Origin of the sequence: Thalassospira profundimaris (assembly GCF_003326755.1) — a bacterium.
GTDB lineage: Bacteria > Pseudomonadota > Alphaproteobacteria > Rhodospirillales > Thalassospiraceae > Thalassospira > Thalassospira profundimaris_B.
Map to the genome: position 1 here is coordinate 574,410 of NZ_JPWH01000001.1, position 98,710 is coordinate 673,119.

Annotated in this window: 92 protein-coding genes and 2 CRISPR repeat arrays (1 of these 94 running past the window's edge); of the genes, 69 read left to right on the forward strand and 23 right to left on the reverse strand. The window is 55.6% G+C overall.

The window, feature by feature from the left end:
* Nucleotides 1-855 carry the 5' portion of a phage shock protein operon transcriptional activator gene (pspF, locus tag TH25_RS02570; RefSeq protein ID WP_114086825.1) on the reverse strand. 198 nt of this gene lie to the left of the window's left edge, so 855 of the gene's 1,053 nt are visible here — the first part of the coding sequence; it begins with the start codon at nucleotides 853-855; the stop codon falls past the left edge of the window.
* 135 nt (nucleotides 856-990) lie between these two features.
* On the opposite strand from pspF, the gene pspA reads away from it, so the two are divergent.
* The 17 genes from pspA to TH25_RS02655 all read left to right on the forward strand — a co-directional run bounded on the left by pspA (nucleotide 991) and on the right by TH25_RS02655 (nucleotide 16,908).
* Nucleotides 991-1,656: a phage shock protein PspA gene (gene pspA / locus TH25_RS02575; RefSeq protein ID WP_114086826.1), complete on the forward strand. Its 666-nt coding sequence runs from the start codon at nucleotides 991-993 to the stop codon at nucleotides 1,654-1,656.
* Nucleotides 1,657-1,743: 87 nt separating this feature from the next.
* Nucleotides 1,744-1,992: an envelope stress response membrane protein PspB gene (gene pspB, locus TH25_RS02580; RefSeq protein WP_114086827.1), complete on the forward strand. Its 249-nt coding sequence runs from the start codon at nucleotides 1,744-1,746 to the stop codon at nucleotides 1,990-1,992.
* A complete protein-coding gene (locus TH25_RS02585) occupies nucleotides 1,989-2,627 on the forward strand; it encodes a PspC domain-containing protein (protein ID WP_258549000.1) in 639 nt (212 codons plus the stop codon). Before pspB ends, TH25_RS02585 begins: the two co-directional genes overlap by 4 nt.
* Before the next feature lie 508 nt (nucleotides 2,628-3,135).
* Nucleotides 3,136-4,512: an ATP-binding protein gene (locus TH25_RS02590; protein WP_114086828.1), complete on the forward strand. Its 1,377-nt coding sequence runs from the start codon at nucleotides 3,136-3,138 to the stop codon at nucleotides 4,510-4,512.
* A 54-nt stretch (nucleotides 4,513-4,566) separates the two neighbouring features.
* Nucleotides 4,567-5,187, forward strand: coding sequence for an EndoU domain-containing protein (locus tag TH25_RS02595; RefSeq protein ID WP_181847356.1), 621 nt, complete (start codon nucleotides 4,567-4,569; stop codon nucleotides 5,185-5,187).
* 124 nt (nucleotides 5,188-5,311) lie between these two features.
* On the forward strand, nucleotides 5,312-5,671 hold the full coding sequence (locus TH25_RS02600; protein WP_147252975.1) for a hypothetical protein: 360 nt from the start codon (nucleotides 5,312-5,314) through the stop codon (nucleotides 5,669-5,671).
* Between the two features lie 225 nt (nucleotides 5,672-5,896).
* Nucleotides 5,897-6,952 (forward strand): serine hydrolase domain-containing protein, encoded by a 1,056-nt coding sequence (locus tag TH25_RS02605; protein ID WP_114086961.1) that lies wholly within the window; start codon nucleotides 5,897-5,899, stop codon nucleotides 6,950-6,952.
* A gap of 225 nt (nucleotides 6,953-7,177) precedes the next feature.
* On the forward strand, nucleotides 7,178-7,663 hold the full coding sequence (locus tag TH25_RS02610; RefSeq protein WP_114086831.1) for a MarR family winged helix-turn-helix transcriptional regulator: 486 nt from the start codon (nucleotides 7,178-7,180) through the stop codon (nucleotides 7,661-7,663).
* A complete protein-coding gene (locus tag TH25_RS02615) occupies nucleotides 7,663-9,891 on the forward strand; it encodes an FUSC family protein (RefSeq protein ID WP_114086832.1) in 2,229 nt (742 codons plus the stop codon). Before TH25_RS02610 ends, TH25_RS02615 begins: the two co-directional genes overlap by 1 nt.
* Nucleotides 9,888-10,094, forward strand: coding sequence for a DUF1656 domain-containing protein (locus TH25_RS02620; protein WP_114086833.1), 207 nt, complete (start codon nucleotides 9,888-9,890; stop codon nucleotides 10,092-10,094). The genes TH25_RS02615 and TH25_RS02620 overlap by 4 nt, the downstream gene beginning before the upstream one ends.
* Before the next feature lie 4 nt (nucleotides 10,095-10,098).
* A complete protein-coding gene (locus TH25_RS02625) occupies nucleotides 10,099-11,001 on the forward strand; it encodes an efflux RND transporter periplasmic adaptor subunit (RefSeq protein WP_114086834.1) in 903 nt (300 codons plus the stop codon).
* Nucleotides 11,002-11,272: 271 nt separating this feature from the next.
* The gene (locus TH25_RS02630) at nucleotides 11,273-12,154 is read left to right on the forward strand and encodes an HpcH/HpaI aldolase/citrate lyase family protein (RefSeq protein ID WP_114086835.1); all 882 of its coding nucleotides are present in this window, start codon (nucleotides 11,273-11,275) and stop codon (nucleotides 12,152-12,154) included.
* A gap of 49 nt (nucleotides 12,155-12,203) precedes the next feature.
* Nucleotides 12,204-13,262: a MaoC family dehydratase gene (locus TH25_RS02635; RefSeq protein WP_114086836.1), complete on the forward strand. Its 1,059-nt coding sequence runs from the start codon at nucleotides 12,204-12,206 to the stop codon at nucleotides 13,260-13,262.
* 244 nt (nucleotides 13,263-13,506) lie between these two features.
* Nucleotides 13,507-13,887, forward strand: coding sequence for a succinate dehydrogenase, cytochrome b556 subunit (gene sdhC / locus TH25_RS02640; protein WP_114086837.1), 381 nt, complete (start codon nucleotides 13,507-13,509; stop codon nucleotides 13,885-13,887).
* Nucleotides 13,888-13,916: 29 nt separating this feature from the next.
* Nucleotides 13,917-14,300, forward strand: a complete 384-nt coding sequence (gene sdhD / locus TH25_RS02645; protein ID WP_114086962.1) for a succinate dehydrogenase, hydrophobic membrane anchor protein — start codon at nucleotides 13,917-13,919, stop codon at nucleotides 14,298-14,300.
* A gap of 3 nt (nucleotides 14,301-14,303) precedes the next feature.
* Nucleotides 14,304-16,100, forward strand: coding sequence for a succinate dehydrogenase flavoprotein subunit (gene sdhA / locus TH25_RS02650; protein ID WP_114086838.1), 1,797 nt, complete (start codon nucleotides 14,304-14,306; stop codon nucleotides 16,098-16,100).
* A gap of 25 nt (nucleotides 16,101-16,125) precedes the next feature.
* Nucleotides 16,126-16,908 (forward strand): succinate dehydrogenase iron-sulfur subunit, encoded by a 783-nt coding sequence (locus tag TH25_RS02655; protein WP_114086839.1) that lies wholly within the window; start codon nucleotides 16,126-16,128, stop codon nucleotides 16,906-16,908.
* Nucleotides 16,909-17,020: 112 nt separating this feature from the next.
* Here the strand turns inward: TH25_RS02655 and TH25_RS02660 are convergent, their stop codons facing one another.
* On the reverse strand, nucleotides 17,021-17,572 hold the full coding sequence (locus TH25_RS02660) for an NADPH-dependent FMN reductase (RefSeq protein WP_114086840.1): 552 nt from the start codon (nucleotides 17,570-17,572) through the stop codon (nucleotides 17,021-17,023).
* Nucleotides 17,573-18,020: 448 nt separating this feature from the next.
* Between TH25_RS02660 and TH25_RS02665 the strand changes: the two genes are divergently transcribed.
* The 3 genes from TH25_RS02665 (at nucleotide 18,021) to TH25_RS02675 (ending at nucleotide 20,878) form a co-directional block, all read left to right on the forward strand.
* Nucleotides 18,021-19,733: a DUF4153 domain-containing protein gene (locus TH25_RS02665; protein ID WP_114086841.1), complete on the forward strand. Its 1,713-nt coding sequence runs from the start codon at nucleotides 18,021-18,023 to the stop codon at nucleotides 19,731-19,733.
* 156 nt (nucleotides 19,734-19,889) lie between these two features.
* Nucleotides 19,890-20,657, forward strand: a complete 768-nt coding sequence (locus TH25_RS02670) for a hypothetical protein (RefSeq protein WP_114086842.1) — start codon at nucleotides 19,890-19,892, stop codon at nucleotides 20,655-20,657.
* A gap of 32 nt (nucleotides 20,658-20,689) precedes the next feature.
* Nucleotides 20,690-20,878 (forward strand): hypothetical protein, encoded by a 189-nt coding sequence (locus tag TH25_RS02675; RefSeq protein ID WP_220151326.1) that lies wholly within the window; start codon nucleotides 20,690-20,692, stop codon nucleotides 20,876-20,878.
* Nucleotides 20,879-20,894: 16 nt separating this feature from the next.
* On the opposite strand, the gene TH25_RS02680 is transcribed toward TH25_RS02675, so the two are convergent.
* The 4 genes from TH25_RS02680 to puuE form a co-directional block, all read right to left on the reverse strand.
* A complete protein-coding gene (locus TH25_RS02680; protein WP_114086844.1) occupies nucleotides 20,895-21,425 on the reverse strand; it encodes an ureidoglycolate lyase in 531 nt (176 codons plus the stop codon).
* 31 nt (nucleotides 21,426-21,456) lie between these two features.
* Nucleotides 21,457-22,476, reverse strand: a complete 1,020-nt coding sequence (gene alc / locus TH25_RS02685) for an allantoicase (protein WP_114086845.1) — start codon at nucleotides 22,474-22,476, stop codon at nucleotides 21,457-21,459.
* Between the two features lie 34 nt (nucleotides 22,477-22,510).
* The gene (uraD, locus tag TH25_RS02690) at nucleotides 22,511-23,068 is read right to left on the reverse strand and encodes a 2-oxo-4-hydroxy-4-carboxy-5-ureidoimidazoline decarboxylase (RefSeq protein WP_114086846.1); all 558 of its coding nucleotides are present in this window, start codon (nucleotides 23,066-23,068) and stop codon (nucleotides 22,511-22,513) included.
* 89 nt (nucleotides 23,069-23,157) lie between these two features.
* Entirely contained in the window at nucleotides 23,158-24,072 is a 915-nt protein-coding gene (gene puuE / locus TH25_RS02695; protein ID WP_114086847.1) for an allantoinase PuuE, read from the reverse strand.
* Between the two features lie 414 nt (nucleotides 24,073-24,486).
* Here puuE and uraH point away from each other — a divergent pair, with 414 nt between their 5' ends.
* From uraH to TH25_RS02740, 9 genes are all read left to right on the forward strand, one after another.
* Nucleotides 24,487-24,840 (forward strand): hydroxyisourate hydrolase, encoded by a 354-nt coding sequence (gene uraH, locus TH25_RS02700; protein WP_114086848.1) that lies wholly within the window; start codon nucleotides 24,487-24,489, stop codon nucleotides 24,838-24,840.
* Between the two features lie 6 nt (nucleotides 24,841-24,846).
* On the forward strand, nucleotides 24,847-26,334 hold the full coding sequence (gene xdhA, locus TH25_RS02705) for a xanthine dehydrogenase small subunit (RefSeq protein WP_114086849.1): 1,488 nt from the start codon (nucleotides 24,847-24,849) through the stop codon (nucleotides 26,332-26,334).
* Complete coding sequence (gene xdhB / locus TH25_RS02710; RefSeq protein WP_114086850.1) at nucleotides 26,327-28,774, forward strand: xanthine dehydrogenase molybdopterin binding subunit; 2,448 nt, start codon at nucleotides 26,327-26,329, stop codon at nucleotides 28,772-28,774. The genes xdhA and xdhB overlap by 8 nt, the downstream gene beginning before the upstream one ends.
* A 5-nt stretch (nucleotides 28,775-28,779) precedes the next feature.
* Nucleotides 28,780-29,901 (forward strand): xanthine dehydrogenase accessory protein XdhC, encoded by a 1,122-nt coding sequence (gene xdhC, locus TH25_RS02715; RefSeq protein WP_114086851.1) that lies wholly within the window; start codon nucleotides 28,780-28,782, stop codon nucleotides 29,899-29,901.
* A gap of 161 nt (nucleotides 29,902-30,062) precedes the next feature.
* On the forward strand, nucleotides 30,063-30,515 hold the full coding sequence (locus TH25_RS02720; RefSeq protein ID WP_114086852.1) for a nucleoside deaminase: 453 nt from the start codon (nucleotides 30,063-30,065) through the stop codon (nucleotides 30,513-30,515).
* Between the two features lie 184 nt (nucleotides 30,516-30,699).
* Nucleotides 30,700-32,229: an ABC transporter ATP-binding protein gene (locus TH25_RS02725; protein ID WP_258549001.1), complete on the forward strand. Its 1,530-nt coding sequence runs from the start codon at nucleotides 30,700-30,702 to the stop codon at nucleotides 32,227-32,229.
* On the forward strand, nucleotides 32,216-33,295 hold the full coding sequence (locus tag TH25_RS02730; RefSeq protein ID WP_114086853.1) for an ABC transporter permease: 1,080 nt from the start codon (nucleotides 32,216-32,218) through the stop codon (nucleotides 33,293-33,295). Before TH25_RS02725 ends, TH25_RS02730 begins: the two co-directional genes overlap by 14 nt.
* A complete protein-coding gene (locus TH25_RS02735) occupies nucleotides 33,295-34,215 on the forward strand; it encodes an ABC transporter permease (protein ID WP_114086854.1) in 921 nt (306 codons plus the stop codon). The genes TH25_RS02730 and TH25_RS02735 overlap by 1 nt, the downstream gene beginning before the upstream one ends.
* A gap of 124 nt (nucleotides 34,216-34,339) precedes the next feature.
* Nucleotides 34,340-35,410: a BMP family ABC transporter substrate-binding protein gene (locus tag TH25_RS02740; protein ID WP_114086964.1), complete on the forward strand. Its 1,071-nt coding sequence runs from the start codon at nucleotides 34,340-34,342 to the stop codon at nucleotides 35,408-35,410.
* A 189-nt stretch (nucleotides 35,411-35,599) separates the two neighbouring features.
* Here the strand turns inward: TH25_RS02740 and TH25_RS02745 are convergent, their stop codons facing one another.
* Nucleotides 35,600-36,049: a hypothetical protein gene (locus TH25_RS02745; RefSeq protein WP_181847358.1), complete on the reverse strand. Its 450-nt coding sequence runs from the start codon at nucleotides 36,047-36,049 to the stop codon at nucleotides 35,600-35,602.
* Nucleotides 36,050-36,365: 316 nt separating this feature from the next.
* Between TH25_RS02745 and TH25_RS02750 the strand changes: the two genes are divergently transcribed.
* The 3 genes from TH25_RS02750 to TH25_RS02760 are packed head-to-tail and all read left to right on the forward strand — an operon-like array spanning nucleotide 36,366 to nucleotide 39,278.
* Nucleotides 36,366-36,899 carry a PAS domain-containing protein gene (locus TH25_RS02750; protein ID WP_114086855.1) on the forward strand — a complete coding sequence of 178 codons (534 nt, stop codon included), beginning with the start codon at nucleotides 36,366-36,368 and terminating at the stop codon, nucleotides 36,897-36,899.
* A 25-nt stretch (nucleotides 36,900-36,924) separates the two neighbouring features.
* On the forward strand, nucleotides 36,925-38,103 hold the full coding sequence (locus TH25_RS02755) for a methyl-accepting chemotaxis protein (RefSeq protein WP_114086856.1): 1,179 nt from the start codon (nucleotides 36,925-36,927) through the stop codon (nucleotides 38,101-38,103).
* Nucleotides 38,104-38,147: 44 nt separating this feature from the next.
* On the forward strand, nucleotides 38,148-39,278 hold the full coding sequence (locus TH25_RS02760; RefSeq protein WP_258549002.1) for a histone deacetylase family protein: 1,131 nt from the start codon (nucleotides 38,148-38,150) through the stop codon (nucleotides 39,276-39,278).
* Between the two features lie 22 nt (nucleotides 39,279-39,300).
* On the opposite strand, the gene TH25_RS02765 is transcribed toward TH25_RS02760, so the two are convergent.
* Nucleotides 39,301-40,200 (reverse strand): LysR family transcriptional regulator, encoded by a 900-nt coding sequence (locus TH25_RS02765; RefSeq protein ID WP_114086857.1) that lies wholly within the window; start codon nucleotides 40,198-40,200, stop codon nucleotides 39,301-39,303.
* Nucleotides 40,201-40,289: 89 nt separating this feature from the next.
* Between TH25_RS02765 and TH25_RS02770 the strand changes: the two genes are divergently transcribed.
* The gene (locus TH25_RS02770) at nucleotides 40,290-40,859 is read left to right on the forward strand and encodes a CidA/LrgA family protein (RefSeq protein WP_258549003.1); all 570 of its coding nucleotides are present in this window, start codon (nucleotides 40,290-40,292) and stop codon (nucleotides 40,857-40,859) included.
* Nucleotides 40,846-41,550 (forward strand): LrgB family protein, encoded by a 705-nt coding sequence (locus TH25_RS02775; RefSeq protein WP_114086858.1) that lies wholly within the window; start codon nucleotides 40,846-40,848, stop codon nucleotides 41,548-41,550. Before TH25_RS02770 ends, TH25_RS02775 begins: the two co-directional genes overlap by 14 nt.
* Before the next feature lie 23 nt (nucleotides 41,551-41,573).
* Here TH25_RS02775 and TH25_RS02780 read toward each other — a convergent pair whose 3' ends face one another.
* Complete coding sequence (locus tag TH25_RS02780; RefSeq protein ID WP_114086859.1) at nucleotides 41,574-42,485, reverse strand: LysR family transcriptional regulator; 912 nt, start codon at nucleotides 42,483-42,485, stop codon at nucleotides 41,574-41,576.
* A gap of 331 nt (nucleotides 42,486-42,816) precedes the next feature.
* On the opposite strand from TH25_RS02780, the gene TH25_RS02785 reads away from it, so the two are divergent.
* Nucleotides 42,817-44,007 (forward strand): urate hydroxylase PuuD, encoded by a 1,191-nt coding sequence (locus TH25_RS02785; protein WP_114086860.1) that lies wholly within the window; start codon nucleotides 42,817-42,819, stop codon nucleotides 44,005-44,007.
* A gap of 24 nt (nucleotides 44,008-44,031) precedes the next feature.
* Here the strand turns inward: TH25_RS02785 and TH25_RS02790 are convergent, their stop codons facing one another.
* Nucleotides 44,032-44,958 carry a LysR family transcriptional regulator gene (locus tag TH25_RS02790; RefSeq protein WP_114086861.1) on the reverse strand — a complete coding sequence of 309 codons (927 nt, stop codon included), beginning with the start codon at nucleotides 44,956-44,958 and terminating at the stop codon, nucleotides 44,032-44,034.
* Nucleotides 44,959-45,073: 115 nt separating this feature from the next.
* Here TH25_RS02790 and TH25_RS02795 point away from each other — a divergent pair, with 115 nt between their 5' ends.
* Nucleotides 45,074-45,982, forward strand: a complete 909-nt coding sequence (locus tag TH25_RS02795; protein WP_147252976.1) for an MBL fold metallo-hydrolase — start codon at nucleotides 45,074-45,076, stop codon at nucleotides 45,980-45,982.
* A 96-nt stretch (nucleotides 45,983-46,078) separates the two neighbouring features.
* On the opposite strand, the gene TH25_RS02800 is transcribed toward TH25_RS02795, so the two are convergent.
* Nucleotides 46,079-47,059 (reverse strand): MBL fold metallo-hydrolase, encoded by a 981-nt coding sequence (locus TH25_RS02800; RefSeq protein WP_114086863.1) that lies wholly within the window; start codon nucleotides 47,057-47,059, stop codon nucleotides 46,079-46,081.
* A gap of 100 nt (nucleotides 47,060-47,159) precedes the next feature.
* Here TH25_RS02800 and TH25_RS02805 point away from each other — a divergent pair, with 100 nt between their 5' ends.
* The 22 genes from TH25_RS02805 to TH25_RS02910 all read left to right on the forward strand — a co-directional run bounded on the left by TH25_RS02805 (nucleotide 47,160) and on the right by TH25_RS02910 (nucleotide 66,507).
* Complete coding sequence (locus TH25_RS02805; protein ID WP_181847360.1) at nucleotides 47,160-48,113, forward strand: LysR family transcriptional regulator; 954 nt, start codon at nucleotides 47,160-47,162, stop codon at nucleotides 48,111-48,113.
* 338 nt (nucleotides 48,114-48,451) lie between these two features.
* Complete coding sequence (gene urtA / locus TH25_RS02810) at nucleotides 48,452-49,729, forward strand: urea ABC transporter substrate-binding protein (RefSeq protein WP_114086865.1); 1,278 nt, start codon at nucleotides 48,452-48,454, stop codon at nucleotides 49,727-49,729.
* Between the two features lie 141 nt (nucleotides 49,730-49,870).
* Nucleotides 49,871-51,586, forward strand: a complete 1,716-nt coding sequence (gene urtB, locus TH25_RS02815) for an urea ABC transporter permease subunit UrtB (protein ID WP_114086866.1) — start codon at nucleotides 49,871-49,873, stop codon at nucleotides 51,584-51,586.
* 3 nt (nucleotides 51,587-51,589) lie between these two features.
* Nucleotides 51,590-52,786: an urea ABC transporter permease subunit UrtC gene (gene urtC / locus TH25_RS02820; protein ID WP_114086867.1), complete on the forward strand. Its 1,197-nt coding sequence runs from the start codon at nucleotides 51,590-51,592 to the stop codon at nucleotides 52,784-52,786.
* A gap of 35 nt (nucleotides 52,787-52,821) precedes the next feature.
* Nucleotides 52,822-53,577: an urea ABC transporter ATP-binding protein UrtD gene (gene urtD / locus TH25_RS02825; RefSeq protein ID WP_114086967.1), complete on the forward strand. Its 756-nt coding sequence runs from the start codon at nucleotides 52,822-52,824 to the stop codon at nucleotides 53,575-53,577.
* Between the two features lie 2 nt (nucleotides 53,578-53,579).
* Complete coding sequence (gene urtE / locus TH25_RS02830) at nucleotides 53,580-54,275, forward strand: urea ABC transporter ATP-binding subunit UrtE (protein ID WP_114086868.1); 696 nt, start codon at nucleotides 53,580-53,582, stop codon at nucleotides 54,273-54,275.
* Between the two features lie 216 nt (nucleotides 54,276-54,491).
* Nucleotides 54,492-55,397: an urease accessory protein UreD gene (locus tag TH25_RS02835; RefSeq protein WP_258549004.1), complete on the forward strand. Its 906-nt coding sequence runs from the start codon at nucleotides 54,492-54,494 to the stop codon at nucleotides 55,395-55,397.
* A 38-nt stretch (nucleotides 55,398-55,435) separates the two neighbouring features.
* Entirely contained in the window at nucleotides 55,436-55,738 is a 303-nt protein-coding gene (locus TH25_RS02840; protein WP_073955412.1) for an urease subunit gamma, read from the forward strand.
* A 16-nt stretch (nucleotides 55,739-55,754) separates the two neighbouring features.
* Nucleotides 55,755-56,066: an urease subunit beta gene (locus tag TH25_RS02845; RefSeq protein ID WP_073955413.1), complete on the forward strand. Its 312-nt coding sequence runs from the start codon at nucleotides 55,755-55,757 to the stop codon at nucleotides 56,064-56,066.
* 2 nt (nucleotides 56,067-56,068) lie between these two features.
* The gene (gene ureC / locus TH25_RS02850) at nucleotides 56,069-57,778 is read left to right on the forward strand and encodes an urease subunit alpha (protein WP_114086869.1); all 1,710 of its coding nucleotides are present in this window, start codon (nucleotides 56,069-56,071) and stop codon (nucleotides 57,776-57,778) included.
* 12 nt (nucleotides 57,779-57,790) lie between these two features.
* Entirely contained in the window at nucleotides 57,791-58,393 is a 603-nt protein-coding gene (locus TH25_RS02855) for an urease accessory protein UreE (protein WP_114086870.1), read from the forward strand.
* Nucleotides 58,383-59,105, forward strand: coding sequence for an urease accessory protein UreF (locus TH25_RS02860; protein WP_258549005.1), 723 nt, complete (start codon nucleotides 58,383-58,385; stop codon nucleotides 59,103-59,105). Before TH25_RS02855 ends, TH25_RS02860 begins: the two co-directional genes overlap by 11 nt.
* Nucleotides 59,102-59,719 carry an urease accessory protein UreG gene (ureG, locus tag TH25_RS02865; protein WP_114086871.1) on the forward strand — a complete coding sequence of 206 codons (618 nt, stop codon included), beginning with the start codon at nucleotides 59,102-59,104 and terminating at the stop codon, nucleotides 59,717-59,719. Before TH25_RS02860 ends, ureG begins: the two co-directional genes overlap by 4 nt.
* 331 nt (nucleotides 59,720-60,050) lie before the next feature.
* The gene (locus TH25_RS02870; protein WP_114086872.1) at nucleotides 60,051-61,358 is read left to right on the forward strand and encodes a hypothetical protein; all 1,308 of its coding nucleotides are present in this window, start codon (nucleotides 60,051-60,053) and stop codon (nucleotides 61,356-61,358) included.
* Nucleotides 61,359-61,597: 239 nt separating this feature from the next.
* Nucleotides 61,598-61,954 carry a hypothetical protein gene (locus TH25_RS24705; protein WP_147252977.1) on the forward strand — a complete coding sequence of 119 codons (357 nt, stop codon included), beginning with the start codon at nucleotides 61,598-61,600 and terminating at the stop codon, nucleotides 61,952-61,954.
* Nucleotides 61,955-62,173: 219 nt separating this feature from the next.
* Complete coding sequence (locus tag TH25_RS02880) at nucleotides 62,174-62,389, forward strand: hypothetical protein (RefSeq protein WP_220151328.1); 216 nt, start codon at nucleotides 62,174-62,176, stop codon at nucleotides 62,387-62,389.
* Between the two features lie 230 nt (nucleotides 62,390-62,619).
* Nucleotides 62,620-62,937, forward strand: a complete 318-nt coding sequence (locus tag TH25_RS02885; protein WP_181847362.1) for a DUF3630 family protein — start codon at nucleotides 62,620-62,622, stop codon at nucleotides 62,935-62,937.
* An 88-nt stretch (nucleotides 62,938-63,025) separates the two neighbouring features.
* Nucleotides 63,026-63,358 (forward strand): hypothetical protein, encoded by a 333-nt coding sequence (locus TH25_RS02890; RefSeq protein ID WP_114086875.1) that lies wholly within the window; start codon nucleotides 63,026-63,028, stop codon nucleotides 63,356-63,358.
* A gap of 177 nt (nucleotides 63,359-63,535) precedes the next feature.
* Nucleotides 63,536-64,081 carry a biotin transporter BioY gene (locus TH25_RS02895; RefSeq protein ID WP_114086876.1) on the forward strand — a complete coding sequence of 182 codons (546 nt, stop codon included), beginning with the start codon at nucleotides 63,536-63,538 and terminating at the stop codon, nucleotides 64,079-64,081.
* Nucleotides 64,082-64,609: 528 nt separating this feature from the next.
* The gene (locus TH25_RS02900; protein ID WP_114086877.1) at nucleotides 64,610-65,155 is read left to right on the forward strand and encodes a biotin transporter BioY; all 546 of its coding nucleotides are present in this window, start codon (nucleotides 64,610-64,612) and stop codon (nucleotides 65,153-65,155) included.
* Between the two features lie 72 nt (nucleotides 65,156-65,227).
* Nucleotides 65,228-65,902 (forward strand): energy-coupling factor ABC transporter ATP-binding protein, encoded by a 675-nt coding sequence (locus TH25_RS02905; protein ID WP_114086878.1) that lies wholly within the window; start codon nucleotides 65,228-65,230, stop codon nucleotides 65,900-65,902.
* Nucleotides 65,899-66,507 carry an energy-coupling factor transporter transmembrane component T family protein gene (locus TH25_RS02910; RefSeq protein WP_114086879.1) on the forward strand — a complete coding sequence of 203 codons (609 nt, stop codon included), beginning with the start codon at nucleotides 65,899-65,901 and terminating at the stop codon, nucleotides 66,505-66,507. Before TH25_RS02905 ends, TH25_RS02910 begins: the two co-directional genes overlap by 4 nt.
* Here TH25_RS02910 and TH25_RS02915 read toward each other — a convergent pair.
* From TH25_RS02915 to TH25_RS02930, 4 genes are all read right to left on the reverse strand, one after another.
* Nucleotides 66,492-67,205, reverse strand: coding sequence for a hypothetical protein (locus tag TH25_RS02915; protein WP_147252978.1), 714 nt, complete (start codon nucleotides 67,203-67,205; stop codon nucleotides 66,492-66,494). The genes TH25_RS02910 and TH25_RS02915 overlap by 16 nt on opposite strands.
* Nucleotides 67,195-67,749: a gamma-glutamylcyclotransferase family protein gene (locus TH25_RS02920; RefSeq protein ID WP_114086881.1), complete on the reverse strand. Its 555-nt coding sequence runs from the start codon at nucleotides 67,747-67,749 to the stop codon at nucleotides 67,195-67,197. Before TH25_RS02920 ends, TH25_RS02915 begins: the two co-directional genes overlap by 11 nt.
* Nucleotides 67,750-67,824: 75 nt before the next feature.
* Nucleotides 67,825-68,679, reverse strand: a complete 855-nt coding sequence (gene fghA / locus TH25_RS02925; protein ID WP_114086882.1) for an S-formylglutathione hydrolase — start codon at nucleotides 68,677-68,679, stop codon at nucleotides 67,825-67,827.
* Nucleotides 68,680-68,739: 60 nt separating this feature from the next.
* A complete protein-coding gene (locus TH25_RS02930) occupies nucleotides 68,740-69,864 on the reverse strand; it encodes an S-(hydroxymethyl)glutathione dehydrogenase/class III alcohol dehydrogenase (RefSeq protein WP_181847372.1) in 1,125 nt (374 codons plus the stop codon).
* A 139-nt stretch (nucleotides 69,865-70,003) separates the two neighbouring features.
* On the opposite strand from TH25_RS02930, the gene TH25_RS02935 reads away from it, so the two are divergent.
* The gene (locus TH25_RS02935; protein WP_114086884.1) at nucleotides 70,004-70,879 is read left to right on the forward strand and encodes a LysR substrate-binding domain-containing protein; all 876 of its coding nucleotides are present in this window, start codon (nucleotides 70,004-70,006) and stop codon (nucleotides 70,877-70,879) included.
* A gap of 12 nt (nucleotides 70,880-70,891) precedes the next feature.
* On the opposite strand, the gene TH25_RS02940 is transcribed toward TH25_RS02935, so the two are convergent.
* From TH25_RS02940 to TH25_RS02965, 6 genes are all read right to left on the reverse strand, one after another.
* Nucleotides 70,892-71,608, reverse strand: a complete 717-nt coding sequence (locus TH25_RS02940; RefSeq protein WP_220151329.1) for an RES family NAD+ phosphorylase — start codon at nucleotides 71,606-71,608, stop codon at nucleotides 70,892-70,894.
* Nucleotides 71,605-72,030 carry an MbcA/ParS/Xre antitoxin family protein gene (locus TH25_RS02945; RefSeq protein WP_220151330.1) on the reverse strand — a complete coding sequence of 142 codons (426 nt, stop codon included), beginning with the start codon at nucleotides 72,028-72,030 and terminating at the stop codon, nucleotides 71,605-71,607. Before TH25_RS02945 ends, TH25_RS02940 begins: the two co-directional genes overlap by 4 nt.
* Before the next feature lie 98 nt (nucleotides 72,031-72,128).
* The gene (locus TH25_RS02950; RefSeq protein WP_114086886.1) at nucleotides 72,129-73,433 is read right to left on the reverse strand and encodes a type II toxin-antitoxin system HipA family toxin; all 1,305 of its coding nucleotides are present in this window, start codon (nucleotides 73,431-73,433) and stop codon (nucleotides 72,129-72,131) included.
* 1 nt (nucleotide 73,434) lies between these two features.
* Nucleotides 73,435-73,713 carry a helix-turn-helix transcriptional regulator gene (locus TH25_RS02955; protein WP_147252979.1) on the reverse strand — a complete coding sequence of 93 codons (279 nt, stop codon included), beginning with the start codon at nucleotides 73,711-73,713 and terminating at the stop codon, nucleotides 73,435-73,437.
* A gap of 106 nt (nucleotides 73,714-73,819) precedes the next feature.
* Nucleotides 73,820-74,602: a 3-hydroxybutyrate dehydrogenase gene (locus TH25_RS02960; protein WP_114086888.1), complete on the reverse strand. Its 783-nt coding sequence runs from the start codon at nucleotides 74,600-74,602 to the stop codon at nucleotides 73,820-73,822.
* Between the two features lie 199 nt (nucleotides 74,603-74,801).
* Nucleotides 74,802-76,454 (reverse strand): sigma 54-interacting transcriptional regulator, encoded by a 1,653-nt coding sequence (locus TH25_RS02965; RefSeq protein ID WP_114086889.1) that lies wholly within the window; start codon nucleotides 76,452-76,454, stop codon nucleotides 74,802-74,804.
* Nucleotides 76,455-76,677: 223 nt separating this feature from the next.
* On the opposite strand from TH25_RS02965, the gene TH25_RS02970 reads away from it, so the two are divergent.
* The 7 genes from TH25_RS02970 (at nucleotide 76,678) to TH25_RS03005 (ending at nucleotide 89,885) form a co-directional block, all read left to right on the forward strand.
* Nucleotides 76,678-77,910: a methionine gamma-lyase gene (locus tag TH25_RS02970; protein WP_114086890.1), complete on the forward strand. Its 1,233-nt coding sequence runs from the start codon at nucleotides 76,678-76,680 to the stop codon at nucleotides 77,908-77,910.
* A 357-nt stretch (nucleotides 77,911-78,267) separates the two neighbouring features.
* Nucleotides 78,268-80,628 (forward strand): transketolase, encoded by a 2,361-nt coding sequence (locus TH25_RS02975; RefSeq protein ID WP_114086891.1) that lies wholly within the window; start codon nucleotides 78,268-78,270, stop codon nucleotides 80,626-80,628.
* A gap of 119 nt (nucleotides 80,629-80,747) precedes the next feature.
* A CRISPR array of direct repeats spans nucleotides 80,748-81,642; the repeat unit is 37 nt; unit sequence GTTGTAGCTACCCTCTAAAATCGAACCTGCTACAATC.
* Nucleotides 81,643-82,389: 747 nt separating this feature from the next.
* Nucleotides 82,390-85,929, forward strand: coding sequence for a type II CRISPR RNA-guided endonuclease Cas9 (gene cas9, locus TH25_RS02985; protein ID WP_114086893.1), 3,540 nt, complete (start codon nucleotides 82,390-82,392; stop codon nucleotides 85,927-85,929).
* Nucleotides 85,930-85,959: 30 nt separating this feature from the next.
* Nucleotides 85,960-86,877 (forward strand): type II CRISPR-associated endonuclease Cas1, encoded by a 918-nt coding sequence (gene cas1, locus TH25_RS02990; protein WP_114086894.1) that lies wholly within the window; start codon nucleotides 85,960-85,962, stop codon nucleotides 86,875-86,877.
* A gap of 26 nt (nucleotides 86,878-86,903) precedes the next feature.
* Complete coding sequence (gene cas2, locus TH25_RS02995; RefSeq protein WP_114086895.1) at nucleotides 86,904-87,233, forward strand: CRISPR-associated endonuclease Cas2; 330 nt, start codon at nucleotides 86,904-86,906, stop codon at nucleotides 87,231-87,233.
* A gap of 72 nt (nucleotides 87,234-87,305) precedes the next feature.
* Nucleotides 87,306-89,188: direct repeats of the CRISPR family, unit length 36 nt; unit sequence ATTGTAGCAGGTTCGATTTTAGAGGGTAGCTACAAC.
* Nucleotides 89,189-89,332: 144 nt separating this feature from the next.
* Nucleotides 89,333-89,578 carry a type II toxin-antitoxin system ParD family antitoxin gene (locus TH25_RS03000; protein ID WP_114086896.1) on the forward strand — a complete coding sequence of 82 codons (246 nt, stop codon included), beginning with the start codon at nucleotides 89,333-89,335 and terminating at the stop codon, nucleotides 89,576-89,578.
* The gene (locus tag TH25_RS03005) at nucleotides 89,565-89,885 is read left to right on the forward strand and encodes a type II toxin-antitoxin system RelE/ParE family toxin (protein WP_114086897.1); all 321 of its coding nucleotides are present in this window, start codon (nucleotides 89,565-89,567) and stop codon (nucleotides 89,883-89,885) included. Before TH25_RS03000 ends, TH25_RS03005 begins: the two co-directional genes overlap by 14 nt.
* A gap of 99 nt (nucleotides 89,886-89,984) precedes the next feature.
* Here the strand turns inward: TH25_RS03005 and TH25_RS03010 are convergent, their stop codons facing one another.
* Complete coding sequence (locus TH25_RS03010; protein ID WP_258549006.1) at nucleotides 89,985-90,734, reverse strand: MarC family protein; 750 nt, start codon at nucleotides 90,732-90,734, stop codon at nucleotides 89,985-89,987.
* Between the two features lie 186 nt (nucleotides 90,735-90,920).
* Complete coding sequence (locus tag TH25_RS03015) at nucleotides 90,921-91,793, reverse strand: M48 family metalloprotease (RefSeq protein WP_114086898.1); 873 nt, start codon at nucleotides 91,791-91,793, stop codon at nucleotides 90,921-90,923.
* A gap of 608 nt (nucleotides 91,794-92,401) precedes the next feature.
* Between TH25_RS03015 and TH25_RS03020 the strand changes: the two genes are divergently transcribed.
* From TH25_RS03020 to TH25_RS03030, 3 genes are all read left to right on the forward strand, one after another.
* Complete coding sequence (locus TH25_RS03020) at nucleotides 92,402-94,756, forward strand: type I secretion system permease/ATPase (protein WP_114086899.1); 2,355 nt, start codon at nucleotides 92,402-92,404, stop codon at nucleotides 94,754-94,756.
* The gene (locus tag TH25_RS03025) at nucleotides 94,753-96,057 is read left to right on the forward strand and encodes an HlyD family type I secretion periplasmic adaptor subunit (protein ID WP_114086900.1); all 1,305 of its coding nucleotides are present in this window, start codon (nucleotides 94,753-94,755) and stop codon (nucleotides 96,055-96,057) included. Before TH25_RS03020 ends, TH25_RS03025 begins: the two co-directional genes overlap by 4 nt.
* Before the next feature lie 247 nt (nucleotides 96,058-96,304).
* Nucleotides 96,305-98,710: beta strand repeat-containing protein (locus TH25_RS03030; RefSeq protein ID WP_147252980.1), on the forward strand; the 2,406-nt coding region annotated here is incomplete at its 3' end.

Here is a 98,710-nt window from a genome sequence, read left to right on the forward strand (position 1 = left end):
AGGCTGGTTCGGGCTGTCTGTTGTTGGATCTGCGCTTTTTTGCGTTTCGCTCCAGACCCCTGCAAACGGGTCCAGCACGATACGGGAAACCGGGGCGTCGGTGTCTTCGCTTAAGTAAAGGCTGCGTTCAACCGCGTTGCGCAATTCGCGCACATTGCCCGGCCAGTCGTAATTTTTCAATTGTTCTATGGCCTGACTGTCAAAACCGGAAAAGACCTGTCGCGATAAACGTTTGGTCATTTCCAGGGCGAATTGTTCGGCCAGGGGCAAAATATCGTCCGGGCGTTCGCGCAGGGGCGGCACGGCGATCACGTCAAAGGCCAGGCGGTCCAGCAGGTCGGCGCGGAATTTCCCCTGTGCGGCAAGCTGTTTGAGGTTTTCATTGGTGACACCAATGACGCGCACATCCACGTCAATCACCTCGCTGCCGCCCACCCGTTCGATCTCGCCATATTCCACCACACGCAGCAGTTTTTCCTGCACCATCTGGCTGGCGGTGGCGATTTCATCCAAAATGATGCTGCCGCCATGTGCGCGTTCAAACCGGCCGACATGGCGCTTTTGCGCGCCGGTAAAGGCCCCGGCTTCATGGCCGAAAAGCTCGGTATCAAGCAGGGTTTCGCTAAGGGCGGCACAATTGACCTTGACCAGTGGTCCACCCCAGCGGGTGGAAAGGTAATGCAGGCGCGCGGCAATCAGCTCCTTGCCCGATCCGCGTTCGCCAATCACCAGGCAGGGGCGATTTATGGGCGCCAGGCGCGACACATGCTCCAGCGCGGCCAAAAAGCGGGGGTCTTCGCCCAATATGGTTTGTGATATGTCCATTTCGCGAAAAACGTTATCGGAAAACGCCATAAAAGTCGCGATAAATATTAATTTTCGAGAGGTGATTTTTGTTAAGTGTTTGATTTTAAATAAAAAATAAAACTGGCACGCTATCTGCAAAGCAAGGGGCAGAAGAGTTTACATCCCCCAACAGGAGATCGAGCAATGGGCGTGTTCTCGCGTTTGTCCGATATCGTGAATGCCAATATCAATTCGCTTCTGGATCGTGCCGAAGATCCGGAAAAAATGGTCCGCCTGATGATTCAGGAAATGGAAGATACCCTGGTCGAGGTTCGGTCAAGTGCTGTTAAGGCGATTGCCGATAAAAAGGAAGTCGAACGCAAGCTGAAAAAGCTGCGTGATGGTCAGAATGAATGGGAAGAAAAGGCGGAATTCGCCGTTTCCAAGGGTCGTGATGACCTTGCCAAAGGGGCCTTGATGGCGCGTCGCCGTCTGGCCGACCAGGCTGTGGTGCTGGAGCGTGAACTTGAAGTGATCGAGGAAACGCTGGGCAAGTTTGATGAAGATTTGAACAAGCTCAATAGCAAACTGAATGAAGCCAAGGGCAAACAGCGTGCGGTGGAAATTCGGATGAAAACGGCGGAAAAGCGCGTTAAGATGCGTGAAAAGCTGCATAACAGCCAGATCGATGATGCCCTGCTGCGCTATGAAGCAATGGAACGCCGGATTGACGAGCTTGAAGCCAGTGCGGAATCCTATGATATGGGCCGGGCAAAAACCCTCGATGAAGAGTTTGGCGACCTTGAGGCCGAACTTGGCATTGAAGATGACCTGAAAGCATTGAAGGAACGGGTCAATAAAGACAACTAATTCAGTGTGCAGGCGTGCTGGTGTCTGCGGTTGGCGGTCATGGCCAAAGGTGGCGTGACCGAACCTTAACAAAGGTAAGGGGCGCTTATGTGGGCTATTGCCGTTCCACTGATTGTGTTTATTTCCATTGTCGGGCCGGTTTGGGTGGTTTTTCATTACATTACCGTTTGGAAACGGATGAAGGCCGAACGCCAAAATGTCCCGCCGGTGGAAAGCCAGGAACACAAACAGGCACTGGCCCATCTCAAACAGAGGGCCGAGCGTCTTGAAAACCGCATAGCGACACTGGAAAGTCTTCTGGATGCAGAGGTTGCCGAATGGAGGAACAGAATATGACTGCCGAGCAAGCTGCTGCCGGTGCGCGATTTTACAACAGGCATCATGGCCCCCGCGAGCGGGGATGCCGGTTCCGTCGCGGTGAAGGGCGCAACCCTTCCCACCGTGGCTGTGGGCACCATAACGGGCCGTATCGCGGCGGACCGCTTAGAAGCACCGTTAACGGTGTGGCCGAAAAATTTGGCATTCCGCGCAAGGGCGTGCTGATTGCCTGGATCGTGACGCTGATTTTCAGCTTCCCGGTTGGCGTGTTTCTGTTCCTGGTGGCGTGGTCCTATATCCATCGCCCGGAATGGTTTTCCTTCCTTGGCCGTCGGGGGCATCGTGGCGGGGCTGCGGGCACGCATCGTCGCACAACCCCGAACGAGGCAACCGCAGAACAGGCTGAAAGCCCCACCTTTGGTGTTGATTACGAAGAACCCTGGATGGAAGATCTGCGCGAACGGTTTGATGATCTGGAGCGCCGCACCGGAAATATGGAAGGATATGTGGCCTCGGGTGATTATAATCTGTCGTCGGAATTCAAGCGGATGCGCAAGGAAGACACGTCTGATGATGGCTCCGGGCCATCAGATGTGAAAAACCCGCAGAATGGTGCGGACGATAAATCGGACAAACCCCAGGATCGCGCCTGATCACAGCCCCCGTTTCACCCTTTCTCTTCTTCTTTGTCTTATTGGTTTCATGCTGGTCGGCCTGCTTCCCCCGCCCGCCCGGCCAGCATGATACGGACCGTGCTGCTTTGGTGCCCCGTTGTCGGGTCAGTCTCCCTCGTGTCTTCCCCAAGACTCCGCATTGCAGTTCGGTCCCGGATCGCCTGTCATCTGACGGGCGATCCGTTTTTATGGCCGAGACCCACTTGTCCTGATCGAAATCGATCGGGACAGCCCTCAATCGGCGGGCGGGCTTCTCCGAAACCCTTGCCTCTCGCGGCATAGGCCGCGCGGCGCCGTCGCGCCTAGCCAGTCCAGGGTGCGTTTCACGCATCGAGCACTGGTATGAACACATAAAAGACTCGCCCGGAATCAAGTATTTCTTAAAAAATCATCGAATAAGGTTTATGACTAACCCTAATTTGGATGTTGTTGCTGGCGTTATTTGATCCTGCACTTCATTGATCGGCAAACTGTTTGGGGGCGGTTTATGGCGGCTTTGGTTGAACATCCCGGCGAACCGGATTTTCTGCGTCGCCTGATGCTCGATAATCCCTGGTGGGAGGGGATCACCGATGAAATGGTGCATAACCTGCCGGTCCGGGCCTTTTTCAAACGGTTCTGGAATGCCATTGAGCGGGGCGATGGCAGCAAGGCCGTCCTGCTGACCGGGCCACGCGGGGTGGGCAAAACCGTGATGCTGCGTCAGGCGGTATCGCAACTGCTCGATGGTGATACACCGCGCCGCCATGTCTGTTATGTCTCGCTGGAACATCCGCTGTTCCTGGAGCTTGATATTTCCCGCCTGCCGCGCCTTTTGCGCGCATCGCGCGGTATTTCGGCCGATCATCCCTTATGGCTGTTTATCGACGAGGTTTCCTATCAGCGGGACTGGGAAAGCCAGATTGCCCGCTTGCTCAAGGCCGACCCGATGGTGCGGGTGGTGGCCGTCAGCGCGCTGGCCCCGGCCGCGGAAAACCGGGCGCATTTGACAACACTTTTCCTGCCGCCTTTCAGTTTTGCCGAATATCTCGAACAGCGCGGCGTCAAACCGGCGGATGTTTTACCGGAATCGCCCAATGCCACCCGTTTTACAACCGATGTGCCACCGGGCCTGGTCGAACTGAATACCCTGTTTGAAGATTACATCAATGAAGGCGGTTTTCATGACCGTGACGGCGAGGCCGGGGCCATTCATCGGTCGCTTCATTCCGACCTTCCCGGCCTGCATGGTATTTCCAGCCCGTCGGACCTGCACCGCCTGTTTGTGTTGCTGGCCTATAATACCGGGGCCGAATTTTCGATTGAAACGCTGGCGCGTGAACTGGATCTCGCCAAAAATACCCTGCGCCGCTATCTCGAATATCTGGAAAGTGCCTGGCTGGTGCGCCGCCTGGAACGGGTGGACCAGGATGCCAAACCGTTTCAGCGCGCGGTGGCCTTCAAGGTGCATCTGATTCATCCGGGCCTGCGCAGCGGGTTGATTGGCGGGCGCGCCGAAGGCGAGGATACCGTGACACGGCTGGTGGAAACCGCGATTCAAACGCAGTTTCTGGCATCCAGCACCGGGATGGAAAGCCTGTTTTATGCCCGTTGGGGGCATTATGAAGTGCCGTTTGTGTTTTTGGACCGGCGCAGTGGGACGCCGCTATTTGCCTATCATTGCCTGTGGCGCGATGATGCCATTCGCAAACCCAAGGAAGTGCGCGCGCTGGTCAATTTCAAAACCAGCCATGATTTGCCCCTGGGGGCATTTGTGCTGACCAAGGCGCAGTGGCATGGCGGCAAGCTGGGCGGGGAGCCGATGCGCTTTGAACCGGCCAGCGTGCTGGCATTGCGCATCGGACTTGAATTTTCACAGCTTTAGGCATCCGCCGTCCGATATATGCTTTTTAAGTCATTGATCAGGATTATTTTGGCCATGTCGGGACGTTTATTGCGGTTTTATCTGGGAAAAATTGTGCTGACGGGCGCGTTTTTCGTGCTTTTTGGGGCTGTTGTGCAAGCGGGCGGGCCTGCTTTACAAGCCTCCGGCCCTGTGGTCTGTCCCGGTCAGGGGCATGGCAGCGCGGCTGTGCCGATTAACCTTGAGCATATTTTTTGTGGTGAATTGAACCGTAAAAACCGCTTCACCGGTTTTCATGCCCGCCCGCAGGGGCAGAACCCCGTCACCATTGCCAGAGTCGAGATGGCGTCGGGCTCGGAAAATGCCAATGGCGTTTATGAGGCCACGGTGTATTGGAATATGGACCGCGATGCCGATGAAAGGCCGGTCAATCCCGCCAAATTTTCCACCATGTTCCCCGATGATTGCAGCCGGGACCAGATCATTGCCTCGATCCTGTATGCCAGCCGCCACGCCCTTTCGGCGTGTCCGGCCGGTGCGCCGGGCTGGACCCGGTGTGGGCTTAACCGGCCGGACGATCAAGCAGCCGCGTCCCAATATTGTGTCGGCAAGGACCTGACATCACGTTTCACCATTGCCTTTGCCCTTCATGAGGGTCGCGTTAATACGGCGTTTCCCCTTGCAATGGGCCGTTGATGTGTTTTGGCGTGTGCCCTTGATACGGTGATGCTGTTTATAATTGTTAAACTTCGGTCTTGTGCTTTTTTTAAGGGTACCCATTATTATGATGCCTTGAGACGTGTTGCCGTAATTGGAGGTCATGATGGGGGAATCACTGGGGGGTCCCTGCGTTACTGTGCCCGATTGGCCGGGGCGCAAAGCAAATGATGGGGGACATGCCCGCATCACGGCGTTTCTGGTGCTTGATATTCAGCAATCGCTGGAAAAGGCCGAAGCCGTGCGCAAGTGCATTTTGGCACAAACCCGGGGCGAGGGGGGCGACCCCGATCAGCGCGAAATTGTCATGAACGCCTATGATGTGACTTTCGGACCGGTTCAGTGTGTGATTGAACCGGCCTTTGACGATACCGGCGAGGTTGCGGTTTTTGTCAAAACAGCCGACCTTTTGGCCGCGATAGAGCGACGCATTGCCGACATTAAGGGTTTTGATCGCACATAAATCCCCAAATGGTTGCATTCCTTGAGGACAATAACGGATTATCGTTGTGTTTTTCTTTGATTGCAGGCAAATCCTGTCCATAGTGATGGTCTGATGGATCAGTCGGGGGCCGATACAGTGCGTAAACGGGCGTGCCAAAGGGGTGAAAGGCGAAAGCCGGGTATTGTCGCTGCCCTGTTTGGGGTTTTCGGGTTTTTGCTTTTTGCAGGGCAGGTGGCGCCCGTAATGGCGCAAACTCAGGCAGCACCATCTGATCCGTTGCAAACCTTTTTACAGGCCTATGTTCAGCAGGCCGGGCTGCCCGGTGCCGTTGTGGGCATTTCCTATGCCGATGGCAGCAGCCGTTTTGTCGCTGCGGGCCTGTCCAGTGCCAAGCCCAACCGCAAAATGCGCGAATCAGCGCGGTTTTATATCGGCTCGCTGACAAAAATGATGACCTCGGTGGTGATTTTGCAACTGGCCTCCGAACAGCGGCTGAAACTGTCGGACCATCCGGCGCGCTGGTTGCCGCCGGAATATGCCCAATCCATTGCCAATGCCAAAACCGCCACCATCACCGATTTGCTGCATAACAGTTCCGGCATTCCCGATTATCTGGATGGCGATTTCTTTTTTGAATTGGTCGGGCGCGAACCGCAACATGGCTGGCGCAATGCCGAATTGCTGCCCCTGATTGCCGATCGCGATGCGGTTTTTTCGCCCGGCAGCGATTACGCCAATTCCAACAGCAATTATATTTTGCTGGGTTATATCATCGAACAGATCGAACAGGCCCCGATCGAGGATGTGTTTGAAAAACGCATTTTTACCCCGCTGGATATGAATGCCACAAGTTTTGGCAGCTTCCCGCGTGATCGCGACATTGCGCGTGGTTATGACGACGGGGACGGCGATGGCAACCTTGAAGATGTGACCGATTATGATGTCGGCGATCATCTGGCCGATGGCGGGGTGGTGTCAAATGCCCGTGATATGCTGGCCTTTTTGCGCGGCCTGTTTGCCGATGGCACCCTTCTGGGGCCAAAGGCGATTGAACGCATGATAACCGATACCCGTTTTGCCGGTAATGGCTCCTATGGCTATGGCGTGATGGTGGGGCAAAGTGACTGGGGGCCGGTTTGGGGCCATGACGGGACCTATTTTGGCTATAGCGCGGAAATTTCGTGGTTTCCCGACCAGCAAACCGGCGTGGTTTTTCTGACCAATGGCCGTCCTCTTAACGAGGTTCCTCCCTTTACCCAGCAGCTTCTGCCCGCCTTGTTTGGCAATCCGTTCCAGTAAAATTTCCCTGGTTTCATGTTTGACCAAGGCCGATTGCGCCACACCCCATATGCGGGTGTGTGCGTGCTTTTTATGTGCGGTTTAACCTGTGTTCCTGGCCGGGGAAAGAGACGCATTCATTATAAGTATCTGATTTATATTATTTATCATGCCATGCAATTCGTTCATGTCTGATTGGAATTAAAATAGATAGGATTCAAACTAATTCAATGCTAACTTTATCGCATGAAAGATTTTGACCGCTTTTCCGAACATCTGACCATTGGCAGTGCCCTGATCAATGTCGCGCGCAAATGGCGCCGCGAGATTGATCATGCCCTGCTTAAACATGGTTTGTCGCAAACCACCGCCTTGCCGCTGATTGTGCTGCATCGCCGGGGCGGGACTGTCCGCCAGGGCGCCATTGCCGAAGAAATTGGGGTTGAGGGGCCGTCACTGGTCAGGGTGATGGATGCGCTGGAAGCTGATGCAATGGTGCAGCGTGTGGCAGACCCGACGGACCGGCGGGCCAAGATGGTATCCCTCACGCCGCAAGGGGCGGCCAAAGCCATCGAGATCGAACAGATCCTTTCGCAGGTACGTGACACGATTACGGCGGATATTGAGGATGATGATCTGGCAACCACGCTGACGGTGTTAAAGCAGCTTTTGGCAAAGCTGACCTGCCGCGAAGAAAAGGATTCCGAAACCACGCCACGAAAGGGGATGTAATGTTAAAAAATATTCTTGCGTCCCGTCCGGGGCTGGGTGACTGGCTGTTTTCTGCCAAAACACTTGCCGCAGCATTGCTGGCGCTGTTTATCGCACTGGCTTTTGATCTCGACCGCCCGGTCTGGTCGATGGCAACGGTTTACATCATTGCCAATCCGATGAGCGGTGTTTTGGCATCGAAGGCGGTATATCGGGTGATCGGCACCATCATTGGCGGTGTTTTTGCCATCGCCCTTATTCCCAATGTCGTGGATGCGCCGGTTTTGCTGTCTTTGATGATGGCGGGCTGGGTTGGCCTGTGCCTGTATTTATCCCTTCTGGACCGTACGCCGCGCAGTTATCTGTTCATGCTGGCGGGCTATACGGCGGCGATTGTCGGTTTTCCCTGTGTGACCGATCCGGGGACGATTTTTGATGTTGCCGTGGCCCGTGTGCAGGAAATTATTCTTGGCATTCTGTGTGCGACAATTGTCAGTCATGTTGTTTTTCCGCGCCATTTGGGGCCGGTGCTGGCTGCCCGGATTGACCGTGCGCTCAAAGATGTGCGCGACCTTGCCAGTTTGAGTTTTGCTGGCGCGCCGGATGACGAAAAACTTCATAATGACCGGACCCGTCTTATTGCCGATATTGGCGAACTTCATGGTCTTGCGGTGCATGTGGGATATGAACGTTCGGCACTGAATGGCATGACACGCCCCTTGCAGGCGCTGCAAAATGCGATGGCGGCTTTGCTGCCTGCGCTTTACAGCCTGCATGACCGCATCACGGCCCTTGCCGCAACGCATCAGGGTGTGCCGGAAAATGTCGTTGCGCTGTTGCGCAAGGTTGATGCCTGGATGCAGGACAGTGCCGCCGATCCACAAGACAGAACGCGGATTGATGCGTTGCATCGCGAGATTACGGCTGTGTCACGACGCTATGAGGTAAACCGCAACTGGCATGATTTGCTGGTCATTAATTTATGTGTGCGCCTGCACCGTCTGATTGGTTTTTACGATGACTGTCAGTTGCTGTGGGCCGGTATTCGCGAGGGCAATCCCCCCCGAATGGTGGTGGACCGCTGGCGCGACCGGGGGGAAGCCGCCTCGCTGCATGTTGATTATGGCATGGCCTTGCGCTCGGCCCTGACAGCCATGATTGCCGTGCTGGTCGTTTGTTTTATCTGGGTTGAAACGGGGTGGCCCTTTGGTTCCCAGGCGGCCATGATGGCCGCCGTTGCCACCAGTATCATGGCATTTCTTGACGATCCGGTACCGGCGCAAAAGGGGTTTATCACCTATACGCTGATTTCGGTGGTGGTGTCGCTGTTCTACGGTTATGCGGTTCTGCCCTCTATTGACGGGTTTCCGCTGCTTGCGGCGGTATTTGCGCCCTATCTGCTGTTGATCGGGTTGCTGATCCCCTCGCCCAAAACCTTTATTTTTGCGCTGCCAATGGCGGTCAATACCGTGATGCTGCTCAACATTTCCACCCGTTATACGGCCAATTTCGCCGGTTCGATTGACGGGGCTGTGGCAATGTTGACCGGGTTTATTGTCGCAGCCGTCATTACATCGATGATGCGCTCGATCTCTCCGGATCACAGCATTCGCCGGTTGTTGCAGGCAAACTGGCGTGATCTTGCCAGTCTTGCCCGTCAGGACTGGACAATGCCCCGCATGGCAGTTTTGCGGCGTTTGCTCGATCGGCAGGGGCTGATTTTCCCCCGGTTGGCCCTGGCGCCGATACATCGTGCGCGGTTGATGCGTGCGATGCCCGAAGTGTCAATTGCGGCCAATCTTCTTGAACTGCGCCGCTTGCGCCGGATGCTTGACGACGACATTCGGGCGCGGCTGGACCGGTTTTTGACGGTTATGGGCACACATTTCGATTTGCGTACGCGCGATTTTGACCGCGCCCCTGATGCCGAACTTCTGCACCTGGTTGATGAAATTCTGATGCGGGTCACGGATGATGTCTCCTTGCCCGAATTCGCCTGTTCGTCGGCTCCGTTGCCGGTTTCTGTTGCGGCCACACCGGCATTTGGCCGGGCCAAAAGGGGCCGCAAGGGGGGTGTCATTGCCATTGCGCCGCATGTCAAACGGCGGCTGGTGGTAACGCTTGTGGCGATGCGCCGGGTTCTGGCCCGCGATAGCGAACCGGATTTTGGCAAGAATTTTCGCCCGGTCGCCCTGTCCTTTGCCGGTGCAAATGACCAGGTGCCGGCCAGTCTGGAGGGACACGCATGATTGACCCGATGGTGGATGTCTATGGCGTTTTTCTGCCGAGCTTTCTGGTCGCGGCGATTTTGGCCTGGTTCAGCCTGGTTGTGTTGCGAAAAGTGTTGGTGCGGGTGGGCTTTTACCGCGCAACGTTTCATTCCGCTCTGATTGATCTGGCGCTGTTTGTGTTGCTGCTGGCCGGGATCACGGCGGTATTTGTAGGTAGGTGATATAATGAACAAATGGATTTCCCGTGCCGGTCGGTTGTTCCTGTCCGGGGTCGTGGTTGGTATTGCGCTCATCGCCGGTATGCAGCTTTGGGATTATTACATGAACGATCCCTGGACCCGGGACGGGCGCATCAGTGCCGATGTTGTGGCCATTGCCCCCGATGTATCGGGGTTGGTCAGCAGGGTATATGTTGTTGACAACCAGCAGGTTAAAGCTGGTGATCCGCTGTTTGAAATTGATAAAGCCCGTTTCAGGGTGGCCGTCGAACAGGCACAGGCGCGCCTTGATAGTGCCGTTGCCAGCGAGGAACAGGCCCGGCGTGAAGTGCATCGTTACAGGAATTTAAGCAGCGATGCGGTTTCACGTCAGAAAAAGGAACAGGTGGAAACCGCCCTTGCCACGGCCACGGCCAATGTGGCCCTGGCAAAGTCGGACCTTGATCTGGCAAAGCTCAATCTTGATCGCACCGTTGTTGTCGCGTCGGTCGATGGCACGCTAACCAATTTTTCCCTGCGGCCGGGCAACTATGTTGGTGCGGGCAAGGCCATTGCCGCCCTGATTGATGGGGGCTCCTATTATGTCGCGGGCTATTTTGAAGAAACCAAACTGCCGCGTATTGCTGTGGGCGACCGGGTCGAGGTTAAACTGATGGGCCAGCCAAAGCCGATTTACGGGCATGTTGCCAGTATCGCTGCCGGGATTCAGGATAGTGAACGCAGTGGTGCCAATGGCAACCTTGCCAACGTAAAACCGACTTTTAGCTGGGTGCGCCTGGCCCAGCGCGTTCCGGTCCGCATCAAGCTTGATAACGTGCCGCAAAATGTCCGCCTCGTGGCCGGTCGCAGTGCCACCGTCCGTGTGATGGATGCTGCGGCCAGTGGTGGTGTTTTCGCGAATTTGTTTTGACATGTGGCAAGCTGGCCGCCTGGCAGAAATGCTGGGCCGGGCTAATCTGTCAGTTGCAAGATTTGGACTTTGAAGCAGAGTATTGTCGCCCGGCTGATATCGGAAAATGTCGCCTGCTGGGATGCTTCATGCCGGGTTGGCAGGTTTGCCCCTCTGTCGGTTTGTAAATGGCTGGGTAATGTAATTTCCGCTTGCTGCATTGCGAAAAAGTTTGGTAATTTTAGAAAAGAAAATCGTATCGTTTTAAACTAAAATTACAATGAGGCTTGTCATGGCAGTTTCCGCGCGGCCGCGCCGGTCAGTTCTGTATATGCCGGGGTCCAATGCCCGGGCGCTGGAAAAGGGGCGTTCATTGCCCGCCGATGGCCTTATTCTTGATATCGAGGATGCGGTTGCCCCCGACTCCAAGGTAACGGCCCGCGAACAGATTGTCGCCGCCCTGGATGAAGGCGGTTATGGCCCGCGTGAAATTCAGGTGCGGGTCAATGGCCTGAATACCCCGTGGGGGTATGACGATGTGGTCGCCGTTGCCAAAAGCCGGGCAGATGCCATTTTGCTGCCCAAGGTCGAAAGCCCTGAAACCATCCGTCAGGTTGCCGCCATTATGCAGGCCGAAGGGGCGCATGAAGACATGCGCATCTGGTGCATGATGGAAACGCCGCTTGCCATGCTCAATGCACGCGATATTGCCGGGGCGCATCCGCTGATGGGCGGGTTTGTGATGGGCACGTCGGATTTGGCAAAGGACCTGAACTGTGCCCATACCCGCGACCGTTTGCCGATGATCACAAGCCTGGGCCTGTGCATGCTGGCGGCGCGTGCCTTTGACCTTGCCATTCTCGATGGCGTGCATCTGGACCTGTCGGACGAGGATGGCTTTGCCCATGCCTGCCAGCAGGGCCGCGAGATGGGGTTTGATGGCAAAACCCTGATTCATCCCAAAGCCATCGCGGCGGCCAACCGCGCCTTTGCCCCGGCCGAAAGTGAAATAGCCTGGGCCCGCAAAATTATTGCAGCCCATGAAGAGGCAACCGCCCAGGGGCAGGGGGTTGTTGTGGTGGATGGCAAGCTGATTGAAAACCTGCATGTGGTGACAGCGCGGCGGCTGGTGGCATTGGCCGACAGTATTGCCGTGATGTCGGCGCAAGACTGACCATCGTGCCTTTTAGGGCCGGATACCGGCAGGAAACAGGGACCAAGCCATGACATCAAAAAACAATCCCGGCCATTATTTCGAGGATTTTCACCTGGGGCAGGAACTGCGCCATGCCACCCCGCGCACGATTACGACGGGTGATGTATCGCTATATACCGCCCTTTATGGTCCGCGTTTTGCCGTGCAATCCTCGGCCGAATTTGCCCGGGCGATCGGGTTTCGCGATGCCCCGGTGGATGATCTTTTGGTCTTTCACATGGTGTTTGGCAAAACCGTGCCCGATGTGTCGCTGAATGCCGTGGCCAATCTGGGCTATGCTGGCGGTGTGTTCGGGGTTCCGGTTTATGCGGGCGATACGGTTGCCACCGTTTCAAAGGTCATTGGTCTCAAGGAAAATTCCAACGGTAAAACCGGGGTGGTTTACGTCAATTCGGTGGGGCGCAACCAGCATGGTGAAATGGTGGTGGATTATAACCGCTGGGTCATGGTCCATAAAAAGAACCCCGATGCCCCCGCGCCCGAACCCTGCCTGCCCGATTTGCCATCTGTCGTGCAGCCCGATGCCCTGAATGTTCCGGTTGGTCTGGACCTTGCGGGATATGATTGTGATTTGGCCGGTTCGCCGCATTTCTGGGATGATTACGCGGTGGGCGAAAAGATCGATCATGTGGATGGCATGACGATAGAGGAAGCCGAACATCAATTGGCAACCCGGCTTTATCAAAATACCGCCAAGGTGCATTTTGACCAGGTCAATGCCAACCGGGGCCGGTTTGGCAAACGGCTGATTTATGGCGGGCATGTTATGTCGCTGGCGCGCGCATTGTCCTTTAACGGGCTGGGCAATGCCTTTAAAATTCTGGCGATCAATGCCGGTAGCCATGCCAACCCGGCCTTTGCGGGCAATACGGTGTTTGCCTGGTCGGAAATTCTTGATAAATTCGCCATTCCCGGCCGGGATGATGTCGGGGCGATGCGGGTGCGGCTGGTTGCCATGCGGGATCGCGCGGCGGCTGATTTTGCCCTGCGTGATGATGCCGGAAAATATGACTCCGCCGTGCTTCTGGATTTTGACCATATTATTTTGATCCCCAAACGGCCCTGAAACGTAGAAAGTCAAAAATAACGCACCTGCACCTGTTTTGGTGCGTTACAGCATCATATATCTCCGACTAAGGGGGATATTGCCTTGGTTTGAACTATATGAAACAAGTCTAAAGCACCGGCAGAAATGGCGTTAATTCGCAGATTTCTTTGGTTTTCAAAGGCGTTGAGATTGACTTACCCCCATCGCGTGGGTAAATAATCCCTGCTTTCCCGCCAGCTATTTGAGAAGAGGCAATTCCGTTATGAGCAAAGCCAATCGGCCGCTGTCTCCCCACCTTCAGGTGTACAGGCTCCCGCTGACGGCCAAAATGTCCATTTCTTTCCGCATTATGGGCATTGGCCTTGCCATTGGTTTCGTATTCCTGACGTCATGGCTTATCGCCGCAGGCGATGGCCGGAATACGTTCGAGGGCTATCAGGCATTTTTCACCTCGTGGTTTGGTCTGCTGTTGCTGTTCGGCTGGACAGTGGCGTTTTTCTATCACGCCTGCAACGGTGTCCGGCATCTTGTCTGGGATACCGGTCGCGGCCTGACGAATGAAGGGGCGGAAAAGTCCGGTCCCATCGTTCTTGGCGCGGCAGTCGTGCTGACCATCATCACCTGGATTATCGGTCTGGTTTGATCCAGGCAAATGGGGACAAGGTTGTTGTTATGAAGATGCAATCCGATCTGGGCCGCGTGCGCGGCCTTGGTTCCGCCAAAAGCGGCTCTTCGCACTGGTGGGCGCAACGCGTCACCGCTGCGGCCAATCTGCCGCTGGGACTGTGGTTTATTTATTCGATCCTTGCAGGGCACACCGCATCCTTTGATGCCGTCCATGCCTGGTTAAGCAGCTATTTCCACGCCACCATGATGATCCTTTTGGTCATTTCGGTGGCCTGGCATTTCGTTCTCGGCCTGCAAGTTGTGATCGAAGATTATGTGCATAACCGTAAAGCAGAAATTGCTTCGCTGCTGTTGATCCGCGCGCTCACCGCTTTCATGAGTGTTGCCGCGATTATTTCGGTGCTGCGAATCGTTTTTGCCGGAGCCTGAGACATGACAGAATCCTATAAAATTATTGACCATAACTACGATGTCGTCGTTATGGGGGCAGGCGGTGCCGGTCTGCGTGCCACCCTTGGCACGGTTGAGGCCGGTCTCAAGACCGCCTGTGTGACCAAGGTTTTCCCGACCCGCTCCCACACTGTTGCCGCCCAGGGTGGTATTGGTGCGTCGCTGGGCAATATTTCGGAAGACCATTGGCAGTGGCATATGTATGACACCGTCAAGGGGTCCGACTGGCTTGGCGACCAGGACGCCATCGAATATATGTGCCGCAACGCCGTTCCGGCGGTTTACGAACTTGAACATTACGGCATGCCGTTTTCGCGCACGGCCGAAGGCAAAATTTACCAGCGTCCGTTTGGCGGCCACACCCGTGACCACGGCAAGGCCCCGGTGGAACGGGCCTGTGCTGCGGCTGACCGTACCGGTCATGCCATGCTGCACACGCTCTATCAGCAGTGCCTGAAGCACAAGGCTGAATTCTTTGTCGAATATATCGCCATTGATTTGATCATGGATGATGACGGCACCTGCCGTGGCCTGGTGGCCTGGGACCTTGATACCGGCATCATGCACCGCTTTAACGCCAAGATGACCATTCTGGCATCGGGCGGTTATGGCCGTGCCTTCTTTAGCTGCACCTCGGCCCATACCTGTACCGGTGACGGTCATGGCATGGTGGCCCGTGCGGGCCTTGGCCTTCAGGACATGGAATTTGTTCAGTTCCACCCGACAGGCATTTATGGGTCGGGCTGTCTGATCACCGAAGGTGCGCGCGGTGAAGGGGGGTATCTTACCAACTCCGAAGGCGAACGTTTCATGGAACGTTATGCCCCGACCGTGAAAGACCTGGCATCGCGTGACGTTGTTTCGCGCGGGATGGCCCAGGAAATTCGCGATGGTCGCGGTGTTGGCGAACATGGCGAATATATCCATTTGCATCTTGAGCATCTGGGCTCGGATGTTCTGTGGGAGCGCCTTCCGGGCATTACCGAAACCGCCAAGATTTTTGCCGGTGTGGATGCGACCAAGGAACCGATCCCGGTTCTGCCGACGGTTCATTATAATATGGGCGGCATTCCGACCAACTATAAGGGCGAAGTCCTGAACCCGACAGCCGATGATCCCAACCGGATCGTGCCGGGCCTGATGGCGGCGGGTGAAGCGGCCTGTGTGTCGGTTCATGGGGCCAACCGTCTGGGCACGAACTCGCTGCTTGACCTTGTGGTGTTTGGTCGCGCCTGCGGCATGCACGCTGCCGAGATTGTGGATCCCAAGGCATCGTTCAAGGAGCTCAAGGCCAGCGATGGCCAGCAGGCGCTGGATCGTTTTGACCGTCTGCGCTGGGCCAAGGGTGCCCGCCCGACGGCTGAAATCCGCCTGGAAATGCAAAAGGTCATGCAGTCCAATTGCGGCGTGTTCCGCACCTCCGAAATTCTGGGTGAAGGTGTTGAAAAACTCGCCAAAACCGCATCGACCCTGTCAGATGTTTCCGTGTCTGACCGCTCGCTGATCTGGAATTCCGATCTGGTGGAAACGATGGAGCTGGAAAACCTGATGGTTTGTGCTGCCTCCACCATGAATTCTGCCGAAGCACGCCATGAATCGCGCGGCGCCCATGCCCACGAGGATTATCCCAAGCGTGATGACGAAGTCTGGATGAAGCACACGATTGCCAAGGTTGCCTGGGACAACAACTATGGCGTTGACCTCACCTATCGCCCGGTCAACAACTTCACCCTGACCGATGAAGTTGAATATATCGAGCCGAAGGAACGCGTATATTAAGGCGCGGAGAGAGAGGATTTGAGAGATGGCTGAATTCAAACTTCCCGCCAATTCGGTCGTGCAGGACGGTAAATCGTTTTCTGCACCGGCGAACGCGAAAAATACCCGGAAATTCCAGATCTATCGTTATGATCCGGATTCCGGCGATAATCCGCGTACCGATACCTTTGAGCTTGACCTTGATGCCTGCGGCCCGATGGTTCTGGACGCGCTGATCAAGATCAAGAATGAAATCGACGCAACCCTGACCTTCCGCCGGTCCTGCCGCGAGGGGATTTGCGGGTCGTGTGCGATGAATATTGATGGCCGCAACACGCTGGCATGCCTCAAGCCGATCGAGGATATTGACGGCGATGTGAAGATCTATCCGCTGCCGCATATGCCGGTGGTCAAGGATCTGGTGCCGGACCTGTCACAGCCCTATGCCCAGCTTGCCTCGATCGAGCCGTGGCTGAAGGCCGACAGCCCGACCCCGCCCGATGGTGAACGTTTGCAGTCGCGTGAAGAACGCGCCAAACTGGACGGCCTGTGGGAATGTATCCTGTGTTTCTCCTGCTCGACGGCGTGCCCGTCCTACTGGTGGAACTCGGACCGTTACCTTGGCCCGGCGGTTCTGCTCCAGGCCTATCGCTGGCTGGCAGATTCGCGTGACGAATATACCGGCGAACGTCTTGACGCGCTGGAAGATCCGTTCCGCCTGTATCGTTGCCATACGATCATGAACTGCACCAATACCTGCCCGAAGGGTCTGAACCCGGCGCTGGCGATTACCGAAATCAAGAAGATGATTGCGGAACGTGGCGCCTGATCATCGGGTCAGCGTTAAATAACAGCTTTTCTGTGCAAAGAAGCCGCCGGAATTTCCCGGCGGCTTCTTTGTTTTTTGCATCGTGTCTCGGAGAATGTCCGGCTTTTTTGGGTCAGGCCGTCAGTTTTTTGGCAGTATTCAGGAAATTGTCGATATAATCCTGCAGGAAGGCTTTGGTATCGTCGATGGCAATGCTGCCATCCTCGCCAATCAGCTCGGGCTTGAAGGCGATATAGGCTTCACCGCCCATCACCAGGGCGCCGAGAATGCCCATGACCTGGCGCAGATGCTGCTGGGCGACCGCTGTGCCAATGGCCCCGGGCGAGGTGCCGGTTATCGCGGTGGCTTTGCCTTTCCACACATTGTTTTCCGCCGGTTTCGAGCCCCAGTCGATGGCGTTTTTCAAAACCGTGGTGATGGAGCGGTTATGTTCCGGTGTGACCATCAAAACGGCATCACAGGCCGCAACCTCGCGGGTAAAGCGGTTGACCACATCGGGCCGGTTGCCTTCATGGTCCATGTTATAGATCGGCAGATCATCAATTTTGATCATATGCGTATCGGCACGTTCGCCGATCAGGTCAATCAGGGCGCGGGCCAGTTTCTGATTGATCGATCCGGTGCGATTGCTGCCCACAATCACGGCCAGTTTCAGTTTTGCCATTGAGAACTCCTTTCAAAGAAGCCTTGTGAAAAGGGATTTCATCATCAGCCAGGCGCTGTTTAACGGCGCTAAACAACCGTGCGCGGAAAGAGACTGGTGCCATCGTGTTTGGCATTCTGCCCGCTGCAAATAGCCCGATGAAAATTGTTTTCCTGATAACAACAGGGCAAGCCGTTTGTTCCCCAGGCCTGATGGAAGAAAGCCCATGGGCAGGCGTTGATATAGTATGATTTTGAAATCTATAGATCTTTCATATTGAGACAGTTGTTCCCCAAGCTGGAGATAATGATTATTGGTTGTAATTTGGCCTTGAAAATTTCCTAATCGCGTGGCTGGCTCTGTGGCGTGTAAAACGGAAAAAACGGTGCGGTGCTGTTGGCGCCGGTAAGTGCGGCATGGCAGGCCAACCGACCGCAGAAAAAACAAAATAAATGGATATGGATGCACAATGAGCAAATTGTGGTGGCTTTTCCCCCTAAGTGGCGGATTGTACGGGCTGGCAATATGGTACCTGTTTGACCGGTTTGATGAACACAGTCTGTTATTTGAACCCTTGGTCATGTTTGTGGTGACAAGTGCCTATTGCGGCTGGTTTGCCTTAACGCATGGCCGGTTCTTTGTCGCCCTGGCGCTGTCGCTGGCGGTTTCGCTGCTGGCTGCCGGGCAGGTGGCGGTTTTTCAGCATATTGTCGGCTTTGCGCATGTGGACGACATGGCTGTTTTCGCGTTTTTCACCACCCAGGCGATCTGGATCGGGGCAAGTATTGCCCTTTGGCGTGCCCGCCATGTTGCGACCGATATTGAAAAAACCGATGCCCTATCCGATGCCCCATCTGGCACCCGATCCGATGACACGCAGCACCGCCGCATTTTGGGGGTGCCCTGTTGGGCGATTGGTCCGGCTTTGTGGGATATTAAGCTGTCGCTGTATTTTGGCACGGTATCGATCAGCGTATTCTGGATCATGGCCTATGTGCTGGCAGAGCTGTTTAACGTCGTTGGTTTCTACGCCTTTATGGACTTTCTGGAATCCCTGCTGGGCGGCTCCGTGTTAAGCGGAGCGGCCTTTGCGTCGGGCATTATGCTAACGCGCGAGAAACCGCAAATCCTGAAGGTTGTTCGCCAGGTTCTGGGCACCCTGTACCGGTTCTTTTATCCGGTGCAGGCCGCAGGTCTGTTTCTGTTTTTGCTGTTGGGCGTTCTTGGCGGCTGGGAACAGCTTTTGGGCCGGGATACCAGTATCGGCATGGTGGTGCTGGGGGCGGCGCTGTGGATCAGCTATCTGCTGTTTGGTGCGGTGCAGTCGGGCGCGACAACCACACTTTTTGGCCGTTGGGGCGATGTTGTTTTTCGCTACAGTCTGTGGATGGCACCGGTTTGTGCGCTGGCGGCGCTGGGCTGCATCTGGTTGCGGGTGGATGATTACTGGCTTACCCCGGCGCGTTTGTATGCCACCTGGCTTGGCGTTTATGTTTTGGGCGCGACCCTGTGGATCATGCGCGCAGGCATGAGGCGCGGTGATGGCATGATTCCGCGTTTGCAGCGGGCCTTTGGTCAGGTTGTTGTCGGTGGGGCGGCCCTGGCCTTTGTTGCGCATCTGCCCTGGCTGGATCCGTTCAGCATTTCCGCCTTCAGTCAGAAAACCCGGCTGGGCTTGCTGGATGATATTCCGCGTGCCGATTTGGCCTTTATGGCCCGCAATCTGGGTAAACCGGGTGAAAAGGCCCTGGCCGCATTGCGCGGTGCCCACCCCGATAAAGTCGCGGATTTGCAGCAGCTACGCGAGTATTACCCGCTATATCAGGAACCCGATACGCCATCATTTGAAGAAATTCCGGTATTTCCGCAAAATAACGCCTATTCCGAGCGTGATTTGCGTAAATTGATGGATGAAGACCTGAAATATGGCCGACTTTTCTGCGATGGCGACAAGGTTGAGAAAGACGCTACCGGCTCCGGTCATCAGAACAGATGTGCCCTGTTGCTGATTGATCTGGATGGGGACGGGCAAAGCGAGGCGGTGTTTTTCTCGACACGCAATTATGCGCCGGTTTTCCGGTTTCTGCCGGACCAGCATGACTGGTTGAAACTGCATGATATGTACCGTGAAACAGGCACGGATGATGCCCCAACAGATGCTGGATGCCCTGAAAAAAGGTGAATTTTCGCCGGAAAAACCGCTTTATTCCGATCTTTCGGTGGGCGGGGTGCGCTGGCAGCAATCGCGTTAATGCAATGCGGGGTGTTTTTGTTATGATTGGCAGGCACCCCGTATTTCGGGCCGCAACGCAAGACGATAACAAGGAGAGAGCGCACCATGCCGATCCGTTTCCGATATGTGATGGCCGGTATTGTCCTGTTCGGGCTGGCGGCCTGCGGGGATACATCGCCCAAATGGGAACCCCAGGATATGATGGGCGGCCCGGCAGAGCAGAAAAACCTGAATGACACATATGCCCGCATGGTGGATTTCAAGGCGATGGCAACCGATGACAGCGGCAAGCCGTTTTATGCCGGTCCCAGTGCCACGGTGGTGGGGGCGGGGCAATTGGCCCTTGCCATGTGCCAGAATGCCGGGGGCAGCAATTGCCGTGTCTCGCGGCTGGGCCTGACCTCGATCGAGGGGATGGACCAGGAAGCGGTCAGCGATGTGATTAAATCTTATAATGATACATTAACCGCCGAAGCCACCCAGGCGGCCCGGGCGGGCAATATCGAGGCGGCCAACTGGCTGGCCTATCATTACGCCACCAAGGGCGAAAATCTGGGGGAAGCCGAACGGCTGATCAAACTGGCGCTCAAGGTGCAGCCCGATAACCCCTCCATTCAGGATACCTATGGGTTGATCCTGTATAAAAAGGGCGACTACGCAGCGGCGGAAGAAGCCCTGATCAAGGCCAACAAGGCCGCCCCGATTGCCGAGCATCTGGCCCATTTTGCTGATAACGCCCTGGCAATGGGCAAGCGCGATATGGCCCGTGTTGCCTATCAGCGGGCGCTTGATGCCAACCCGGACCCGGTTTTATCCCAGCGGATTCAAAAACAGTTGCTGGCAATTGATATGGGGGGCGGTATTCGCAATTAAAGGCAAAGGGCTGTAAGCCGCATCATTGCCTGGTGATTGAAGACAGTCCGTCGGGTGTGGTTGCCGCCAATAGGGCAGGGATGCGGTCGGTCGGGTTTGTGGGCGGGCGTCATCGCCAGAATGCCGACCCCGCCCTATTGCAGGATGCCGGGGCCTGCCATGTGGTTGCTTCTGGCGATGCGCTTTTATCCTGTTTGCGCAATAGGGGCCTGGCCGGATAAACGGCCCGGCATATGATCAGGCGATTTTTGCCATTTGCGCGGGGGGCCAGTCCAGACTGATCGGTTCACCATCAATATCGCCCATATCGACTTCATTGAGGTTATTGCCCGGCCCCGAACGGTCAATCACCAGAAATTCGCTTTCGGGTTCAAGCACCAGAAGCGGGTGGTGCCACACCCCCTTGTCATAGGTGATGCCCTGTTTGCCATTGGTGACAAAGGCCCGCAGATCGCTGGCCTGGGGCAGGTCGCTGGCGGGGGCGACAACGATTAAAAACCGTTGCCCCTGCATGGGGATAAAGGCCTGGGAGCCCAGCGGGTGGCGTTCCATCATGGAAATGCGGATCGGCAGGGGGCGTGGATTGCCGCGAAAAATGCTGATGATCGGGCGTCCGCCTTCCTCGCCGGTATCAATGCCGGAAATGTCATGATAGCGCGTCGTGGTGCCCTGATTGATCCCAAAGGATTTGCGGGCTGTTTCCGTGCTGATGACATCCCCAAATTCGGTGAAGGATTCGGGTGTTAGCGGTTCGACAGTCAGTTTCATGTTAGCCCCCTTTTGCCAGCCAAACCCCGAATCAGGGCCTGGCGGGTTTGCCAAGAATGCGAATGCGGCTGATGCCGCCATCGGGTATCGAATTGATGCGCAGGTGCGATACGGGCCCGCGTGCGGTAATGGCCGCCCCGCCAAATTCATGGATGCGGTCGGCCTGCATTTTTTGTTCGGGCAAAACGGTTTGCCAGAACATCGATCGGGCGATGATGGATTTGTCCTTTTCGCCCTCGACATAGGCCCCCTGCACCGAAACGCGGTCCGGGAAGTTGCCTTTGAAATGGCAGGTATCAATGATGATTTTATCAATCTCGCCGGGATGGCCCAGTTCAATGATCAGCCATTCATTGCCCGGTTCGCGCCGACGGCTGGTTTCCCAGCCATCACCCATATTGACCCCGCGCCCCGGGGCCAGCACCACATTGGGGTTGCCATAATGGGCATCCGACCAGGCAAGGGCGATGCCGCCATTGATCATGGCAGCCAGGTCCACCTGTTCGCCCTTGGCGGCCATTTCGCTCCAGTCGCGGTTGGGGCGGCCATATACCCGCAGGCGGGCAATGCCGCCATCGGGATAAATATGCAGGCGCACATGGGTGTAAATCCCGTCACTGGTGACATCGGCATAATGATGCGCGCTGGCCCCCAGCCCCTGCGGGGCGACAATTTCGGTCCAGGTCGTGGTGTCGTCCGGGTCGCCTTCGGGGCAGAAACAGCCTTCCAGCGAGGCTGCGGGCGGGAAATTGCCGGTGAAATGGCTGGTGTCAATATCCACACCGTAAATCCGGCCTGAGGTTGCCAGGCGGACAATGGCGTAATCGTGGCCTTCCACCCGTTTGCGGCGGCTTTCCCAGCCATCCATCCATTTGCCGTTATCGTCGTATTTGTCGGGGTAAAAAATCGCCGGGGCCGATTGCAGCATGCGCTGTTTGTCGGCAAAAAAATCGTCGGTGGCGAAAATGGCAACCGCGCCTAACCGTTCATCGGCCAGGTTGACAAATCGGCGGGTAAAATCCGGGGCGGTATCGCTGTTTGAATGGCTCATGGGTTTGTGTCCTGCTGATAATGTTTGTGCCAGCTTACAGGGCCTGCAATCGCATTAGGGCGATGCGGTGAACCTGTTGCAGGGCTTCGTTGAATTCGGTTTCGATATCGTTATTCACCCGGCGTTCAAAGGCGGCCAGAATGTCGCGGCGATGATACCCCTTTACCGCAAAGATAAACGGGAAACCGAACTTGCCCTTATAGGCATCGTTCAGTTCGGAAAATCGCGCAAGTTCCTTGGCACTGCATTGATCTAACCCCGCACCCTGCTGTTCGTCGCGTGACGATGTTGTTAAATCGGCCAGGGCCAGTTTGCCGGCAAGGTCCGGGTGGGCGCGCAACAGGGCCAGTTTTTCGTCCCGTGTGGCGCGTTCAACCACCACCTGCATCGCCGATGCCAGGGTTTTCGGGTCATCCAGTGCCAGGCTGATGCCGCCTTCGGCCAGGCGTTCGGCAATCCAGGGCGAATGTTCATAGACCCCGCCATACAAATTGACGAAGGATTTGGTCGCCAGTGTGCTGGGCGGGTTGGTTGCAAAAAGCGAGCTTTGGTTGCCCGGTGTGCTGTCCGGGGAAACTGTGTTGGGTGTCATATTTTGTAATCCTGTTCGTCAGGCCCGGGCAAGCGGTGTATCTGCCGTATTCATACTGGTGGCTTGTTCCGCGTTCTCATCCCGCGTTCTTACGCCGTATAGGGATGATGTTCGCGCCAGTGCCGGGCAATATCGATGCGCCGGGCAAACCACACATCGTCATGGCTGCGCACATAATCGACAAAGCGTTTTAACGCGGCAAACCGTCCCGGACGGCCGACAAGGCGGCAATGCAAACCAACCGACAGCATTTTGGGTGTATGTGCGCCTTCTTCATACAGGGTATCAAAGCTGTCTTTCAGGTACTGGTAATATTGCTCGCCGGAATTAAAGCCCTGCATGGCGGCAAAGCGCATGTCATTGACATCAAGGGTATAGGGCACAATCAGATGCGGGGTTTCGGTCTGGGTGCTCCAGAACGGCAATTCATCGCTGTAATCATCGGCATCATACAGGAAACCGCCTTCTTCGGCTACCAAACGGCGGGTATTGGGGCTGGTGCGCCCGGTATACCAGCCCAGCGGGCGTTCGCCAGTAATGTTTTTGATAATCTCGATGGCCTGGTACAGGTGGTCGCGTTCGACATTTTCCTCGATATACTGGTAATCAATCCAGCGCAGGCCGTGCGAACAAATTTCGTGGCCGTCCCTGATGGCGACTTCGGCCACCTTGGGCTGGCGCGAAAGCGCCATTGCCACGGCAAACAGCGTGATGGGGATTTCGCGTTCGCGAAACAGGTTCAATATCCGCCAGACGCCAACCCGCGAGCCATATTCATAGATCGATTCCATGCTCATATGGCGCACACCCTGGCGCATGTCGGTGCCGATCATTTCCGACAAAAAGGCTTCCGATGCCGCATCCCCGTGCAGGATGCAGTTTTCACCGCCTTCTTCGTAATTCAGCACAAACTGTACCGCGATGCGCGCCTTGTTTGGCCAGTTGGCATGCGGCGGTGTCGCGCCATACCCGATCAGGTCGCGCGCATAGGGCGTGTTGGTCATCTTTGCCTCCAGATGGATCAATCCCGGTTTGGTTCGCCGGGTTATTTGGTGTAGCATTAACCATTGGCTGCGGTGCAGCAAGAGAATCTCGTGCGTGATTGTCGGGAAATTTTCAAGGTGGTGTTGAAAATATGCCCCTCCGGAAGTGCGCAAAGACGCGGGATTTCTGGCATTCAAGGTTTTTGAGCGGTGGTCATCCGATCCTTTTTCAAAGAATTATTGATATAGTTTCACTTTATCGCCTCTTTTCTGAATGCCTGTTGCAGTGCGACCTTTTTAAAAAAATGACAAACAACCGGCCTTGGTCTTCAAAACAGCCACAAGGCCGGATCAGAGAGGCAGGCGGGCAACCGCTATAAAACAACTATCGCGAAAAACGAGATCCTTGGTTCAGTGATGCAAAGGAGGCCCGTCATGGGGCGCTTGACGACACATGTGCTTGATACGGCGCGCGGCTGCCCGGCGGGGGGGATTCGCATTGAGTTGCACCGTTTTGACGGCGGCCATGATGACCGCGTTGCCCAGGCTATCACCAATGAAGATGGCCGCACCGATGCGCCGCTTCTGGAGGGTAAAACCCTGCGCTCCGGTAGATATGAACTGGTATTTTTCGCGGGCGACTATTTCGATGCCAGTGGTTATGACCTGCCAGATCCCAAATTCCTTGACCAGGTGGTGATCCGCTTTGGCATTGCCGATGCGGAGGCACATTATCATGTGCCGCTTTTGCTTTCGCCTTTTGGCTATTCCACCTATCGCGGCAGTTAAGAGACAATGACAAAGATGCGAAGCGACATCCGCTTTTTGCTGGGCAATGAAGAACGCCGGATCGAAAATATTGATCCGCAAACCACCGTTTTGAATTACCTGCGCCTTACGGAACATAAATGCGGCACCAAGGAAGGCTGTGCCGAGGGCGATTGCGGGGCCTGTACCGTTGTGCTGGGCGAGGTGGATGAAAATGCCCCCGGTGCCATGCGCTATCGCACGGTCAATGCCTGCATTCAGTTTGTGCCAACCCTTGATGGCAAACAATTGCTCACGGTCGAACATCTGAAAGGCGCCGATGGCAGCCTGCATCCGGTTCAGCAGGCCATGGTGGATACCCACGGGTCGCAATGCGGGTTCTGCACACCCGGCTTTGTCATGAGCCTGTATAAAATCTGGCTTGATGGCGGCGAGGATGACCGTGATGTCATCAATGATGCGCTGGCGGGCAATTTGTGCCGTTGCACCGGCTATGGCCCGATTATCGAGGCGGCACGAACCTCCGGCGGCGCTGCCATTGACGATGCTGTTGAACAATCACGCCGACAGGATGTGGCGGGCCGTTTGAAACGGCTGATGGCGGAAGGTTCCGGGCTGGAAATTGATCATCCGGGCGGGCGGTATTTCGCCCCGCGCAACAGTGATGAACTGGCGCACATTCTGGTGACACATCCCGATGCCGTTATTTTGGCGGGCGGGACGGATGTGGGCCTGTGGGTGACAAAGCACCTGAAACGCCTGGACCCGATTGTGTATATCGGCGATGTGGCCGATCTTAAATTTGTTGAATGGCGTGATGGCGATTTGCATATCGGTGCCGGTGCCACCTATAGCGCAGCCCATGAGGCCCTGGGCGAAGTTGCCGCCGATTTGGGTGAGCTGGTGCGGCGTATTGGCTCCCGCCAGATCCGCAATGCGGGCACGGTGGGCGGCAACATCGCCAATGGGTCGCCGATTGGCGATACCCCGCCGGCCTTAATTGCGCTGGGCGCACGGCTGGTTTTGCGCATGGGCGATGTGCGCCGCGAAATACCGCTGGAGGATTTTTTCATCACCTATGGCCAGCAGGACCGGGCCAAGGGCGAGTTTGTTGAAAAAATCATTGTGCCCAAACCGGCGGGCAGCAGCCAGTTTCGCGCCTGGAAAATTTCCAAACGGTTTGACCAGGACATTACCGCTGTTTTGGGGGCCTTTGCCATCACCCTTGAAAAGGGTGCCGTCAGGGATATTCGCATTGCCTTTGGCGGCATGGCAGGCACGCCGATGCGGGCCAAAAAATGCGAGGCTGCCCTTATCGGCCAGCCCTGGAATGAGGCAACCCTGAATACGGCCCGCCTGGCATTGGCGGAGGATTTTAAACCCATGACGGATATGCGGGCCTCGGGCGAATATCGCATGCTGGTGGCGCAAAATCTGCTGAGCAAACTTTATATTGAAACCACACAGCCCGATGTGACGACCCGTCTGGTGGGAAAGGTGGCATCCAATGGCTGATCCGTGCGACATCACCATGCCCGAAAACATCCTTAAAGGCGGGGTGGGCACCGCCAGCAAGCATGATAGCGGCCCCAAACATGTGACCGGCGAAGCCGTTTATATCGACGATATTGTCGAGCCTTATGGCACCCTGCATCTGGCCCCCGGTGCGGCAACCATCGCGCATGGGCGCATCACCAAACTGGACCTTTCAAAGGTACGCTCGGCCCCCGGTGTTGTCTGTGTGTTAACCGCCGATGATATTCCCGGTATCAACGATATTTCACCGGCGCACACCCATGACGAACCGGTTCTGCCCGATGGCATTGTGCAGTTTTATGGTCAGCCGGTATTTTGCGTGGCCGCCGAAACCCGGGAACAGGCCCGTGCCGCAACCAGACTGGCCGAAATTGAATATGAGGAACTGCCAGCCATCCTGTCGATTGACGATGCGCTGGCACAAAAATCCTATGTCGCCGAACCGCACGTCATGAAACGCGGTGACAGTGCCAGCGCCCTTGCCAGCGCCCCGCACCGCCATGCTGCCCGCATGGTGATTGGCGGGCAGGACCATTTTTATCTTGAAGGGCATATATCCTTTGCCATCCCGCAGGAAGATGGTGATGTGTTCATTCATTGCTCTACCCAGCATCCCTCCGAGGTTCAGCATAACATTGCCAATGTTCTGGGCCGCCCGGCCAATGCGGTGACGGTAGAGGTGCGTCGCATGGGCGGGGGGTTTGGCGGCAAGGAAACACAATCGATGCAATGGGCGGCACTGGCATCCATTGTGGCGGTTAAAACCGGCCGCCCGGCCAAAATGCGCCTGGACCGCGATGATGACATGATCATGACCGGCAAGCGTCATGATTTTATCGTCGATTACGACATTGGCTTTGATGATGCCGGGCGTATCTGTGGCGCAGATATTCAATATGCGACCAATTGCGGTTTCAGCGCCGATCTGTCATCGGCGATTGCCGATCGTGCGATGTTTCATACCGATAATGCCTATTATCTGGGTGATGTCGAAATCCGCTCCTATCGCTGCAAGACCAACCTTGTATCCAACACCGCCTTTCGCGGCTTTGGTGGTCCGCAGGGCATGGTGGCGATTGAACGGATCATGGATGAAATCGCGCTTGCGCTGGGCCTTGACCCGCTTGATGTGCGCATCGCCAATTATTATGGCGATGCGGGGCGCAACATCACCCCCTATCATATGACGGTGGAAGATAACGTCCTGCCGGAACTGACCCGTGATTTGCTGGCAAGCACCGATTATCGCGCGCGCCGCGCCGAAATTGATGCCTTTAACGCCCAAAGCCCGGTGATCAAACGGGGCATTGCCATAACACCGGTCAAATTTGGTATTTCCTTTACCACCACATTCCTGAATCAGGCCGGGGCCTTGGTTCATGTCTATCAGGATGGGTCGGTGCATCTCAATCACGGTGGCACCGAAATGGGGCAGGGCCTGTTCATCAAGGTCGCCCAGGTCGTGGCCGAAGAATTCCAGATCGACCTCGACAATATCAAAATCACCGCCACCAATACCGGCAAGGTACCCAATACGTCGGCGACGGCGGCATCGTCGGGGGCAGATATGAATGGCATGGCCGCGCGTAATGCGGCGCGCACCATCAAGGAACGGCTGGTCGCCTTTGCCAGCAACCATTACGGGGTGGATGAAAGCCTTATTCGCTTTGTGCCGGGTCGGGTCAAGGTCGGTGATGTGGCCGATGTCAGCTTTGCCGAACTGGTGAAAATGGCTTATCTTGGCCGTGTGTCGCTTTCGGCGACGGGCTATTACGCGACACCGAAAATCCATTATGACCGTGCAACCGCATCGGGCCGGCCCTTTTATTATTTTGCCTATGGCATGGCTTGCAGCGAAGTCATGGTCGATACCCTGACCGGTGAAAACAAAGTCACCCGGGTGGATATTTTGCATGATGTCGGCCAGTCCCTGAACCCCGCCATTGATCGCGGGCAGGTCGAAGGCGGCTTTATTCAAGGCATGGGATGGCTGACAACCGAGGAACTCTGGTGGGATGATCATGGGCGCATTCGCACCCATGCACCATCGACCTATAAAATCCCGGCCTGTTCGGACCGGCCCGATGATTTCCGGCTGGAGCTTTGGTCTTCGGGCCGCAATGTGGAAAAAACCATCCACCGGTCCAAGGCGGTGGGGGAACCGCCCCTGATGCTGGCAATTTCGGTGCATCGGGCCATCGCCCATGCCGTGGCATCGGTGGCCGGGCATCAATTTGTCCCGGCCCTGAATACGCCCGCCACCCCCGAAGCCATTTTGCGGGCGGTGACACGCCTGACGGAACAGGCGGCTGCGTTGGCGGATGGCGGGGCGCATGACGCGAAAGCTGCCGGTGCAGAGGGCGCAGCCGGTGCCGGGACAAAAATGGCCGGGGTTGGTGCCCCGCAGACCGGGGTGTAACGCCCATGTCCGTTCTGTCCCCCCTGTCGCTGGATGCGCAATCATGGTCGGCCCTGCTTGCGGTGGGGCAGCAGGATCAGCCTGTTGTCATGGTAACGGTTGCCGCCATTGCCGGGTCCACCCCGCGCGAGGCCGGGGCCTTTATGCTGGTAGGCAGGCATGAAACGGCGGGAACGGTCGGTGGCGGCAATCTGGAACATCAATTGGTGCGTCATGTGCGCAAAATGCTGGCCGAGGGTCGCGCGCCCGATGCCCATTTCATGCGCTATCCGCTGGGGCCCGCGTTGGGGCAATGTTGCGGTGGCGCGGTCGAGGTGGCGTTTCATGCCCTGGATGCCAGGCGGAAGGATGTTTTGCGCGGCGCATTACAGGCCGCCCAATCGGCGGGACGGGATCCCGTTTGGCTGATGCTGCCTTTTGAAGATGCACCAGATGCCGCCTTTGCCCTGCTTTCCGGGCCGTCAGCACGGGATTTGGCGTCAAAGGCTGGTCCTGTTTCCCTGCCTTTGGCCGCGCCTGTGCGGGGCGGGCTTGTGGAGCTTGCAGCTTGGGGGCTTGCGGATGCCGGGTTGTCCGGCCCATCGGGTAGGGGTTTGCTGGTGCGTCTGGATGACGCGGCAACGCCGCTTTGGCTGTTTGGGGCCGGGCATGTGGGGGCGGCGATTGTGCGCGCACTGGAGCCTTTGCCATTTGATGTAACCTGGCTGGATTCACGAAGCGATTATATTGATATTCCGGCAAAACCGCGCCTGCACCCCATCCAGAGTGCCAATCCGTGGGAAGAAATCGCCGATATGCCGCAAGGCGCGATGGCGCTGATTTTAACCCATTCCCATGCCGAGGATTTCGAGATTTGCCGCCACGCCCTGATGCGGCCTGACCTTGCCTTTGTCGGCATGATTGGCAGTGAAACCAAACGCGCACGGTTTATGGCCCGGATGCGCGAACGGGGTGTGTCCGATGCCGCTTTGTCGCGTTTGTGCTGCCCGATTGGTGTGCCGGGCATTACCGGCAAGCACCCGGCGGTGATTGCGGCATCGGTGGTGGCGCAACTGGTGGGGTTGCGCGAACAGGGGCAGGCGCAGGTGGCGGTTTCACCGGCACGGGCGGGCCGCGATATTGGCTAGGTTATTTTCGGTTTTGGGGTTTGCTTTGCCCCGAAAAATTCAAAACGGTGTGTTGCGGGCACGGCCCGGCACGAAAACCGGATCAAAAAAAACCCGGATATCCGGGGCAGGACAATAATAAAGGAGAATGGGCTGTGTGTGATGATATCAGGCACAAACATATGCGCCACGCCGTAGAATTATCGCGCCAGAAAATGCAGGAAGGCTGTGGCGGGCCGTTTGGTGCCGTCATTGTGCGCGATGGCAAGGTGATTGCCGAGGGCTGGAACAATGTGACGTCGAGCATGGACCCCACGGCCCATGCCGAAGTTTCCGCCATTCGTGCCGCCTGCGAAGCACTGGGCGATTTCAGCCTGGCCGGGTGCGAGATTTATACCAGTTGTGAACCCTGCCCCATGTGCCTGTCGGCGATTTACTGGGCCCGGATTGACCGTATCTATTATGCCAACGGGCGCGAGGATGCCGCCGCCATCGGCTTTGATGACCAGTTTTTATATGATGAAGTCGCAAAACCGATGTCACAGCGCGAATTGCCCTGTGAGCATATTGAAATGCAAGAGGCCGCCGATGTCTTTGCCCAATGGGCGGCCAAGGAAGACAAGATCGCTTACTAAAAAACCTGCTTAAAAAATATCGAGACAGTTTGATTACCGGGCCGGGCAGGGGTAAAACGCCTTTGGCGCATGTAATCGGATCGCAATCAGGGGGTGGCAGACAGTGACCGCGATATCCGGCAATACAACCGGGGCCGTCAAACAACGAACGGGATCAGGACCCGCGCAGCTGGAAATTTGCGGCGTGACCAAGGCTTTTCCCGGTTGTCTGGCCAATGACAATATCAGTTTCCGGATCGAGCCGGGCGAAATCCACGCCCTGCTGGGTGAAAACGGGGCCGGCAAAAGCACGCTGGTTAAAATGATTTACGGCGTGATGCAGGCCGATGCCGGGGAACTGTTATGGGAAGGCACGCCTGTGACCATCGCCAGCCCCCATGATGCACGCGAAATGGGGATTGGTCTGGTTTTTCAGCATTTTTCGCTGTTTGAAACCATGACGGTTTTGGAAAACATCGCCCTTGCCATGAATGACGTGCGCGATATGGCGGTGTTACGCCAGCAGGTGATCGAGGTTGAAAAAACCTATGGCCTGCCGCTGGACCCGGACCGCCATGTTTATACCCTGTCGGTTGGCGAACGCCAGCGCATCGAAATTGTCCGCTGCCTTTTGCAAAATCCCAAACTTTTGATCCTGGATGAACCGACATCGGTGCTGACCCCGCAGGAAGTGGACAAGCTGTTTGAAACCCTGCGGCGTTTGTCGAGCGAAGGCTGCGCCATCCTGTATATCAGCCACAAGCTGCATGAAGTGCAGGCCCTGTGCGAACATGCCACAGTGTTGCGCGGCGGCAAGGTGGTCGATACCTGCGACCCCCGTGCCGAAACCGCAAAATCGATGGCCGAAATGATGATCGGCCAAAAACTGGTCTCCCCGGACCGGGGTGTTCGCCCGGCACCCGGTGATGTGCGCCTGTCGGTCAAGAACCTGTCGCTGGTCAGTGACCAGCAATTTGGCACCGACCTTCAGGATATTTCGTTCGAGGTGCGCGGCGGGCAGATTTTGGGGGTGGCCGGTGTGGCCGGGAACGGCCAGAACGAACTGTTCCAGGCGCTTGCCGGTGAAACCGAAATTCACGGCGCGCCCGATTGCATTGTGATCGATAAACAGCCTGTGGCCGGGTTTGGCCCGCGCCGCCGCCGCCGTCTGGGGGCGGCCTTTGTGCCCGAAGAACGCAACGGGCATGGGGCCGTGCCGAATATGAGCCTGGCGGAAAATGGTTTTCTAACCGCCTTTCGCCGTATGGCGCTGTCGGCGCGTGGTCTCATTCGCGAGGTGCCGACGCGCAGTTTTGCCGAAGGTATTATCAAAACATTCGATGTGCGCACCACCGGCCACGGGGCGGAGGCGGGCAGCCTTTCGGGCGGGAATTTGCAAAAATTCATTGTCGGTCGCGAAATCATGCAGGACCCGGGTGTTCTGGTCATTTCCCAGCCGACCTGGGGGGTGGATGCCGGGGCGGCCAGTGCCATTCATCAGGCGCTGCTGGATTTGGCGGCAAAGGGTACGGCGGTTTTGGTGATTAGCCAGGACCTGGATGAAATTTATGCCATTTGTGACCAGGTTGTGGTGATGGCGGGGGGCAAAATGTCCGCCGCACGCAATATGGCAGATGTCACGATTGATGAAATCGGCCTTCTGATGGGCGGGCTTCATGATTTGAACGGGGATCTGGCCCCGAAACAGGATGGAGGCCAGCATGATCCGGCTTGAACCACGTCGCCAGCATTCGCAAAAGATGGTGTATCTTTCGCCGCTGCTGGCCATTTTTCTGACCCTGATTACCGGGGGCATCATTTTTGCCTTTATGGGCAAAGACCCGATCGAGGCGCTTTATACCTTTTTCATCATGCCGATCAACAATGCCTATGGCGTGGGTGAATTGTTCGTCAAGGCAACGCCGCTGGTAATTATCGCCGTTGGTCTGGCAATGGGCTTTCGCGCCAATGTTTGGAATATCGGGGCCGAAGGCCAGTTAACGATGGGGGCCATCTTTGGTGGCGGGCTGGCGCTGGCATTTTATGACAGTACCAGCATGTTTTTGCTGCCGGGCATGTTCATCCTTGCCGCCCTTGGTGGCGCGATGTGGGCGGCGATCCCGGCCTGGCTGCGCACGCGATTTAATGCCAATGAAATCCTCACCAGCCTGATGCTGACCTATGTTGCCACCCTGATCCTCAGCTATCTGGTCTATGGGCCGTGGCGCAACCCCGAAGGTTTCAGCTTTCCTGAATCCCGGCCTTTTCCCGATGCTGCCCTGCTGCCGATCATTTATGACGGTACCCGCGTTCATTTGGGGGCTGTTTTTGCCTTGCTGATTGTTGCAGGCGGCTGGGTTTTGTTGACCAAATCGGTGGTGGGTTTTCAGCTGCGCGTGGTCGGCCAGGCCCCACAGGCGGCCCGCCATGTCGGTTTTCGGCAAAAACGCATGGTCTGGTTTACGCTGTTATTATCAGGCGGGCTTTCGGGCCTGGCCGGGCTGTTCGAGGTGGCGGGGCCCATCGGGCAGCTACAGCCCTCCATTTCGCCGGGTTATGGTTTTACCGCCATTATCGTTGCCTTTTTGGGGCGCTTGCACCCGATTGGCATTCTGTTTGCCGGGCTGGTGATGGCGCTGACCTATCTGGGGGGTGAACTGGCGCAAATTGGCCTGGGCCTGCCCAGTGCCGTCACCGGGCTGTTTCAGGGGATATTGCTGTTTTTCCTGCTGGCCTGTGATGTTTTGACCAAATACCGTGTTCGTTTTGGCGCGGTCAACAAATCCGGGGAGGCCGCCTGATGGACTGGATCGTACCCTTTATCCTGACCGTAATTACGGCTTCAACCCCGCTTTTGCTTGCCGCCACGGGCGAATTGATCACGGAAAAATCCGGTGTTCTCAATCTGGGTGTGGAAGGCATGATGCTGATTGGCGCAATTGCCGGTTTTGCCATTACGGCCTCCACCGGGTCTGCCACCCTTGGCATTATGGCAGCCGCCCTGGCAGGCATGGCAACATCGCTTGTTTTTGCCTTTTTAACCCTGACTTTGATGGCAAACCAGGTGGCAACGGGCCTTGCGCTCACCATTTTCGGGGTGGGCATTTCCGCTTTGGTTGGCTCGGGCTTTGTCGGTTTTGCGATTGATCCGCTGCCTGCCCTGAACATTCCGGTCATCCGTGACATTCCCGTGATCGGCCCCATCCTGTTTGGTCAGGATTTCCTTGTTTATTTCTCGATCTTCATGGTGCTGGCATCGGGCTGGTTTTTAACCAGAACCCGGGCGGGGCTGATCCTCAAGGCGGTGGGGGATTCCCATGATTCCGCCCACGCCATTGGCTATAACGTCATTCGTATCCGGTATATGGCAACGCTGTTTGGCGGGGCAATGTCCGGGTTGGGCGGGGCCTATCTGTCGCTGGCCTATACGCCGATGTGGGCGGAAAACATGACGGCAGGTCGGGGCTGGATTGCCCTGGCGCTGGTGGTGTTTGCAACATGGCGACCGGGCCGTCTTTTGGGCGGGGCCTATATGTTTGGCTGTATTTCGGTCCTGCAGTTGCACGCGCAAAGTGCGGGCATCAATGTGCCGTCACAATTTATGTCCATGCTGCCTTATCTTGCGACGGTTGTGGTGCTGGTGATCATTTCCAGCGATTATACCAAAATCCGTCTTAACGCGCCGGCCTGCATTGGCAAGGCGTTCCGACCGGCGCAATAACGCCGGCATATGTGGGAGGTGCGTCACACCGGTTACTGACGCGCGATATTGATTGTACGCCGATAACAGGTATAAATCCTGTGCAGAAGGTTTTAAGGGAGACATTCTTATGAAGGCACGTTTTATGAAGCGCACGGCAGCAGCACTTGCCGCTGTTGGCGCATTGGCCCTGGGCATGGGGGCGGCACAGGCTGCCGATCCGCTTAAGGTCGGTTTTGTCTATGTGGGGCCGGTGGGTGATTTTGGCTATTCCTACCAGCATGATCAGGGCCGCAAGGCTGTTGAGGAAAAATTTGGCGACAAGGTGAAAACGACGTTTGTTGAAAGTGTGCCCGAAGGGGCAGACGCCGAACGCGTGATCCGCCAGTTGGCCCAGACCGGCAATGACCTGATTTTCACCACCTCGTTTGGTTTCATGAACCCGACCATCAAGGTGGCAAAGCAGTTTCCGAATGTGAAATTTGAACACGCAACCGGTTACAAGCGTGCCGATAACGTTGCAACCTATGCGGCCCGTTTTTACGAAGGCCGTTATGTTGCAGGCGTGATCGCCGGTAAAATGACCAAAAGCAACATTATCGGTTATGTCGGCTCCTTCCCGATCCCCGAAGTTGTGCGTGGTATCAATTCGTTCATGCGTGGTGCCTGGTCGGTGAACCCGGATGTGAAGGTTAAAATCGTCTGGGTCAATAGCTGGTATGATCCGGGCAAGGAAGGCGATGCCGCCAAGGCCCTGATTGACCAGGGCGCGGACATCATGGTGCAGCACACCGACAGCCCGGCACCGCTTCAGGTTGCTGAAAACCGCGGCATCAAGGGGTTTGGTCAGGCATCCGACATGATCAAATTTGCCCCCAAGGCCCAGATGACGGCCATTGTTGACCATTGGGACAAATATTACATCGACCGTGTTCAGGCCGTTATGGATGGCACCTGGAAATCGGAAGACACCTGGGACGGCCTGAAAGAAGGCATGGTCCATATGGCACCGTTCACCAACATGCCCGATGATGTTGCCGCCCTTGCCAAGGAAACCGAGGACAAGATTGCCTCGGGCGACATCAAGATCTTTGCCGGTCCGATCTATGACCAGGCCGGTGAACTGCGCGTGAAGGAAGGCGAAGTCGCGCCGGACGAAATGCTGCTGGGCATGGACTGGTACATCAAAGGCATCGATGCCGAATTGCCGAAATAACGTGATATAAAGCGGGGTGCGCAGCATTGGCCGCACGTCGCGAAACACACAAACAGCCCCGCCGGGTCATGATCTGGCGGGGCTGTTTTGTTTTGTTCCCCGGCCTGTTCGGACAGGGGATGAAGGGATATTGAAGGGGGCATCATACCCGTCGTGCCGCAAGCGGGCATCTGGCAGGTTTGTGATCTGTCAGGGGTGATCGTCTTTGGCGGCCTTGCCCGGTTTTGCCGGTTCGCCCGGCAGCGGGGCCAGTTCGATTGTCTGGTCATCATCGGGTCGGGTTTTGGGTTTGATGCGGTGGGGGTGCGCGTCTTCCAGCGTTTCGTAAAAAACCATTTCGGCCCGGGGGTGTAGCAGGGCATACAGGGCAGCACGCAGAAATTTCAGCTTTACGCGGCGCTGGCGGCTTTGTCCGGCCCATTTTTCGCGAAAAAGCTCCATGTCATCCTGGCGCTTGAAATAGATCACCATATCGACAACCGGGGCCCCCATATCGGACCGGGGCAGTTCGATATTGCGAATGCCCATTGTCCAGCGGTCATGGCGGATGTTTTTATCCAGCCAGTTCAGCACATTCTGTGACGAATGCCGTCCGTGGATGACCACGCGATATGGAAATCTGCTTAAATCTTTTGTCATTCCTGTCCCCGGGTTGGAATGCCTTTCCAATGCAGTCATATAATATGTGTGGGTGTTGCATTGTTAAATTGCAAATGGTTAAGGCTGCCTTTTGTCCGACATAAAGGTGCGCTGATGGCACGGGCGGATTTTGGATTGATCATTTCTTGAAAATTGTGAAATTAATCTAATTTGGACAAACAGCGTTAAGTGATGATCACAAGTAAAATTTACATTGGTCTGCCGCTGTGATCGCGCTACACCTTATCCTTAAAGGCAGGTATCGCCATTACAGGGCCGGTTAAGACCTACAGAAAACAGAGACCAGGGAAGAAGCGTGACAGAAAAGCGATCACATGTGCAGCCAACAGGCCGGGAACGCCATTTTGGTGCTGATGAACTGATTGTCAGCAAGACCGACCTGAAGGGCCGGATCACCTATGCCAATGATGTTTTTTTGCGTGTGGCTGATTATACCGAGGAAGAGCTTCTGGGGCAGCCGCATTCGATTATTCGCCATCCGGACATGCCGCGTTGCGTGTTTCAGTTGTTATGGTCGGAAATCGAGGCCGGGCGCGAGATTTTTGCCTATGTCGTCAATCTGGCAAAAAACGGGGATCATTACTGGGTTTATGCCCATGTCACGCCCAGCTTTGACCCGCATGGTGTCATCACGGGCTATCATTCCAACCGTCGTGTACCCGAAGCCGGTGTGGTTGATAAAACCGTCAAACCGCTTTATGCCGAATTGCGCAAAATCGAGGAAAGCCAGCCCAGCCGCAAGGACGGCATGAATATGGCGGCACGCGCAATGGCGCAAAAGGTCAAGGATCTGGGCCTTGATTACGACCAGTTTGTGCAAAGCCTGTAAATAACGTTTAAGCCGAGGTTAGAATATGTCCCTGTTTGGCGGGTCTACAAAGTCGGGAATTCAAAAGGCGCTGGAAGTTGTCGAGGCGGCGGCCAACGGCGACTATGAAGCCCGAATCACCCATGTTGACAGCCACCCGCACATGCGTGACCTGTTTAACGCGATCAACCGGCTGATTGACCGCAATGATGCGTTTTTGCGTGAAAGTGCCGCCTCGATGGCGGCGGTGGCCGAAAACCGGTATTACCGGCGTATCGTTGAAACCGGCCTTGTCGGTTCCTATCTGACATCGGCGCGCGAAATCAATGCCGCGACCAGCATGATCGAACAGAAACTGGGTGGTTTCCAAAAGGTTGTCGATGATTTCCGCAGTGGTTCCTTTGGCGCGGTGGACCGCATTGCCGAGGCATCGGTCGCACTTGAAGGCGCATCGGATGATGCCAGCCGTATTGCCCAGGAAACCAGCAGCCGGTCAATGGCGGTGGCGGCGGCCGCCCGTCAGACGGCGGATAATGTGTCGGGGGTTTCCGAGGCATCGGAGGAACTGAACCATTCCATTCGCGATGTCAGTGAACAGGCAAGGGAATCGGTTGATATTGCGCACCGCGCCAATGGCCTTGCCCGCGAAACCGATGGCCGTATTGGTCAACTTGAATCCGCAGCCGTCGAGATTGTCGAGGTTGTCAGCTTCATTCGCGATATTGCCGCCCAAACCAACCTTCTGGCCCTGAATGCCACCATCGAGGCCGCCCGCGCAGGCGAGGCGGGCAAGGGCTTTGCCGTGGTTGCCAACGAGGTCAAGGGGCTTGCCAACCAGACCAGCAAGGCCACCGAAAGCATCGAGGAAAAAGTTCAGGATATTCAGACCGCGATCGAGCTTTCGGTTGGATCAATCCGCGAAATTGCCGGAGTGATTGATGATCTGGCCGCGCGCTCGGATCTGATTTCAACCAATGTGGAAACACAAACATCGCTTTCCAGCGACATGATCCACAACGTCGAACAGGCATCGGGCGGGGCGCGCGAGGTGACGGATAATATTTCGGTTGTGTCGGATATGACTTCGCAAACCGGGCAGGCCGCCCAGACCACCCGCGAAATGGCAACCGATCTTGCCCGCCAGGCCGAAAGCCTGCGCAGCCAGCTTGGCAGTTTTCTCGATAATATTACGAAAGTGCTGTATACTTCCGAGCGTAAAAAATAATCCGCAAGTAAATCTCCGGTATGGTTTCGGGCCGGTCAGGGCTTGTGGAACCGATCGGGGACGATATTATGCGGGTGTTTTTCAATGCACGTCATGACGCCCATGACGTTAAATCCGAATTTTATCACGGCCATATCATTCCGCCGCTGGATGACCCGCGGCGTATGGGTATCATCCGCGATGCCCTGGCGCATAAAATTTCGGCCCGTCTTGTCGATCCCGCCGATCATGGCATGGCCCCGATCTGGGCGGTGCATGACAAAGACTACCTAGCGTTTCTTGCCCATGCCTGGCAGGACTGGCAACAGGCCGGGTATGATGGTGATGCCATCCCCGCGATCTGGCCTGCACATGGCTTCTGTGACGGGGGATCCTTACCAGGCGATGATGTAACGCGCCCGGGTGATATGACGGGGCAAACACCCGCATCCCGCCATATCCTCAAGAAGCTGGGATATTATGCCTATGCCATTGATACCCCGATTGGCGAGGGTAGCTGGCAGGCGGCCTATTGGGGCGCACAAACCGCGCTTTCGGCGGCAGATGCGGTATTGCAGGATGGTGAAGCATCCTTTTGCCTGGGACGTCCGGCGGGGCATCATGCCCATGCGGCACGCTATGGCGGATATTGCCTGTTAAACAATGCCGCCATTGCCGCACAGCATTTGCGCGCCAAGGGCGTTGAACGTATTGCCATCCTTGATATCGATCAGGATCACGGCGATGGCACCCAACAGATATTTTATCATCGTGGCGATGTGCTAACCGTATCCATCCATGCCAATCCGGATACTCATTTTCCCTTTTTTACCGGTTATGCCCATGAACAGGGGGCTGATGCCGGATATGGTGCCAATTTGAACCTTCCGCTGGCCGATGGCGTCGGGTTTGCCGGATTTGAGGCCGCGATGGCACAGGCAGCAGCAAAAATTGCCCGTTTTAATGCCGACATGCTGATGATATCGCTGGGCGTTAATGGCCACGAATTTGAACCTTTTGGCCGCCTGGGCCTGACGACCGCCGATTATGAAAAAATCGGCGGGCAGATCGCCCAATTCGGCCTGCGCACCCTGTTTGTCATGGAAGGGGGCTACGCCCATGATGTGATCGGGGAAAATGTAGCGGCGGTGCTGGCGGGATATTTGGCAGGGGTCAGGAATGTTGCCGATACTTAAATTTGTGTCCGGTGATGCAGGATTATGCCGGATCCTTTGACGGCAAAGGGTAAATTTCCCGGACAATTTCCAGCCAGGCGCGGGCGGCGTGGGACAAAAAACCGTTTTGCCGCCAGATCATCCCCATGTCCCATTGGGTGTCGGGTTCATCAAGCTCGATATAGCGCACGTCGGGATGCGGGCGTTGCCGGGCGATCATGCGGGGCAGAAAGCTGACCCCCAGATTGGCGGCCACCAGTTCGGTGATAAAATCGATCTGGCTGCTGCGCGCGGCAATGGCGGGGTCGATATTTTTGCGTCGCGCAGCAGCAATCAGCACCCGGTTCAGGGCAAAGCCCTTTTCAAACAGGATCAGCGCGGTATCGGCCAAATCCTCAAACCTTATGCGGGGTTTATGGGCGGCCTCGTGCGTGACCGGCAGCAGGGCGACAAGTGGTTCGCACCGCACAGGCTGGCCCGCAAAACCGGGCGCGGTGGGCAACAGCGATGCCCCCAGTTCGATGTCCCCGCTTTCAAGCATTTCTTCCAGCCGGGTGCTGCCCTGTTCAACCAGGCGAATGTCAATGCAGGGGAAGCGTTTGCGATAGATGGCAAAAACCGGGGCAAACAGCGTGTTGCTGCCAATGGGCGGCAGGCCCAAATGCAGGGCCCCGCGCTTGAGACCACGAATTTCATCCAGTTCGGCCATCAGGTCTTCGCGTTCGGCCAGAATGCGCAAGGCGCGGGCATACACAATTTCGCCTGCCGCCGTCATCCGGCTGCTATGGCCGATGCGCTCCAGCAATGGAATGCCAACTTCGTCTTCAAGCTGGCGCACGGCCTTGCTGATGGCGGATTGCGTCACGAAAACGGTTTTTGCCGCCTGCGAAAACCCGCCCTGGCGAACAACCTCGACAAAGGCACGAAGGGTGCGAATATCCATAACATTCCTAATGGGAATAGATTTAAGTAAATCAATTCATTTTTATCATAACATGGATGGTTCTATGCTGCGGGTCAAGGAGAACACCCATGACCCATCGTTTGAACCGCTTTTTTACCCCCTTCAGGAAACCGGATTCCGGCACGGCCAACGTCACCCGTCAGGGCGGGCGTGTCGCGCCTGTATCCCGTATGCGGGCGACCGGCGGGGCGGCAGGTGTTGCCAGTGCCAGCCCCGCTTTGCGTTCAAACCTGCCGCTGGCCGGTTTGTCGGTGCGGGGGCGGTATGTGTTGCGCCGCAGTCCGATCCTGCAAATCGCGGCGATTTTTGCCTTTTGGCTGTTGGGCGAAGCGATTGTCCGTTTTGCGGGCATTCCCGTGCCGGGCGGCATTATTGGCATGGTGATTGTGTTTGCCCTGCTGGCAAGCCGCCGCATCAGCCTGCACAGCATGCGCCAGGGCGCACAATGGTATCTGGCGGAAATGCTGCTGTTTTTCATTCCCGCCGTTCTGGCACTTTTGAACCATCATGAACTGTTTGGTCTTTTGGGGGTCAAGGTGCTGCTGGTGATTTTGGGCAGTACCGCATCGGTTATTGCGGTAACGGCGCTGGTGATGGATCTGTTTATGCGGTTTCGGGGGCGGCATGGTCTGGTTTGAAAACCCGGTGGTGCAGGGCATTTTCTGGTCGCTTGTGACCATCGGGTTTTATCTGGTGGCGCGCAGGCTGCACCGGCGCTGGCAACGTGGCTGGTTAACGCCGCTTTTGATCACGCCGGTGATTTTGATGGCGCTGGCCTTGCTGCTGCATGAAAATTACAGTGACTATATTCGCGGAACCGGCTGGCTGGTGACGCTGCTGGGGCCGACAATGGTGGCCTTTGCCATCCCGATTTACGAACAGCGCAAGTTTATTTTGCGCCACTGGCCGGTCCTGGCGGTGGGGGCGGTGGCCGGGAGTGCCACGGCCATGATCACCGGCTGGTGCCTGGCAACCTTTTTGGGGCTGGATGGGGCCTTGCGGTTAAGCCTGTTGCCCCGATCCATCAGCACCCCCTTTGCGATGGAGGTTTCGGGCGATATCGGCGGCATCCCGGATTTAACGGCGGTGTTTGTTGTTATTACCGGTGTTTTGGGGGCGGTTTTGGGTGAAATCATGCTGGCCCGTTTGCCCGTCGCCTCCAGCCTGGCGCGCGGCGCGGCGCTGGGTATGGGCGCCCATGGCGCGGGCACCGCCAAGGCCCACGAAATTGGCACCGAGGAAGGATCGGTCGCCGGTTTGATCATGGTCTTGGTGGGGCTGTTGAATGTGCTGGTGGCTCCTGCAATTGCGCTGTTTTTGCGCGGTTAGCAATGGTTGCCCGAATGTGCGTTCTATCTTTCCCAAGGCGGTGTGCCACCAAATTCGGCGACCAGAAAATCAACAAAGGCGCGCACCCGCGTTGGCAGATAGCGGTTTTCGGGATACAGCGTATAAACCGCGTGTGATGGCGGTGTGCAGTCCGGCAGGACGATTTTTAACGCACCGGACTGAATATGCGGCCCAACTTCCCACATCGATTTCAGGGCAATGCCGTGCCCGTCCAGGCACCAGCGTGTCAGCACTTCGCCATTGTCCGAATCCATTGAACCCGATACCGAAAGGGTGGTTGGGGCCTCGTCACCCTCGCGCTGCAATGTCCATTGATATTGGCGCGAACCGGGAAAGCGCAGCAACAGGCAGTTATGATCCAGCAAATCCGATGGGGTGCGCGGGGTGCCATTGCGCTTCAGGTAAGCCGGGCTTGCCACCAGCACCCGTTTGTTGGCTGCAAGTTTGCGCACAATCAGCGAACTTTCCTTAAGCTCGGCAATGCGAATGGCAAGGTCCACCTTGTCCTGCAACAGGTCCAAAAGCCGGTCGGACAAATGCAGGCGCACTTGCACATCGGGATTTTTTTCAACAAATTTTGGAATGATTGGGGCGACGAACATATTGCCAAACGCCACCGGGCAGGTCACGGTCACGGGGCCGCGGGTGGTGTTTTTCTGGTTGGCAATGGCGTTTTCGGCCTCTTCCATTTCGGCCAGAATACGCTGGCAATGGCGGTAATAAATATCGCCTTCGGTTGTCAGGCCCACGCGGCGTGTGGTGCGGTTCAGCAAACGCACGCCCAGCCGTTCTTCCAGCCGGGCAATGCGGTTTGACACCACCGCAGCGGAATGGCGCAATTCGCGCCCGGCGGCCGAAAGGTTGCCCAGTTCGGCAACGCGGACAAAAATCTGGATGTCCTCAAAATCGGACATGGCACTATGATCTCACTCTTGTCGGTTTAAAGGCCGTTTTATCGGGCGTTTTGATAAAGGCCCGTATTTTTTGCTGCGATGGCGAAACCCCTGACGGGCGGGGTGATCGCCCCGATACTGTGCCATTTTAAAAAATGTCTTGAAAGTCATTTCGATTATGCACGCTTGCTAAATAATAGAGCGTCCGCCAGCCCTGTGTTAGGAAAATAGGGTTATAAGAATTCTGAAAACGCGCGTCATAATATGCTGCAAGGCAATATCAGGGACGGAAACCGGGCATGGGACAAGCGTTCATAGCGGCGCACCCCGGTAAGAGAGAGGGACCAAACAGGTGGACATTCTGTTTCAGGACTGGATCAATCTGATCCTGCGCTGGGCGCATGTGATTACCGGCATCGCGTGGATTGGCTCGTCATTTTATTTTGTCTGGCTGGACCTGTCGCTGCGCAAGCGGCCCGGCATGGATGAAGGGGTTTATGGCGAAGCCTGGATGGTGCATGGCGGTGGTTTTTACCATGTCAATAAATGGATGGTGGCACCCGCCAAAATGCCCGATGACCTGCACTGGTTCAAATACGAGGCCTATTTTACCTGGCTGACCGGCTTTGCCCTGCTGGTAACGATGTATTACTGGAGCGCGGAATCCTACCTGATTGATCCATCGGTGATGCCGATGACCAAATGGGATGCGATTCTGACCGGGTTGATGAGCCTGGTTGCGGGCTGGTTCATTTATGATTTCATCTGCAAAAGCCCGATTGGCCGGAAAACCAGCACCCTTGCGGTGGCGCTGTTTATCCAGATCATGGCCTTTGCCTGGCTTTACACCCATGTCTTTAGCGGGCGGGGCGCGTTTATTCATGTCGGTGCGCTGATTGGCACGATGATGGCGGCCAATGTGTTTCGCATTATCATCCCTAACCAGAAAAAGGTTGTGGCATCGCTGATGGCCGGGGAAAAACCGGACCCGGCATTGGGTTTGCAGGCAAAGCAGCGTTCAACGCACAATAACTATCTGACCCTGCCGGTGCTGGCGATGATGATCAGCAACCATTACCCGATGACCTATGCCCATGATCATTCCTGGATCGTGATTGGTCTGATCCTGATTGTCGGCGGGTTGGTGCGGCATTTTTTCAATACCCGCAATGCGGGCGGCAGTGGCAGCGCCATTGCCTGGCAATTGCCTGCCGCGGCGGTTTTCATGGCAATTTTGGTGGTGTTTGTTTCCTATGATCCCAATGCCCCGCGCGCGGGCGATGTGATTTCCTCAAGCGAGGCGATTGGCATTATTCAAACCCGCTGTGCCGTTTGCCATTCCGCCCATCCGACCGAGGATGGCTTTGATACTGCCCCGGCAGGCGTGATGTTTGATAATCTGGACGAGGTCCATGCCAACGCGCAGCGCATCATGGCCCAGGCGGTAATTGGCAAATCCATGCCGCTGGGCAATTTGACGGAAATGACCGACGATGAACGGGCAAAGCTTGGACAATGGATCCGGGCAAAAATGCCGGATTAAAGATGGCTTCCAAAGTGTTCCGACCTAAACGACGTCATGAAGGCAGTCACGAATACAGCCCCGTAACCAAGATAAGGCCACGTCATGTTCGGTATGGCCCGCCCACATCATATGCGACGATGAAAATCCCGATATGACCGGGACCGGGCCAATCGTCAGGTCAAATTTGGCAGCATACAGGCGGGCAATCCGTGCGGGGACGGTGGCAATCAGGGGGGCCTGTGCCGCCACGGCCAGCAAGGGCAAAAAGGCCGGTGCCGCAAACCCAATATCAAGCGTATGGCCGGTTGTGCGATAAATCTCGCCAACGCATCCCGATATGTCACTAACCTGCGAAAACACGGCATGGCGGCCGGCAAAATAGGCCGCCTCGTCAAAGGTGCCCTTCAGGCCGATCAGGTCGGGGCGAAAACAGCAAACTGCCTGCGCGTCAAACAGGCGCTCGCCCTTAAATGCCCCTTGCGGCACATAGGGCACACCCACGGCCACATCAATTTCACTGCGGCTTAGCAACGGTTCCACCGTTGCCAGGCTCAGATCACGGGCGAGAATGCCAATATTGGGGGCCTTTTGCGCCAGATCGGCCATCAGGGCAGGCAAAAGCACCTGTGTCATTTCATCGGAAACGCCAATGCGAAAAACCCGTTTCTCCGTTGACGGGTCAAAATGCAGGCCCACTTTCAGGGCCGCCTGGGCCTGATGCAGGGCCTCGCGTATCGGGCCAGCCAGGCTTTGCGCCCGGGCGGTTGGCTGCATTTTGGGGCCCATACGCACAAAAAGCTCGTCGCCCAATAACAGCCGCAGGGTTGCCAGGCTGTGGCTCATGGCGGGTTGGCCGATCCGCAGCTTTTCGGCCGCGCGTGTCACACTGCCTTCGCTGATCAGGGCATCAAAGGCTACCAGCAAATTCAGGTCAAAGGACCGCAAATTGAAATGGTCGATATTCTTCATTATTCACATCGATTTGATTAATGATAACCTCAGATATACCCTGTTTGACATAATTTCAAAAGCATCAACGGCCCGCCTGCAGCTTCTGTTTGCAGGGATCAAACAGGAAATCATCATGAACGTTTCGGCCCAATATTCTGCCCGCCCCAATGCCGCACCGGGATTTTATGGCACCTGGCAGGGTGATACCGCGATCATCGCCCTGTGTGATGGCATCCTGCCCTTTCCGCTAGACAAGCTGTATCTGAACACAACACCCGAACATGTGCGCGAACGGCTAAGCGCACACCGGCAGGAACTACCCGCGCCTGGCCCCTTTAACGCATTTTTGATCGCGCAACATAACCGCGTGATCCTGATTGATACCGGCAGCGGCGATTTGGGTGGTCCGGCGCTAGGCCACCTGGCCGATCACCTTCAGGCGGCGGGATATCACCCTGATCAGGTCAATGATGTTATCCTGACCCACCTGCATAGTGACCATTTTGGCGGGTTGATCCGCAATGGCGACATGGCATTTGCCAATGCCCGCGTACATATTCCCAAACGCGATGCCGACTTTTTCCTGGATCCCGCGCAAATGGCAAAGGCACCCGCCCCCATGCAGCCGCATTTCAAAAATGCGATGGCCTGCATCCCCCCCTATGCCGATGCCGGGCGGGTTTCCCTGTTTGATGATAACGAAGCCCCCCTTCCCGGCATTGCCCGGTCCATTCTGCTGCCCGGCCATTCACCGGGGCATAGCGGCATCATCATTAAAACGGAGGCAAATGACGTTTTGTGCTGGGGCGATATCATGCACGGCGACATCCTTCAGTTTGAAGATCCCGATATCGCCATTTGTTTTGATGTTGATGCCCGTGCGGCCATCAGCAGTCGCAAACAGGCCCTGAACCTGGCCGTGCAGGAAAACTGTCTGGTGGCAGGCAGCCACATTGCCTTTCCGGGTTTGGGCCATGTTTTGCGCCATCAAGATGAAAATGCCTATTGCTGGCACCCGGTCGCTTTGCAAAGCCAGCCCTGAATAATCCGCAAAGACAAACAGGGATGCGCTATTTGGCATCCCTGTTTGTTTCATGCCAGGTTGCGATCAACATATCGCTATGTGGCCGGACGGGTATCAGAGGGCAGCGCGATAGTTGGTTGGCACCCAGTCATACATGGTTTCATCTTCGCGGACGTGACCAATGCCCGGGAAGGCAATGTGGGCCCCTGCAACCATGTATTTTTCGCGGGTGGCCTCGGCAAAGGCGGTCTCGCGCGTTTTGATGGCAAGGTCTGGATCGACGTCAAAGGAAATTGAAACGCCAGGTTCGTCGAATTGCAGCACATCGCCATGTGTGATGTCGCCCCAATAGACAAACTTTTTACCCTTGCTTTCGACCCACAGGGCGCTGTGGCCAGGCGTGTGACCGGGCCGCAGGGTGGAATTGACCAGTCCGGGCAGGGGGGATTCATTATCGGCATAGGTTTTAAAGCGACCTGCTGCGATATAGGGCCTGGTTGCCTGATCGGCTTCGTCAAAATAACGTTTGTTCCCGTCCGCTGCCTTGTCCCGGATGGCTGGATTGAGCCAGTATTCGACTTCGCGTTTAGGGGCGTGGATCATGGCATTGGGGAAAACAATTTTACCGTCCAGCACCAGCCCGCCGGAATGGTCGGTGTGAATATGGGTCAGGACAACGTCGTCTATCTGGTCGGGGTGATAGCCTGACGCGCGAAGATTGGCCGGGAGTTTACCCAGTTGCGGGCCAAGGAAGTTACTGGTGCCTGCATCAAGCAGAACCAGCCTGCTGCCGAAATTAAGAAGAAACGCGTTTACCGAGGTTGATGTTGGAGACCCTTGAAAGGCATTGGCAAGGGCGGTACGGGCATGTTCGGGGCTGGTGTTCAGATACAGATCTGCCAGCGGGAAATCACCGGTGCCATCCGAAAGGGCGGTGACTTCAATATCGCCGACCATCAGGCGATAATAACCGGGGGCCTGTGTGCCGACAAACGGTGCCTTGGCATTCGCCACAAGGGGGACGAATACCGTACTGGCGGCGGCACCGGCGGCAATTGCCAGTGAATTTTTTAGCATTTCGCGACGTGACAGCATAACGATCTCCTGGATCATATAATCGGCATGTACCGGTAACTTGTAATGTGATGCCGGAAATGTATATCTATGATGGTCAGCAATCAAATCGATGCCAGTCATGGATACTATTGATCATTTTAATTTACGGTCTTTTGATCTGAACCTCCTGATCGCGTTTGACGTGATGATGCAGGAACTTAATGTCACCAAATCCGCCGAAAAATTGCGGATCGGGCAATCCGCCATGAGCCACAACCTGGCAACTTTGCGGATGTTGCTTGATGACGAGCTGTTTTATCGGGTTGGACAAACAATGCGGCCGACGGCCCGCGCACTTGCTTTGGCCGGGTCAATACGGGCGGTGTTGGTTCAGGCGCAACATGCCCTGTCTGCGGGAAGCCGGTTTGACCCGGCAACGGAAAAGCGGGCATTTCGGATAGGCCTGACCGATGAAATGGAAATGTTTTTGCTGCCCGCCCTGATATCACGCATTCATGCAATCGCCCCCGGGGTCGGTTTGTTAAGCCGGGCTGTGTCGGCCGAAACGGTTGGCATAATGATGAATGACCGGGAAATAGACATTGCGATTGGCAGCAAGGATTTCCCCGAGGGACGCTGCCACAGTGAAGTCTTGTTCGAATCCGAAGTGGTGTGCTGTTTTAACCCCGACCTGTTTGCAAAGGTACAGGTGATTGACAGGGAAACCTATTTGGGCGCACGTCATGCGTTGTTGTCGCAGACCAGTCAGGTTGAGGGATGTATTGGCATGATGCTGCGCACGATGGGAATTGGCATCGACGTCGCGTTGACCACATCCGATTTTATGCCGGTTTTGTCTGCGGCACGTCATGCGCCCCTGATTGCGACGGTGCCAGCCCGTCTTGCCAATGAATATGCCCCCTTGTTTGGCCTGTCGATATGCCCCATGCCCATTTCCCTGCCATTGCCCCCTGTGAGAATGGGTTGGCCGGTATGGTCGGACAAGGATGCCGGAAGTGCCTGGCTGCGCGATATGTTGCGCGATGTGGTTAAGGGCATGGCGCAGACAAACAGAAGTATCGCAGCGCAATAAAACCCCGTTGACAGGCGTGCCCGGCAGGGAAACAGGGTTCCTGTGATGTAACAGGAACGTCCGTAGGCGAAAGAAGGCAGGCAGATGGCAGCAATGAGTGAGCTGACCAGCCAGGCACCCTCGGTTGATTAAAAAACAGTCATAAAAAATTAAATGAATTAAAAATAGTCACATCAAATAAGCGTCGCGCAATAATTTTCTACTGAATTGGATTGTACTATCGGGAAATTGCGTTGAATCCCTGCGGATTTGCCAAAAAAGCATAAAATTTCAAAATCTGGCATGGTTTTGGCTAGTGCTGCTGCGGTGCAATAAAAAACATGCAGTGGAGGCTACTAATGAAAACGATGCTTCAGGCAATCGCTGGCGCGGGGGCGCTGGCGTGGTCTGCGATGGCGATGACGCCCGCACAGGCGGCTGATGACACGATTAAAATTGGCGTTCTGCATTCTCTTTCGGGGACGATGGCGATTTCGGAAACCACGCTGAAGGATACGGTCCTGATGCTGGTCGATGATCTCAATAAAAATGGGGGTTTGCTGGGTAAAAAGGTCGAGGCCGTGGTGGTGGACCCGGCATCGGACTGGCCGCTTTTTGCCGAAAAGGCGCGTGAACTTCTGGAAAAAGACAAGGTTGCCGCTGTTTTTGGCTGCTGGACGTCGGTCTCGCGCAAATCGGTTCTGCCGGTCTTTGAAGAAGATAACGGCCTTTTGTTTTATCCGGTTCAGTTTGAAGGCGAGGAAAGCTCGCGCAACGTGTTTTACACCGGGGCTGCGCCCAACCAGCAGGCGATCCCCGCTGTCGATTATTTGATGAGCGAAGATGGCGGCGGGGCAGAACGTTTTGCCCTGTTGGGGACGGATTATGTTTATCCGCGCACGACCAACAAAATCCTGCGCGCCTATTTGCACAGCAAGGGTGTCGCCGATGAAGACATCATGGAAAATTACACGCCGTTTGGGCATTCCGACTGGCAGTCGATTGTTGCCGATGTAAAAACCTTTGCCTCGGCGGGTAAGAAAACCGCTGTGGTTTCCACCATCAATGGCGATGCCAATGTGCCGTTCTACAAGGAACTGGCAAACCAGGGCATCAAGGCAGAGGACATTCCGGTTGTCGCCTTTTCGGTCGGGGAAGAGGAACTGGCCGGGATCGATACCGCCCCGCTGGTCGGTCATCTGGCGGCATGGAACTATTTTGAAAGTGTCGATACCGACGCCAATGCCGCCTTCATTAAAAAATGGCATGCCTATATTGGCGATGAAAAACGTGTGACCAACGACCCGATGGAAGCCACCTATATTGGTTTTACCATGTGGAAACAGGCCGTTGAGCAGGCGGGCACCACCGATGTGGATGCCGTGCGCCAGGCCATGTATGGCCAGAAAGTGCCGAACCTGACCGGCGGTGTCGCCGTGATGAACACCAACCATTACCTGTCCAAGCCGGTATTGATTGGCGAAGTACAGGATAACGGCCAGTTCGATACCGTCTGGAGCACCGATGACGTGGTCGTGGGGGATTCCTGGTCGGACTTCATTCCCGAAAGCGCAAAGCTGACGGCGGACTGGACCTATCCCTGGGTGTGCGGCAACTGCGAAACACCGAAATATTAACCGGATCCTACGGGCCGGATGCGCCAGCATTTGAGCGTATTCCGGCCCGTTTTATTGCCGTTTTGCGGCCAGGCCGTGCCGGTCTGGTTGATATTTCGCAAATGCCCGTATCCTTGAATGCGCGATGCAAAGGTTTTGATCATGCGTCGAGATAATTTCCTGCCTGCGCTCTCTTCTGCTTCCGATGGGCTTTCTGCCCGCTTTTTTCTCCGCTCCGGTTGGTCGGTGCGGGTGGTTGTTGCCATGCTGACCGTGATGTGCGTGCTGTCAATCGCCCGGCCCGCCTGGGCCTTTAGCGACGAAGAACTGCGCCAGATTGTTGAAGAACTTGATAGCAAAAGCTCGAACAGGAAACTTGAGGTCATTGGTAAAATAGCCGCCGATGGCGACCCGCGCGCTGTGCCTGTGCTTCAGGCGATGTTAGATGGCGATCTTTATGTCAGCAAGGCCGATGACCGGGTGGTGATTGGCAAAAAGCAGGGCAAGGTCTGGCAGCATATCGATGTGGTCAGTGGCAAGGTAACGGGCGAAAGTGCCGCGCGCGATCTTGATAAAATTCGTATTAATAACCGGCTGCGCGGGGCGCTGCGCGATGCACTGGCAAGCCTGAATTTGTTTAGCCCGGATTTGGCAACCCGCCGGACAGCGGTGGAAACCATTATGGATTCCCGCGACCCGGCAATGGCCCCGCTTTTGAAACGCGCCATCGAACGCGAAGAAGACCCGGGCCTTCTGGCGCGCATGGAACTGGCACAGGCGACAATGGCACTGGCGGCGGGAAAAACCCCGCAAGAACGGCTTGACGCGATTGATGTGCTTGCCAGCCAGACCACGCCGCAAATTCGTGCTGTCTTGCTGCAATTTGTCAATGCGGCCGAAAGCGAAAATTACGATCCCAAGGTGGTGGCGGCGGCGAAGGATGCGGTGGCCTCGGTCGAGGGGCGTTTGCAAATGTGGCAAACGGCGGGGGATGTATATCGCGGTATCAGCCTGGGGTCTGTTTTGCTGCTGGCCGCCGTCGGGCTTGCCATCACCTTTGGCGTCATGGGTGTCATCAATATGGCGCATGGCGAAATGATCATGATTGGGGCCTATACCACCTATGCCGTGCAGCAGGCCTTTGCCGCCTTTTGGCCCGCCGGTATTGGCTGGTCGCTGGCCGTGGCGGTGCCAATGGCGTTTCTGGTCTCGGGCGGGGTGGGTGTGGTGATTGAACGTGTCATCATCCGGTTTCTTTATGGTCGCCCGCTGGAAACCCTGCTGGCAACCTGGGGGTTAAGCCTGATGTTACAGCAGGCCATTCGCAGCCTTTTTGGTGCCAGCAATCGCCAGGTCGTCGCCCCGGATTTCATGAGTGGCGCGATCGAATTTTCAACCGGGCTGGTGCTGACCTATAACCGGCTGTGGATCATTCTGTTTAGCGTGATTGTTGTTGCCGGGATTGCCTTTGTGCTGCGTTACACCGCCTTTGGCCTGCAAATGCGCGCGGTGACGCAAAACCGGCGCATGGCGGGGTCGGTCGGTGTTCGCACCGGCACTGTCGATGCACTGACATTTGGCCTGGGATCGGGCATTGCCGGGATCGCCGGTGTCGCACTTAGCCAGATTGACAATGTCAGCCCCAATCTGGGCCAGGGATATATCATCGACAGTTTCATGGTGGTGGTGTTTGGCGGTGTTGGCAATTTGTGGGGCACGGTTTTGGGCGCCTTTAGCCTGGGGATTGTCAATAAATTCCTCGAACCCGTGGCAGGCGCGGTGCTGGCGAAAATCTTTGTTCTGGTCGCACTGATCCTGTTTATCCAGAAACGTCCCAAGGGGTTGTTTGCCCTTAAGGGTCGCGCGGTGGAGGCCTGATCCATGACCGACTATCGCCAGAAATATAAAATGACGCCGGTTCTGGGCTGGTTACTGCAGGACCGGGGCGGGATGATCCTGCTGGGGATTTTGCTGCTGGGCTGCATTGTTATTCCCATTGGCAACCTTGTGGTGCCCGCAGGATCGGCCTTTCATGTGCCGACCTGGATGCTGGGGCTTCTGGGCAAATATCTGTGTTATGCGCTGTTGGCCCTAAGCGTTGATCTGATTTGGGGATTTTGTGGCATTCTCAGCCTGGGGCATGGCGCGTTTTTTGCCCTGGGCGGCTATGCGATGGGCATGTATCTGATGCGCCAGATCGGCGATCGGGGCGTTTATGGCGACCCGGTCCTGCCCGATTTCATGGTTTTTTTAAACTGGAAGGAACTGCCCTGGTACTGGTACGGGTTTGATCATTTCAGCTTTGCCGTGCTCATGGCGATGCTGGTCCCCGGCATCTTGGCCTTTGTCTTTGGTTTTCTGGCGTTTCGGTCGCGTGTGACGGGGGTTTACCTTTCCATCATTACCCAGGCGATGACCTATGCCCTGTTATTGGCCTTTTTCCGTAATGATATGGGGTTTGGCGGCAATAACGGCCTGACGGATTTCAAGGATATTCTGGGCTTTGATTTGCAGTCCGACCAGACGCGCTGTGTGCTGGTGGTGGCGTCCGCCGTGATGCTGGGGATTTGTTATGTGGTGTCGCGCGGCATTACCCAGTCCCGGTTGGGCAAGGTTTTGATCGCCATTCGCGATGCCGAAAGCCGGGTGCGCTTTACCGGCTATCGGGTGGAATATTACAAACTGTTTGTTTTTACCGTTTCGGCCGTGATGGCGGGCATTGCCGGGGCGCTTTATGTGCCGCAAATCGGCATTATCAACCCTGGCGAATTTGCCCCGGCCGCCAGCATCGAGGTGGTGATCTGGGTCGCGGTTGGCGGACGCGGCACATTGTATGGCGCGGTGTTGGGCGCGTTTATTGTCAATTATGCCAAAACCTTTTTTACCGGCGTGATGCCCGATTTCTGGCTGTTTTTCCTGGGCGGGTTGTTTATTGCCGTCACCCTGTTTTTGCCCAAGGGGGTTATTGGGGCCATTCCGGCCTTTGCCGGGGCAGGGGCTGTTGGTGCATCGGGTACATCCGGCGGCTGGCGTGACAGGCTGGCAGCCTGGCGGGGTAATCAGGGGGGCAAGGCATGAGCACGGCAGAAGATTTACTGGCCGAAGAAAGCCGCATGATCCAAAGCGAAAAGGCCGCGACCATCCTGTATGTGGATGGGGTATCGGTCACGTTTGATGGCTTTCGCGCGCTTAATAACCTGAGCTTCTATGTCGAACCGGGGGAGCTTCGCGCCATTATCGGCCCTAACGGGGCGGGTAAAACCACGATGATGGATATTATCACCGGCAAAACCCGGCCCGATAGCGGCGATGTGCTGTTTAAAAGCGACGTGGACCTGACCAAACTGGACGAGGCCGACATTGCCAATTTGGGCATTGGGCGGAAGTTTCAGAAACCCACCGTTTTTGAAAGCCATACGGTGTTTGACAACCTGCTTTTGGCCTGTTCGGGCGGGCGCGGGGTGTTTCAGGCGCTGTTTCACCGGCTGGCAAACCGCGAAAAGCAGCGGATCGAGGAAACCCTTGCCACCATCCGCCTGGGGGATTTGCGCGATATGATGGCGGCAAATCTGTCGCACGGGCAAAAGCAATGGCTGGAAATTGGCATGTTGCTGATGCAGGAACCCCAATTGCTGCTGGTGGATGAACCTGTGGCGGGCATGACGGATTCCGAAACCGAGCAAACGGCGATTTTGCTGCGCGATATTGCCAAAACCCGCTCGGTCGTGGTGGTGGAACATGACATGGAATTTGTCCGTGACCTGGATTGCAAGGTAACCGTGCTGCACGAAGGATCGGTCCTCGCGGAAGGGCGGCTTGATAGCGTGCAAAAAGACCCGCGTGTCATTGAAGTCTATCTGGGGCGCTGATCATGTTAAATGTTGAAAATATCGACCTTTTTTATGGGGCCTCCCAGGCATTGCGTTCGGTGTCGCTACGTGCTGAAACCGGCAATGTAACGGCGGTTCTGGGCCGCAATGGCGTGGGCAAAACATCGCTGATGCGCGCTGTTGTCGGGCAGCATCCGGTTGCGGGCGGTGATATTGTCTGGGAAGGCAAAAACATATCGCGCGATCCGGCCTGGAAGCGTTCGGCTGCGGGCATTGCCATTGTGCCCCAGGGACGCGAGATTTTTCCGCTGCTAAGCGTAAAGGAAAACCTCGAAACCGGCTTTGCCGCCCTGCCGCGTGCCATGCGCCATATCCCCGATGAAATATTCGAGCTGTTTCCCGTCCTGCGCGACATGCTGGGGCGGCGCGGGGGCGACCTTTCGGGCGGGCAGCAACAGCAGCTTGCCATTGGTCGCGCCCTTGTCACCCGCCCGCGCTTGCTCGTGCTTGATGAACCGACAGAGGGGATTCAGCCCTCCATCATCAAGGATATTCAGCGCGTGATCAAACAGTTGGCGGATCGGGGTGATATGGCGATTTTGCTGGTCGAGCAATATTTTGATTTTGCCCATGAACTGGCCGACGACATTGTGGTGCTGGAACGCGGTGAAGTGGTGCTGGCGGGCAAAAAGGATGCACTGGACCGTGAAAATGTGCGCAGCTATCTGACTGTTTGATCAGCATTTGCCTAAAATTCGCACAATGATTGCAACGGCTAAGGGAACGGGATGGGGCACTGCCTGCGGGAATGGCAGGCATTGCCGTTCTGGCCCGTATTTTGCTTTTGTCATTGAAACGTGCAGTGGTGCTTGATCCTTTCTGTATGATAAATTCGGGATTGAATGTTTGGCAGGGCTGGGCGTTTTACGGTGGCAACGGCGTAGGGTGGGCTTGTGCAACTCGGCAAGATTGAAAATTCTGTGCGCAATGACGCTGCCATGCCGGCATCCCTGCGCCCAATCGTGACCGATGGCCGGGCCGAGGTGGCCTTCAAGGCTGCACCCGTTTCCCATATGCCTTCCAGTCTGGATCATCTTTATTACCGCGACCCGATGAAAATGCTGTTTCCGCGCCCGCAGCCCGGCGATATCAGCCAGGCGGTGCTGGCAACAACATCGGGTGGCATGGTTGGCGGCGATCAGCTTTCATTTGCCGGGCGCACGGGGGAAAATGCCCGCCTTCTGATTACCGCCCAGGCCGCCGAAAAGGTATACCGGTCACTGGGGCCGGATGGCAAAATGCAGGTGGCGCTGGTGGCCGATAATCATTCCTGGCTGGAATGGCTGCCACAGGAAACCATCCTGTTTGATGGGGCGCGTTTGCGCCGCACCACATCGGTTTCGGTTTCGGGCTCTGGCCGGGTTCTGGCCGGGGAAATGATGGTATTTGGCCGCCTCGCCCGGGGCGAGGTTTTTACGCGCGGCCTTGCGCGCGATGCCTGGGATGTGTCGCTGGATGGTCGCCCGGTCTGGCGTGATGCGCTGCATCTTGATGGCGATATTTTATCGGTGCTGGATCATCCGGCCTGTTTTAACGGGGCGCGGGCCAGTGCGACGGCGGTTTTTGTTGGTCGGGGGGCCGAAGAAACGCTGGTCACGGCCCGTGAATGCCTGGAGGGCGCTGTGCAACAGGGGGATGGTGTTTTGGCCGCCGCAACCGCAATGGCAAATATTGTGATTGTACGCTGGCTGGCGGTCGAACCCATGCGGTTGCGCAGCGCCTATGGCACCTGGTGGGCGGCCTTTCGCCACCGGGTGAATAATCTGCCCGCCCGTCTGCCCCGCATGTGGGAGATTTAAGCAATGCGTGACGCATTAAATGCAAAAGGGATGATGTCATGAACCTGACGCCGCGTGAAAAGGACAAATTGCTGATCGCGATGGCCGCAATGGTGGCCCGCCGCCGCCTGGAACGCGGGGTGAAGCTGAATTATCCCGAGGCGATTGCCCTGATTACCGATTATGTCGTCGAAGGGGCGCGTGACGGGGTTTCCGTTGCCGATCTGATGCGCGACGGGGCAACGGTGATCACCCGTGACCAGGTGATGGAGGGCATTGCCGAAATGATCCCGGAAATTCAGGTTGAAGCCACTTTTCCCGACGGGGTTAAGCTGGTGACTGTTCACGAACCCATTCGCTAACTGGAAGGGCAAGATCATGATCCCCGGTGAAATTATCACGGCTTCTGGCACCCTGACCCTGAATGACGGGCGTGAAACCCTGACATTGACCGTCTCAAACACCGGCGACCGCCCGGTGCAGGTGGGGTCGCACTATCATTTTTACGAAACCAATCCCGGCCTTGATTTTGACCGCGAGGCCGCACGCGGCTTTCGCCTGGATGTGCCAGCAGGCAGTGCGGTGCGGTTTGAACCGGGCCAAACCCGCGAGGTGCAACTGGTGCGCTATGCCGGCAAGGGCGTGGTTTACGGGTTTAACGGCAAAATCAATGGCGCATTGGGGGGCTGAAAATGGCTTATGAAATTGATCGTCCGTCCTATGCCGCCATGTTTGGCCCGACCGTGGGCGACAAGGTGCGCCTTGCCGATACCGACCTGATCATCGAGGTGGAAAAGGATTTCACCACCTATGGCGAGGAAGTGAAATTTGGTGGTGGCAAGGTCATTCGCGATGGCATGGGGCAATCCCAGGCATCGCGCGCCGAGGGCGCGGTTGATACCGTGATCACCAATGCCCTGATCCTGGATTACTGGGGCATTGTAAAGGCCGATATTGGCCTGCGTGATGGCCGCATTGCCGCCATTGGCAAGGCCGGCAACCCCGATATTCAGCCCGATGTGGATATTATTATCGGTCCGGGGACCGAGGTGATTGCCGGGGAAGGCAATATCGTTACCGCAGGCGGCATTGATGCGCATATTCACTGGATCTGCCCGCAGCAGGCCGACGAGGCGCTTTATTCCGGTGTCACCACCATGCTGGGCGGGGGCACCGGCCCGGCGGCGGGTACCAACGCCACCACCTGCACCCCCGGCCCCTGGCATATTGCCCGGATGTTGCAGGCGGCCGATGGCCTGCCGGTGAATGTGGGGTATTTTGGCAAGGGCAATGCCACGCTGCCCGCTTCGCTGATCGAACAGGTCAAGGCCGGTGCCTGTGGCCTGAAACTGCATGAAGATTGGGGTACAACCCCCGCCACGATTGATAGTTGCCTGTCGGTTGCCGATGACCTGGATGTTCAGGTGATGATCCATACCGATACGCTCAATGAAAGTGGCTTTGTCGAACATAGTCGGGCGGCTTTCAAGGGCCGCACCATCCATACCTTCCACACCGAAGGGGCCGGTGGCGGCCATGCGCCCGACATCATCAAGCTGTGCGGTGAAGCCAATGTGCTGCCCAGCTCCACCAATCCGACCCGGCCCTTTACGGTCAATACCATCGACGAGCATTTGGATATGCTGATGGTATGCCACCATCTGGACCCGAAAATTCCCGAAGATGTGGCCTTTGCCGAAAGCCGTATTCGCCGCGAAACCATTGCCGCCGAAGACATTTTGCATGACCTTGGCGCGTTCTCGATCATTTCGTCGGACAGCCAGGCGATGGGCCGGGTGGGCGAGGTGATTTGCCGCACCTGGCAAACGGCTGATAAAATGAAAAAACAGCGCGGCAACCTGCCCGAAGACGGGCCGGGCAATGATAATTTCCGTGCCAAACGCTATGTTGCCAAATACACCATCAATCCGGCAATTGCGCAGGGCATTTCGCGCCATGTCGGCTCGATCGAGGTGGGTAAAATCGCCGATCTGGTGGTGTGGAAGCCGATGTTCTTTGGCGTCAAACCCGACATGATTTTAAAGGGCGGTATGATTATGGGGGCAGCGATGGGCGACCCCAATGCGTCGATCCCGACCCCGCAGCCGGTGCATTATCGCCCGATGTTTGGTGCCTATGGCCGGGCATTAACGCAATCATGCTTTACCTTTGCCTCCCAGGCCGGGATTGATGCCGGGATTGCCGCCGAATTTGGCCTGCAACGGCACTTGCTGGCGGTGTCAAACACCCGCAATATTGGCAAAAAGGACATGAAGCTCAATGATGTCCTGCCAAAAATTGATGTGGACCCGGAAACCTATCAGGTCCATGCCGATGGCGTGCATCTCACCTGCCAACCGGCAACCGAAGTGCCGATGGCACAGCGTTATTTCCTGTTTTAAGGATCGGTCATCATGCGGCGCGCGATTGAACATATCCCCTTTGGGCAAACATCTGCCGCCGAACTGCGCGGGACGGTGACACTGGCCTTTGCCGACCGTCACCGTCGCCGGTTTCGCCTGATGGATGATGCGGGCGTGCCCTTTTTGCTTGATCTGCCCCATGCGGTGCGCTTGGGTGATGGCGATTTTCTGCGTCTGGCAGAGGGCGGGGTGATTGTGGTGCGTGCCGCCGCCGAACCGGTGATGACCATTACCTGTGCCGGGCCGGTGGCAACGGCCCGCATGGCCTGGCATATCGGCAACCGCCATACGCCGATGCAGGTTTTAAAAGATGGCCGTTTGCGCATTGTCCATGACCATGTTTTGCGCGAAATGATCATTGGCCTGGGCGGTGTGGTGGATGCCGAAATCGCGCCCTTTGACCCGGAACGCGGCGCGTATCACGGCCTGGGTGGCAATGCCCATGAACACGGCCATCATCACGGCCATGACCACGATTTTTTCGCCCATGCCGACGGGGAAGATCATGCGCAGGGTCATTCTCGCGCACACGCTTCTTCCCATTCTCATGCCCATCCGCAGGGTCCCGCAAGCGGGGGCCAGCATGAGCATTAAGAAAATGCCAGCGGCAGGCCAGCTTGACCCGGCCAGGTTGATGCGCCTGATGACATGGCTGGGACCATCATTTCCCGTCGGGGCTTATACCTATTCGCATGGTGTGGAATATGCGATCGAGGATGGCCGGGTTCACACCCGCGACAGTGTGATTGCCTGGATCGAAGGGGTGCTGGCCTTTGGCGCGGGGCGGATTGACGGGGTGCTGTTTTGCCAGGCCTATGCGGCGGCAAGGGATGGCGATCAGGATGCGCTGATCGAGATTGGCATTGATGCCGATTGCCGCCGGGGCACGGCTGAAATGGCGCTGGAGGCAACGGCACAGGGGCGGGCCTTTGTCTCCACCGTCAGCCAGGTGTGGGATGATCCGTTGCTCGACGGTTGGGCGGCTTCCTTGCGCGGGTTGGACCGTTTGCCCTCCTATCCGGTGGCGGTTGCCATTGCGGCGGCGGGCGTTGATGTTGATTTGCGCAGTGCGCTCACGGCGTTTTTCCATGCGATGGCGGCCAATCTGGTTTCCAGTGCCGTGCGGCTGGTGCCGCTGGGGCAGACGGATGGCATCCGGGCGGTGGCCGCCCTTGAAAAGACGGTCGAAATGGCGGTTGAACGCGCGATTGCGACCGAGCCGGAAGATATCGGGGCCTGTGCGCCTTTGGTGGACTGGACCTCGATGAAACACGAAACCCAATATACAAGGTTGTTCCGATCATGACGTCACCGCTTCGTATTGGCATTGGCGGGCCGGTTGGCTCTGGCAAAACGGCATTGCTGGAACGTTTGTGCAAGGCGATGCGCGATGAATTTAACATCGCCGCGATTACCAACGACATTTACACCCGTGAAGATGCGGAATTCATGACCCGCTCGGGCGCACTTGCGCCGGACCGCATTGCCGGGGTGGAAACCGGCGGCTGCCCGCATACCGCCATTCGCGAGGATGCCTCGATCAACCTTGCCGCGGTCGAGGATATGTCGGCCAAACATCCGGGGCTGGAGGCGATTTTTATTGAATCGGGCGGGGATAATCTCTCTGCCACCTTTTCGCCGGAGCTCGCCGACATCACGATTTACGTGATTGATGTCTCGGCAGGCGATAAAATTCCGCGCAAGGGCGGGCCGGGCATTACCCGGTCAGACCTTTTGATCATCAATAAAACCGATCTCGCCCCGCTGGTCGGCGCGGATCTGGCGGTTATGGACCGGGATGCACGCAAAATGCGCGGCGACCGGCCGTTTGTTTTCACCAATCTCAAGGCGATGGAAGGCCTTGAGGATGTGAAGAATTTTATCATCGAATCAGGGGGGCTCCGTCAATCTGCTGCGTGACATAGAACAAGCAGAAGATCGCAGATGATGGGAGTTCAGCAAACACCCGGCCCGAAATGGTCGGGTGTTTGTCTATCTGTGCGTCGGGCGTGAGTCGGGCCATTTTTCCTGCCATCGGGCGGATTTCCGCCCGGTCGGGCGAAAATCCGCCCGATTTGGGCGCGTGCACTTTGCCAAAAAACCGGGAATAAATTTTAGTTTCAATTGATTAGGCGAATTTTCAAAAAATCGCAAATTCTGAAATTTTCCGGCAGACTCTGCTCACCCCCTGATCCTAGCCTCAAACGGTCCGGTTGATCTGCCGGTCGTTTGAAGCTGTCAGGAGAAGGATGTGTTAGGCCCGACAGAAATTGTGGCGTTGCGCGGCAATGGTTCGATCCTGCTGATCGGTCGCCGCCTCAGCTTCGGCCAGCTGAACCGCTTTGACGCCAAAACCTGCGGCAGCATCGAAGATCCGCAAACTATTGCGGATCGGGTCCGCTGTTATAGCGCCTATCCCGGTAATGGCCTCAAGCTGCGTCATTTCTGGATGGCAGCCGCTGGCGGCAGCATGGTGCCGCGCAATGATCTGGATATGGCACGTGATGTTGGCCGCATTGTCGCCCAGGGCACCTGGATGGTGCTTGAAATTGCTGATGAAAGAAATTTGGGGCCAGCCGTCCCTGAAAAAATGAAGCCGCCAATGGCCCCGGCTTTTTCGATCCTCAAGGGCCGCAATGTGGCAACGATGTCGATGGACGAGAAATTCCAACTGACATTCGACAAAGTACCGAATTATTTGGGGGAGGGTTTTGCCGAAACCTTCCGAGAACTGGTCTCGCCTGCAGCACTTGCTACGGCCGCTGTGACCATTGCAGTACTGGCATTTGCAAGTGGTGGTACGATTGTTGCGATTATACTGGGCATTGGTTACGCGATGGTCGGTTGGGCAATTTTCAATGCCATAGGCGACCTCATTGAGGCTATGAAACTCGTTGCAAATGCAAAAGACGAACAAACCCTTGATCGCGCTGCCTTTCTTTTCGCCCGCGTAGCTGCCGAAATTACCGTTGGTTTGTTGTTGGCGCTACTTACGCGTGTTGCCGGGCGTGCGGGAGTGGGAGGAAAAAACGCTCGTCAGGTGGCTGAAGAAACACCAAAGTCTCTGCGAGCACCAGTTCAGGCATCAAGGCAGGCCGTTGAAGCGCCACTGAAGGTCTCTCCAAACAGGAGCTTCGAGAAAATTGAAAAAAGTGAAGTCGTTGAGTCAAAATTTCGTCCGAATGAGGTGGAATCTGAATCTGTTGCTGATAAGACAAATAGAGCGAATTTGGGTGCCAATAACGTCAATGCAGGTGTTGCTCTGAGACAGAAGCTGTCTGCTTTGCAAGGAGCTCAAACTAAAGCTGCCAGAGTTCGGCAGTTGCCCGATGGAAGAATTAGATATTATGAAGCAGAAAGAGCTGCTCGAAATCCAGGGGCAACTCGGGGAGCCTCATACGTGACAGAGTATAATCCGAAAAATGGGAACGTTCGTTCATGGAATGAAGCTTATGATCAAGCTGGAAATGTAAATCGTGTGAGACCAAAGATGATTAATGGGCAGAATGTCAAATCTCTGCATTATCCTCCGACCGCTAAAGAATTGGGTTTGAAATGAAATTGGAAAAAAAAGAATTTGGACGAATGTTGGAAGAGGTTTTGGGACGCACAAGCGACGTATCTTTTCTATCTAATTGGGCCTACGAGATTTTTCTTGATCGGCAGCACAATATGGACGCTGAAGTACGGGAACTGCTGCTAGATCTTAATCATATGGATGATGGACCCGAATTCGAATTTACGACGGGAGAACTATCGGAAATAGCCCGAAAGTTGCAGGGATAGCGTCCTGTTGTTTTGTTTTCGAGAGTTATTGCAGAAATTACGATTAGTTTATTGGTTGTGTTGCTGATACATACAGGTCGACGTGTTGGTGCGGGCGGAAAAGGACGCTCTGGAAAGACGGATGAAACAGATGAGCCCTTAGGGCAACGTGATAAAACATTGTCCTCGCAATTGGATGGCCTTGGCCGAAGTCCAAATAATGATAGTTATCCAAGTACAGGCGTAAAGAGCGGCGCAAATGAAACAGGTAGGAAAATTGAACGAACGCCGCTCACAGAAACAGAAGTAGAGCGTGAAATAGATAGCATTTCCACAAGAACTACAAGGAATACCACCCGTTTGGGCGGAAATCCGGGAGAACCGGTCTGAAAATTACTTATGGAAATGGAACTGAATTTGATATGACGCGAACTCGGGTTAAAGAAACGGAAATAAATCCATATAAGCCGGCTCGAACTCGACCAAAGCGCTTTGAAGGTGCTCTGGATAAAAATGGTGTTAAAAGATCTCCAAAAAAGAAGAGTTGGAATGGTATAATGGCATTGATTGGTGATTACGATGATAGACTCCAAGACTGGCGAGAGAATCATGGTTTTTATTGACGAATTGTCGGGCCCCTATATCCGAGTTTCAGTGTGGAACGATGCTGATGCTTTGGAGGATCTTCTTTCTGATAAATACGATGTTTTGTACGAAATGAAGTCACCGCAGGATCTGAAGGAAGATGGCGGAAAAGAATATTATTTTGGAAGCGTGGCAGATCCCGAAAAATTGCAAGAAATTCTAGATGAAATAGAAATATAATTCTCCAAAAACTAGAAGGATGATGGCTTAATCTTGGTTTTGTAATAATAGCCTCTTTTGAGGAAAGATGAATGCCAGGGGTGAAAAGGCTGGGGGCTATAGAAAATTTTTCCAGGTTAATGTCTTATTTTTGGGTGGGGATCTGCTGAATTGTGAGCGAAAGAGAATGAATCCTTCCTTCTTGTTTTCTTTTTTTAAAAATACAGATGACTTTTTCTGGAGGGGGTGACGTGGAAAATTCATATTTAAAGAATACTTCTTTCTTGGAGGAAAATCAGTCTTTCTTAAAGGTCGATGTGTGCGCGATTGCTGACTGGGATGGTTTTTACAAAATTATCCAATTTTTAAAAAAAGAATATAACGTTGAAGTTTTGGAAAAAATAGATGGACCAGACGCGCGTCGTTGGTTGTTGCGTTTTGAGGGCTGTGACTTTGAGGTGCAACACGACGATCCTTACGGGAATTTGATCGTTGCGACGGACAGGAAAAGTCAGGAACTGGTTCGGCAGATCGGGTTGGATTTGGAACGTAGATTATCTGGTGCTTAAGTTGACTCAAGTATGTGTTTGACAGATTGGGTTGCGGTTTTTTGTTATTTGAATTTTTCAGGTTAAATGATCTGCGTTGACGTTTAACATGTATCCTGTTGAAGCGTTTTTTAATCGGCTGAAGCATGAACAATTCATGGTGGCACTTGGTAATTTTTCAAAGGGTCTGGGATATAATCCAGAGGATATGACGTGCTTTTTCCCCGTTAATACTGTCGAGTATGAGGGTGGGGTTGAGCAGGATTACAAGTATATCGAGTTCTGGGAATATTCCAGCAACGAAGAGGTTCGCCTTGGCTTTGACGCGTTTATGGAGGTTTTGACCAGGGCGGCGGAGAAGGAAATGAATGAGAATCCAGATGCCCGGGAAAAAATTCAGAGCCTTGTTCTTCAAACCAGGCAATATCTTGAGGGTGTGTGATGTTTGATTTCAAAAAGGCGGGCTCCTTTTGAAATCATTGCTTGAAATCATCGCGCGATTTTCCTGTTTGGTTTGCCGGGCCTGTCATCGGTGCGATGCGTCATTTTCCTTGGAAAGCCCGCGAATTGTCGCTATCCCTTGCGGATGGAATGGATGACCCGGACGCGAGGGATCAGGATGAAGACCAGGGACATTGTTTATATCGCCCTTTTTGCGGCACTGATGGCTGTATTGGGGCTTTTTCCGCCCTTCACCCTGCCGGTCACAGGCGTGCCGATTACCGCGCAATCGCTGGCACCAATGTTGGCCGGGGCGATTTTGGGCGCGCGGCGTGGTGCACTTTCCGTTGTGCTGTTTCTGGTGCTGGTCGCGCTTGGTTTACCGCTTTTGGCGGGCGGGCGTGGCGGCTTTGGCGTGTTTCTGGGCCCGACGGGCGGTTTTATGCTGGGCTGGACAGTATCGGCCTTTGTTATCGGCTATCTGATCGAAAAATTCTGGGACCGTCTGAATGTGGTGAATACGGCAGCCATCATCGGTTTTGGCGGTATTGTCGTGCTTTATGCGCTGGGCAATGCCTGGGTCGCTGTTGCGGTTGATATTTCCTATTGGAAAGCGACCGTCGGGTCTGCGCCGTTTCTGATTGGCGATGCCCTGAAGGTTTTTGTGGCAACGGGGGCAGCCCTTGTGGTGCGCCGGGCCTATCCGCTGGTTTCGTCAGCCTGATTTGCATGCTTTGATTGGCCCGCCTGTGCCATCGCTGCGGGCGGCTTTTTATCGGGCGGAATATGAGAGGCCAATGATCGACTTGCAGCACGTCGCTCTGTGCCTTGGGGAGCAATCCAGAGGATATGTGACGTGTTTTTCCGTCTGATATTGTCGATGATGAGGGCGATAATGTTCAGGACGATAACGATATCGCGTTCCGGGAATATTCCGGCACCAAAGAGGCCCGGCTTGGATTGAGGGAATTTATGGAGATTTTGACCTGGGTGGCAGAGACGGAAATAAATGCAAATCCTGAAGCCTGATGCCTGGGGGAAAATTCAGAACCTTGTTCTTAAAACCAAAAAATACCTTCTTCACATATCATTTTTGATTTCAGAATAGGGTTTTCTCGTGAATCATTGCGCGATTTTCCGGTTTGGTTTGCCGGACCGGTAAGTGTTGCGATGCCTCATTTTCCTTGGAAAGCCCGCAATTTGTCGCTATCCCTTGCGAATGGAATGGATGACCGGGAGGCGAGAGATCAGGATGAACACCAGGGACATTGTTTATATCGCCCTTTTTGCATCACTGATGGCAATTTTGGGGCTGTTTCCACCTTTTACCATGCCCTTTACGGGGGCGCCGATAACCGTCCAGTCGGCGGGGGCGATGCTTGCCGGGGCGCTTTTGGGCGCGCGGTGCGGGGCCTTGTCGGTGGTGCTGTTTCTCGTTCTGGTCGCGCTGGGTTTGCCGCTTCTGGCCGGTGGTCAGGGCGGTTTTGGCGTGTTTTTGGGGCCAACGGGCGGCTTTTTGCTGGGCTGGGCTGTATCGGCCTTTGTCATTGGCTATTTGATTGACAAATTCCAGGACTACCTGAATGGCCTGAGTGTCGTTGCCATCATCGCCTTTGGCGGCATTGTGGTACTCTATGGGCTGGGCAATGCCTGGGTCGCGGTGGCGGTTGATATTTCCTATTGGCAGGCCACGGTGGCCTCCGTGCCGTTCATGATTGGCGATGCCCTGAAGGTATTTGCCGTCACGGGTCTTACACTTGCCGTACGCCGGACTTATCCGGAGGGGCTGCGCGCCTGATTTTGTGCTTTGACCAAGCTGCCTATCAAATGACAACAGGTGGGTTTTGCGCGGCGGAATTATTGAGAAACCATGATCGAATTGCAAAATGTTGCCCTGCGTTACGGGAAGCAAAGCGTGCTGGAAGATATTTCCCTGTCGCTGGGGGAACGGCGGATTGGCATTGTCGGGGCCAATGGATCTGGCAAAAGCACGCTGGCGCGATTGCTCAACGGGCTTTTGCTGCCCAGTGAAGGCACCGTGCGGGTGGACGGCATGGATACGGCAAAAGACGGGCGCAAGGTGCGCGCCAAGGTGGGGTTTGTGTTTCAAAACCCCGACAACCAGATCGTCTTTCCCGTGGTCGAGGAAGACCTCGCCTTTGGCCTGAAACCCCTGAAACTGCCCAAGGATGACGTCAGCCGCCGGATTGATGCCATGCTGGCACGTTACGACCTTGGCGCTTATCGCACCCATCCCAGCCATCAGCTCAGTGGCGGGCAAAAGCAGCTATTGGCAATTTGCGGTGTGCTGATCATGGAACCCGCCTGCATCGTGTTTGACGAGCCCACGACATTGCTGGATTTGCGCAATCGTAATCGGGTGGCGCAGGCGATTGCCGAACTGGACCAGCAGGTGATTACGGTGTCGCATGATCTGGATCTTTTGGCCGATTATGACCGCATTCTGGTGATTGATCAGGGGCGGGTGGTGTGTGATGACGTGCCGCAAAAGGCGCTGCCTTTTTATGTGGATCTGATGTCATGAACCTTGCCAGCGGCCTGTATCAGGATCGCGCCTCGCCGCTCCATCGCTTGCCTGCCGGGCTTAAGGTGCTCGCCCTTGTGGCGCTGGGCACGGCAGTGTTTGTGATTCCAGACTGGCAAATTCTGCTGGCAATATTGGCCGCCGTCATGGTTCTTTACGGCGTGGCGCGGTTTTCACCGCAAATTTTATGGGCGCAAATCCGGCCCTTATTGTGGTTGCTTGTCGTGTTCTTCGCCGTGCAGCTTTGGCTGAATGACTGGCAGGCCGGCCTTGTGGTGGTAACGCGCCTTGCCATCGTTGTGCTGTTTGCCGCCCTTGTCACGCTGACAACACGGGTTTCGGTAATGCTCGAAGCCCTGGAACGCGCCATGCAGCCCTTGCGCTTTATGGGTGTTAATCCGGAAAAGATCGGCCTTGCCTTTTCGCTGGTGCTGCGTTTTATTCCCGTTATTGCCACCGTTTCCCATGATGTGCGCGAGGCGCAAAACGCGCGCGGGCTGAATCGCAATATGCTGGCCCTGACCGTGCCACTGATCATCCGAACCCTTAAAATGGCCGATGACGTCGCCGATGCGATTGAGGCGCGGAGTTATGATTCGGAGTGAGTATCTATGGGGTCTTTTGCGGGTAAATCGCAAAGCATGTTCATTTTTCTGATAAATGCTATGCGAGTTTTGTTGTTTTTTTTGTCTTTATCGATAAGTGTCATTCTATAGTCACTCAGGAATTGATAAAAGTCCTGTTCTAACCTGTCTCTAAATACAATTTTTGCGTCGCAATCGATTGATTTATTCTTGTATCTGTCAAGATGTTTGCGTGAAAGTAATATCCGCCAGTTTCCTTTCGTGCGTGCTTCATGTAAAAGGCCGCAGCGAACATACTTATAAAAATTTTTTGCTGAATTTTTTTGGGAAGTGTAGGATTTAAAAGGTTCATTTTTTTCTAGAAATCTTATGAACATTTCTTTAGATTTTGAATATACTGTTTGGCTTTCTTTTTCTCCGTATATAAATTGTTTTCCCTCTTGTGTCGCGCGCAAGAATTCAATTAACGAGCAATAAAGAGCAACGATTGAGAAGCCTTCTCCATTGTCGTGTTCAAGCGCCGAAATTGCTCGAATTGGTTTGAAGTACCTTGTTTCCAATCTCTGCATGAAATATTGGTCGAACGCTTCTTTCCATGCGTCCTCATTGAACTCAGTTATCGGCAATAACTTCTCTCGGAGTTTTTTCCAGTCTGAAATTTTTTTTGTACCAGCTATTTTAGTATTATCTGCTGCGCATTTTTTGTCTTCAGACATCATCAATTTCCTCCAGTATTTTTAAGGCGTCTTTTCGAGGTTTCCTGTCAAGTTCAGGGTCCTCGATGTACCCGTTTTGCCTAATTCGTTCAATTTGTAGGGGCGGCAGATTGTTCCGTTCGGCACCTGCAAGGCATAGGCGCCAATACCAGTCATAGGGGCTGCATTCCGGGTCGCAAGATTCGGGTTCTGCGAGGTAGGTGATGACCTTGATTTTGGTGTTGTTCTGGTTATGGACGATGAAATGATCATCGCGTTTATAACCTTTGCCACGACCTTCAAACTTATCGAGTTTGCCGAGTTCACTCGGATCAAGTTCGTAAACAACGCCGTAAGTTCTCTCGCCGTTCTTAGCGGAAAGTGTTGCTTTGCCTGAGCCATCTTTGCTTTTTTTTGCAAAGGAAAATGCCCAGCCATAAGCGTAAGCCACCGTTTTGAAGGTGGCGGAAGGGCAGCGCTCGCGCAGTCTTTCCGCAAGCATGTTGGAACCATAGGCAAAGTATAAAACCACGACCTTTCCTTCTCTGTTTAAGAAGAAAAGGTCCATGGATTTTGGCGTCTTGTCAATTTATGTGGAAGGGTAGGGAATCGCGCTGGAAAGGGAGTTTCCAGCGCGAAAATGTTAATTCAGCCCCAAATGCTTCGCATGGAACCGGATATGGTCTTCGATGAAGCTGGCGATGAAATAATAGCTGTGATCATAGCCTTCCTGCAGGCGGAGCGTCAGCGGATAGCCGCTGTTTTTGGCGGCCTGTTCCAGTGTTTCGGGTTTAAGCTGGTCTTTGAGGAAGCCATCGGCATCGCCCTGGTCAACCAGGGCGGGGGTGAAGGCAGTGGGCTGGGCGGCGCTCATCAGCAGGGAGCTGTCATATTCGGCCCAGTCGGCCTGTTTGGGGCCCAGATAGTTTTCAAACGCCTTTTGCCCCCAGGGCACATTGACCGGGTTGCAAATGGGCGAAAACGCCGTGACGGAGCGGAATTTGCCGGGATTGCGCAGTGCCATCATCAGCGCACCATGCCCGCCCATCGAATGGCCGGAAATGACGGTGTTGTCATTGACCGGGAAATGTTCGGCAATCAGGGCCGGAAGCTCTGACAGGATATAATCATACATCCGGTAATTTTGCCGCCAGGGTTCCTGGGTGGCATTGACGTAAAAACCGGCCCCCTTGCCAAAATCATAGGCTTCGTTTTCATCATCGGGCACATGCTCGCCGCGCGGGCTGGTGTCCGGGGCGACAATGGCAATGCCCAGTTCGGCAGCAATGCGGTGCGCACCGGCCTTTTGCATGAAGTTTTCATCCGTGCAGGTCAGGCCGGAAAGCCAGTACATCACCGGCACCGTGGTACCATTGCCCGCCTGGGGCGGCAGATAAATGGCAAAGCGCATGTCACAGCCAAGGGTCGATGATTTGTGGCTGTATTGTTTATGCCAGCCGCCGAAACTTTTGGCGCTGGAAATGTTTTCGATGCTCATTTCATCCTCCAGATATGCGTTCGGGCCGGAAAAAGGTTCCCGGCCCGCTGTTTCGGCGACTTATTTGGCAGCCGGTGCATAATGGATGACGCTGCGAATGCTCTCGCCTTCGTGCATCAGATCAAAGGCATGGTTGATCTCTTCAAGCGGCATGGTGTGGGTGATGAAGTCCGACAATTTGAATTCACCCGCCAGATACCGTTCCACATAGGTCGGCAGTTCGGAACGGCCCTTGACCCCGCCAAAGGCGGTGCCGCGCCAGACGCGCCCGGTGACAAGCTGGAACGGACGGGTGGAAATTTCCTGCCCGGCCCCGGCCACACCGATAATCACGGATTCACCCCAGCCCTTGTGGCAGCATTCAAGCGCAGAGCGCATGACATTGACATTGCCGATACATTCAAAGCTGTAATCAACGCCGCCATCGGTCATATCAACAATGACCTGCTGGATCGGCTTGTCGAAGTTTTTCGGGTTGATGCAGTCGGTTGCCCCCAACTGCTTTGCCAGATCAAACTTCTTTTCGTTAATGTCGATGGCAAGAATGCGTTCCGCCCCGGCCATCTGGCAGCCGATAATCGCCGACAGACCAATACCGCCCAGGCCAAAGATGGCAACGGTATCGCCTTTTTTCACTTTGGCCGCGTTGGTTGCTGCGCCCATGCCGGTGGTCACACCACAACCAAGCAGGCAGACTTCCTCCAGCGGGGCGGCTTTATTGACCTTGGCGACCGAAATTTCCGGCAGAACGGTATATTCGGAAAAGGTCGAGCAGCCCATATAATGGAAAATCGGTTTGCCGTTTTGCGAAAAGCGTGTCGTGCCATCGGGCATCAGGCCCTTGCCCTGGGTTTCGCGAATTTTGCTGCACAGGTTGGTTTTGCCCGATTTGCAGAATTTGCATTCGCCGCATTCCGGCGTGTAAAGCGGAATAACATGGTCGCCCACGGCAACACTGGTCACACCTTCGCCAATCGATTCCACAATGCCACCGCCTTCATGGCCCAGAATGGCGGGGAAGATGCCTTCGGGGTCGTCACCCGACAGGGTGAAGGCATCGGTGTGGCAAACGCCGGTGGCGGTCAGTTTGATGCGCACTTCACCGGCCTTGGGCGGCGCAACCTGAACCTCCTCGATCGAGAGCGGCTTGCCCGCTTCCCAGGCAATGGCGGCTTTGCAGGTGATGGTTTGTGCAGTCATGGTAAATCCTTTTCAGATCAGCGAAAACGCATGAAGGGATGTAAAGATATGAAGCAAAGTTTATTTGTTTCTGGAAAAATGTTAATCCCGTAATTATGCAAATGACTTTTACAGTGTGGTAATAATGAGCGCGTGGGACGGCATTAGTGAATGTATTGCGGTGGCGGACTGCCAGAGCTTTACCGGGGCGGCAGCACAGCTGGGTGTTTCCATCGCCCATGTCAGCCGCCAGATCACCGCCCTTGAAACCCGGCTGGGCAGCAAACTGTTTTACCGCACCACCCGCAAAGTCACATTAACCGAAGCCGGGCAGATTTATTACCAGCATTGCCGCCAGTTGCGCGATGGCCTGGAGGATGCCGAACGCGCGATCAGCAGTTTGCAGGATACCCCGCGCGGCAAGTTAAAACTGACCGCGCCCACCACCTACGGCGAAAGCGTGATTGCCCCGCTGATCAACGATTTTGTCGCCCGCTACCCGGACCTGGAGGTGCAATGCCGGTTCACCAACCAGAAGCTGGATTTGATTCTGGAGGGCTATGACCTTGCCGTCCGGTTGGGGCGGCTGGAGGGAACCTCAAACGCGATCATGAGCCAGCGGCTGTCCTCGCGCCGGTTATATGTGTGCGTGGCACCGTCCTATTTGCAAAAACGCGGCGAGCCCCACAGCCTGTCGGAACTTGCCCGGCATAACTGCCTGCCCGGCACGCTGGATTACTGGCGGTTCGAGGAGGAAGGGCGCGAACGCACCATTCGCATCCACGGGAATATCACCGCCAATAGCGGCCAGGCTCTGCTCGATGCGGCACGTAAAGGGCTGGGTATTGTGCAATTGCCCGATTTTTACGTTGATCCCCATATCGCCAGTGGCGAACTGGTCCCCATCCTCACCCGTTATCAACCTTCTGACGAAGGCATTTGGGCACTTTACCCCGCCAACCGGCATTTATCGTCAAAGGTGCGCATGCTGGTGGAGCATTTGGCGCGGTATTTGGGATGACGATAGCCGCTTTCAGGCCGGTTTGATGTCGGGGTCGGGATGGCCCGACCAGGTGAAAACCCATTGATCGCCCTGGCGGATATTTTGCACAATAGACGGACGCAGGGCGACGAGACAGTGCCCGCCTTTATGGCGGACGGAGGGGTAAAGAAGGCCATTGCCGCCGGATGCCAGAATATCGCCCGCCAGTGCCTGCCCGGCGGGATAGGCGCGTTCCGGCGCGGGATCAAGGGGCAGGGGGATGGCTGTTGCCGTGCTATGGGGTGTTAAATCATGGAATGGGGCCTTAAACCCGGCAATCAGTTCGCGATAGGCGGTGGTATTGTCAAAAATGCCGGTATTTTCAAGCTCGCGGGTTAAATGCCAGGCGACTTCGGCCTTTGCGGTTTGGCTGGCATTATCGCCAAAGGCGGCATACCAGGCCCCGCGATGTGGGCCGTTAAACCGGTTGCCGGTGGCGCGGGTATAACAAAAGGCTGCGTTGACATAGCTCCAGCCATAACCATTGGCCGGGCTTTGCAGTTCTGCCGGGTCCAGGCCACCCGGGATCGGCAGGGGTGGTTGCAGGCGGGCCGATGTCAGGCCTTCAATTTCGGCAAGAAGGTCAAGGTCTGCGTAGTCATCCGCAAGGGGGCTTAGGGCGGGTTCATTGATATAGGCGGTCGGGATCAGGCGGATTGTGCTTTCGGCGACAAAATCCCGGATTTTCAGATCGCAGGCATGAATCAAACCCCACCCCGCAGCGCATCAATATGCTGGCGCACCCGCATCATGGCGGGAATGCCGCCCTCCAGCATGATCTGAATGGGGGTTTTGTTGTCAAAACCCGGTCCCTTATTGGGGGTTTTGGGCCAGCCATAGGTCAGCGGGCCGTTAAACAGCAATCGTAAACCTTTAAACAGGCCAATCAGCAGGCTGGCGCGGGTGACTTTGTCCTGGTCCAGCTTGCCGTGAAAGCTGCCGGCCTTCATGCGGCTCCAGGTCGCGGTGGGGACGTCAAACAGGGCGGCGGCCTCGGCATTGGTCAGGCCCCAGGCATCGGCGGTGCGCACCACGGCCTTGATCAAAACGGCAATTTTGGCGCGCTCCGTGATTGGGCGGACAATGCCGGTTTTGTCTTCGGGGGCTTCCGGGGCAATGGGATAAAGCATCTTTCCCTCCATTGGATGGAATATACCTTATCATATGATAAGCAAAATGCAATCTGTTTGGGGGCAGTGAGGCGGGTGGCTTAGAGCGGGGACTTTTATTAGGGGCAGCGGCTGAGAATATCCTCAAGGGCAAGATCCAGAAGCGGGGTATCGGCCAGGCTGTTGGCAAGGCGGTCGCGGACCTCTTGTGCGGCGGGGCCGATCTGGCGGCGCAGGGTTTCAAGTTCGTTTAGAACAAGTTGGGGGCCAAGGCCGGTTTCTTTGGCAAATTGGGTCCAGTGATCCTTTGTCAGGGCAGCGGGATTGCGTTCGCCACCAATGGCCATTGCCAGCTTGATGCGTTGTTGCTTGTAAAACCCGGCAAAGGCTTTGGCATTATTAATGTCATAAAGCGGGGCGAGGCGCAGGGTGCCGTTGCGCCACAGCAGGCTGTAATTTTTGGCATGGGCATCGGGATTGCCGATAAGATACTGGAAAATGGCGCGGCGCAGAAGTTCGCGCCGGTCATGCGCCGGGTCGTGGCTGTAGCGCAGCATGGCAAACAGGCTCTGCCAGCCCGGCCCGCCGTCGCGTTCGTATTTTTGATCCGGGAAATGCCCGGTCGCCTGGCAGAAATCCTCCTGATGCAGGCGGGTGAGATAGCGCGTGCCGGCTTTTTCATGCAGGGCACGGTCATACCGGGCCAGCAACATAAAGGTTTGCTCTTCGGCCTGGAGGATGTGCGAGCGCGGTGTGGCAAGGCCAAGGGCGCGGGCAACCTCAAGGCAGAAATGCTCTACCCGGATGGAGCCGGGCAGGCCACGAATGTCGGGCTTGAGGATGTGCGAACTGGGGGTGCGGCCCAGCGGCAGGGCGATGTCGCCGCCCACCCGGATCACCACGGCCTTGTCATGCACGCCGGCCAGCGAAATGCGGATTTCGCCTTCATCATCGGCAAAAAGCGGGCGGGTTGGCAGCTCGCGAATGTGTTGGGCCAGTTCGGCCTCGCTCAGGATCCGGTATTTCGGGTGATAGGGGTCGTAATCATCGGGGTCGGCGTCGGATGCGATCAGGGAAACCGCACCGGGGCAATCCCTGCCCAGGGCAAACAGCATTGCAAATTCGTCATTGGCATTAATGGCATGGCGATTGCCCAGAATTTGCGCCAGGCGGCGACGGGTTTGTTTGTTGTCCGGCAGCAATCCGGCAAAAAACGGCCCGCATTGCTGGTCATCAAACCAGAAAGTGTCGTTGTAATGATCGGGGACGGGCAGCGACAGGGACAGGGGATGGCAATGAATATCCCCTGCATGATGGCGGGCAATAAAATCGGCATTATAACGAAATTGAAGCCGTCCGTCGTTTCCGGCGGCAAGTTCGCCCATCACTTTATCATATAAACAGACAAAGGCCACCCGTGCCATGTTACAGCCCCTCGTCAATATCCAGCAGATCGGAGGTTGTTTTATCGTTCTGTTCAGGGCGATCGATTTCGCCGGGCATATCAAGATGGATCGGCGCACCCAGTAAAACCAGCAGATTGATCACCATATCCACCGGCGGCTGGGTGGCCCCGGTTTCAAGCGAGGACAGCCATTTGCGGCTATGGCCGATAAGTTGTGCCGCCTCGGTCTGGGTGAGTCCGCGTTGCTTGCGCAGGGTGCGAACCGCATTTTGCAGGTCGGCCGGTTTTCGGATGATCATGATGACACCGATCGGTTCTATGGTTTTGAATTCAACTATATGTAACCAATCGGTGTCATTCAAGGGTTTTGATGATTATGACACCAAACGGTATCATTTTTAGGCTTTATTGTGCTGTCCAGCCGCCATCAACCGACAGGGTGGTGCCGGTCATCTGGTCGGCACCCGGCGAACAGAGGAAGACGGCGGTTTGGCCGATTTGCTCGGGCGTGACATAGGTTTTCGACGGGTGTTTTTCCGATACCAACTCTGTTGCCGCTTCCTCGACCGAGACATCGTTTTTCTCGGCCAGGGCCTTGATCTGTTTTTCTACCAGTTCGGTACGCACCCAGCCAGGGCAGATCGCATTGGCGGTAATGCCGGTTTCGGCGGTTTCAAGGGCGACAACCTTGGTCAGGCCGACAATGCCGTGTTTGGCGGCCACATAGGCGGCCTTTTGCGGCGATGCCACCAGGCCATGCGCCGAGGCGGTATTGATGATGCGGCCCCAGTTTTGCTTTTTCATATGCGGCACGGCCAGGCGGGTGGTGTGATAGGCCGAGGACAGGTTGATCGCGATAATCGCATTCCATTTTTCAACCGGGAAATCCTCCACCAGGGCGGTGTACTGGATGCCGGCATTGTTGACCAGAATATCCACACCGCCAAAATCACGGGCGGCCATCTTCATCATGTCTTCGATTTCATCGGGCTTGGACAGGTCCGCGCCGCTATACAGCGCTTTGACGCCAAAATCGCTTTCGATGCCCTGGCGGATTTTTTCGATTTCATCCGCATCGCCAAAACCATTGAGCATGATATTGGCCCCCTGCCCGGCAAGGGCCTTGGCCATCGCAAGGCCAATCCCGCTGGTTGAGCCGGTCACAAGTGCATGTTTGCCTTTTAGCATGGTCAGTCTCCATTATCCGATGAGGGGGCGTTGGGTGGGCTTATGGGTATGAGGTAATCCGATCATGCCGCAGCGCAATCACCCAGGCAAGGAATCACGTTGGGGTTTTGCAGGAAGGGGTGATATTTCACCTGCTTGCGTGCTGTGCGCTGCAAAATGGCGGTGGGCGGGCCTGCCCGGTGCAGGGGTCGCGCGCCGGTTATCCGCCAATGCCATATTTGCGCAATTTGTTGGCAATGGCGGTATGGGACAGGCCCAGGCGCGCGGCCAGTTTACGCGAACTGGGATAATCGGGATAAAGCTGTTCCAGCAGGGTTTTTTCCAGCATATCCATCGCATCGCCGTGATTTTCACACAGCAATGCCTGTGCGACCACATCATGATGAGGCATGTCGGATGCCGGGTAGGCGGCGGAGGATGCGCTGATGGGCGGGTCTTCCGGGGTTGGCGTGCTGTCGCCGGAAAGGGCCGGGCTGGTCGCCGATTGCAGGTCGGATGCGGCCAGAATGTCGCCATCAAGCAGGGCAACGGCCCGAAACAGGGTGTTTTCCAGTTCGCGCACATTGCCTTTCCAGTCCCGGGTGCGCAGCCATTGCAGGGCATCACGCGCGATATGCGGGGTGGTGCGTTCGGTCTGGCGGGCGGTGCGGGTGACAAAATAATGCGCCAGCGCGTCTATATCCTCGCGCCGGTCGCGCAGGGGCGGCAGGGTGATGCTGAGCACATTCAGGCGGAAATAAAGATCCTCGCGGAAGCTGCCATTTTGCGACATGTCCTCAAGATTGCGATTGGTCGCACTGATAATGCGCACATCGGCCGCTATTTCATCGGTCCCGCCGACCCGGCGAAAGCGGCCATCCTGTAAAACCCGCAGCAATTTGGCCTGCAGATAGGGCGATAATTCGCCAATTTCATCCAAAAACAGGCTGCCGCCATCGGCCAGTTCCAAAAGCCCCGGCTTGCCGCCGCGCCGTGCAGAGGTAAAGGCCCCGGCGGCATAGCCAAACAGTTCGCTTTCGGCCAGTCCCTCGGGCAGGGCAGCGCAATTGAGGGCCAAAAAGGGTTGATCATGGCGTTTACTGGCGCGGTGGCAGGCGCGGGCAAACAGTTCCTTCCCCGTCCCGGTTTCGCCAAGAATAAGCAGCGGCGCATCGACAATTGCCAAACGCTGTGCCTGATTTTTTACCCGCAGCATTGCCCGGCTGGTGCCGATAATATCGTCAAAGCCGCTATGGCTGAGTTCATTCAGCGCGGTCAAAACACGTCCCAGGCGGGCGGCACGATGGAAAATCAAAACCCCACCCCAGGGGGCGTCATCCTCGCCGGGGTCAGCATCATGCACCGGGCTGCCATCATCGACCCGGCCAATCGGTTCGACCTGCAACAGGTAGGTTTGCCCGCCCAGGGTGACTTCGCGTTCGCCTTGCGAAAAACCGGCCTGGCGCAATGTTTCAATATCCGGGTCCGATAAAATGCTGGCAAGCGGCTGGTCGCGCAGCGACTGGTTTGGTGTGCCGGCAATGGATTGCGCAGCAGGGTTGACCTGGGCAATCAGGCCATTGGCATGCACGGCAATCACCGGGTCGCCCAGGGCGGCCAGGGTGGCGTGAAGCTGGGCGCGGCGGCGTTCGGTTGGCAGATGGTCAATCGGTTTGGCATTGTAAAAGCCCGGCACGTGCCTTAACCCCGTGACCAGTTCGTCAAACCGGGCCGGGGACAGGGCGGGAATATCGGCATAGATATGATGCGGTGTGACTTCAAAGGCGCGAATATCCAGCCCCCGCGATGTCAGGTTATCCACCACATCGCGGGTAATGCCCAGGCGGTTTTCGGCGGTGATTTCAAAACGCATCGTATCAAAATCTTTACAGTGGAAAGTATTATATACACTTATAAAGCACTGATTCCCTGATATTCAAGGGGTTCTGTCGGTTTTCAGGATTGGAGTGTAAACTTTACTTTACGATCATAAAATGATCAAAATATCTAATGACTTGAATTTAAAGCAAAAAGCATAACTGGCATGGCGATTGCGACGGGCCGGGTAGAACAGTTTTAAAAACGGGAGTGCCCACATGTCTGCGTCGAACAATCACAGTCATCGCAATGCCAAGGCCGGTTTTGCCACCCGCGCCATTCATCATGGTTATAACCCGGCCAGCCATAATGGCGCATTGAACCAGCCGGTTTACATGAGCTCCACCTTCGCCTTTGACAGTGCAGAGCAGGGCGGCCGCCGGTTTGCCGGGGATGAAGGCGGTTATATTTATTCGCGCATTGGCAACCCGACGCTCAGTCTGCTTGAAGACCGCCTGGCAACCCTGGAAGGCGGCGAGGCCGCGATTGCCACCGCCTCGGGCATGGGGGCGATTACCTCGGTTTTCTGGACGCTGATTTCCCCGGGCGACGAAGTAATTGTCGATCGCACCCTTTATGGCTGCACATTCGCCTATTTCCGCCACGGGCTGGAACGGTTTGGCGTCAAACATACCCATGTTGATTTGTCGGACCCGAAAAATCTGGAAGCCGCAATTTCGGACAAAACCAAGGTGGTTTATTTTGAAACCCCGGCCAACCCGAATATGCGCCTGGTCGATATTGCCGCGATTTCCGACATTGCCCATAAATACGGGGCCAGGGTGGTGGTCGATAACACCTATTGCACGCCCTATTTGCAGCGCCCGCTGGAAATGGGGGCGGATATTGTCGTGCATTCGGCGACCAAATATCTGGGGGGTCATGGCGATTTGACCGCCGGGGCGATTGTCGGGTCGGCAGAGGATTTAACCGATATTCGCCTGGTGGGGTTAAAGGACATGACGGGGGCGGTGCTGTCGCCGCAGGATGCCAATTTGATCTTGCGCGGGTTGAAAACCCTGGAATTGCGCATGGAGCGCCATTGCGACAATGCCGAAAAAATTGCCGATTTTCTGGAGGCCCACCCGCAGGTGGACAGGGTTTATTATCCCGGCCTTGAAAGTTTTGCCCAGCATGACCTTGCCAAAAAACAGATGGCGCGGTTTGGCGGCATGATCGCCTTTGAACTGAAAGGCGGGATCGAGGCCGGGCGTAAAATGATGAACAGCCTGCAAATGATTGCCCGTGCCGTCAGCCTGGGCGATGCCGAAACCCTGATCCAGCATCCGGCCTCCATGACGCATTCGACCTATAGTGCCGAAGAACGCGCCGACTATCAGATCACCGATGGGTTGATCCGCATTTCGGCGGGGCTGGAAAGCATTGATGACATTTTGGCCGATCTGGAAAATGCGCTCGATGGTGGCACGATGAAAATGGCAGCCGAATAAACGGGTTATATCACCCCTTCCCCGCGCAAGGCTTGTGTCGCGCGGGGAAGGGCGTTGCCGCGTGATGGCGGCGACCTGACGTTACGGACTTGTGGGCCGAATCGCCCATTTTGCCGTCAGGGGGACAAAAACGGGTTTTTCGTCATGCGAGGATTTTAAAAAATCTTGCGCGAAATGATCGAAGATTTTTCAAAACTGTCGCTGGTTCTGCGAATTTTGGCAAAATCGCTTGCCTGAAGGGGCCGGTTTTTAAAAATGCGCATTCAGGTACCAAAATAACAGCGGACCACGATCATCAGGGCAGGTCCGCCTTCAAGAAACGGGAGACTGACATTGGCAGCACATGGCGATAACACAATGACCGGCGAAATTATTGAAGCCACGGCAGGCAGCAGGGTTTCGGCCAAAGAGCTTGAAATGCTGGGGGCGGTGGAGAAAAAGGTGCGCTGGCTGTCAAGCTGGACCATTCACCATGCCAACCATATCCGGCCCAAGCGCGATGGCATCAAGGTGGGTGGGCATCAGGCCAGTTGTGCCTCGCTTTCCACGCTGATGACAGCACTTTATTTCAATGTGTTGCGCCCGCAGGACCGGGTGGCGGTAAAGCCCCATGCGTCGCCGGTATTTCATGCCATTAACTATATGTTTGGTCGCCAGTCGCGTGAAAAGCTGGAAAATTTCCGGGCCTTTGGCGGGGCGCAATCCTATCCGTCGCGTACCAAGGACGGCGATGCTGTTGATTTTTCAACCGGCTCTGTTGGTCTTGGTGCGGCTGTTACCAATTTCGCCGCCCTGACCCAGGATTATTTGCGCTATAAAAACATGCTGCCCAAGGGCGAAAAGCCGGGCCGCATGGTTGCCTTGGTCGGCGATGCCGAACTTGACGAAGGCAATATTTACGAAGCCCTGCTCGATACCTGGAAACATGACATTCGCAATGTCTGGTGGGTGATCGACTATAACCGCCAAAGCCTGGATGGCATGATTGATGCGCATTTGTTTCGCGTCATCGGCCGTTTCTTCCGTGCGGTTGGCTGGAATGTGATCACCATCAAATATGGCCGCAAACTGCACGAAGCCTTTGCCCGCCCCGGCGGAAAATCGCTTAAAAAATGGCTCAATGAATCACCCAATGATGTCTATTCCGCGCTGACCTTTCAGGGCGGGGCGGCCTGGCGCAAGCAGATTTTGGCCGACATGCCGGGCGACAATGCCCTTGCCAGCCTGCTGGCCGATTATGACGATGATGAATTGCATGACCTGATGACCAATCTGGGCGGGCATTGCATGGAGGCGATTTTGAACGCCTTTGAAAATGTCCCCAATGACAAACCGACCGTGTTTATTGCCTATACCGTCAAGGGCTATGGCCTGCCGCTTCAGGGCCACAAGGACAACCATGCCGGGCTGATGAATGTGGCGCAGATGGAAGGCTTCCGCAAAGCCAACAATATTGCCGAAGGCGATGAATGGGACATTACCGCCGGGCTGGACTGTGATGCACAGGATGTGCGGACCTTTATTGATGCCGCCCCCTTTAACAACCGCCAGCCGCGCCAGAAATTTGCCGAAATCATCACCGTGCCGGAAATGCCCTATCAGCGGGCCGATACCAGCAGCACCCAGGAAGTGTTTGGCAAAATCCTCAATGAACTGGCGAAATCCAAAAACAGCGATTTTTCCGACCGCATTGTCACCACATCGCCCGATGTGACGGTATCGACCAATCTGGGCGGTTTTGTGAACCAGCGTGGCCTGTTTGCCCGGGAAAATCTGGCCGATGAATTCCGCGATCGCAAGGTGCCCTCGGCACAAAAATGGATCAGAACCCCCAAGGGCCAGCATGTGGAACTGGGCATTGCCGAAAACAACCTGTTCCTTAATCTGGCAGCCCTTGGCCTGTCGCACAGCCTGTTTGGCCAGCGCCTGTTTCCGATTGGCACGCTGTATGATCCGTTCATTGCCCGGGGCCTTGATGCGCTCAATTATGCCTGTTATCAGGATGCGCGTTTTATGGTGGTTGCAACACCCAGCGGCATTACCCTGGCACCCGAAGGCGGGGCGCATCAATCCATCGGCACACCGATGATCGGCATGGGCCAGCCGGGGCTGACCAGCTTTGAACCCAGCTTTGGCGATGAACTGGCTGTCGTGATGGGATGGTCGTTTAACCATATGCAGGACCAGGATGGTGGCTCGGTTTATTTGCGCCTGTCGACCAAGCCGATGGAGCAGCCGGAACGGGAGCTTGATGAAGCCACCCGGTCGGCCATTGTGCGCGGGGGGTACTGGCTGCGCGAACCGGGCGAAAATTGCAAAATGGTGCTGGCCTATTGTGGGGCGATGGCACCGGAAGCCATTGCCGCCTGGGAACAGCTTAAAAACGATCACCCCGGCATGGGCCTTCTGGCCGTGACCTCGACGGACCGTCTTTATAATGAATGGCAGGATCTGGAACGTGCCCGGCTGGAAGGCAGGGCCGGGGGCGAAACGGCCCATATCGAAGACCTGCTCAAGCCGCTGGCACCGGATGCCCGCATGGTGACGGTGATTGACGGCCACCCGGCAGCCCTTGCGTGGCTGGGCGCGGTGCGCGGCCATGCGGTGGCCCCTTTGGGAATAAATGCGTTTGGTCAATGCGGCGACAGCATTGATCTGTATAAACACTACCAGATCGACACCGCAGCCATCCTGCGCGCGGCCAAGCGGTGGGACTGATCCCCCGGTCAACCGGGACGACGAAAGGGAGGGCTTCGGTCCTCCCTTTTTCGTAGCTGTCGGGTTGAGGGATACGAATTTGGTAAAGCGTGTGCCCTCAAATTGACGAGTCGGCTGAAATTGAAGCTACCCTCTAAAATCGAACCTGCTACAATCAAATGGGCATCGCTCACAACGCGAAACATGTTGTAGCTACCCTCTAAAATCGAACCTGCTACAATCCGTCTCACCAATGCACCATCAAAGAAGCGGTTGTAGCTACCCTCTAAAATCGAACCTGCTACAATCACCATGCAGACAACCAACCAGATGATGGCGTTGTAGCTACCCTCTAAAATCGAACCTGCTACAATCGGTTGGTGCTACTACGTGGCTCAAGAATCGTTGTAGCTACCCTCTAAAATCGAACCTGCTACAATCGGTTGGTGCTACTACGTGGCTCAAGAATCGTTGTAGCTACCCTCTAAAATCGAACCTGCTACAATCACCATGCAGACAACCAACCAGATGATGGCGTTGTAGCTACCCTCTAAAATCGAACCTGCTACAATCAAATGGGCATCGCTCACAACGCGAAACATGTTGTAGCTACCCTCTAAAATCGAACCTGCTACAATCAAATGGGCATCGCTCACAACGCGAAACATGTTGTAGCTACCCTCTAAAATCGAACCTGCTACAATCAAATGGGCATCGCTCACAACGCGAAACATGTTGTAGCTACCCTCTAAAATCGAACCTGCTACAATCAAATGGGCATCGCTCACAACGCGAAACATGTTGTAGCTACCCTCTAAAATCGAACCTGCTACAATCAAATGGGCATCGCTCACAACGCGAAACATGTTGTAGCTACCCTCTAAAATCGAACCTGCTACAATCAAATGGGCATCGCTCACAACGCGAAACATGTTGTAGCTACCCTCTAAAATCGAACCTGCTACAATCCGTCTCACCAATGCACCATCAAAGAAGCGGTTGTAGCTACCCTCTAAAATCGAACCTGCTACAATCGGAACCCTGAATCCCGCAGCATAATCAATGTGTTGCGGGATTTTTTCTGTTCAGAAAATGAAATTTTCACGCTGATTTTGCCTGAATTTTTGCAAAAAAGTGAGATTTTTGAGGGCGGATTCGGCGGTTTGGACAGGCTATTTGACCGCGATTGCAAACGAAAAAAGGGAGGCCGGAGCCTCCCTTATCTTTCAGCAGATAGCTTTGTTGCAGCTACCTTCTAAAATCGAACCTTCTACAATATAAGATACGAACTGTAGTTTGTCTATCTTTTGTTACATAGGGTTAGAGATGATTCTATGGGTTTGAGGATATTTGAACCACAGGAAATTTTTACCGGGCTATAGAACTTGAATTTTTTGTTTGACTGATTGGCTTGAGAGGGGTAGGTATGGAGTATAGAACTAAACGTCCGATGTAACTTTTCACTACTTGGACCATAAACGTTCTATGTTGTAGCTATCTTCCTAAGTCGAACCAGGATGAAGCTAATATCTCAGTTGGAGATGCTAGTGAAAGTTGAAGTCAAGTTTTCCCTTGATGTCGAGGGTTTTAGTGATCAAAGCAAGCGTGTTTGTTTGGTTATCCTCTCTTCTGAAAAGGGAAAGCGCACGATCGTTTTGCTACTCATGTTGCTGAGTCAGTTATTGTGATCTTTACCGTCCGGCAATGTTTGCCGGACGGGCTTTTGGTTGCCTGAAACCCCTTGTTGTGTCTTAATAGTTGCAGATACTATTGGGGGAAATAATGAATAAAAATGTCATCCTTGGCATTGATGTCGGCGTGGCATCTTTGGGGGCCTGTGTCGTCGAGGTGGATGATGCCGAGCGGCCTGTCGGCTTTTTGGATGGCGTCAGTTTCATTTACCCGACACCGGATGGCGCGGCAGAGCGGCGCGGGCATCGCGCCATGCGGCGCGGCTATCGCCGCAAGCGATTGCGGTTGCAGGCTTTGCGGCGCTATCTTGCCGAGCTTTTGAATATTCCTGCCGATTTTGATGGCAAGCCGGATGGGGTGAAGGACCCGGCCCATACCGATTTGGTGGCCGGGGAGGATGCCCTGCGTGATGCACGTGGCAACCGCCTGATTTCGCCCAATAGTCGCACGCGGCTCCGCGCGGTGGGGCTGTCCGAGGCCTTGAGTGCGGCGGATCTGGCGCGGGCGATTTTGCATATTGCCAAAAATCGCGGCATGCGCCTGACCCGGGTGACGGGAACCAGCGAGGAAGACGAAAAGGCGCGCAAGGAAGCCTCGGTCATGGTGGAGCAGGCCCGTGCCACCCGCCGCGAAATGGCGGAACACAATGCTGAAACCCCAGGTATGCTGTTATGGCTGCGCGAACAGGAAGCTCCGGCGGCGCATCAGCGTAAACCGCTGCGTCGGCGGGTCGGCACATCTTTGTCGCTGCAATTCGTTCGGGCGCAGGTCGAGGAAGAATTTGACCGCCTGTTGGCGTTTCAGCGGCAGTTTCACCCGGCCTTGACGGCGGAAGTCTGTGAAATTCTGCACGAGAAGGTGTTTTTCGAGAAGAAACCCCCAAAACCCGAAATCGGACGGTGCCTTTATAACCCGGAAACCGATGAACGGCTGCCGCTGGCCTGTGACCTGTTTCAGCAAAAGCGGATTTACGAGGAAGTCAATAATCTGCGCATTGAATATGCCGATGCCTCGCGCGAGAAACTGACATTTGATCAGCGTGATTTGCTGGTTGCCCGCCTGATGGCGGGGGAGGATTTGGGTGTGGCGCAAATCAAGAAGCTGATTGGCGCAACGGAACGGGGGTTGCGGCTGTCGCTGGAGGGGCAGGCCGGGCGCAACACCGGCCCGGCGCGCAAGTTGCTGGGGCATGCCGTTCGCCGCACCCTGAAAGAGGCGGATGCGCGCTTTGCCAAGCGGGATGAAAACGCAAATGCGGGCCGGATGGTGGCCCTTTATGATGCGCTGGATGACGAACACCGCCAGGCATTTGAAAAATTGCTGCGTGAGGAAGATGACCGCGAGCGGATGGTTACGGCCCTGATGCGCGATTATGGTATCGCGCAGGATGAGGCGGAAAATGCCGCCGATGGCATTGCCCTGCCGCGCGGTTATGGCGCTGCCGGGCTGAGTGCGACGCTGGATATTCTTGAAAAGCTGAAAGCTGACATTATTGACAGCAATACTGCCGCTGAGCGGGCCAAACTGATACCCGCCACGGCACGGGAAATTGCCTGCAAGAGGCTGCCTTATTATGGCGAGATTTTCCCGCATCTGGTGCGCGGGCGGATGGCGCCCGATGCAAAGGGCTATCCGGCTGCGACAATCGAGGAAAAATTTGGCCGTATTCCCAACCCGGTGGTGCATGTGGCGTTAAACAGCCTGCGCAAGGTGGTGAATGCGCTGGTGAAAAAAGGGGAAAAACAGGGCTGGGTTTTTAAGGGCGTGCAGATCGAAATGGCCCGCGAAATGAAAAAGACCCAGGAGGACCGCGACAAGGATGCCCGGCGTATTGCCCGTGAACAGGCGAAAAATGCCGAATATGATGCCATTACCCTGGCCCATAACATGCCTGCCAGCCGCAAGAACCGCCGCAAATTGAAACTGTGGGAGGCACAAAACAAAATGTGCCCCTATACCGGCCTGTCGATTGATGTGAGTGACCTTTTTTCCGGCAAGTTCGATATTGACCATACCTTGCCCCGTTCCAAAACCCTGGATGACAGCCTGTATAACCTGCTGGTAATTCATGAAAGTGTGAACAAGAAAAAGGCCAATAGAAGCCCTTACGACGCCTTTTCCGGCGGGCTGGATGTGGAGGGTGTGCCGCAGCGCAGTTACGAACAGATTGTCGAGAACGTGCGCCGTATTCCCGGTATCCGGCATAAGGAAAAACTGTTTCGCCCGGATGCGATGGAGAAATACGAGGACCAGGACGCCTTTGCCCAGCGCTATAAAACCGATACCAGCTATATTGCCAAAACCGCCAAACAATATTTGCAATGTGTGTTTCCGCATTTGCGCTCCAAAAACGGGGTGGAGGCGATTAACGGTTTTATCACCGATGAATTGCGCAAACGCTGGGGTGTGATGGATCTCGTGCAGATGGTGGCCCATCAGCAGGACCCGGACCTTGTGGAAGCGCCGCCGACCAAGGAAGAACGGGCCGAGGGCATCAAGAAAGGCAAAAACCGGGATGATCATCGCCATCATTTGCTCGATGCCGCGATAACCGCCTGCACCCCGCATGATGTGGTGCGAAAACTGCAAACCATTTCGGGCAGTCGTAACAAACATGATCTGGCAGAGCGCTATAAGGTGCCGTTGCCCTGGGGCGATTTTCGTGATGATTTATATGATCTGATTGATCAGGCCCGCACTACCCATCGTGCCAACAGGGAACTGAATGGCAAGCTGCATATGGCGACCAATCTGGGCGTTGTGGCGCGCTTTGCCGACGGGCGGTATCTGGTGCGCCAACGCAAGCGGTTTGATGCCAGTGAGTTTTCCAGCATTGAGGATGTGAAAAAGAAGCTGGTGGTTGATCCTGCCCTGATGGCGCGGTTGGCAAAGGACATGACAAGTGGCGAAGCGGTGCTGTTTTGGGCGTCGCGTGAGCCATTGGCCGATTTGCAGCGCCATGATGAAAGATTGCGCGAGATCGCCGGGCGGATTGAAGATTTGTTTATGCTTCAGCCCACGGAAACCACCTATGAGGATGTGGACAAAAAAACCGGTGCGATAGAAATCCGTACCCGCAAGTTCAAGGAAGACGAGCGGCTGACCGAAGCATTCAGGGCGTATCGGCAGGAATGCCTGGCGGCGGGGCGAACGCCACGTCGTACCGTGCGGCTTTATGGGCTGGATGAAGCAGTGATGATTGCGGGTGCCAAAGGTGGTGCCCTGCCAGCCCGGACATTCAAGCCCGGAAGTAATGCCTGGCTGGATATTTTCCGCAACGCACACGGAAAACCCGAATTTGAGGTGGTCCGCACCATTGATGCGATGCGCCCGGGACATGTGCCGCAATGGCAGTGCCATGCGGGCAATGATTTGCTGTTGCGCCTGTTTAAAGGCGATACGGTGCGTTTGCGCAGCAAGGATGGCAAAACGCGGTTATGTGTGCTGGCAACCAATTCGCCGGGGGACTGGGAATTTCAGCCGTTGAACCTGTCGCCGCATATCAGCCGCCATCCGGCGCGCAAAAATTTCCGTTTCGGCTTCAAGGCATTGTGCGATGCCGATCCGCAACTGGTGGTGCGCGATGTTCTGGGCCGTATTGTTTATGAAAGCCCACGCCTGAACTGGTAATACCGTGTAACCGTGTAAAGGAGAGCGCAGATGTGGCGGGTGGTGGATATTTCGGGCGAAAACCGGCACCTGCGACTGGCGCGAAATGCGCTGGAGGTGATGGAGGGCGAGGAGAAGCTAGGCCGTTTGCCGCTGGGTGACATCAATGCCGTGATTGTCCATGCCTATCGCGCCACACTCAGCACCGATCTGGCCGCAGCACTTGCGCGGGAAAATATTCCGCTGGTGCTGTGTGATAACAAGCATATGCCCTCCTCGATTGTCTGGCCCTTTACCGGGCATTTTGAACAGGCCGACCGCATTGCCACCCAGGCCACGGCAACAAAGGGGCTGATCCGGCGGCTCTGGCGGCATATCATCCGGGCCAAAATCCGCGAGCAGGCCCATACTTTGCAAGGCTTTGATCCGGCGGGGGCGGAGGCGCTTTTCAAACTCATGTCGCTGGTCAAGCCCGGTGATCCCGATAATATCGAGGCTCGGGCCGCAAGGTTTTACTGGTCCCGCCTGCTGGGCGAGGATTTTATTCGCCACCCGGATGGCGGCGGGGCCAATGGCGTTTTGAATTATGGCTATATCGTTTTGCGCTCGGCGATGGCGCGTGCGGTGGCGGCCGCCGGGCTGGCCCCGGCTTTGGGGATTTTCCATACTTCCAAACGCAATCCGTTTCGCCTGGTCGATGATCTGATGGAACCCTTCCGTCCGCTGGTGGACCGGGTGGTGTATGCCAGCCGGAAAGACTGGGGCGACGAGGTGACGCCCGAAGCCAAAAAGGCGCTGGCGGCGATTGTGAATGGCGCGATTCCAACAGCGGAGGGGCTGTTGCCGGTTTATCGGGTGATGGGGCAAATGGCGGCATCGCTGGCGGCGGTTTATGCCGGGCAGCGCAAGCAGCTTGAAATTCCCGCGCGCATCAGAATTGAAAAACAGATGGAGATGGAGGGGCTGTAACCCGGTCAGGCCGGGTGCCACGGGCCATGTCATTATCGGGGTATCGGATCATGTGGGCGTTTGTGATGTTTGACCTGCCGGTTGTCACCAAGGCGGAAAAGCGCCGGGCGCGCAAATTTCATGACTACCTGCTTGATGAAGGGTTCGAGATGAAACAGTTTTCCGTCTATTACCGTTTTTATGAAAGCCGGGCCAAGGCCGATGCCGCAAGCAAACGGATTGCCGCGAAAATTCCCGAACGCGGCATGGTCTCGATCCTGTCCGTCACCGACAAACAGTTCGGCCAGATGGTCAATTTCATGGGAAAAGTGCCCTCAAAAAATGACCAAAAACCGGACCAACTGGCGCTTTTTTAGGTGGAAAATGACGGTTTCTGACTCAAAAAAATCCCGCAACATATTGAATATGCTGCGGGATTCTGGGTTCCTATTGTAGCAGGTTCGATTTTAGAGGGTAGCTACAACTCACAAGACCCAAAACTTGACAAAACAGCACATTGTAGCAGGTTCGATTTTAGAGGGTAGCTACAACGCATCCGATGTTCTTAGGTCAGTGTCGTAAATTGTAGCAGGTTCGATTTTAGAGGGTAGCTACAACACGTTCTCGGTCGAAAGGCCGAAAGCGTTCATTGTAGCAGGTTCGATTTTAGAGGGTAGCTACAACACGTTCTCGGTCGAAAGGCCGAAAGCGTTCATTGTAGCAGGTTCGATTTTAGAGGGTAGCTACAACGGAGTTCCCTCCCTGCGTCACCCGGTCTTTATTGTAGCAGGTTCGATTTTAGAGGGTAGCTACAACGGAGTTCCCTCCCTGCGTCACCCGGTCTTTATTGTAGCAGGTTCGATTTTAGAGGGTAGCTACAACGTGAGGGTTGGTCGACCCCCGACAGCACCTATTGTAGCAGGTTCGATTTTAGAGGGTAGCTACAACGGGCGGGGTTAATTTCCTGTCCGATGCCCATTGTAGCAGGTTCGATTTTAGAGGGTAGCTACAACGCCCAAGGGGCGCAATGCTACGCCTTGAAGATTGTAGCAGGTTCGATTTTAGAGGGTAGCTACAACGCCCAAGGGGCGCAATGCTACGCCTTGAAGATTGTAGCAGGTTCGATTTTAGAGGGTAGCTACAACGCAGGATCGATCCAAACACAAACTGCGCTGATTGTAGCAGGTTCGATTTTAGAGGGTAGCTACAACGTTAATGAAGGGCTTTCTCCCCTCGCCCAATTGTAGCAGGTTCGATTTTAGAGGGTAGCTACAACGTTAATGAAGGGCTTTCTCCCCTCGCCCAATTGTAGCAGGTTCGATTTTAGAGGGTAGCTACAACCAAGGTGGTGAAGTCGAAGAATGGGACCCGATTGTAGCAGGTTCGATTTTAGAGGGTAGCTACAACGGATTGAGCCAAACGAGGGAAGAACCGATGATTGTAGCAGGTTCGATTTTAGAGGGTAGCTACAACATGATGCATTTCGCCAACCTATCATTTCCGATTGTAGCAGGTTCGATTTTAGAGGGTAGCTACAACATGATGCATTTCGCCAACCTATCATTTCCGATTGTAGCAGGTTCGATTTTAGAGGGTAGCTACAACATGATGCATTTCGCCAACCTATCATTTCCGATTGTAGCAGGTTCGATTTTAGAGGGTAGCTACAACTCAAAGCCTTACCGGAATGACTGGAGGTGTATTGTAGCAGGTTCGATTTTAGAGGGTAGCTACAACTGTGAGGCTGCAATGGAGGATCGTGCCGGTGATTGTAGCAGGTTCGATTTTAGAGGGTAGCTACAACACCACGCATGAAAGGCATCAACCGACATCAATTGTAGCAGGTTCGATTTTAGAGGGTAGCTACAACACCACGCATGAAAGGCATCAACCGACATCAATTGTAGCAGGTTCGATTTTAGAGGGTAGCTACAACAGTTTTCACCAGAGATTGCGCGTGTTTTCGATTGTAGCAGGTTCGATTTTAGAGGGTAGCTACAACAGTTTTCACCAGAGATTGCGCGTGTTTTCGATTGTAGCAGGTTCGATTTTAGAGGGTAGCTACAACTGCTAAACGCGGTGCTGCAAAGTTCGCGATATTGTAGCAGGTTCGATTTTAGAGGGTAGCTACAACATCATGCGCCCGACAGGTTGATTGACACCGATTGTAGCAGGTTCGATTTTAGAGGGTAGCTACAACGGTCAAAGCAGAGGGGGGCGCAGTGCGGAAATTGTAGCAGGTTCGATTTTAGAGGGTAGCTACAACATCATGCGCCCGACAGGTTGATTGACACCGATTGTAGCAGGTTCGATTTTAGAGGGTAGCTACAACGAAAAACGCCCGCTTTTATACCTTATGGAAATCGTAGCAGGTTCGATTTTCGGAGCATATATATCGTGGAAATCTATGATACGATCGTGCCGTGAGTGTCAGATTACCTTGCGCGTGTATGTAAGGCACGCAGGAGAATGTGCTATGGCAGTTATGAGTGTTTCTTTGTCGGATTCTTTGAAAGAATGGGTGGAGGAGCAAACGGTAGAAGGTGACTATATGGACTCGAGCGATTATGTCTGTGACCTGATCAGAAAGGATAAGGCGCGACAAAAAGCAGAGAGGCTTCTGCAGGCTGCTATCACCGAAGGCGTTGAAAGTGGTGAGCCACAAGAATTTGATGTGACTGCTTTCAAGTTGAAAATGCGCGAGCGGTATGCCGGAAATTAGGGCTGTTTCCTGCCATTTGACGCCAAAGGCCCTGGCAGATATGACGGAAATCTGGAGCTATGGTGCTATAAACTGGTCAATTGAACAGGCGGATCGATATATTGACGGCTTGAATCGCGTTTTTCAGTTGATTGCCGTTTTTCCGGATATGGGGCGGGAACATTGCGTGTTCAGTCCACCCGTGCGCATCTGTCCTTATCAGCGACATATCATCATTTATGTTCTTCGTGATGAAATCGTTATTGTTCTGCGTGTTTTAGGCGGCAGCCAGGATTGGCAGACTGTTATTCGCATGTTGGACATTTAAATGACGCAAGAAATATGCGTCCACATAATTTTCATCCGGATATATCCCTGAAAAGCGGTTCTTCGGGATTTTGTCCAGACTGCCATGTTCAGAAAAAGTTCAGAAAAACGCCTGCTTGATGCCATCGATAATGAACTGGATGGCAAGGGCGGCCAAAATCATGCCGAGCAGGCGGGAAATGACGGTGGCAACCGTCGGGCTCAGGCGTTTGGCGACCAGGCCCGAAAGCAGGAACATCATCAGCGCGCAGACCATCACCAGGGCAACAACCGTGATCACGCCGGTTTGCATGACGATATTGTCCTGATATTTGCCCATCAGGAGCATCACCGTGGCAATCGAGCCCGGGCCTGCCAAAAACGGGATCGACATCGGGAAGATGGAAACGTCATCGGGTTCGTCTTCGTCCGGTCGGGCGGCAAGGGTTTCGTTTTGGGGGCTGGCCGGGCTGGCGGTGGCGGCGGTGCTGGCGGTCGGGGTGGTGCCGTTTTCGGCGTCGTCCTCGTGCTCCAGTTCCTGATGGACCTGTTCGGCGCGTTCATTGCGTTTTTTGCCGCGCCGTTCAAACAGCATTTCAAGGGCGATCAAAAACAGCAAAGTTCCGCCGGAAATGCGAAAGGCGGGCATGTGGATGCCAAAAATACCCAACAGGCTTTCGCCCAGCAGGGCAAAGGCGGTGAGGATCAGAAACGAGGTGATGCAGGCCCGGATCGCCATGCGGCGGCGATGTGCCGTGCTGGTATCCTGTGTGAGGACCAGAAAAACCGGCACCAGCCCCACCGGGTCAACAATGACAAACAGGGTGACAAAGGCAGCGATCAGTTCGCTTAACATGCTAAGATCGGGCATGACATAATCCTTGTGGGCGATGATCGGTGAAAGGGGCCGGGGGCCCGCCTGTCACGCTGTCGGGTTAAGCTGGCAGATGGCATAGGGCGGATGCGCCGGAAATGTCCGGTCTGATTTACGCGTTTGAGCGCCAAAGGTAAATGGCCGGTTCCGTTTTTTCCGGTTTTGACCGGGCGGGAGCTGCCCTTACCGGTTGGGACGGCGAAAGAAATCGCCATTAAAATTCGGCGGTAGAGCTTTTAAGGCGTCAAGCCGCGCGCTGATTTTGGGATGGGTGTCCAGCAAAGCCGGGGGTTCGGTGCTGCGATAGGGCAGCAGGCGCAGGGTGCGGCGGTTGATCTGTTCGATATGGGTCAGCGCGTCGATCACATCTTCCGGCCCGCCCAAAAGGTCACTCGCCCCGTGATCGGCGGCAAATTCGCGGTCGCGGATCACGGCACGCTGCAAAATGAAGCTGAGCGTTGGCGCGGTGGCCAGCACAATGATCAGCCAGCCTGGCGGGTTATGCGCACCAAAAAAGAACGTGACCAGGGCAAAGACGGCCAGAGTCCATGTGGCGCGATAGAGAATATCGGTCATCATCAGGATGCGGGTGTCATTATGCCAGGCATGGGCAATTTCATGGGCCAGAACGGCGCGCAATTGCCGGGGCGACAGACCATGCAGGGCGTCGTGCGACAGGGCGATGGTGGTGGTGTCGTCCTTGCCGGTGGTGATGGCATTGACCCCCTTGCCCGGCAACAGATACAGGCGCGGCACATAGGAAAGGCCCGCGCGCTGTGCCAGCAGGGCCGCCATTTCATAAAGGGCGCGGTAGGGCTGTTGGGGCAGTTCGCGGGCGCGCAGCAGTTTCATGATCATTTCCGATGACACCATCGGGCCGAGCAATAACAGCAAAAGAACGGCAAACAGGGCCGACATCATCATGACCGGGCCGCCCAGAAGCCAGGCGCAGATCGACAGAACCGCCGCCATACAGGCCAAAAGCCCGCTGGTATGGGTGGTGCTGCCCGCCCGAAGGGCCAGAAACCGCAGGAGAGAAGGGGGTAATTGTGCCATGCGCCACATCCTTTGCATCATGCAGGCCGGTTTATCGCGCGGCCGGGCAGGCTGCCCCGGACCAGATCAAACCTTACCCTGAAAATATGCGAGAAACGGCATGTTTAAAGGAGGGGACATTCAGGCGGGGAATAAATGCCCGCATCGCATGGCACATAGAGGCATTTTGCGAACAGTGGTGCGCGATGAAACCTTAAACCACCATTTCGCTGAACCAATAGGCAAGATAGCCGATGGCAGCGACGGCCATAATGGCGAGAAGGGCTTTTTTAAAAAGGCTGGAATTCTGTTGGGAAGACATGGAGACTCGCGATCATTTTTAACATTGGAATAACGAAAATTGTCGAGTTTGATCGCGGATTCAAGCTTTTTAAGGCTGCTTTTTTGCATGGCACGTCCTTGACAGCACAAGAACGGCCATAAATTGAGGCAATTGATGAAGCATGGCGGCAAAAGCAATGATTTCGTTAACGCATCTTTATCAAGTTTCGCTAGAATGGGGCAGTGTGTTTCATGCAATGGTATAATATGTCCCGCCGTCTTTGATGCCGGGATACCTGCCTTGGGGGATCGGCCGCAGGATTGCGGCCCTGTAAAACGGGATCAGGATGGCCCAGCCGAATAAAGCCCGCTCCGGCATTGTTGCCGGACGCAACCGCGAAGGTGATCGTACCCCGCTTGAACGGATGTTCTGGCGGTCGATCGGTATTGTCGGTGGCTTTAGCATGGTGATCAATCTGCTCAATATGGTCATCCCGATTTATTCGATGCAGGTTTTTGACCGTGTTTTGTCCTCGCGCAGTTTCGATACCCTGTTTTTGTTAACCCTTGGCATTGCCATCGTGCTGGTTTTCATCGCCGCGATGGAGCAATTGCGATCCCGTGTGTTAATCCGGGTGGGGACCGGGCTTGATCTGGGCCTCGGCGGCGATCTGTTTGCCCATGTGGTGGAGCAGGCGTCGCGCGGGATGCCCAATCGGCAGCGCCCCTTGCGCGATTTGTATGGTTTGCGCGGGTTTTTAACCGGGTCCGGCCCCTTTGCCCTGATCGATTTCATGTGGGCACCGGTTTATATTGGCGTGGTGTTCATTTTTGACATTCGCCTGGGCATGGTGGCCTTTGGCGGTGCGGTGATTTTGATTTTGATCGCCGTTGCCAACGAGGCGGCGGGGCGTATTTCGGTCGATCGGTCCGAACAGTCGCAAAACCGGGGCATTGCCCAGGAAGAAACCTATATCCGCAATGCCGAGGCGATGGAGGCCATGGGCATGACGCCCGCCGCCCGTGCCCGCTGGCAGGCGGATCAGTCCGATGCGCTGTACTGGGAAGGGCAGACCAGCCGCCGGGTGGGAACCTCCACCACTTTGTCGCATTTTGTGCGGCTGTCGATGCAGGTGTGTTTTATCGGCACCGGGGCCTATCTGGTGCTTAGCGAAAGCATCACGATTGGCATTATGGTGGCCTCGATGATTTTGGGCATGCGCGGCCTGGCCCCGTTTGACGGGGCGGTGGCGGCGTGGCGGTCGTGGTCGGCAACGCGCAAATCGTTTGAGCGCCTGAACCGGATTTTGCTGGAGCGTAAACCCCGTTTGCCTGCCCCGGCCCCCAGGGCCAAGGGAATGTCGGTGACGGTGGACCGGCTGGTTTTTGCCCCGCCGGGCAGCCGCAATGTGTTGTTCAAGGGCTTTTCGTTCAAGGTTGGCGCGGGCCAGGTTGTCAGCATCGCCGGGTTTAACGGGGTGGGGAAAACGGCCCTGTTGAAATTGCTGATGGGCATCTGGGCCCCGGCATCGGGCTCGGTCAAGCTCGACGAGGTCGAGGCCTCCCGGCTGGATCGTGGGCAGATCGGCCCGCAAATCGGCTATCTGGCGCAAAATCCGTTTCTGTTTCCCGGCACCATTGCCGAAAATATTGCCCGGCTCGGCTCGGCCGACCCGCGCGAAATTGTCCAGGCGGCCGAACTGGCCGGGGCGCATAAATTCATCCTGGATCTGCCTGACGGGTACGATACGCATTTGGACCGGGGAGGCACGAACCTGTCGGGCGGGCAGCGCCAGTTGATCGCCCTTGCTGCGGCCCTGTATGGCAAGCCGCGCCTTTTGATGCTTGATGAACCGACAACCGCGCTGGATGAAGGGCGGATGGAATATGTCACCAATCTGATTGATATTGTCCGCCGGGCGGGCATTACCACCTTTATTGTCAGCCATGAACGCGAGGTGCTGAAGCGCGCTGATGCGATTATTGCCCTGTCGGGCGGGCAGATAAAGGTGGTGCCGGTCAATATCGGGCGGATGCAATCGGCGATGCCCGCCACCCCCGGTGCGCCAAAACCACGCGGGGATGAGGCCCTGCCAAGCCCCACGGCCCCGCCCATGCCCGCTGCCATGCGCGAAGGGCGCGATGATCTGGTCGGGGGTGGACAAATGCGCATTACGCCGCAAAAAATTGCGATGCCCAACCCGGATGCCCCCCGTCGCCAGCACCCGGATGCGGGCATGAGTGACGATGGCACCCGCCGCAAGGCTGCTGGCGATGCAAATGCCAGGGCAAGGACCCGGCCCGATGCCGGGGCGGCACCGGCAAATGTGCCATCAGAGCAAAAAAAGGCCGTGCGCAGTACGGCAAGCGGTACCATGAAGGTCACGCGGCCCCTTGCGCCGCCCAACCGTAAGGATGCCGGGTTGGATCGTGGGGAAAGCCCCAGGGATGTGGCGCGGCGTAAACAGGCTGATGCTGAAGCCCGGCAGGGTGACGCGCAAAAACGGAAAAATGCCCGCCTGAGCCGAGAGAAAACCGCCCGTCAGGTGGCCGCCCGGCAAGATGGCTCTGCCACCCGGACAAACGAGGCCCCTGCGGTTCAAAACCGCCAGCCGCGTGTTAAAACCGGGGCCGATGGCCGCCCGCAATTGCGTGTGGTTGAAGGCTCTGCCGGGCGCCGTCAGCAAGGGGGCGGGCGATGAATGGCGTTCAATTGCCTACGGTGCGCACGCTTGAAACCGATGTGAAGCCACTGGTGCGGCTGGGGCTTTTGATTTTGATTTTGGGGTTTGGTTCGGTCTTTTTATGGGCGGCAACGGCGCGGATTAATTCGGCGGCCATTGCCAGTGGTGTGGTTGCGCCCTTTTCCGGGCGGCAAACCGTGCAGCATCTGGAAGGTGGGATTATCCGCAAAATTCTGGTGCGCAATGGCGCGCGGGTGGTGGCCGGGCAAACCCTGATCGAGCTGGATGATACGCGGGCGCGGGCCAGTTATGATCTGCTTTTCAAACGGCATTTGAATGCCCTGGCAACCCAGGCGCGGCTGAATGCGGAACGCACGGGATCGACGCATGTGACGTGGCCTGCCGCGTTAAATCCTTTGCAGCATCCGGACCTGGTCTCGGCCCAGCAAGATCTGTTTGACAGTCGCACCAATGCCTTTCGCGGTGAATTACAGTTATATGATGAGCGCATCAAAGAGCTGCGCAACGAAATTTCGGCCACCAACGAGCAAAAAATAGCCGCGCAACAGCAGGTTGGCATCGTCAAGGAAGAGCTGGCGATGGTGAAGCCAATGGTGGAAAAGGGCTATGCGCGGCGCACCCGGCTTTTGCAGCTTGAAAGTCGTTTAGTGGATAATCTGGGCGATATTGGCCGCTATTCGGCGGATATGTCGCGCATTGAACAGCAAATCCAGCAGGTGCGCGCCAGTCAGGCCCAGCTTAAGCGCGATCATCTTGAAACGGTGAATACCGAATTGCGCGACGTGCAGGCGGATTTGTCGGATCTGACGGAACGGCTGCGCTCGGCCGAAGATGTGTTGTCGCGCTCCAATATTGTTGCGCCGTCCGAAGGTACGGTGACGGACTTGAAATTTACAACCGTGGGCGGTGTTATCCCGCCGGGGGCACCGATTATGGAAATTGTGCCCCACGATGACCAGTTGGTGATTGAAGGGCGTATTTCACCCAATGATATTGATGTGGTCTCGCCCGGTTTAATGGTGAATATCCGGGTCACGGCCTTTAGCCAACGCTGGTTCGCACCGGTCAAGGGCAAGGTTGTTGATGTTTCGCCGGATCGCCTGAGTGATGGCGATGGCCGTCCCTATTTCCGGGCAATGGTGGAAATTGATGCCGAAAGCCTGGCGGAACATGAGGGCATGGTGCTGTCACCCGGAATGGCAGCACAACTTGAAATTGTGACGGGGGCACGAACCATTCTGGCTTATCTGTTTGAGCCGATCACCGATAGTTTCCAGCGGGCCTTCCGCGAAGAATAGCCCGAGTCGCATGTTTTTCGGGTTGAAAATGGTGAGCTGTGGTGTGCGATTCTGACACAATCTGACAATTCCCCCCGATAAAGACCCGGTCATTGGGACATGGGGTGAAAAAGGCGAAAACTTGCGGTTTTCCGGCGCTTAAGCTGTTGCTGTTGGGGGGGCTGTTCAATATACTGCCGTATATGGGAAGTTGTGAGAATTGTCTGGCATTGGGGTGCCGGATAATCCCATGTAGGGAGATTAAAAAGTGACAACGGCAGCCAATCAGGACGATGGCGCGGGATTTATCGATCCCGGTTTGGAAGATGTGCTCGATACCCGTACGGAGAATGGTTCCTCTGCTGCGGGTGAAACTGATTCCGGGGCTTCCAAAAATCCCGGCTTGACGCCTTCTGCCGTTCCCCAGTCTGTTGCCACGCAGGTTTTCACCAATATCCAGAATGTCATTGGCAGCGCCTATAACGATGTGCTGATTGCCGATGACCAGACGCTGAGCCTGAATGGTGGTGCCGGGAATGATACGCTTGTTGCCGGTGAAGGCAGCGATCATTTGACCGGTGGTGCGGGCCGTGACCTGTTTGTGTTGCAGCAGGGATTTGGTCAGACCACCATTACCGATTTTGACCCGGCGCAGGATTCACTGTCTTTTGGGGATGGCAGTGTTGGCTCGGCCCGGGATCTGATCGGCTTTGCCCGTGAAGATGCCGGTAATGTTGTGATCACCCTGCCCAATGGTGATGTGCTGGTTCTGCAAAATCTCGCCCTTGCCGATTTGCAGTCTGTCTCCATCGTTGATGCGGGCAATAGTGTTGGTCTGGCGAATGGCGGTGTTGTTAACCTGCCTGATCTCTCTGCGCTTAATCAAATTCAGGGGACTGCCGGTGATGATGTGATCGCCGGAACATCCGATGATGATGTTATCTCTGGCGGCGGTGGCAATGATGTCATTGATGGCGGTGCGGGGAATGACACGCTCTCTTACGGGGGGCAGGCCGAAGGCACCAAAGTTGATCTTGCTTCAGGCACAGCCAGCAATTCTTCCGGTTCGGATAATGTGTCGTTTTCCAATATCAGCAATGTTGCCGGTTCCAGTGGACCGGACGTTTTGCGCGGTGACGGCAAAGACAATATCCTGCTGGGTGCCGGTGGTGATGATACTTTCTCGCCTGGCGGTGGCAATGACCGCATCGATGGCGGAGAGGGTAACAACACCCTTGATTACAGCGACGCAAGCGGCGGTGTTGTTGCCGATATGCGTTCTGGCCGGGGGGAAGTCACCCCTGAGAGCAATAGCCCTGCAAGCGATGGTGCTGCTGAGGACGGGGATGGTTCCGCCTCGGGGAGTTCAGACAGTGCCGTGACCGGTGGGTCTTCGGGAGAAGATACCACGGGGGACGGCACGAGCGGGGGCGAAACCGGTTCCGGCGATGATGCTTCGGGCGATGTTGGCGGTAGCGAAACCGGTTCTGGCAGCAGTGACAATAGCGGTGCCGGTTCGGATACTGGCACCACGGATGGATCGGGGGATACGTCTGGCAGTGGCGGTGATGCGTCGTCTGGTGATGATGACAGTACGGCATCGGGTGAGTCCGACAGTGACGCGACCAGTGGGTCTTCGGGGGAAGATACCACGGGGGACGGCACGAGCGGGGGCGAAACCGGTTCCGGCGATGATGCTTCGGGCGATGATGGCGGTACTGAAACTGGTGCTGGCAGCAGCGACAATAGCGGTTCCGATAATAACGGTGCCGGTTCGGATAGCGGCAGTACGGATGGTTCTGGGGAAACGTCTGGCAGTGGCGGTGATGCGTCGTCTGGCGATGGTGACGGCACGGCATCGGGTGAGTCCGGCAGTGACGCGACCAGTGGGTCTTCGGGGGAAGACTCCACGGAGGACGGCACGAGCGGGGGCGAAACCGGTTCCGGCGATGATGCGTCTGGCGACAATAGCGGTAGCAACACCGGCTCTGGCGGTAGTGACAATAGTGGTTCGGACAATAACGGTGCCGGTTCGGATGCTGGCACCACGGATGGTTCTGGGGAACCGTCGGGCAGTGGCGGTGATGCGTCGTCTGGCGATGGTGACGGCACGGCATCGGGTGAGTCCGGCAGTGACGTGACCAGTGGGTCTTCGGGGGAAGATACCACGGGGGACGGCACGAGCGGGGGCGAAACCGGTTCCGGCGATGATGCGTCTGGCGACAATAGCGGTAGCAACACCGGCTCTGGCGGTAGTGACAATAGTGGTTCGGACAATAACGGTGCCGGTTCGGATGCTGGCACCACGGATGGTTCTGGGGAACCGTCGGGCAGTGGCGGTGATGCGTCGTCTGGCGATGGTGACGGCACGGCATCGGGTGAGTCCGGCAGTGACGTGACCAGTGGGTCTTCGGGGGAAGATACCACGGGGGACGGCACGAGCGGGGGCGAAACCGGTTCCGGCGATGATGCTTCGGGCGATGCTGGCGGTAGCGAAACCGGTTCTGGCAATAGCAACAATAGCGGTGCCAGTTCGGATACCGGCAGCACGGACGGATCGGGGGATACGTCTGGCCGTGGCGGTGATGCGTCGTCTGGCGATGGTGACGGTACGGCATCGGGTGAGTCCGGCAGTGACGTGATCAGTGGGTCTTCGGGGGAAGACACCACGGGG

Bases quoted from the DNA above. Each gene is read 5' to 3' on its own strand.
- TH25_RS02970 (WP_114086890.1), top strand. From the start codon at position 76,678: ATGTCTGCGTCGAACAATCACAGTCATCGCAATGCCAAGGCCGGTTTT.
- TH25_RS02790 (WP_114086861.1), bottom strand. From the start codon at position 44,958: ATGAAGAATATCGACCATTTCAATTTGCGGTCCTTTGACCTGAATTTG.
- urtD (WP_114086967.1), top strand. From the start codon at position 52,822: ATGATCCAAAGCGAAAAGGCCGCGACCATCCTGTATGTGGATGGGGTA.
- xdhC (WP_114086851.1), top strand. From the start codon at position 28,780: ATGTCCGTTCTGTCCCCCCTGTCGCTGGATGCGCAATCATGGTCGGCC.
- TH25_RS02610 (WP_114086831.1), top strand. From the start codon at position 7,178: ATGAAAGATTTTGACCGCTTTTCCGAACATCTGACCATTGGCAGTGCC.
- TH25_RS02590 (WP_114086828.1), top strand. From the start codon at position 3,136: ATGGCGGCTTTGGTTGAACATCCCGGCGAACCGGATTTTCTGCGTCGC.
- TH25_RS02665 (WP_114086841.1), top strand. From the start codon at position 18,021: ATGAGCAAATTGTGGTGGCTTTTCCCCCTAAGTGGCGGATTGTACGGG.
- TH25_RS02860 (WP_258549005.1), top strand. From the start codon at position 58,383: ATGAGCATTAAGAAAATGCCAGCGGCAGGCCAGCTTGACCCGGCCAGG.
- TH25_RS03000 (WP_114086896.1), top strand. From the start codon at position 89,333: ATGGCAGTTATGAGTGTTTCTTTGTCGGATTCTTTGAAAGAATGGGTG.
- urtC (WP_114086867.1), top strand. From the start codon at position 51,590: ATGACCGACTATCGCCAGAAATATAAAATGACGCCGGTTCTGGGCTGG.
- TH25_RS02615 (WP_114086832.1), top strand. From the start codon at position 7,663: ATGTTAAAAAATATTCTTGCGTCCCGTCCGGGGCTGGGTGACTGGCTG.
- TH25_RS03020 (WP_114086899.1), top strand. From the start codon at position 92,402: ATGGCCCAGCCGAATAAAGCCCGCTCCGGCATTGTTGCCGGACGCAAC.
- ureC (WP_114086869.1), top strand. From the start codon at position 56,069: ATGGCTTATGAAATTGATCGTCCGTCCTATGCCGCCATGTTTGGCCCG.
- TH25_RS02655 (WP_114086839.1), top strand. From the start codon at position 16,126: ATGGCTGAATTCAAACTTCCCGCCAATTCGGTCGTGCAGGACGGTAAA.
- urtA (WP_114086865.1), top strand. From the start codon at position 48,452: ATGAAAACGATGCTTCAGGCAATCGCTGGCGCGGGGGCGCTGGCGTGG.
- TH25_RS02920 (WP_114086881.1), bottom strand. From the start codon at position 67,749: ATGGACCTTTTCTTCTTAAACAGAGAAGGAAAGGTCGTGGTTTTATAC.
- TH25_RS02735 (WP_114086854.1), top strand. From the start codon at position 33,295: ATGGACTGGATCGTACCCTTTATCCTGACCGTAATTACGGCTTCAACC.
- TH25_RS02625 (WP_114086834.1), top strand. From the start codon at position 10,099: ATGAACAAATGGATTTCCCGTGCCGGTCGGTTGTTCCTGTCCGGGGTC.
- uraH (WP_114086848.1), top strand. From the start codon at position 24,487: ATGGGGCGCTTGACGACACATGTGCTTGATACGGCGCGCGGCTGCCCG.
- TH25_RS02915 (WP_147252978.1), bottom strand. From the start codon at position 67,205: ATGATGTCTGAAGACAAAAAATGCGCAGCAGATAATACTAAAATAGCT.
- TH25_RS02680 (WP_114086844.1), bottom strand. From the start codon at position 21,425: ATGAAACTGACTGTCGAACCGCTAACACCCGAATCCTTCACCGAATTT.
- TH25_RS02585 (WP_258549000.1), top strand. From the start codon at position 1,989: ATGACTGCCGAGCAAGCTGCTGCCGGTGCGCGATTTTACAACAGGCAT.
- cas2 (WP_114086895.1), top strand. From the start codon at position 86,904: ATGTCATTATCGGGGTATCGGATCATGTGGGCGTTTGTGATGTTTGAC.
- sdhC (WP_114086837.1), top strand. From the start codon at position 13,507: ATGAGCAAAGCCAATCGGCCGCTGTCTCCCCACCTTCAGGTGTACAGG.
- TH25_RS02660 (WP_114086840.1), bottom strand. From the start codon at position 17,572: ATGGCAAAACTGAAACTGGCCGTGATTGTGGGCAGCAATCGCACCGGA.
- TH25_RS02765 (WP_114086857.1), bottom strand. From the start codon at position 40,200: ATGGATATTCGCACCCTTCGTGCCTTTGTCGAGGTTGTTCGCCAGGGC.
- TH25_RS02605 (WP_114086961.1), top strand. From the start codon at position 5,897: ATGGCGCAAACTCAGGCAGCACCATCTGATCCGTTGCAAACCTTTTTA.
- TH25_RS02960 (WP_114086888.1), bottom strand. From the start codon at position 74,602: ATGCTAAAAGGCAAACATGCACTTGTGACCGGCTCAACCAGCGGGATT.
- TH25_RS02880 (WP_220151328.1), top strand. From the start codon at position 62,174: ATGGTTTTTATTGACGAATTGTCGGGCCCCTATATCCGAGTTTCAGTG.
- TH25_RS03025 (WP_114086900.1), top strand. From the start codon at position 94,753: ATGAATGGCGTTCAATTGCCTACGGTGCGCACGCTTGAAACCGATGTG.
- TH25_RS02895 (WP_114086876.1), top strand. From the start codon at position 63,536: ATGAAGACCAGGGACATTGTTTATATCGCCCTTTTTGCGGCACTGATG.
- TH25_RS03010 (WP_258549006.1), bottom strand. From the start codon at position 90,734: ATGCCCGATCTTAGCATGTTAAGCGAACTGATCGCTGCCTTTGTCACC.
- TH25_RS02955 (WP_147252979.1), bottom strand. From the start codon at position 73,713: ATGATCATCCGAAAACCGGCCGACCTGCAAAATGCGGTTCGCACCCTG.
- TH25_RS02740 (WP_114086964.1), top strand. From the start codon at position 34,340: ATGAAGCGCACGGCAGCAGCACTTGCCGCTGTTGGCGCATTGGCCCTG.
- TH25_RS02775 (WP_114086858.1), top strand. From the start codon at position 40,846: ATGGTCTGGTTTGAAAACCCGGTGGTGCAGGGCATTTTCTGGTCGCTT.
- TH25_RS02805 (WP_181847360.1), top strand. From the start codon at position 47,160: ATGGATACTATTGATCATTTTAATTTACGGTCTTTTGATCTGAACCTC.
- fghA (WP_114086882.1), bottom strand. From the start codon at position 68,679: ATGAGCATCGAAAACATTTCCAGCGCCAAAAGTTTCGGCGGCTGGCAT.
- cas1 (WP_114086894.1), top strand. From the start codon at position 85,960: ATGTGGCGGGTGGTGGATATTTCGGGCGAAAACCGGCACCTGCGACTG.
- xdhA (WP_114086849.1), top strand. From the start codon at position 24,847: ATGACAAAGATGCGAAGCGACATCCGCTTTTTGCTGGGCAATGAAGAA.
- TH25_RS02890 (WP_114086875.1), top strand. From the start codon at position 63,026: ATGTATCCTGTTGAAGCGTTTTTTAATCGGCTGAAGCATGAACAATTC.
- sdhD (WP_114086962.1), top strand. From the start codon at position 13,917: ATGAAGATGCAATCCGATCTGGGCCGCGTGCGCGGCCTTGGTTCCGCC.
- TH25_RS02620 (WP_114086833.1), top strand. From the start codon at position 9,888: ATGATTGACCCGATGGTGGATGTCTATGGCGTTTTTCTGCCGAGCTTT.
- TH25_RS02780 (WP_114086859.1), bottom strand. From the start codon at position 42,485: ATGTCCGATTTTGAGGACATCCAGATTTTTGTCCGCGTTGCCGAACTG.
- puuE (WP_114086847.1), bottom strand. From the start codon at position 24,072: ATGACCAACACGCCCTATGCGCGCGACCTGATCGGGTATGGCGCGACA.
- TH25_RS02950 (WP_114086886.1), bottom strand. From the start codon at position 73,433: ATGGCACGGGTGGCCTTTGTCTGTTTATATGATAAAGTGATGGGCGAA.
- TH25_RS02720 (WP_114086852.1), top strand. From the start codon at position 30,063: ATGCGCCACGCCGTAGAATTATCGCGCCAGAAAATGCAGGAAGGCTGT.
- TH25_RS02905 (WP_114086878.1), top strand. From the start codon at position 65,228: ATGATCGAATTGCAAAATGTTGCCCTGCGTTACGGGAAGCAAAGCGTG.
- ureG (WP_114086871.1), top strand. From the start codon at position 59,102: ATGACGTCACCGCTTCGTATTGGCATTGGCGGGCCGGTTGGCTCTGGC.
- TH25_RS03005 (WP_114086897.1), top strand. From the start codon at position 89,565: ATGCCGGAAATTAGGGCTGTTTCCTGCCATTTGACGCCAAAGGCCCTG.
- TH25_RS02800 (WP_114086863.1), bottom strand. From the start codon at position 47,059: ATGCTGTCACGTCGCGAAATGCTAAAAAATTCACTGGCAATTGCCGCC.
- TH25_RS03015 (WP_114086898.1), bottom strand. From the start codon at position 91,793: ATGGCACAATTACCCCCTTCTCTCCTGCGGTTTCTGGCCCTTCGGGCG.
- TH25_RS02745 (WP_181847358.1), bottom strand. From the start codon at position 36,049: ATGACAAAAGATTTAAGCAGATTTCCATATCGCGTGGTCATCCACGGA.
- pspA (WP_114086826.1), top strand. From the start codon at position 991: ATGGGCGTGTTCTCGCGTTTGTCCGATATCGTGAATGCCAATATCAAT.
- TH25_RS02945 (WP_220151330.1), bottom strand. From the start codon at position 72,030: ATGCTTTATCCCATTGCCCCGGAAGCCCCCGAAGACAAAACCGGCATT.
- alc (WP_114086845.1), bottom strand. From the start codon at position 22,476: ATGAGCCATTCAAACAGCGATACCGCCCCGGATTTTACCCGCCGATTT.
- pspB (WP_114086827.1), top strand. From the start codon at position 1,744: ATGTGGGCTATTGCCGTTCCACTGATTGTGTTTATTTCCATTGTCGGG.
- TH25_RS02795 (WP_147252976.1), top strand. From the start codon at position 45,074: ATGAACGTTTCGGCCCAATATTCTGCCCGCCCCAATGCCGCACCGGGA.
- uraD (WP_114086846.1), bottom strand. From the start codon at position 23,068: ATGACACCCAACACAGTTTCCCCGGACAGCACACCGGGCAACCAAAGC.
- TH25_RS02840 (WP_073955412.1), top strand. From the start codon at position 55,436: ATGAACCTGACGCCGCGTGAAAAGGACAAATTGCTGATCGCGATGGCC.
- TH25_RS02600 (WP_147252975.1), top strand. From the start codon at position 5,312: ATGATGGGGGAATCACTGGGGGGTCCCTGCGTTACTGTGCCCGATTGG.
- TH25_RS02770 (WP_258549003.1), top strand. From the start codon at position 40,290: ATGACCCATCGTTTGAACCGCTTTTTTACCCCCTTCAGGAAACCGGAT.
- urtE (WP_114086868.1), top strand. From the start codon at position 53,580: ATGTTAAATGTTGAAAATATCGACCTTTTTTATGGGGCCTCCCAGGCA.
- TH25_RS02630 (WP_114086835.1), top strand. From the start codon at position 11,273: ATGGCAGTTTCCGCGCGGCCGCGCCGGTCAGTTCTGTATATGCCGGGG.
- TH25_RS02635 (WP_114086836.1), top strand. From the start codon at position 12,204: ATGACATCAAAAAACAATCCCGGCCATTATTTCGAGGATTTTCACCTG.
- TH25_RS02755 (WP_114086856.1), top strand. From the start codon at position 36,925: ATGTCCCTGTTTGGCGGGTCTACAAAGTCGGGAATTCAAAAGGCGCTG.
- sdhA (WP_114086838.1), top strand. From the start codon at position 14,304: ATGACAGAATCCTATAAAATTATTGACCATAACTACGATGTCGTCGTT.
- TH25_RS02965 (WP_114086889.1), bottom strand. From the start codon at position 76,454: ATGCGTTTTGAAATCACCGCCGAAAACCGCCTGGGCATTACCCGCGAT.
- TH25_RS02730 (WP_114086853.1), top strand. From the start codon at position 32,216: ATGATCCGGCTTGAACCACGTCGCCAGCATTCGCAAAAGATGGTGTAT.
- TH25_RS02900 (WP_114086877.1), top strand. From the start codon at position 64,610: ATGAACACCAGGGACATTGTTTATATCGCCCTTTTTGCATCACTGATG.
- TH25_RS02910 (WP_114086879.1), top strand. From the start codon at position 65,899: ATGAACCTTGCCAGCGGCCTGTATCAGGATCGCGCCTCGCCGCTCCAT.
- TH25_RS02595 (WP_181847356.1), top strand. From the start codon at position 4,567: ATGTCGGGACGTTTATTGCGGTTTTATCTGGGAAAAATTGTGCTGACG.
- TH25_RS02845 (WP_073955413.1), top strand. From the start codon at position 55,755: ATGATCCCCGGTGAAATTATCACGGCTTCTGGCACCCTGACCCTGAAT.
- TH25_RS02855 (WP_114086870.1), top strand. From the start codon at position 57,791: ATGCGGCGCGCGATTGAACATATCCCCTTTGGGCAAACATCTGCCGCC.
- TH25_RS02935 (WP_114086884.1), top strand. From the start codon at position 70,004: ATGAGCGCGTGGGACGGCATTAGTGAATGTATTGCGGTGGCGGACTGC.
- cas9 (WP_114086893.1), top strand. From the start codon at position 82,390: ATGAATAAAAATGTCATCCTTGGCATTGATGTCGGCGTGGCATCTTTG.
- TH25_RS02975 (WP_114086891.1), top strand. From the start codon at position 78,268: ATGACCGGCGAAATTATTGAAGCCACGGCAGGCAGCAGGGTTTCGGCC.
- xdhB (WP_114086850.1), top strand. From the start codon at position 26,327: ATGGCTGATCCGTGCGACATCACCATGCCCGAAAACATCCTTAAAGGC.
- urtB (WP_114086866.1), top strand. From the start codon at position 49,871: ATGCGTCGAGATAATTTCCTGCCTGCGCTCTCTTCTGCTTCCGATGGG.
- TH25_RS02670 (WP_114086842.1), top strand. From the start codon at position 19,890: ATGCCGATCCGTTTCCGATATGTGATGGCCGGTATTGTCCTGTTCGGG.